At 71.6% G+C, this 113,561-nt stretch carries 102 protein-coding genes and 1 riboswitch (1 of these 103 running past the window's edge); of the genes, 45 read left to right on the top strand and 57 right to left on the bottom strand.

The window, feature by feature from the left end:
- Window positions 1-964, bottom strand: partial view of a lytic polysaccharide monooxygenase gene (locus ODJ79_RS15605; RefSeq protein WP_263024163.1) — the 5' portion only. 134 nt of this gene lie to the left of the window's left edge; the window shows 964 of its 1,098 coding nt (coding positions 1-964); the start codon lies at window positions 962-964; its stop codon lies beyond the left edge, outside the window.
- Between the two features lie 256 nt (window positions 965-1,220).
- Between ODJ79_RS15605 and ODJ79_RS15600 the strand changes: the two genes are divergently transcribed.
- The 8 genes from ODJ79_RS15600 to ODJ79_RS15565 all read left to right on the top strand — a co-directional run bounded on the left by ODJ79_RS15600 (window position 1,221) and on the right by ODJ79_RS15565 (window position 13,347).
- On the top strand, window positions 1,221-1,994 hold the full coding sequence (locus ODJ79_RS15600; protein ID WP_263024162.1) for an SIR2 family NAD-dependent protein deacylase: 774 nt from the start codon (window positions 1,221-1,223) through the stop codon (window positions 1,992-1,994).
- Window positions 1,995-2,059: 65 nt separating this feature from the next.
- The gene (locus tag ODJ79_RS15595) at window positions 2,060-2,797 is read left to right on the top strand and encodes a phosphodiesterase (RefSeq protein WP_263024161.1); all 738 of its coding nucleotides are present in this window, start codon (window positions 2,060-2,062) and stop codon (window positions 2,795-2,797) included.
- Window positions 2,798-2,913: 116 nt separating this feature from the next.
- Window positions 2,914-4,926 (top strand): response regulator, encoded by a 2,013-nt coding sequence (locus tag ODJ79_RS15590; RefSeq protein WP_263024160.1) that lies wholly within the window; start codon window positions 2,914-2,916, stop codon window positions 4,924-4,926.
- 196 nt (window positions 4,927-5,122) lie between these two features.
- Window positions 5,123-7,024: a serine/threonine-protein kinase gene (locus ODJ79_RS15585; protein WP_263024159.1), complete on the top strand. Its 1,902-nt coding sequence runs from the start codon at window positions 5,123-5,125 to the stop codon at window positions 7,022-7,024.
- Between the two features lie 268 nt (window positions 7,025-7,292).
- A complete protein-coding gene (tuf, locus tag ODJ79_RS15580) occupies window positions 7,293-8,483 on the top strand; it encodes an elongation factor Tu (protein ID WP_263024158.1) in 1,191 nt (396 codons plus the stop codon).
- A 148-nt stretch (window positions 8,484-8,631) separates the two neighbouring features.
- The gene (locus ODJ79_RS15575) at window positions 8,632-10,887 is read left to right on the top strand and encodes a WD40 repeat domain-containing protein (protein WP_263024157.1); all 2,256 of its coding nucleotides are present in this window, start codon (window positions 8,632-8,634) and stop codon (window positions 10,885-10,887) included.
- A 1-nt stretch (window position 10,888) separates the two neighbouring features.
- The gene (locus ODJ79_RS15570) at window positions 10,889-12,484 is read left to right on the top strand and encodes a PQQ-like beta-propeller repeat protein (protein WP_263024156.1); all 1,596 of its coding nucleotides are present in this window, start codon (window positions 10,889-10,891) and stop codon (window positions 12,482-12,484) included.
- A 5-nt stretch (window positions 12,485-12,489) separates the two neighbouring features.
- A complete protein-coding gene (locus tag ODJ79_RS15565) occupies window positions 12,490-13,347 on the top strand; it encodes a hypothetical protein (protein WP_263024155.1) in 858 nt (285 codons plus the stop codon).
- Between the two features lie 5 nt (window positions 13,348-13,352).
- Here the strand turns inward: ODJ79_RS15565 and ODJ79_RS15560 are convergent, their stop codons facing one another.
- Window positions 13,353-15,557: a carbohydrate-binding protein gene (locus ODJ79_RS15560; RefSeq protein WP_263024154.1), complete on the bottom strand. Its 2,205-nt coding sequence runs from the start codon at window positions 15,555-15,557 to the stop codon at window positions 13,353-13,355.
- A gap of 102 nt (window positions 15,558-15,659) precedes the next feature.
- On the opposite strand from ODJ79_RS15560, the gene ODJ79_RS15555 reads away from it, so the two are divergent.
- Window positions 15,660-16,115 (top strand): GNAT family N-acetyltransferase, encoded by a 456-nt coding sequence (locus tag ODJ79_RS15555; RefSeq protein WP_263024153.1) that lies wholly within the window; start codon window positions 15,660-15,662, stop codon window positions 16,113-16,115.
- Window positions 16,116-16,119: 4 nt separating this feature from the next.
- On the opposite strand, the gene ODJ79_RS15550 is transcribed toward ODJ79_RS15555, so the two are convergent.
- From ODJ79_RS15550 to ODJ79_RS15540, 3 genes are all read right to left on the bottom strand, one after another.
- Complete coding sequence (locus ODJ79_RS15550; RefSeq protein ID WP_263024152.1) at window positions 16,120-17,175, bottom strand: class I SAM-dependent methyltransferase; 1,056 nt, start codon at window positions 17,173-17,175, stop codon at window positions 16,120-16,122.
- Between the two features lie 58 nt (window positions 17,176-17,233).
- Entirely contained in the window at window positions 17,234-17,644 is a 411-nt protein-coding gene (locus ODJ79_RS15545) for a PLD nuclease N-terminal domain-containing protein (RefSeq protein WP_263024151.1), read from the bottom strand.
- Between the two features lie 161 nt (window positions 17,645-17,805).
- Complete coding sequence (locus tag ODJ79_RS15540) at window positions 17,806-18,600, bottom strand: SGNH/GDSL hydrolase family protein (RefSeq protein WP_263024150.1); 795 nt, start codon at window positions 18,598-18,600, stop codon at window positions 17,806-17,808.
- 237 nt (window positions 18,601-18,837) lie between these two features.
- On the opposite strand from ODJ79_RS15540, the gene ODJ79_RS15535 reads away from it, so the two are divergent.
- Window positions 18,838-19,224: a hypothetical protein gene (locus ODJ79_RS15535; RefSeq protein WP_263024149.1), complete on the top strand. Its 387-nt coding sequence runs from the start codon at window positions 18,838-18,840 to the stop codon at window positions 19,222-19,224.
- A 175-nt stretch (window positions 19,225-19,399) separates the two neighbouring features.
- On the opposite strand, the gene ODJ79_RS15530 is transcribed toward ODJ79_RS15535, so the two are convergent.
- Genes ODJ79_RS15530 through ODJ79_RS15515 form a run of 4 tightly spaced genes read right to left on the bottom strand, consistent with a single transcriptional unit; the run spans window position 19,400 to window position 22,751 of the window.
- Complete coding sequence (locus ODJ79_RS15530) at window positions 19,400-21,160, bottom strand: HelD family protein (protein WP_263024148.1); 1,761 nt, start codon at window positions 21,158-21,160, stop codon at window positions 19,400-19,402.
- A gap of 9 nt (window positions 21,161-21,169) precedes the next feature.
- On the bottom strand, window positions 21,170-21,433 hold the full coding sequence (locus ODJ79_RS15525) for a DUF6510 family protein (RefSeq protein ID WP_263024147.1): 264 nt from the start codon (window positions 21,431-21,433) through the stop codon (window positions 21,170-21,172).
- Window positions 21,430-22,182, bottom strand: a complete 753-nt coding sequence (locus ODJ79_RS15520) for a ferredoxin reductase (RefSeq protein WP_263024146.1) — start codon at window positions 22,180-22,182, stop codon at window positions 21,430-21,432. Before ODJ79_RS15520 ends, ODJ79_RS15525 begins: the two co-directional genes overlap by 4 nt.
- Window positions 22,152-22,751, bottom strand: a complete 600-nt coding sequence (locus ODJ79_RS15515) for a sulfite oxidase-like oxidoreductase (protein WP_263024145.1) — start codon at window positions 22,749-22,751, stop codon at window positions 22,152-22,154. Before ODJ79_RS15515 ends, ODJ79_RS15520 begins: the two co-directional genes overlap by 31 nt.
- A 137-nt stretch (window positions 22,752-22,888) precedes the next feature.
- Between ODJ79_RS15515 and ODJ79_RS15510 the strand changes: the two genes are divergently transcribed.
- Window positions 22,889-23,572, top strand: coding sequence for a hypothetical protein (locus ODJ79_RS15510; RefSeq protein WP_263024144.1), 684 nt, complete (start codon window positions 22,889-22,891; stop codon window positions 23,570-23,572).
- A gap of 15 nt (window positions 23,573-23,587) precedes the next feature.
- Here ODJ79_RS15510 and ODJ79_RS15505 read toward each other — a convergent pair whose 3' ends face one another.
- Entirely contained in the window at window positions 23,588-25,405 is a 1,818-nt protein-coding gene (locus ODJ79_RS15505) for a S8 family peptidase (protein WP_263024143.1), read from the bottom strand.
- Window positions 25,406-25,666: 261 nt separating this feature from the next.
- Between ODJ79_RS15505 and ODJ79_RS15500 the strand changes: the two genes are divergently transcribed.
- The 5 genes from ODJ79_RS15500 to ODJ79_RS15480 all read left to right on the top strand — a co-directional run bounded on the left by ODJ79_RS15500 (window position 25,667) and on the right by ODJ79_RS15480 (window position 29,087).
- Window positions 25,667-25,957, top strand: a complete 291-nt coding sequence (locus ODJ79_RS15500) for a DUF1540 domain-containing protein (RefSeq protein WP_263024142.1) — start codon at window positions 25,667-25,669, stop codon at window positions 25,955-25,957.
- A gap of 286 nt (window positions 25,958-26,243) precedes the next feature.
- Complete coding sequence (locus tag ODJ79_RS15495; protein WP_263024141.1) at window positions 26,244-26,630, top strand: PPOX class F420-dependent oxidoreductase; 387 nt, start codon at window positions 26,244-26,246, stop codon at window positions 26,628-26,630.
- Window positions 26,631-26,647: 17 nt separating this feature from the next.
- Window positions 26,648-27,220 (top strand): TetR/AcrR family transcriptional regulator, encoded by a 573-nt coding sequence (locus ODJ79_RS15490; RefSeq protein WP_263024140.1) that lies wholly within the window; start codon window positions 26,648-26,650, stop codon window positions 27,218-27,220.
- Window positions 27,221-27,240: 20 nt separating this feature from the next.
- Window positions 27,241-27,669, top strand: a complete 429-nt coding sequence (locus ODJ79_RS15485; protein WP_263024139.1) for a hypothetical protein — start codon at window positions 27,241-27,243, stop codon at window positions 27,667-27,669.
- Window positions 27,666-29,087, top strand: a complete 1,422-nt coding sequence (locus ODJ79_RS15480) for a multicopper oxidase family protein (protein WP_263024138.1) — start codon at window positions 27,666-27,668, stop codon at window positions 29,085-29,087. Before ODJ79_RS15485 ends, ODJ79_RS15480 begins: the two co-directional genes overlap by 4 nt.
- A gap of 390 nt (window positions 29,088-29,477) precedes the next feature.
- On the opposite strand, the gene ODJ79_RS15475 is transcribed toward ODJ79_RS15480, so the two are convergent.
- The 8 genes from ODJ79_RS15475 to ODJ79_RS15440 form a co-directional block, all read right to left on the bottom strand.
- Entirely contained in the window at window positions 29,478-30,623 is a 1,146-nt protein-coding gene (locus ODJ79_RS15475) for a DUF5925 domain-containing protein (RefSeq protein WP_263024137.1), read from the bottom strand.
- A 71-nt stretch (window positions 30,624-30,694) separates the two neighbouring features.
- Entirely contained in the window at window positions 30,695-31,135 is a 441-nt protein-coding gene (locus ODJ79_RS15470; protein ID WP_263024136.1) for a nitroreductase family deazaflavin-dependent oxidoreductase, read from the bottom strand.
- 93 nt (window positions 31,136-31,228) lie between these two features.
- Entirely contained in the window at window positions 31,229-32,005 is a 777-nt protein-coding gene (locus ODJ79_RS15465) for a class I SAM-dependent methyltransferase (protein ID WP_263024135.1), read from the bottom strand.
- Between the two features lie 10 nt (window positions 32,006-32,015).
- Window positions 32,016-33,197 carry a VWA domain-containing protein gene (locus ODJ79_RS15460; protein ID WP_263024134.1) on the bottom strand — a complete coding sequence of 394 codons (1,182 nt, stop codon included), beginning with the start codon at window positions 33,195-33,197 and terminating at the stop codon, window positions 32,016-32,018.
- Complete coding sequence (locus tag ODJ79_RS15455; RefSeq protein WP_263024133.1) at window positions 33,194-35,359, bottom strand: DUF5682 family protein; 2,166 nt, start codon at window positions 35,357-35,359, stop codon at window positions 33,194-33,196. Before ODJ79_RS15455 ends, ODJ79_RS15460 begins: the two co-directional genes overlap by 4 nt.
- Complete coding sequence (locus ODJ79_RS15450; RefSeq protein WP_263024132.1) at window positions 35,352-36,413, bottom strand: ATP-binding protein; 1,062 nt, start codon at window positions 36,411-36,413, stop codon at window positions 35,352-35,354. Before ODJ79_RS15450 ends, ODJ79_RS15455 begins: the two co-directional genes overlap by 8 nt.
- On the bottom strand, window positions 36,410-39,157 hold the full coding sequence (locus tag ODJ79_RS15445; RefSeq protein WP_263024131.1) for a DUF5691 domain-containing protein: 2,748 nt from the start codon (window positions 39,155-39,157) through the stop codon (window positions 36,410-36,412). Before ODJ79_RS15445 ends, ODJ79_RS15450 begins: the two co-directional genes overlap by 4 nt.
- Before the next feature lie 52 nt (window positions 39,158-39,209).
- The gene (locus ODJ79_RS15440) at window positions 39,210-40,208 is read right to left on the bottom strand and encodes a glutathione S-transferase family protein (protein WP_263024130.1); all 999 of its coding nucleotides are present in this window, start codon (window positions 40,206-40,208) and stop codon (window positions 39,210-39,212) included.
- 41 nt (window positions 40,209-40,249) lie between these two features.
- Here ODJ79_RS15440 and ODJ79_RS15435 point away from each other — a divergent pair, with 41 nt between their 5' ends.
- The gene (locus ODJ79_RS15435) at window positions 40,250-41,320 is read left to right on the top strand and encodes a calcium:proton antiporter (protein WP_263024129.1); all 1,071 of its coding nucleotides are present in this window, start codon (window positions 40,250-40,252) and stop codon (window positions 41,318-41,320) included.
- Between the two features lie 297 nt (window positions 41,321-41,617).
- On the opposite strand, the gene ODJ79_RS15430 is transcribed toward ODJ79_RS15435, so the two are convergent.
- The 4 genes from ODJ79_RS15430 to ODJ79_RS15415 form a co-directional block, all read right to left on the bottom strand.
- A complete protein-coding gene (locus ODJ79_RS15430) occupies window positions 41,618-42,046 on the bottom strand; it encodes a hypothetical protein (RefSeq protein ID WP_263024128.1) in 429 nt (142 codons plus the stop codon).
- Between the two features lie 448 nt (window positions 42,047-42,494).
- A complete protein-coding gene (locus ODJ79_RS15425; RefSeq protein ID WP_263024127.1) occupies window positions 42,495-42,872 on the bottom strand; it encodes a GntR family transcriptional regulator in 378 nt (125 codons plus the stop codon).
- On the bottom strand, window positions 42,869-43,654 hold the full coding sequence (locus tag ODJ79_RS15420) for a hypothetical protein (protein WP_263024126.1): 786 nt from the start codon (window positions 43,652-43,654) through the stop codon (window positions 42,869-42,871). Before ODJ79_RS15420 ends, ODJ79_RS15425 begins: the two co-directional genes overlap by 4 nt.
- A gap of 98 nt (window positions 43,655-43,752) precedes the next feature.
- Window positions 43,753-44,802 (bottom strand): LacI family DNA-binding transcriptional regulator, encoded by a 1,050-nt coding sequence (locus tag ODJ79_RS15415; protein ID WP_263024125.1) that lies wholly within the window; start codon window positions 44,800-44,802, stop codon window positions 43,753-43,755.
- A 428-nt stretch (window positions 44,803-45,230) separates the two neighbouring features.
- Here ODJ79_RS15415 and ODJ79_RS15410 point away from each other — a divergent pair, with 428 nt between their 5' ends.
- Complete coding sequence (locus ODJ79_RS15410; protein ID WP_263024262.1) at window positions 45,231-46,604, top strand: DUF1996 domain-containing protein; 1,374 nt, start codon at window positions 45,231-45,233, stop codon at window positions 46,602-46,604.
- A 91-nt stretch (window positions 46,605-46,695) separates the two neighbouring features.
- Here the strand turns inward: ODJ79_RS15410 and ODJ79_RS15405 are convergent, their stop codons facing one another.
- The gene (locus ODJ79_RS15405) at window positions 46,696-47,313 is read right to left on the bottom strand and encodes a DUF305 domain-containing protein (RefSeq protein WP_263024124.1); all 618 of its coding nucleotides are present in this window, start codon (window positions 47,311-47,313) and stop codon (window positions 46,696-46,698) included.
- A gap of 86 nt (window positions 47,314-47,399) precedes the next feature.
- Window positions 47,400-47,470, top strand: a riboswitch (guanidine-III (ykkC-III) riboswitch).
- Window positions 47,471-47,484: 14 nt separating this feature from the next.
- On the opposite strand from ODJ79_RS15405, the gene ODJ79_RS15400 reads away from it, so the two are divergent.
- Both ODJ79_RS15400 and ODJ79_RS15395 read left to right on the top strand, forming a co-directional pair.
- Window positions 47,485-47,799 (top strand): DMT family transporter, encoded by a 315-nt coding sequence (locus ODJ79_RS15400; RefSeq protein ID WP_263024123.1) that lies wholly within the window; start codon window positions 47,485-47,487, stop codon window positions 47,797-47,799.
- Window positions 47,800-47,844: 45 nt separating this feature from the next.
- The gene (locus tag ODJ79_RS15395) at window positions 47,845-48,600 is read left to right on the top strand and encodes a VOC family protein (RefSeq protein WP_263024122.1); all 756 of its coding nucleotides are present in this window, start codon (window positions 47,845-47,847) and stop codon (window positions 48,598-48,600) included.
- Here the strand turns inward: ODJ79_RS15395 and ODJ79_RS15390 are convergent.
- From ODJ79_RS15390 to ODJ79_RS15370, 5 genes are all read right to left on the bottom strand, one after another.
- On the bottom strand, window positions 48,555-48,758 hold the full coding sequence (locus ODJ79_RS15390; protein WP_263024121.1) for a hypothetical protein: 204 nt from the start codon (window positions 48,756-48,758) through the stop codon (window positions 48,555-48,557). The genes ODJ79_RS15395 and ODJ79_RS15390 overlap by 46 nt on opposite strands.
- 94 nt (window positions 48,759-48,852) lie before the next feature.
- Entirely contained in the window at window positions 48,853-49,635 is a 783-nt protein-coding gene (locus ODJ79_RS15385; RefSeq protein WP_263024120.1) for an endonuclease/exonuclease/phosphatase family protein, read from the bottom strand.
- Between the two features lie 13 nt (window positions 49,636-49,648).
- Window positions 49,649-50,023 (bottom strand): VOC family protein, encoded by a 375-nt coding sequence (locus tag ODJ79_RS15380; RefSeq protein WP_263024119.1) that lies wholly within the window; start codon window positions 50,021-50,023, stop codon window positions 49,649-49,651.
- A 24-nt stretch (window positions 50,024-50,047) separates the two neighbouring features.
- Window positions 50,048-50,746 (bottom strand): DUF3800 domain-containing protein, encoded by a 699-nt coding sequence (locus tag ODJ79_RS15375; protein ID WP_263024118.1) that lies wholly within the window; start codon window positions 50,744-50,746, stop codon window positions 50,048-50,050.
- 55 nt (window positions 50,747-50,801) lie between these two features.
- Window positions 50,802-53,840, bottom strand: a complete 3,039-nt coding sequence (locus tag ODJ79_RS15370; protein WP_263024117.1) for a discoidin domain-containing protein — start codon at window positions 53,838-53,840, stop codon at window positions 50,802-50,804.
- Between the two features lie 304 nt (window positions 53,841-54,144).
- Between ODJ79_RS15370 and ODJ79_RS15365 the strand changes: the two genes are divergently transcribed.
- The 3 genes from ODJ79_RS15365 to ODJ79_RS15355 are packed head-to-tail and all read left to right on the top strand — an operon-like array spanning window position 54,145 to window position 56,760.
- A complete protein-coding gene (locus ODJ79_RS15365) occupies window positions 54,145-54,837 on the top strand; it encodes a response regulator transcription factor (protein WP_263024116.1) in 693 nt (230 codons plus the stop codon).
- The gene (locus ODJ79_RS15360; protein ID WP_263024115.1) at window positions 54,830-56,200 is read left to right on the top strand and encodes an ATP-binding protein; all 1,371 of its coding nucleotides are present in this window, start codon (window positions 54,830-54,832) and stop codon (window positions 56,198-56,200) included. Before ODJ79_RS15365 ends, ODJ79_RS15360 begins: the two co-directional genes overlap by 8 nt.
- A gap of 35 nt (window positions 56,201-56,235) precedes the next feature.
- Window positions 56,236-56,760 carry a hypothetical protein gene (locus tag ODJ79_RS15355; protein ID WP_263024114.1) on the top strand — a complete coding sequence of 175 codons (525 nt, stop codon included), beginning with the start codon at window positions 56,236-56,238 and terminating at the stop codon, window positions 56,758-56,760.
- Window positions 56,761-56,829: 69 nt separating this feature from the next.
- Here the strand turns inward: ODJ79_RS15355 and ODJ79_RS15350 are convergent, their stop codons facing one another.
- Entirely contained in the window at window positions 56,830-57,606 is a 777-nt protein-coding gene (locus ODJ79_RS15350; RefSeq protein ID WP_263024113.1) for a DUF5995 family protein, read from the bottom strand.
- A 157-nt stretch (window positions 57,607-57,763) separates the two neighbouring features.
- Window positions 57,764-60,577 (bottom strand): ATP-binding protein, encoded by a 2,814-nt coding sequence (locus ODJ79_RS15345; RefSeq protein ID WP_263024112.1) that lies wholly within the window; start codon window positions 60,575-60,577, stop codon window positions 57,764-57,766.
- 180 nt (window positions 60,578-60,757) lie between these two features.
- On the opposite strand from ODJ79_RS15345, the gene ODJ79_RS15340 reads away from it, so the two are divergent.
- The 3 genes from ODJ79_RS15340 to ODJ79_RS15330 all read left to right on the top strand — a co-directional run bounded on the left by ODJ79_RS15340 (window position 60,758) and on the right by ODJ79_RS15330 (window position 66,088).
- Window positions 60,758-61,363 carry an adenylate/guanylate cyclase domain-containing protein gene (locus ODJ79_RS15340; RefSeq protein WP_263024111.1) on the top strand — a complete coding sequence of 202 codons (606 nt, stop codon included), beginning with the start codon at window positions 60,758-60,760 and terminating at the stop codon, window positions 61,361-61,363.
- Between the two features lie 137 nt (window positions 61,364-61,500).
- Window positions 61,501-63,552: a type IIA DNA topoisomerase subunit B gene (locus ODJ79_RS15335; RefSeq protein ID WP_263024110.1), complete on the top strand. Its 2,052-nt coding sequence runs from the start codon at window positions 61,501-61,503 to the stop codon at window positions 63,550-63,552.
- Between the two features lie 16 nt (window positions 63,553-63,568).
- Window positions 63,569-66,088, top strand: coding sequence for a DNA topoisomerase (ATP-hydrolyzing) subunit A (locus tag ODJ79_RS15330; RefSeq protein WP_263024109.1), 2,520 nt, complete (start codon window positions 63,569-63,571; stop codon window positions 66,086-66,088).
- Between the two features lie 98 nt (window positions 66,089-66,186).
- On the opposite strand, the gene ODJ79_RS15325 is transcribed toward ODJ79_RS15330, so the two are convergent.
- From ODJ79_RS15325 to ODJ79_RS15315, 3 genes are all read right to left on the bottom strand, one after another.
- The gene (locus ODJ79_RS15325; protein ID WP_263024108.1) at window positions 66,187-66,564 is read right to left on the bottom strand and encodes a hypothetical protein; all 378 of its coding nucleotides are present in this window, start codon (window positions 66,562-66,564) and stop codon (window positions 66,187-66,189) included.
- Window positions 66,565-66,777: 213 nt separating this feature from the next.
- Entirely contained in the window at window positions 66,778-67,428 is a 651-nt protein-coding gene (locus ODJ79_RS15320; RefSeq protein ID WP_263024107.1) for an HAD family hydrolase, read from the bottom strand.
- Window positions 67,429-67,548: 120 nt separating this feature from the next.
- On the bottom strand, window positions 67,549-68,382 hold the full coding sequence (locus ODJ79_RS15315) for a class I SAM-dependent methyltransferase (RefSeq protein ID WP_263024106.1): 834 nt from the start codon (window positions 68,380-68,382) through the stop codon (window positions 67,549-67,551).
- A 104-nt stretch (window positions 68,383-68,486) separates the two neighbouring features.
- Between ODJ79_RS15315 and ODJ79_RS15310 the strand changes: the two genes are divergently transcribed.
- The gene (locus ODJ79_RS15310; protein WP_263024105.1) at window positions 68,487-69,683 is read left to right on the top strand and encodes an ROK family protein; all 1,197 of its coding nucleotides are present in this window, start codon (window positions 68,487-68,489) and stop codon (window positions 69,681-69,683) included.
- Between the two features lie 211 nt (window positions 69,684-69,894).
- On the opposite strand, the gene ODJ79_RS15305 is transcribed toward ODJ79_RS15310, so the two are convergent.
- The 9 genes from ODJ79_RS15305 to ODJ79_RS15265 all read right to left on the bottom strand — a co-directional run bounded on the left by ODJ79_RS15305 (window position 69,895) and on the right by ODJ79_RS15265 (window position 79,754).
- Window positions 69,895-70,104 carry a hypothetical protein gene (locus ODJ79_RS15305; protein WP_263024104.1) on the bottom strand — a complete coding sequence of 70 codons (210 nt, stop codon included), beginning with the start codon at window positions 70,102-70,104 and terminating at the stop codon, window positions 69,895-69,897.
- 141 nt (window positions 70,105-70,245) lie between these two features.
- Window positions 70,246-71,649, bottom strand: coding sequence for a GH1 family beta-glucosidase (locus tag ODJ79_RS15300; protein ID WP_263024103.1), 1,404 nt, complete (start codon window positions 71,647-71,649; stop codon window positions 70,246-70,248).
- 64 nt (window positions 71,650-71,713) lie between these two features.
- Window positions 71,714-72,718 carry an ABC transporter ATP-binding protein gene (locus ODJ79_RS15295; RefSeq protein ID WP_263024102.1) on the bottom strand — a complete coding sequence of 335 codons (1,005 nt, stop codon included), beginning with the start codon at window positions 72,716-72,718 and terminating at the stop codon, window positions 71,714-71,716.
- Entirely contained in the window at window positions 72,718-73,770 is a 1,053-nt protein-coding gene (locus ODJ79_RS15290; protein WP_263024101.1) for an ABC transporter permease, read from the bottom strand. Before ODJ79_RS15290 ends, ODJ79_RS15295 begins: the two co-directional genes overlap by 1 nt.
- A 3-nt stretch (window positions 73,771-73,773) precedes the next feature.
- Entirely contained in the window at window positions 73,774-74,754 is a 981-nt protein-coding gene (locus tag ODJ79_RS15285; RefSeq protein WP_263024100.1) for an ABC transporter permease, read from the bottom strand.
- Entirely contained in the window at window positions 74,751-75,803 is a 1,053-nt protein-coding gene (locus tag ODJ79_RS15280; protein WP_263024099.1) for an ABC transporter ATP-binding protein, read from the bottom strand. The genes ODJ79_RS15285 and ODJ79_RS15280 overlap by 4 nt, the downstream gene beginning before the upstream one ends.
- 72 nt (window positions 75,804-75,875) lie before the next feature.
- The gene (locus ODJ79_RS15275; protein WP_263024098.1) at window positions 75,876-77,561 is read right to left on the bottom strand and encodes an ABC transporter substrate-binding protein; all 1,686 of its coding nucleotides are present in this window, start codon (window positions 77,559-77,561) and stop codon (window positions 75,876-75,878) included.
- A 150-nt stretch (window positions 77,562-77,711) separates the two neighbouring features.
- Window positions 77,712-78,713, bottom strand: coding sequence for a LacI family DNA-binding transcriptional regulator (locus ODJ79_RS15270; protein WP_263024261.1), 1,002 nt, complete (start codon window positions 78,711-78,713; stop codon window positions 77,712-77,714).
- A 204-nt stretch (window positions 78,714-78,917) separates the two neighbouring features.
- Entirely contained in the window at window positions 78,918-79,754 is an 837-nt protein-coding gene (locus tag ODJ79_RS15265) for an NAD-dependent protein deacetylase (RefSeq protein WP_263024097.1), read from the bottom strand.
- A gap of 93 nt (window positions 79,755-79,847) precedes the next feature.
- Here ODJ79_RS15265 and ODJ79_RS15260 point away from each other — a divergent pair, with 93 nt between their 5' ends.
- From ODJ79_RS15260 to ODJ79_RS15250, 3 genes are all read left to right on the top strand, one after another.
- The gene (locus tag ODJ79_RS15260) at window positions 79,848-80,195 is read left to right on the top strand and encodes a hypothetical protein (protein ID WP_263024096.1); all 348 of its coding nucleotides are present in this window, start codon (window positions 79,848-79,850) and stop codon (window positions 80,193-80,195) included.
- 91 nt (window positions 80,196-80,286) lie between these two features.
- A complete protein-coding gene (locus ODJ79_RS15255) occupies window positions 80,287-80,988 on the top strand; it encodes a hypothetical protein (RefSeq protein ID WP_263024095.1) in 702 nt (233 codons plus the stop codon).
- A gap of 143 nt (window positions 80,989-81,131) precedes the next feature.
- On the top strand, window positions 81,132-82,133 hold the full coding sequence (locus ODJ79_RS15250) for an App1 family protein (RefSeq protein WP_263024260.1): 1,002 nt from the start codon (window positions 81,132-81,134) through the stop codon (window positions 82,131-82,133).
- On the opposite strand, the gene ODJ79_RS15245 is transcribed toward ODJ79_RS15250, so the two are convergent.
- Window positions 82,107-82,271: a hypothetical protein gene (locus tag ODJ79_RS15245; protein ID WP_263024094.1), complete on the bottom strand. Its 165-nt coding sequence runs from the start codon at window positions 82,269-82,271 to the stop codon at window positions 82,107-82,109. The genes ODJ79_RS15250 and ODJ79_RS15245 overlap by 27 nt on opposite strands.
- A 41-nt stretch (window positions 82,272-82,312) precedes the next feature.
- Between ODJ79_RS15245 and ODJ79_RS15240 the strand changes: the two genes are divergently transcribed.
- Together ODJ79_RS15240 and ODJ79_RS47150 are read left to right on the top strand one after the other, a co-directional pair.
- Window positions 82,313-82,966 carry a hypothetical protein gene (locus ODJ79_RS15240; RefSeq protein ID WP_263024093.1) on the top strand — a complete coding sequence of 218 codons (654 nt, stop codon included), beginning with the start codon at window positions 82,313-82,315 and terminating at the stop codon, window positions 82,964-82,966.
- A gap of 524 nt (window positions 82,967-83,490) precedes the next feature.
- Entirely contained in the window at window positions 83,491-83,691 is a 201-nt protein-coding gene (locus ODJ79_RS47150; protein WP_411267320.1) for a DUF397 domain-containing protein, read from the top strand.
- On the opposite strand, the gene ODJ79_RS15235 is transcribed toward ODJ79_RS47150, so the two are convergent.
- The 3 genes from ODJ79_RS15235 to ODJ79_RS15225 form a co-directional block, all read right to left on the bottom strand.
- Window positions 83,651-84,526 (bottom strand): DUF6082 family protein, encoded by an 876-nt coding sequence (locus tag ODJ79_RS15235; protein WP_263024092.1) that lies wholly within the window; start codon window positions 84,524-84,526, stop codon window positions 83,651-83,653. The two genes, ODJ79_RS47150 and ODJ79_RS15235, sit on opposite strands and share 41 nt — an antisense overlap.
- Window positions 84,527-84,704: 178 nt before the next feature.
- Window positions 84,705-85,589 (bottom strand): hypothetical protein, encoded by an 885-nt coding sequence (locus ODJ79_RS15230; protein ID WP_263024091.1) that lies wholly within the window; start codon window positions 85,587-85,589, stop codon window positions 84,705-84,707.
- Between the two features lie 19 nt (window positions 85,590-85,608).
- Window positions 85,609-86,166 carry an RNA polymerase sigma factor gene (locus tag ODJ79_RS15225; protein WP_263024090.1) on the bottom strand — a complete coding sequence of 186 codons (558 nt, stop codon included), beginning with the start codon at window positions 86,164-86,166 and terminating at the stop codon, window positions 85,609-85,611.
- A gap of 484 nt (window positions 86,167-86,650) precedes the next feature.
- Between ODJ79_RS15225 and ODJ79_RS15220 the strand changes: the two genes are divergently transcribed.
- Both ODJ79_RS15220 and ODJ79_RS15215 read left to right on the top strand, forming a co-directional pair.
- Complete coding sequence (locus ODJ79_RS15220; RefSeq protein WP_263024089.1) at window positions 86,651-89,293, top strand: ATP-binding protein; 2,643 nt, start codon at window positions 86,651-86,653, stop codon at window positions 89,291-89,293.
- A gap of 34 nt (window positions 89,294-89,327) precedes the next feature.
- On the top strand, window positions 89,328-89,843 hold the full coding sequence (locus tag ODJ79_RS15215) for a YceI family protein (protein ID WP_263024088.1): 516 nt from the start codon (window positions 89,328-89,330) through the stop codon (window positions 89,841-89,843).
- Between the two features lie 8 nt (window positions 89,844-89,851).
- Here the strand turns inward: ODJ79_RS15215 and ODJ79_RS15210 are convergent, their stop codons facing one another.
- The gene (locus tag ODJ79_RS15210; protein WP_263024087.1) at window positions 89,852-90,466 is read right to left on the bottom strand and encodes a dihydrofolate reductase family protein; all 615 of its coding nucleotides are present in this window, start codon (window positions 90,464-90,466) and stop codon (window positions 89,852-89,854) included.
- Window positions 90,467-90,526: 60 nt separating this feature from the next.
- On the opposite strand from ODJ79_RS15210, the gene ODJ79_RS15205 reads away from it, so the two are divergent.
- On the top strand, window positions 90,527-93,160 hold the full coding sequence (locus ODJ79_RS15205) for a helix-turn-helix transcriptional regulator (protein ID WP_263024086.1): 2,634 nt from the start codon (window positions 90,527-90,529) through the stop codon (window positions 93,158-93,160).
- Between the two features lie 2 nt (window positions 93,161-93,162).
- Here the strand turns inward: ODJ79_RS15205 and ODJ79_RS15200 are convergent, their stop codons facing one another.
- Entirely contained in the window at window positions 93,163-94,668 is a 1,506-nt protein-coding gene (locus ODJ79_RS15200) for a DEAD/DEAH box helicase (RefSeq protein WP_263024085.1), read from the bottom strand.
- Between the two features lie 196 nt (window positions 94,669-94,864).
- Between ODJ79_RS15200 and ODJ79_RS15195 the strand changes: the two genes are divergently transcribed.
- A complete protein-coding gene (locus ODJ79_RS15195; protein WP_263024084.1) occupies window positions 94,865-95,716 on the top strand; it encodes a sigma-70 family RNA polymerase sigma factor in 852 nt (283 codons plus the stop codon).
- A gap of 44 nt (window positions 95,717-95,760) precedes the next feature.
- Here ODJ79_RS15195 and ODJ79_RS15190 read toward each other — a convergent pair whose 3' ends face one another.
- Window positions 95,761-96,279 (bottom strand): hypothetical protein, encoded by a 519-nt coding sequence (locus ODJ79_RS15190; protein WP_263024083.1) that lies wholly within the window; start codon window positions 96,277-96,279, stop codon window positions 95,761-95,763.
- Between the two features lie 177 nt (window positions 96,280-96,456).
- On the opposite strand from ODJ79_RS15190, the gene ODJ79_RS15185 reads away from it, so the two are divergent.
- Complete coding sequence (locus ODJ79_RS15185; RefSeq protein WP_263024082.1) at window positions 96,457-98,778, top strand: HelD family protein; 2,322 nt, start codon at window positions 96,457-96,459, stop codon at window positions 98,776-98,778.
- A 51-nt stretch (window positions 98,779-98,829) separates the two neighbouring features.
- Here ODJ79_RS15185 and ODJ79_RS15180 read toward each other — a convergent pair whose 3' ends face one another.
- Window positions 98,830-99,753 (bottom strand): sigma-70 family RNA polymerase sigma factor, encoded by a 924-nt coding sequence (locus ODJ79_RS15180; RefSeq protein WP_263024081.1) that lies wholly within the window; start codon window positions 99,751-99,753, stop codon window positions 98,830-98,832.
- 154 nt (window positions 99,754-99,907) lie between these two features.
- Between ODJ79_RS15180 and ODJ79_RS15175 the strand changes: the two genes are divergently transcribed.
- On the top strand, window positions 99,908-100,408 hold the full coding sequence (locus ODJ79_RS15175; RefSeq protein WP_263024080.1) for a DUF456 domain-containing protein: 501 nt from the start codon (window positions 99,908-99,910) through the stop codon (window positions 100,406-100,408).
- Here ODJ79_RS15175 and ODJ79_RS15170 read toward each other — a convergent pair.
- A complete protein-coding gene (locus ODJ79_RS15170) occupies window positions 100,401-101,630 on the bottom strand; it encodes a D-alanyl-D-alanine carboxypeptidase family protein (protein WP_263024259.1) in 1,230 nt (409 codons plus the stop codon). The genes ODJ79_RS15175 and ODJ79_RS15170 overlap by 8 nt on opposite strands.
- Window positions 101,631-101,680: 50 nt before the next feature.
- Entirely contained in the window at window positions 101,681-102,109 is a 429-nt protein-coding gene (locus ODJ79_RS15165) for a hypothetical protein (protein WP_263024079.1), read from the bottom strand.
- 215 nt (window positions 102,110-102,324) lie between these two features.
- On the opposite strand from ODJ79_RS15165, the gene ODJ79_RS15160 reads away from it, so the two are divergent.
- A complete protein-coding gene (locus tag ODJ79_RS15160) occupies window positions 102,325-102,663 on the top strand; it encodes a histone-like nucleoid-structuring protein Lsr2 (protein ID WP_263024258.1) in 339 nt (112 codons plus the stop codon).
- Window positions 102,664-102,941: 278 nt separating this feature from the next.
- Here ODJ79_RS15160 and ODJ79_RS15155 read toward each other — a convergent pair whose 3' ends face one another.
- The 4 genes from ODJ79_RS15155 to ODJ79_RS15140 form a co-directional block, all read right to left on the bottom strand.
- Window positions 102,942-103,820, bottom strand: a complete 879-nt coding sequence (locus ODJ79_RS15155) for an LLM class flavin-dependent oxidoreductase (protein ID WP_263024078.1) — start codon at window positions 103,818-103,820, stop codon at window positions 102,942-102,944.
- A 14-nt stretch (window positions 103,821-103,834) separates the two neighbouring features.
- The gene (locus ODJ79_RS15150; RefSeq protein WP_263024077.1) at window positions 103,835-104,299 is read right to left on the bottom strand and encodes a MarR family winged helix-turn-helix transcriptional regulator; all 465 of its coding nucleotides are present in this window, start codon (window positions 104,297-104,299) and stop codon (window positions 103,835-103,837) included.
- Between the two features lie 79 nt (window positions 104,300-104,378).
- The gene (locus ODJ79_RS15145; RefSeq protein WP_263024076.1) at window positions 104,379-105,521 is read right to left on the bottom strand and encodes a PP2C family protein-serine/threonine phosphatase; all 1,143 of its coding nucleotides are present in this window, start codon (window positions 105,519-105,521) and stop codon (window positions 104,379-104,381) included.
- A 79-nt stretch (window positions 105,522-105,600) separates the two neighbouring features.
- Window positions 105,601-105,993 (bottom strand): ATP-binding protein, encoded by a 393-nt coding sequence (locus ODJ79_RS15140; protein ID WP_263024075.1) that lies wholly within the window; start codon window positions 105,991-105,993, stop codon window positions 105,601-105,603.
- Between the two features lie 153 nt (window positions 105,994-106,146).
- On the opposite strand from ODJ79_RS15140, the gene ODJ79_RS15135 reads away from it, so the two are divergent.
- Entirely contained in the window at window positions 106,147-107,949 is a 1,803-nt protein-coding gene (locus tag ODJ79_RS15135; RefSeq protein WP_263024074.1) for a sigma-70 family RNA polymerase sigma factor, read from the top strand.
- A 9-nt stretch (window positions 107,950-107,958) separates the two neighbouring features.
- Entirely contained in the window at window positions 107,959-108,957 is a 999-nt protein-coding gene (gene fgd / locus ODJ79_RS15130; protein WP_263024073.1) for a glucose-6-phosphate dehydrogenase (coenzyme-F420), read from the top strand.
- A gap of 18 nt (window positions 108,958-108,975) precedes the next feature.
- Here the strand turns inward: fgd and ODJ79_RS15125 are convergent, their stop codons facing one another.
- A complete protein-coding gene (locus ODJ79_RS15125) occupies window positions 108,976-110,349 on the bottom strand; it encodes a glycosyltransferase family 2 protein (protein WP_263024072.1) in 1,374 nt (457 codons plus the stop codon).
- A gap of 299 nt (window positions 110,350-110,648) precedes the next feature.
- On the opposite strand from ODJ79_RS15125, the gene ODJ79_RS15120 reads away from it, so the two are divergent.
- From ODJ79_RS15120 to ODJ79_RS15105, 4 genes are all read left to right on the top strand, one after another.
- The gene (locus tag ODJ79_RS15120) at window positions 110,649-111,515 is read left to right on the top strand and encodes an LLM class F420-dependent oxidoreductase (RefSeq protein ID WP_263024071.1); all 867 of its coding nucleotides are present in this window, start codon (window positions 110,649-110,651) and stop codon (window positions 111,513-111,515) included.
- Window positions 111,512-112,171: an HAD family hydrolase gene (locus ODJ79_RS15115; protein ID WP_263024070.1), complete on the top strand. Its 660-nt coding sequence runs from the start codon at window positions 111,512-111,514 to the stop codon at window positions 112,169-112,171. The genes ODJ79_RS15120 and ODJ79_RS15115 overlap by 4 nt, the downstream gene beginning before the upstream one ends.
- Window positions 112,171-112,989: an alpha/beta fold hydrolase gene (locus ODJ79_RS15110; RefSeq protein ID WP_263024069.1), complete on the top strand. Its 819-nt coding sequence runs from the start codon at window positions 112,171-112,173 to the stop codon at window positions 112,987-112,989. The genes ODJ79_RS15115 and ODJ79_RS15110 overlap by 1 nt, the downstream gene beginning before the upstream one ends.
- Before the next feature lie 117 nt (window positions 112,990-113,106).
- Window positions 113,107-113,561 (top strand): hypothetical protein (locus tag ODJ79_RS15105; RefSeq protein ID WP_263024068.1); only part of this gene is annotated, 455 nt, incomplete at its 3' end.

Genomic DNA, 113,561 nt, shown 5'->3' with positions numbered 1-113,561 from the left:
CGCTCGCGGTCGCGTTCCAGGTCTGCTGGACGGTCGGCGCGCTCGGGTAGGTGAGCTTCACCGTCCAGCTCTTGATCGCCGCCGAGCCGGCCGTCACCGTCACGCCCGCCTGATATCCGCCGGACCACTGACTGCTCAGCGCGTACGCGGCGGAGCAGGCGCCGGAGGCCGGCGGCGTGGTCGGTGACGTGGTCGGCACGGTCGTCGGCGGGGTGGTCGGTGCGGTCGTGGGCGTCGTCGTCGGGGGCGTGGTCGGTGACGTGGTCGGCGGGGTCGTGGTGCCACCGCCGCCGAAGTCGATGTCGCTGCACCAGTAGTAGGACTGATCCAGGTGGCTGGCCTGCCAGATCGTGTAGACCATGGCCCGGCCGGTGCGCCCGGTCAGCGCGACCGGGATGTTCAGTTGTACGCCGCCGGTGACCGGGGTCCACTGCGACGCCGGGGTGTTGCCGACGACCGCGACCCGGGTCAGGTCGGACCACTTGAGCGCGGTGGTCACCGGGTTGAAGCCCGGGTTGGTGACGTACACCCAGAGGTAGTCCGCTCCGTGCAGCGCCTGGTCGAACACCTGCACCGTGAAGTTGTTGCCGACCGTACTGGGCTTCCAGTCGCCGACCGTGTCCATGGCGTTGTAGCGCCCACTCTGCGTATGCCCGGCGCTGCACAGTTGGCCGTCCGGGATGGCGCCCTGGTGGTTGCCGGCGACGCCCTCCCGGAAGAGGCCGTTCCAGTTCCACATCGCGTTCGGGTCGGCCTGCCACGCCTGATAGCACATCGGATCCTCGGTGGCCATCGCCGGATCCTGGAAGTGGTCGCCCCAGCGGATGAAGCAGCCGTAGTTGCGCGAGGCGGGACTGATGACGTTGCCGTGCGCCTGCGCCGGACCGGCCGGCAGGGCAACCGCGGCCAGGGCGGCGACAAGGGCGCCGACGACGGCGCTGACGAGGAGTTTCCTGGTAATCATGAGGGCTCATAGCTCCGCGGGTGATGGCCCCTTGGCGGCAGGGCCGGGGTCGGGGGAAGGTCCGCGGAGGATGCCCTCGACCTCCGCGCGGCGTGACCCGGCGAGTGACGCCTACCCTTCCCGTTGAATCGATATATGTCAATACTGGTCGGGGATCCGCCGTGCCGGGGGTAGGCGGGTGGGGCCGGTGATGCGTAAGAATGCCGGGGGCGTCGCGGCACAGGAGCCGCGCCGCGTGACGCCGGGAGGTCGGAGGATGCCGGAGCGTGACGCCGCGGAGCTGCTCCGCGACGCGAAACGGGTCGTCGTCTTCACGGGCGCCGGCATGTCGGCCGAGTCCGGCGTGCCTACCTTCCGTGACGCGCTGACCGGCCTGTGGGCCCGCTTCGACCCCAAGAGCCTGGCCACCCCCGAGGCGTTCGCCGCCGAACCCGCCCTGGTCTGGGGCTGGTACGAGTGGCGCCGGGCCGAGGTGCTGCGCGCCCGGCCGAACGCCGGGCACGACGCGGTGGCCGCCATCGAGGCCCACGTCCCCGACACGGTCGTCATCACCCAGAACGTGGACGACCTGCACGAGCGCGCCGGCTCCCGCACCCCGATCCACCTGCACGGCAGCCTGTTCACCCCGCGATGCTCGTCGTGCGACCGGCCCGCCCCGCCCCCCGCCACGACCCCCGCCCCGGCCGGGCCGCACGAGGAGCTCGACGGGCGCCTGCCGCCGCCGTCGTGTGCCGACTGTGGCGCCCCCGTCCGGCCCGGGGTCGTCTGGTTCGGCGAGCAGCTGCCGACGCATGCCCTCTCCGCCGCCACCGAGGCCGTCTTCGGCTGCGACCTCCTGTTCACCGTGGGCACCTCGGGCCTCGTCTACCCGGCGGCGGAGATCCCGTACGTCGCGGCCCGGTCCGGCGCCACCGTGGTGCAGGTCAACCCGGAGCCCACCGCCCTCGACGCCGTCGCCGACGTCAACCTGCGGGGTACCGCGGCGCAGATCCTCCCCGACCTGGTGGCCCGGGCGTGGGGCGATCGATGAAGCAGGGCGCCACCCGTCGATCTTTGGCCGTCGATGCGGCGGGCCCGAGCGCGTAGCTTCGGCTCATGGTCGTGATTGCGCATGTCAGCGATATCCACGTCGACGCGGGTGAGCGGAGTGCCGAGCGGGTCGGCCGGGTCTTCCGATATCTCGCGGGGCTGCACACCTCCCCGGACGCCGTGATCGTGACCGGCGACATTGCCGATCACGGCGCCGAGGCGGAGTACGAGCGGGTCCGCGGGCTGGTCCGGCTCTCCGCCCCGGTGCTCTGGTGCCCGGGCAACCACGACGACCGCGGGCCCTACCGCAAGGCGTTGCTCGACGAGGAGCCGACCGCGCGACCCGTCAATCGGGCGTACGAGATCGCCGGGGTTTTGATCTTGATGTGCGACTCCAGCATCCCGGGGCGCAACGACGGGCTGCTGGCCGACGAGACCCTCGCATGGCTGGAGGCGCGGCTGTCCGCGCGGGCCGAGCTGCCCGCCCTGATCTGCTTCCACCATCCGCCGGTCACGCTCGGCATGCCCTTCGTCGACGGCATCCGGCAGTTCGGCGCCGAGCGACTGGCCGCCGTCGTGCAGCGGCATCCGCAGGTGGTGGCGCTGCTCTGCGGGCATGCGCACACCGCCGCGGCGAGCACGTTCGCGGGGCGCCCGCTCCTGGTCGCCCCGGGCGTGGTCTCCACCGCCATGCTGCCGTTCGAGACCGACGCGCTGGTCGACCTCCACCAGCCGCCGATGATCGCGTTTCACGTGCTCGCCGATGATCGTCGGCTGACCACCCACTATCGCGTGATCGTCTGAGGTTCATGGCGCCGTCGGCGTCTCCCACGCTGCCGCCGTTCACCGACGACGGTTGCAATGCTGGCGAACGGGCCGCACGCACCCCACCCGACACGGATCATGTCCGCATGGGTGTCATGGCTTACCCCCTCCGGTACGCGCTCGCCGATCTCGCCCTGGCGCTCAGCCGGGCCGTCGACAACGCCGAGGAGGTGCGTTCGACGGCGGCTCGTGCAGCGGCCGACATGATCGGGGACGGCGCCGGTGTGCAGCTGCTGCGCGACGACGGCCGCTACGACGCGATCACCTATCTGCACGTGGACGACGAGCGCGCGGCGCCGCTCGGCCGGGTGCTCGACCGCGTCGGTCAGCTGCCCGACGACGACTTCTCCACCGCGCTATCGGCCGGCCGCCGGCCGATCGTGCTGGCCGGCGAGGGCGTCGAGCCGCTGACCGGCCACGAGCACCAGGTGCACGCGGCCGTGCTCTGCCCGGTGATCGTCGACAACACGTACGCCGGATATCTGGTGCTCACGAGAGAGGGGCCGGGCACGTTCTACTCGACCGCCGAGGTCGAGCTCGCCCGGGACATCTGCGGCGAGCTGGCACTGGCCATCTCCAGCGCCCGCGCCCTGGAGCGGCTGAAGGCGAGCGAGGAGCGCTACCGCCGGGTGCTGGAGACCATCCCCGAGGGGGTGCTGCAGCTCGACCCGGACGGCCTGGCCACGTACGCCAACGAGCCGATGGGCGTCGTGCTCGGCATGCCGCGGCACCAGCTGGTCGGGGTGTCGCTGCGCGGCTTCCTCGACGACCAGGGGCAGAAGGAGCTGACCCGGCGGCTCGCCGAGTGCCGGGCCGGCCGTTCCACCGTCGGCGCGACCCGGCTGATGCGGGCCGACGGCTCCCGGCGCAGCGTACGGATGAGCATGATGCCGCTGATGGACGACCATGGTCAGTTCACCGGCGTGGTCTGCATGGTCACCGACACCACCGATCACATCGACGCCCGCGGGCTCAAGCGGCAGCTCGACCACCTGCGCCGGCTCGACAGCCTGGGTCAGCTGATCGGCGGCATCTCGCACGACTTCAACAACCTGCTGACCGTCGTCGGCGGCTCGGCCGACATGATCCTCTCGCACGCCGAGGAGGGTTCGCCGCAGTACACGCTGGCCAACGACATCCTCGAGGCGGTCAGCACCGGGCGCACGCTCACCCACCAGCTGCTGGCGTTCGGCCGCAGCGACGGCAACCGGCCCGAGATCATCCCGATCCCCGACCTGCTCACCGACGTGCAGTCGCTGTTCAGTCGCACGCTCGGCGAGCACATCGGGCTGGACCTGGCGTTCGGCCAGGACGTCTGGCCGGTGCGCGCCGAGCGCGGCCCGCTGGAGCAGGCGCTGGTCAACCTCGCGGCCAACGCGCGGGACGCGATGCTGCACGGCGGCATGCTGCGGGTCGCCGCCAGCAACGAGGTGCACGAGCAGGGCGAGCTGCCCGAGGGCGTCCCGGAGGGCCGGGTGGTCCACCTGGTGATCACCGACACCGGCACCGGCATGACCGACGAGGTGCGGGAGCGTGCGCTCGAGCCGTTCTTCACGACCCGCCCGACCGCGGCCGGGCTGGGCCTGGCCACCGCGGCCGGCATCGTGCAGGGCATCGGCGGGCACATCGAGATCGAGTCGCAGCCGCGGATCGGCACCACGGTCCACCTCTACCTGCCCGCCGCCGAGACCCGGCAGCCGGCCGAGGGGCGGCAGGCCGCCAACCAGGTGATCGGCAACGTGCTGATCGTCGAGGACCAGCCCGAGGTGGCCCAGCTCGTGCAGCGGCTGATCGAGCCGGCCGGCTACGCCATCACGGTAGCCACCGACGCCCTGACGGCGGTCACCCAGGTCGCCGCCGGGGCGCACCCCGACCTGCTGATCACCGACGTGGTCATGCCCGCGATGACCGGCCCCGAGCTGGCCGCCGCGTTGCGCACGCACCACCCGGACCTGCCGGTGCTCTACATGTCCGGCTACACCGCCGCGTCGCTCGGCCCGCAGCTGCACCTCGACGAGAACAGCATGCTGATCGAGAAGCCGTTCACCCGGTCGACCCTGCTGGGCGCGATTCGCACGCTCTGCGGCCCGCAACCAACGGCCGAATAAAAACCCTTCCCTGGGTACGCCCGGCGGCTCCGGCGCCGGGCCGGATCCGGCTGCCCGAACGAGTGCCGGGGCCGGGGGTGACGCGAATCCGATTACTCCTGCCAAAGGGGCGAACTTGGGGCGCGCGGACTTGCCAGGGGATCTGGACAAACAGCAGGATTCCGGGACACCGCGGGGCAGCCCGGAGGGAGCCTGAGTGACCAAGGATCGCACGAGCGGCGTCGCGCGCCCGGATTCCGACGGCGCGTCGACCATGGATCTCAGTGGGCGATGCGTGGGGAACTCGTACATCCTCCAACGCCCGATCGGGCAGGGCGCCACGGGCACGATCTGGCGCGCGGTCGAGCGGGCCTCGGGGGAGCCGGTCGCCGTCAAGCTGCTGCACGAGAGCCTGCTGCGCCAGCCGAAACTGGTCACCCGGTTCGTGCAGGAGCGAACCATCCTGCTGATGCTGCGGCACCGGAACGTGGTGCGGGTGCGCGACCTGTTCAGCGTGGGGGAGACGCTCGGGCTGGTGATGGATCTCGTCGACGGCGGCAGCCTGCGAGATCACCTGCGCCGGCACCACACCGTGCCGGCCGGCGAGGCGGCCCGGCTCGCGGCCCAGGTCGCCGCCGCGCTGGCCGAGGCGCACGAGCTCGGGATCATCCACCGCGACCTCAAGCCGGACAACGTCCTGCTGCAGATCGAGGACGGCCGCCTGGACACCCGGCTGACCGACTTCGGCATCGCGCGGATCCTCAACACGCCCAGCATGACCACGGCCAACACGGTCGTGGGAACCCCGCATTACATGGCGCCCGAGGCGTTCCACGGTGCCACGGCCAGCCCGGCGACCGATGTGTACGCGCTCGGCATCCTGCTGTACGAGCTGGTCAGCGGGCGGCCGCCGTACGACAGCGACTCGATCCCGGACCTGATGCGCCGGCACTCGGAGGGCAACCCGCAGCGCCGGCCGGGCATCCCCGACGGCATCTGGGCGCTGATCACGCAGTGCATGGAAATCAAACCGCTCCTGCGACCGTCGGCGGTCGAGATGGTGGCGGAGCTTTCCGACGCGGCCCGGGCGTTCGCCGACGTTCCGGCGCTGCCCGGGCCGGAGGTCGCCGCCGCGGCCGGTCCCAACCAGTCCGATGTGGGCCTGGAGCTGCCCCGGCCGGGGATCCGAGTGCCGGTGCAGGGCGGGCCGGCGTCGGTCGGCGGGGGCGGCCTTCGGAGCGTCGAGGCCGCGGACGGGGGCACGGGCGATCCGGAAGCCGTCAGCCTGTTGCCGTTGCCGTTGCTGTCGGCGCCGTTGCCGTCGCCGCAGCCTCAGCTGCCTTTGCCGCAGCCGCAGCCGCAGCCGCAGCTGCAGCCGCCGTCGCCGTCGCCGCAGCCGCAGCCGGGGAAGAGTGGGCGGGACCGGGCGGCTCCTCGGCAGCGGCGGCCCCGGCACGGTGCCACGGTGACCACGATCGTCGCGGGCGCGATGCTGGCCGTCGCGGTCGCGGCCGCTGGCTTCCACCATCGGGACAGGGGAGGGGACACCGCCGACCCGGCGACTCCGGCGATCCAGGCCACGCCGACCGCCTCCGCACGGCAGTTCGGGCGGACCAGCCGCGACAACGGGCCGCGCCGGGCCGCCGGGCCGAAGCACCTCGCAGGGCCACGGACGACGCCGACGGGCGGCGCGCGTCCGGTGACTTCCCCGCGCGTACCCGCAAAGGTGTTTTCCTCGCCGCAGACGGAGGCCGAGCGCTACGGCCCTTGGCAGTGCACGCGAAGCGTCGTGTTCGATGACGTCTCGAGGCTTCCGCTCACGCCCAGCCCCTGCCAGATGCTCGGGCGCGACATCCGGTACCAGGCCTCGCTGACCGCGCCCGGCGGCGGCGCCGGAAGCATCACCCTCGCGCTGGAGGACGCCGGCAGCGGAGAGACCGTGGCGGGGCCGGTCAGCTGCGGAAACCTGGCGTTCGGCACGGCCGCGACGTGGGGCTGCGGACCGGCCTGGGCGAGACCGGCAAGGGGCCGCAGGTACCTGGTGTCGATGTCGTTCCGGTACGTGCGGGGCGGCCGGACGATGGTGAGCACGACGAGGGGCAACGCCTTCACCTGGTGATGCCCGTCGGGCCCCGGAAATTCGATCGCGCGGTGGTGCGTTGACCGCTACCGTGCTGGTCATGTTCGCGCTCGGTTTGCAGCTGCCCCCCGTGGTGGCTCCCGTGTGCGCGCTTCCCGGCGTCGATACGCGAGCCTGACCCTTCCCCACCGGCAGCAGAACCCCGGGGAAGGGTGGCTGCCTCCTGCCCGGGTTCTGACGCGTCCCGCCTGGCGACGGGTCGTGTACCACCGAACTGCCTTGCATCCAGTGAGGATTGAGAAAAGACATGGCGAAGAGCCAGTTCATCCGTACGAAGCCGCACGTCAACATCGGCACGATGGGTCACGTCGACCACGGCAAGACGACCCTGACCGCCGCGATCACCAAGGTTCTCGCCGACCGCGACCCGGCCGCCAACCGGTACGTCGCGTTCGAGGGGATCGACAAGGCCCCGGAGGAGGCGGCCCGCGGCATCACCATCACCATCGCGCACGTCGAGTACGAGACCCCGAACCGCCACTACGCCCACGTGGACATGCCCGGCCACGCCGACTACGTGAAGAACATGATCACGGGTGCGGCGCAGGTCGACGGCGCCATCCTCGTGGTGTCGGCGCAGGACGGGTCGATGCCGCAGACCCGCGAGCACGTGCTGCTCGCCCAGCGGGTCGGCGTGCCGTACCTGGTGGTGGCGCTCAACAAGAGCGACGCCGTGGACGACCCGGAGCTGCTCGACCTGGTCGAGCTCGAGGTCCGCGAGCTGCTGAGCGAGTACGGCTTCCCCGGCGACGAGGTGCCGGTCGTACGCGTGAGTGCTCTCAAGGCGCTCGAGGGCGACCCGCGCTGGACCGCGACGATCGTCGAGCTGCTCGACGCGGTCGACGACTACGTGCCGGTGCCGCCGCGCGAGCTCGGCGAGCCGTTCCTCATGCCGATCGAGAACGTCCTGACGATCAGCGGCCGGGGCACGGTGGTGACCGGCAAGGTCGAGCGCGGCACGCTGCGGGTCGGCGAGCCGGTCGAGGTGGTCGGCCTCGGCCCGACGGTCGGCACCATCGCGACCGGGCTGGAGATGTTCGGCAAGTCGCTCGAGCGGGCCGAGGCGGGCGACAACGCCGCCGTACTCCTGCGCGGCGTCAAGCGCGAGCAGGTGCAGCGCGGCCAGGTGGTCGCGGTGCCTGGCAGCGTCACTCCACACCGGAGGTTCACGGCGACGATGTACGCGTTGACGGCGGCCGAGGGCGGCCGGCACACCCCGTTCGCGGCGGACTACCGCCCCCAGTTCTACTTCCACACCACGGACGTGTCCGGCGGGCTGGACCTGGGGGACCGCGACCTGGTCGTGCCCGGCGACACGCTCGACGCGGTCGTGGTGACGCTGGGCAAGCCGATCGCGATCGAGGTCGGCATGGGCTTCGCGGTGCGTGAGGGCAAGCGCACGGTCGCCGCCGGCACGGTGACCGGCCTGTTGGACTGACGGTGCTGACCAGGTGTGCCGGGGCGGGAGACCGGCCCGGCACACCCACGGCGTCCATGTCGCCTTCTCGACGCGCCACGGACGCGGGCCGCGTCCCGTTGTTACGGTTGCTTGTCACGCGCCAACGGACTCTCCTCGGATCGACGGCATGGGCGCCACCACGAAGCTCCGCCTCCCGCTCGCGGTCACCGCGGGGCTGATCCTGCTCGCCGGCGCGTTCGTCGCCGACGCGCCGGGTCTGGCCGGCGGCGTGACGGCCGAGCGGCTGGCGGCCGCGATCACCGTGCCCGAGACGCCGGGCCGGGTCACGACCATGCTGGCCCTGGCCGGTCGGCGTCTCGACCCCGCCGGTCCGTTCGATGCGGCGATTGCCGCGGCGGCCGACCGGTACTCGCACGTCACCCGCGTTCTCGGCGCGGCGGCCGGAGTCGCCGACGCGGTGGCCGCCTCGGCCGACGGTTCGCTGGTCTTCGCGGCCTATGAGGACGGCACGGTCCGTTCCTGGGACGTCCGTACCGGCGCGCAGCTCGGCTCGAACAGCTACCCGGGTGCACCGCCCGAGCGGCTCGCCTTCGACCCCGTGCACCGGCTGCTCGCCTCCGGCGACACCCGCGGCCGGGTGCAGCTCTGGCCGGTCGGCCGGGCCGGCGAGATCTATCCGCCGATCGACGCGACGAACAGCGTGCGGTCCCTGCTCGTCGGCGGCGAGACGATCGCGCTGGACTTCTACCTCGACGGTGCCCGGCTGGCCGCGGTGACCGCGGACGGCTACGTCCACCTGTGGCGGCTGAACTGGCACGCCGAGGCGTTCCTCGACTTCGACTACGTCGGCCTGGTTCCCCGGTACCCGGCGATGCCGGCGCCGCGCGACGAGCAGATCGACATCGACGCGGCCTCCACCGTGATCCCGGCGACCGCACGCCACCCGGCGCGGCTGCTGCTTGCGCCCGAGGCCGGTGACGTCGTGTCGGTCGACCTGCCGGGCGCGCGCTGGCCGTCCGAGACGGTCCAGGCCCGGTCGACGGTTCGCGTTCCGCGCCGCGACCTGCTCGGGCCGGTCGCCGCCGTGGCGGTCCGGCCCGGCGGCGACCCGGATCAGGCGGCCGTCGCCACGGGCGACGGCGTGCTGGTCTGGGATCTACGAACGAACCGCCGGGTCGCCGGGCCGGCCGCGGGCCTGCGGCTCGGCGCGTACGGCGCCATGTTCTACACGCGAGACGGATCGTGGCTGGTCGCCGCGGGAGCCGGCGGGGTGGACGCGGTGCCGTCGAGCCGGTACGCCGCCGACGCGGTGGTACGGGCGTACGGGTCGGCCGGCGACCTCGCCGCACCCGCCGGCGGCGACGCGGCTGCCGTGCTGACCTCCGACGGGTTGATCTGCCTGATCGAGCCGGGCGGGGACACTCTCGTGCGCCGGGCCGGACCGGGCGCCACCGAGATCGCCTATGCCTCGGACGGCAAGCTGGTGAGCGTCGACGAGAGACACCATCTCCGGGATTCCGGCTTCGAGTTCTACAGTCTGGTCGCCGCGCCGGCCTTCGTGGCGGCGGGCGGCATCCGGGGTTCGACCGCCGGGGTCATGATCTGGCCGGCGCCGGACCGGCCGGGCCGCCTGCTCGCCTTCGACTCGCCCGACGCGAACGGCGCCCCGCGAGCGCCGACCGACCTGAGGTATCTGCCCGACCGGCGCCTGCTGGTGGCCCGGAACGAGGGCGGCGAGGTGGCCGCCTGGTCGACCGAGACCTGGCGGGAGGCCTTCCGGATCATTCCCGGGTACGGTCTCGGGCTCGCCTACGATCCGGCGGCCGGCCGGATCCTCGCGCCGGTGAGTGTGGGCGCCGCGGTCGACTCGACGGCGGTGGCGGCGCGGACGTACGAGGCCCGGATCGACCCGTCCGACGGCACTCTGGACGGCCGCCGCGCGCCGATGCCGGCGGTGTACCGGATGGCGCAGAGCCCGGCCGGCGGCCCGCTCGCCATCCTCACCACCGGCAACCGCCTGGTGCTCGGCGGTGACATCCTCCCGCTCGGCGGCTTCGGCACCGCGCTGGCGTTCAGCCCGGACGGCGCCCGCCTCGCGGTGGCGACCGACGGCGGACGCGTGACCGTCTTCGACGTGGCCGGCCGCCGCCCCGGGTACGCCCTGCCGGTCTCCCGGCGCCCGGCTGACAACGCCTACGTCGAGCGGCTGGTCTGGGACACATCCGGCCGGTCGTTGGCCGCCGCGACCGGCACGGTCCGGCACCACCGGTTCGCCGCCGGCGAGACCACCGAGGTGACGGCCGACCCGGACGTGTGGGCGGCGCGGCTGTGCCGGGTGTTCGCGCCCGGTCTCACCGAGGCCGAGTGGCGGCGCTACGCCGGGAGCCGGCCGGCCACCGACCCGTGTGCGGGGGAGGCCTGAGGTGATCCGTTTCCTGAAGGCCCTGCTGGTGCTGGTGGCGGCCGCCTTGCCGGCGGCCGCGGCCGTTCCGCGTCCGGCCGGTCCGTCCGAGGGGTCGGCGCTGTTGCTGGCCACGGTTTGGCAGCGGACGGTCGAGGGTTCGCTCGGGCCGGGCTACGACCCGGTGACCGGCACGATCCCGATGACGGTGGCGAACGAATACTCGGCGGCCGAGTACGCGGCCCTCGACGCCGCGACCGGCGAGGCGCGCTGGCAACGCGCGTACCCCCGAATCAGCCCGGACACCGCGGAGATCGACACCGTCGCGGGCGGCCGGTACCTGATCCGCTCCTGGGGCGACCCCGGGCACCGCACCGAGCTGTGGGCGATCGACGCCCGGGACGGCGACGTCGCCTGGCACCTGCCGATGTCGGCGGGACAGGTCACGCTTCTCGGCGCCACCGTCCTCGTCCCGCAGGGCGGCACGCTCGCCGGGGTCTCGCTGGCCGACGGGGCCGTGCTGTGGCGCTGGGATGCCCCGCTCGACTGCACGGTGACCTGGACCGCGGCCGGGACGACGTTCTTCACCGCCGCCGTGCTCTGCTCCGGCGACGGATTTCTGGTGACCGTCGACGCCCGCAGTCGCACGACGCTCTGGGGCCGGCCGTGGCTCGCCGACGCGTACGGCTATGCGATCGCCGACGATCTGCTGCTCACCTACGGCGAGAACGGAACCCGGATCTACGACCGGACCGGCGCCGTCCGCTTCCGCTCCGCCGAGGCCATGCGTTGCAGCGATCCGTGCTTTCTCGCCGCCGACGGCACCCTGGTGATCAACGCGACCTGGGACAACCAGTACGTCCTCCGCGGCGTGGACGAGCGATCGGGCACCCTGCGCTGGACCCATCGCACCGAGGTCGACGAGATGGTCATCGTGGGCGACCGCATCTACCTGACCCAACCCGCTCCGCGGCCGACCCCGGGCACGACGGTCGGGGCTCTCGACCCGTCCACCGGGCGGATCCGGGCGGCGGCGCTCCTGCACTACGGATCCTTGGACGCATTCGATGCGGCGGCGGGGATTCTCTATCTGTCCGACCCCGGCATCCTCGACCACGACACGGTGGCGGTGGCCGTGCGTCCCGTCGACACCGACGCTCCCGGCCTGCTCGGCGGCGCCCCGGCCGCCCAGTGGCCCGATCCCTGCGACCTGCTGTCGGCCGAGGACCTTCGCGAGGTCGCGCCGACCGTCCGGTTCCGGCCTTCTCCGGTGCGCCGGGTGCTGGCCGACATCGACACCGGCACCGCGGTCAGCTGCCGGTTCCTGCCCGACCCCGCCGACGGCCCGGTCGTCACCGTGTCGGTCGCGTGGTGCGGCAACCAGGCCGCCCGGGCGCTGGCGGCCATCGCGAGCGACCAGTACGAGGGAGCCGTGCGCGGCCTCGGCGACGAGGCGGTCAAGGTCACCGACGAGAGCCCGTACGGCGTGACCACCACGATGCTGGCCGTCCGGAGCGGCCCGGTCGTGGCCACCGTCCAGATGCTGGGCGGCACGGCCGAGCAGACCCTGACCCTCGCCGGCGCGGTCACGCGGCGGCTACGCCCGTCCGGAGGCTGAGGCCCATGGCCAAGAAACGACGCAAGCCCGAGAGCCGGTTCCGGCGGCTCATGCGCCGACCGGTGTCCAAAGTGGTCGCCGGGGTCGGCGCCGCCGCCCTCGCCGCCACCACCGCGTTCGCCGTCGCCGTGGCCGAGCGCGGCGCCGCTCGCATCCTGCCCGACCCGACGGTCCGGCCGTCCTCGCCGGCCGCCCTGGCGTTCCCGTTCGACGTGGCCGTCGACCCGGGCTTCGACGCGGGCATGTGGTACGCGCTGCCGTCCCCGGTCACCGGCGGTCCCGCCGCCGAGCAGCTGCTCCTCGGCTTCCCCGGCGACGCCGAGCTCGCCGCCTACCTGCGGGCCCACGACGGCGCGCCGCTCTCGTCGGTGGTCCCGTCGCTGACGTTCACCGGCCTCAACCGGTCCGGCACGGTGCGCATCGTGGGCCTTCGGGTGTACGCCAAGCAGGGCGGCGGGGTGCTCGCCGGCAGCCTCATCAAGACCACCTCGAACGGCGAGCAGCCGACCGTTCCGGTGCGCGTCGACCTCGACCGTCCGAGCCTGGACGTGAACGCCCCGGACGGCAAGCCGTACTTCCAGGGGCACGGCATCGAGCTGGCCGCCGACGAGCACGTCACGGTCGCCGTGACGTTCACCGCGGTCAAGCACGCGTACCGATGGCTCATGGCGGTCGACTACGTGCTGCCGGCCGGTGGCAGCCGCACCGCCTATCTCGACGACGTGGGCCGGCTGTACCAGAACGCTTCCGAGGTGCCGCCGAAGAACCATTTCGCCCTGACCGGTCAGGCGCCCGGCTACCCCGCGGTGTGGGACACCAACTTTCCGCAGCCGGGCTTCCGCCTGACCAGCCGGTCGTCTTGACCGGCTCAACTCAACCGGAAGTAGTCAAGATTGAATCCACCGGTCTCGCAGTAGACGGTCACGAGCTGATCGCCGGCCGCCGCCGTCACCGGCACGTGCACCGACTGGTAGGAGCCCCAGCCACCGGTGTCGGGGACGGAGACAACAGCAAGGGAGTTGCCGGAGCTGTCGCGGAAGGACACGGCGTTCGGAGCGACCGCGCCCGTGCCGTTGGCGACCCGCAGCTCCAGGTCATAGGTGCCGGCCGAGGCGACCTCGAGCCGGTACTGCAACCAGTTGCCGGGAGCGGTCCACCCCACGTCCTTGCCGCCGCTGGTCGCCGGGTTCGACTCGACGAAGTTCACGCCCTCGGTCCACCCGTGCTGCGCCACGTACGCCTCGGCCTCGACCTTCTCGCCGATCGGCGCGCCGTGCGGCACGACGTTGAGCTGCACGGTCGTCGATGCCCGGGCGCTGCCGTCGGTCACGTGGAAGGTGAGATCCTGCGTGCCCGCCGTCGTGGGGTGCACGGTCACCACGCCGGTCCGCGCGTCCAGCGACACCCCGTCCGGCAGGTCGGTGGCGTAGAAGGCGAGCCGATCCCGATCGCGATCGGTCGCGGTCAGCCGGAACGTGGTGGTCGCGTACTGATCCGCGTTCACCGGGCCGACCGGCGCCAGCACTGGCGCATGGTTGCGGTGGTCGTTCCCCGCAAAATTCTTCCAGGTGTACGTCGCAAAAGCCCCCGCCGGCACCGACACCACGAACGACGTCCCGCCCAGGATCACCCGCACCGAGGCCGCCGTCGCGGTGGCGTTCCCGATGATCGCCTTGTATGCCGGCCCGTCCCGGTAGACGACGTTGCTCACCCCGCCGGCCGTCGCGCTCGACTCGACGCGGCGGTCGCTCGGCGAGAGGTAGCGGGTGAACTGTCCCAGCGGGTACAGCTCATCGCGTACCGAAAACGTCTTGGTGTTGGTGTTGACCTTGACGAGTCGATCGGGCCACTTGGTCGTCGCGGCGACCTGGTCCCAGTCGACGTTGTTGTCGCGCTTGTCGGTCCAGTGCAGGGTGCCGCCGTCCTGGTCGGTGGTCTGCGCCCAGAGGACATAACTGCTCGCGTCCAGCCGGAAGTAGTCGAGAACGGTCGCCGGGTTCAGATCGCTCGTCTCGGTCAGGTGCACCGGCTTGCCGTACTGCTCGTAGGCGTCGCGCATCACGGTCGGATCGCCCCAGTACGGGTGGAACGCGATCGCATCGGCCGCCTCCCGGGCCGCCGGGTCGTTCATGATCCGGTAGTAATTCTTGGTCGTGGTGCTGTTCGGATCGCGCCAGTCCCAGAAGTTGAAGTCGTGCACGTACAGGTCGGTGTGCAGGCCGGCGGCACGGGTCTCCCGCTTGATCGCGACCGCCAGCTTCTGCTGCTGATCGATGCTGATGTCCATCGCCGGGTAGACGACGTCCATGCCGGGCTCGTTGAGCAGGGTCAGCGCGTCGATCGGGATGCCCTGCTCGGCGTACGCCCGCAGGTATTTCACGTAGTACCGGGCGAACACGTCGATGCAGTCGTCGCGCAGCTTCCCGACCTGGTAGTGGTCGGTGCTGCTGCCGGGCTTGAGCGCGACCTCGCCGAGGAACTTGCCGTTGGTCTTCATCCAGGCCGGCGCGCTCCACGCCGAGGCGAAGAACGTGGCCCGCGGGTTGTACTTCAGGATCAGCCGCGCGGTCTGCACGATGTGCAGGTCGAGGTCGCGCCGGATGGAGAAGTACCGCAGGCCGAAATCGCTCGAGACGCCGGCCGGCAGTTCGTCGTACGACCAGAACGGAAGATGTTCGATCAGATCCGGGCTGCCGATCGTGAGCCGGAACCGGTCCAGTCCCGCGCCGGTCCTCGGGTCGGCGAGCAGGCGAATCGCGTTCTCCCGCTCGGCCGGGGTCAGCTTCCACAGGTTGGAGACGCTCGTCTCGTCCAGCGAGAAGCCGATCCCGCGGTATTGCTGCCGGCCTTGGCTCGGGTCGATGACCACGGTCGCGTCGGTGGCCTGCCCGTGGTCGTCGCCGACGTGCGTGTCCGGCAGTTTCGCCCAGGCGTGTGCCGCGCCGGTCGAGTAGGTCCCGCTGACCCGCTCCGGATGCCGGCCGCCGTGCTGAGCCGCGGCCGGCTGCGTCGCCGCAAGCAGCAGCGCGGCCGTCGATGCCACCGCGACCGCCGCGGTTGTGGTTCGCCTCACGAGACCTCCCGGATCGACCGATCGCTATCTCTCGTCCCCGGGGAGTTTATTGAGACCTTTAACTAAGATGCAACGGCATCGATGGGAACGAAACTCATCGGCATGGCTGTCGAGATCGAGGTCCTGAGCGACCGGGACGTGACCGATGACGTGGTGAAGGCCTTCGAGCGGCTGCTGCCGCAGCTGTCCCGCTCGGCGCCGGCCCTGGACGCGGCGGCGCTGCGCGCGCTGGTCGCCTGGCCGGGCAACCGGATGCTGATCGCCCGGGTCGACGGGGAGGTCGCCGGAACGCTCACGCTGGTCACCTTCCCGATTCCGACCGGGTTGCGGGCGTGGATCGAGGACGTGGTGGTCGACTCGGCGGCCCGCGGTCAGGGCGTCGGGGCGGCGCTGACCCGCGAGGCGGTGCGACTGGCCGAGATGGACGGTGCGCGCACGGTCGACCTCACCTCCCGCCCGTCCCGCGAGGCGGCGAACCGGCTCTACGAGCGGCTCGGCTTCCAGCTGCGCGATTCGAAGGTCTACCGCTACGCCGCCCCGGAGGAATGGATCAGCTGACGGTCTACCCGTTCGGCGCCTCGGCGGGCGGGAACAGGCGGCGGTAGAACGGGGTGGCCCGGAATGCGCCGCCGTGGTGCGGGGCGTGCCAGGCCCGGTCGCCGTCGAGGGTCAGGTCGTAATCGGGGTGGACGCCGTCGTCGCTGGTCGTCCGGTCGAGGGCGAGCGTGATGTGCTCGCCCCGGACGACCGGCCGCGGGGACGGCAGCGGCACGTAGACCGGCGCCCACGCGCGAGTGTCCCCGGTCAGGCAGTCGACCTCCCGCCCGCCGCGGCGCGAGGCGGCGACCCGCGCCCACAGCAGCACCCCGGTGATCGTCGCCTCGGCCGCGATCCGCAGCGAGATCTCTTCCCGGTCGCACTGCGGGGGAGCGCCGCTGGAGAAGGTCACCGACTCGATCGGGGCGCACGAGGAGATCAGCACGTCATCGACCGGCCCGGCCAGGCAGAGCCGCGGGTCGAACGGGCCGCCGGCCGAGTCGAAGATCGCGCGCAGGTAGGGCAGGCTCTCGCCGGCCAGCGCCAGGTCGTCGCTCGCCGAGAGGTCGACCGCCGCGGCCCAGGTCTGCATCCGGTACGGGATCCACACGCAGTCGGGGGTGCAGAGCCGGCGACCGGCGTCGGCCAGGATCGGGATCGCGCCCTCGGCGGTGGCGATGTTCCCGACGATGTCCGAGACGCATACCTCCGCCCGTACGGGAAGGGTCTGCTCGGTGGAGTGACCGGGCAGGACCGTGACCCGGTCGCCCAGCCCGGCCGACGCCACGGCCTCGTCGGCCCGCTCGGCGGTGCGGGCGTCCGCCTCGATCGCGTAGACGTGGCGGGCGCCGGCCCGGGCGGCCTCGAGCGCCCAGAGTGCGTCCCGTCCGGTCCCGACGTCGACGACGACCTTGCCGTGCGCGGCCGCCCGGACCGCATCCCGATAGGCGCGGTGCCGGTCGTCGGCCGCGTCGAAGGCGTCGTAGACGTGGTCGTCGTAGGCGCGGTACTCGCCCATCGACGGGAACAGCACGAAGCGCGCGTCCGCCGAGGCGACGCTTCGCACGGTCCACGACGTCACCTGGTCATGATCCCGCCAGGGCCGGGGGAAAGCGCTGCTTACACGCGGGGGACGGGCGTTACTCCGCCTCGCGCTCGCGGCGGCGCAGATCCTCCTCGCGGCGGCGCAGGTCGGACTCCCACTTCTTCATCATCGACTCGTCCTCGCGCAGGGAGGTGGCCAGGTTGCGCAGGAACTCGGGGTCGTCGTCGGGCGCGAGCTGCCCGCCGCGCTGCCGGGGCCGCTCGGACTCGGGGAAGCCGCTGCCGGGGCGCCAGGTCGTGCCGTTGCTCAGCCGCACGGTGCGCGCGGGGCGGCCGGCCACGAACCAGGCGATCGCGCCGACGGGGGAGAACAGCAGGATGATGAACACCCACGCCACCCGGGGCAGGGCCCGGATCGCGAACTCCTCGGCGGAGAGGCAGTCGATCAGCGCGACGACCAGCAGCGCCATGTCGAGGAGGACGAACAGCGAGTAGAGGCGAACCATGGGCGTAGATCATGCCAAACCTGGGAAGTTTCTGTGGTCCCGGAAAAGGTGCAAATCGGTATTGTGGTCCGGCGCCCCGGGGACGCCGGACCGGTTGCCTAGCTGATGCCGCCGGTTGCCCAGCTGACGGCGCCGGTCTCCTAGCGGACGGCGCCGGTCTCCTAGCTGACGGCGCCGGAGAAGGCGGGCAGGTATCCGTACGTGTAGCCGTTCTGGTTCGGGTGGAACGAGTTCTGCGCCGGGGCCAGGGTCAGGCCGTTGAGGTACGGCGACGAGGCGCAGATGCCGTGGCCGGCGAACTCGTCGCGGACGTCCGAGAAGGTGAACCCGGCCGCCTGCGCATGCTGCTTGATCAGATCGTCGAGCACCTGCGCGCCCCCGTTGAGCGACTTGCGCTTGGCCAGGCTCATCCCGGTGAGACCGCAGGAGGACGAGGTCGTGTCGAACAGCAACGGATAGTCGAGCACGACCACCTGGGCCGACGGGGCCTTGGCCTTGATCGCCGCGTACGTGTTGTCGAGCTTGCCGCCCAGCGTCGCGCTGATGCTCGCCTCGGCGTCGGCGACGGTCTTCGCGCAGCTGGCGTCGCTGGAGAACTGGCAGGTCAGCACGGTCGACGCGAAGCCGGCGTCGTTGCCGCCGATGGTGATGCTGACCAGGTCGGTGCCGCTCGGGATGTTCGGGGCCTGGCTGGCGAGGACGTCGCTGGTCTCGGCGCCCGAGCAGGTGAGGTTGGTGAACGACTTGGGAGAGTTGCGGCTGGCCCACTGGCTGGGGTAGCCGTTCGGGCTCCGCAGGCAGGTTCCGACCTGTCCGGGCGCGCCGACGCCCGAGGAGTAGGAGTCGCCCAGCGCCACGTAGTCGACGCTGGACGCCGCCGCGGCGGGTGCCGCGACGCCGAGGGCGAGTAGGGAACCAGTGACGAGACAGCCGAGGACGAGGTGAGGTCTGCTCATCGGGTGGCCTCCGGTCCGTGAGGGGAGGGAAGCCGAAGCGCTCCGGTTACCGCACAGTAAGTCAAGCCCTGAGCAAAAGAAACATCGTGTTTTTCTCGTTACAAAGTAGTAACATCCATCGATGTGACCTGCATCTATGCCATGCAGTGATGTTACGTGTACGTCGAGTGCCGATATTTCATGTCGGCCACAGGCAGTCTTCAGCCCACGCACAGTCCGTCGGATTACTGTCTTCATATGGAAGAAGAACGGGCACGTCGGGTCGTCGAAACGCTTCGGGCACGCAACGTCTTCGCCCACGTCAAGCTGCCGCAGGCCGGCATCACGCAGTACGGCATCCGGGTGGTGCTCCCCGATGGCCGCGAGGCGATCTGGGACAACGACGGCACGGCCGGCCTCGAGGCGCAGATCATGCGGGACGGGGTTCTGGTCGGTTTTGTCGCCTCCATCCCCGACTCGGAGAATTTCGGCGACGGCCAGATCGTCGAGGCCATCGCGACCGCCGACTACGACCGTCCGGTCGGCCGCCCCGCCTCGGCCCGGCCGAGCCCGGCCCCGCCCGCTGCCGCCCCACGCCCGCCGGTCTCGCTCGCCCAGCGCCTGCGCGGAGGCTTCTGGGGCTGATCGGCGCGACCCCGCTGAGCGGCGCGGCCCCGCTGAGCGGCGCGGCCCCGCTGAGCGGCGCGACCCCGCTGAGCGGCGCGACCCCGCTGACCGGCGCGACCCCGCTGACCGGCGCGACCCCGCTGAGCGGCGCGACCCCGCTGAGCGGCGTGGCCCCGCTGAGCGGCCCCGCCGGTCAGATCTCCGGGTTGATCAGCTGTTCGAGGCGGTGCAGCGCGATCGGCCACAGTTCCGGCGTCAGCGACCCGAGCAACGTCTCGGCCAGCGACTGCACCACCATGTCGATGCTCTCGTGGGTCGCCGGGTCGAGCTCGATCACGGGCGGCGCCGGCGATTCCGGTTGCGCCTCTTCCATCTGCGGCGCGGAGGCCGGCTCGTCCGGGGTCGCCTCGTCCGGAGCCGGCTCGTCCGGGGCCGGCTCGATCGGGGCCGGCTCGATCGGCAGATCCTCCGGCGCGCCGATCAGGTGCAGGTGGCCGATCGAGCGGGTCAGCGCGATGTACAGCAGCCGGTGCCCGCGCGGGTCGTCGTCGAGGATGTGACCCGGCTCGACCACCACGGCCGCGTCGAACTCCAGCCCCTTGGCCTCGTGCGGGGCGAGCAGCGCGATCCCGGGCCCGCCCGCGCCGGGTTGCCACCCGACGCCCTCGGCGTCCAGCCCGGCGATGATCTCCTCGCGGCAGCGGGCGGGACACACCACGGCGACCGAGCGGCCCTGCTCGGCGTGCCCGGCCGCGGCGGCGGCGACCAGCGAGGCGCGGGTCGCCTGGTCGGCCGGGACGATCACCGGGTCGGCCCCGTCGCGTACGGTCAACGGCGCCGGCACGCTCGGCGCCGCCATCGGCAGGAGCTCCGCGGCCAGCTCGAAGATCTGCCGCGGGATGCGGTAGCCGAATCGCAGCTCGCGGTGCTCGTGCGGCTGGGCCGAGGGCAGTTGCGCGATCAGGTCGTGCCAGTCGTCGCGGGCCCACGGGCCGGTCGACTGGGCGATGTCGCCGACCAGCGTCATCGAGCCCGTCGTCGAGCGCCGGGTGATCGCCCGCAACTGCATCGGCGAAAGGTCCTGCGCCTCGTCGACGACCACGTGGCCGAAGCCCTTCGGGTCGCCGTCGATCAGGTGCGCGGCCTCGTCCAGCAGCGGCAGGTCGGCGTCGGTCCAGCCGTGCTCGTCGGCCGGGCGGTGCAACGACTCGATCTCCCGGTCGGTGAACTCGCCGCCGGCCGCCGAGGCCAGCACCTCCCGCGAGCCGAACAGCTCGCGCAGGAAGCCCTGCGGGTCGAGCGACGGCCAGAGCCGCTCGGCGAGCCGGTCGGCCGCCTCCAGCACCAGCCGCGGGTCCTTGGTGTCGGCGACCAGCGTGGCGCGCAGCAGGATCCGCCGGGCCATCGGGGCGGCCTCGCTGGCCCGGGCGGTGTCGATCACCCGCCGGAGCGCGACCGGGTCGAGCCGGATCGTCCGGCCCTCGATCTCGATCGACTCGGGCAGCTCGCCGGGCGCCGAGCTGCCGGGACGTTCCTCGAACGCGCGGGCGAGCAGCCGGGCCATCCGCGCCTCGCCCTTGAGCCGGGTCACGAACGGCGCCTCGTCGATGGTCACCGGCGCGTCCGGCAGCAGCTCGGTGACCGACCGGTGCGCGACCCGGTCGTACCCCCAGCCGGTCAGCACGTCGTCGGTGTACCGGGCGAACGCCGCCGACGGCCCGACGACCAGCGTCTCGGCGTCGTCCAGCAGGCCCTCGTCGAGCAGCCAGGCCACCCGGCGCAGCGCCGTGATCGTCTTGCCGGTGCCCGGACCGCCCTGGATGATCAGCAGGCGGTCGAGCGGGGCATGTACCAGCTCGTCCTGCGCGGCGCGTACGGTCGCGACGACGTCCCGGCCCAGCTCGGCGAGCAGGTCGTCGTCGGCGGGCACGCCCGGGTCGGCTTGGCGGAACACGGCGGCCGGTCAGGAGCCCGCGAGGGGCAGTTCGAGGCGGACGGCGCCGCGCAGGTCCAGGAAGACGCGGTCGGGCGCCCGCACGAGGCTCAGCACCACGTCGTCGCAGTGCGGACAGCGGGCCACCCGGCCCATCTCCTGCCCCCACAGGCTCAGGGCGCCGATCGCCTCGGCGTGCCCGCACCCCGCGCAGGTGTAGCGGGCCGTGGTCACGTCGAACGCGAAGATCTCCCGCAGGTCACCCGCCATCGCATTGCCGTCGAGCTCCATCATGAGGTGCCTCCGAAGCGTTCCGTCCGGATGCGCTTGGGGTCGTGGCCGAGCGCCACCAGGATGTCGGCGGCGGTTTCGACGAAGGTGGTCGGCCCGCAGACGAAGACGTCGGGCGTGAAGTCCGGCGGCCAGCCGTGCGAGTTGATGGTAGCCACGTCGATGCGCTTCGGGGGGTCCGGCCACCCGTCCGGCGCCTGGCGCGTGTAGTGCAAAAACAGATCAAAACCAGGATCATCACGTACGTGTCGGGGCAGTTCCTCGCGGTAGATGACCGCCTCCGGGGCACGCACCGAGTAGATCAGGCGGAACGGCTGTTTGGCCCGGCTCTGTCCCCGGGCACGCACCATCGCCATCAGGGGCACCACGCCCGAGCCACCGCCGATGAGCAGCACGGGGTGCGGCCGCGACTCCCGCCAGACGAACCAGCCGCCGACCGGGCCGCGCACCTCGATCTGATCACCGACCTCGAGCACGTCGGTAAGGTACGGCGAGACCTCGCCGTCGTCGAGCTTTTGAATGGTCAACTCGATCTGGCTCTGGTCGGACGATGCGCTCGCGATCGAGTAGCTGCGCTGGGCGCGGTAGCCGTCCGGGGCAGTGAGGCGGACGTCGACGTGCTGGCCGGGCAGGTGCCCGGGCCAGTCCGGCACGTCGAGCACCAGGGTGCGCGCGGTCGACGTCTCCCGGCGGGCCTCGGCGAGGGTCGCCGCCCGCCAGGTCAGTCGCCCTGGTACCGCTGCTCGAGCCATGGGTCTCCGTACGTGTGGTAGCCGGCCGCCTCCCAGAAGCCCGGCTCGTCCTCCTGCATCATCCGCAGGCCGCTGACCCATTTCGCCGACTTCCAGAAGTACAGGTGCGGAACGAGCATCCGGGCCGGCCCACCGTGCTCCGGCTCAAGATCCTCGCCGTCGAACTTATAGGCGATCCAGGCCTTCCCGTCCAGCAGATCTTCCAGCGGTACGTTCGTGGTGTACCCGCCGAAGCTGTGCACCATGGTGTAGTCGGCAGCAGTCTCGACGTCCGCGAGCAGCGTGTCCAGAGCGACCCCGCGCCAGGTGGTGCCGAGCTTCGACCATTTCGTGACGCAATGGATGTCGGTGGTGACATCCTCGTACGGCAGCGCGGTGAACTGCTGCCAGTTCCAGCTGGTCTTGTCGCCGGTCTCGGTGGTGACGGTGAAGCTCCAGCGGTCCAACGGGATCCGCGGGGTCGGCCCGGTCGAGAGCACCGGGAAGTCGTGGGTCAGATATTGACCGGGCGGCAGGCCGGGGGTCGACTCCCGCCTACGGCCGCCGAACCCTCTCGAAATGATGGCCATGGAACATCAGTAAACCGGATGATCAATGGGGTTTCTACTGCTCTCTCTACCGTCGGGACTGGTCGGGACCTCCCTGCGGCATACGGGTGCTTTGCAGTTTTGGCGCGGTTTATGGGGCTAACTGAGATCATCGAGGCGTGGGTGACGACGGCATCTACCTCTCGGCGCCGCAGCGGCGTCGCCGGCGGGGAACGGTCGCGGTGGCGGTGGCCGTCGCGGCGGTGCTGCTGGGCGTCGGCGCGTACGTGGGCACCAGCTGGTACCTCGGACGCCCGTCGGCGCTCGAGCCGTTCGTGACGCCGTCGGTCGCGCCACCCGTGTCGGCCACCCCGTCCGTGGTGCCGCAGAGCGCGCCCGTCGCGCCGCCGCTGGGGACGATCTCGGCGGCCCGCGCCTCGCGGCTGCCGTCGCCGGTGCCCTCGCCGACCGCGCCCACCGACGACGAGCTCGCCGACACCCAGGTCAGCCGGTTGCTGCAGCCGCGAAGCGGAATAACGGCGGCCGACAGCGCGACCGTCGTGCGCAACGAGATCACCCCCGGCGGTGCGCTGGCCCGGATCGTGTCGGCGCGCTACGACCTCACGTCACGGCGGCAGCTGCTCGGCGCGGCCGACGCCGGCGAGCCGATCGGCCAGGTGCGGTGCACGCAGAACTTCCGGGTCCAGGGGGCGCCGTTCCCGCAGAACCGGCCCGGGTTGCTGCTGTGCTGGCGGATGTCGCCGTACAAGAGCGTCGTGGTGATCGCCACCTCGGCGACGAAGCAACCGCAGGCGCCCGACGCGGCGGCGGTCGTTTCCCACGTATGGACCGACATGGGATGACCGTTCGAGGACTGGTCAGACGGTGGCGCTCGTGACGCCCACGACGCCCCTGATGCCGGGGACCACGACGCGGTAGTGCTGACCCGTCGCCAGGCCGGAGACCTTCGTCTTGGCCCGCGCAGGGTAGCTGCGCATGGTGACCCAGTGCGTGCCCTTCTTGTGCTGGATCAGAACCTTCTGGCCGGCCGGCCCTTGGAGGGCGACCGTCATCGACTTGCCGGAGCGGACGACCGCCACCCCGGCCTTGACCGTGACGACGGCCGGGGCAGAGGTCACGGCCTCGGTCGTGTCGGTGGCGTCGACCCGCAGATTGAGCTTGTAGCCGGCGGTCGCGACCCGGCTGACCACGACCCTCCCGTCGGTGCCGGTGTGGGTGGTGCCGCACTTGGCCGCCGCGCCGGCCGCGGCGACACAGACCCGCACCGGGCGGTTCGCCATGGCCTTGCCGCCGGCGGTCACCGTGAAGGCCACCTTCGCCCGGGTGCCGTAGGCGACCTGCTGGACGGCCGGAGTGACGGCGATGGCCGGCTTCACCTTGGGCACGACGGTGTCGGTGGGCGTCGGCGCCGGGCTCGTCGAGGTTGTGCTGGGCGCCGGGCTCGCCGTGGTGGTGGGGGCAGTAGTCGGCGCGCTCGCGGCCGGGGTGACGGCTTGGAGGGCGGCAGCGGCGTCGACGCGCCCGTACCCGTAATCGGTGTCCTTGCCGGCCTTGCCGAGGTCGACCGCGGTGGACTCGATCGTCTTCTCGATCTGGTCCGGTGTCAGGCTCTTGTCGTACGCCTTGAGCAGGGCGGCCTCGGCGGCCACGTGCGGCGTCGCCATCGAGGTGCCATCCATCGTGGCGTAGCTGCCCTTCGCCACCGGGTAGGTGCTGACGATCTCGCTGCCGGGCGCCGCCACGTCGACGTAGCTGCCCTGGTTGGAATAGTCGGCAACCGTGTCGGCTGAGTCGGTCGCGGCCACCGCGATGACGCCCGCGTCGGCGGCGGGCCAGGAGGTGGGGCTTCCCTTCGCGCGGTCGTTGCCCGCGGCGGCCACCACCGTGACACCCTTGCCCCGGGCGTAGGAGACGGCGTTGGTGACCGCGCTGACCTGCGAGGTCGAGCCCAGCGACAGGTTGATGACGGTGGCGCCGTGATCGGCCGCCCAGACGATCCCGGTGGCGGCATCGGACATGTAACCGCTGCCGTTGGCGTCCAGGACGCGTACCGGAAGAATCTTGACGCCCGGCGCGACGGAGGCCACGCCGACACCGTTCCCGGTGAGCGCGGCGATCGTGCCCGCGACGTGCGTGCCGTGGCCGTTCGGGTCGGTGCTCACGCCGGTGGTGCTGCCGTTGACGATGTCGATGCCCGGCAGCACCTGCCCGGCCAGGTCGGGATGGGACGCGTCGACGCCGGTGTCGACCACGGCGACGGTGACGCCCGAGCCGGTCGACCTGGCGTTGGCGGCGGGCACGTTCATCTTGGCGAGGTCCCATTGCTGCGACCGGTACGGGTCGACGGCGAGCGCCTTCATCGGAGCGTCCACCTCGACGCCGACCGCGTCCTTGGCCTGCTGCGCCTGCTTGACCAGCGCGGCGGCGGCGCTCGTGCTGGTGGCGGTGCGCACCTTCACGACCGGCCGGCCGTGGCTGTCGATCGTCGTGCTGACCACGCGCACCGGGTCGGCCGCCGACACCTTGGCCGGCAGCAGCTGCGCCGGCGACGAGGTCAGACCGTACGTGGCGGGAGTCCAGTCCGCCGTGGCGCTCGGGAGGGCGAACGCGGAGGCGCCCGCGGCGGCTCCGACGGCAAGGGCGCTCAGGGCGTACCGGCGCAGGTGCTTCCTCATCGGCGTCCTCCACGTAGCGGCTTCATGGGTCGAAGAGCTAGTTCGACCGCGATGAGTGCTGCTCCGGTGATCGCCGAGGTGCGGCCCGGTTGCGGACCTGTGTGCGGCTCAGAGCTATCGGCTCGACGCAAGCAGGCGGTCGTCGGGGGACATGAAGAATCGCTTTGCGCAATCGTGCTCCTCGAAACCGGACCGCCCCGGGAATGGTGCGCGCTGGTTTATTGTCAGGTGGAGAGCGGGATTACGAGTTGAGGGGGCGCCATGACGCAGATGTTGGAAATGCCGCGGGTGCAGAAGTGTTCGGTGAGTGAGTGTGGGTACAACCATGACGGCTGTACCGCGTTCGCGATCACCATCGGGAGCATGAACTCGGAGTGTGACACCTACGTGGACAGCTCGGACAAGGGTGGGATCGGCAGGGCGCTTGCACAGGTGGGGGCCTGTAAGCGCAGCGATTGTATGCACAACACCGACCTTGAGTGCCACGCGCCGGCGATTGTTGTCGGGGCGTCCAGAGACAAGGCGGATTGTCTGACGTACGAACCTAAGTAAGCCTTTCCTAAGAAACGCGTTCGCCGCCCGGAACAGGGGCGGCGGACGCGTTTCTTTTTGTATTCGGGCCATTTCGAGAGGGCTTTCCGGCACTCCACAGGGCGGCGCCAAGGGGCTCAAACAGGCCGGGGTGGGCGGGCTGCCGGTGGGGCGCTGTCGCGCGTACGGCTTAGGAGGTTATGTCGGTTTTGGCTTGGAAGTAAGTACTTACTTGCGCGGCGAGGAGAGGCGGGCTAGCGTCGTAAGTAGTTACTTACTTGTGGCAGCGAGCTATCGGGAGAGTGCGATGACGACGATCGAGGAGCTGGGGCGGGAGCGCTACCTGCTGCTGGAGACGCGGAAACGGGACGGGAGCTGGGTGGGGACGCCGGTCAACATGGTCGTGGACGGTGGGCGTGGGTTCTTCAAGTCGTACGACGCATCCGGGAAGGCCAAGCGCCTGCGCAACTTCCCGGACGTGCGAGTCGCGCCGTGCACGATGCGCGGGAGGGTCACCGGGGAGTTCGTGACCGGACGGGCTACTTTGCTTGACGGGGAGAGCGCGGAGGCCGAGCGCGCCGGGAAACTGCTCGCGCGCAAGCATCCGCTGCTGCAAGGGCGGCTGGTGCCGGCCTTCCACCGCCGCAAGGGGTATCGGACGCTGTTCTACGAGCTGACGCTGGAGCGGAACTGAGCACCAAGGACACGATCGTGACCGCCGCGATGGACCTGTTCGGGCGGCAGGGCTACCACGCGACCACGATCGCCCAGATCGAGGCGGCGGCCGGGCTGTCGGCGGGCGCGGGCGGGCTGTACCGGCACTTCAAGAGCAAGCGGGCGGTGCTCGAGGAGGGCCTGGAGCGGCAGGCCTCGGCGGGCCGGGAGCTGGTCGACTACCTGGCCGACGGGCCGTCTTCGCCAAACCCACGAGAGCGCTTCCTCGCGGTGGCGCGGGCCGGGCTCGCCCGCCTCGAGCAGGAGCGCGACGTCAACCGGCTGCTGCTGCGCGACCTGGCGTCCTTTCCCGACCTGCTTGACCTCGTACGGGAGCGGGAGCTGCGCCGGACGCACCTGGCCGTAACCTCGTTCCTTCGTGCGGAGCTGCCCGCGGAGCGGGACCCGGAGGCGCTCGCCGCCGTCGTCATGGCCGCGGTCAGCCACTACTGGATCATGGCGGACGTGTACGGCGGCCGGCACCCGCACGAGGTCGACACTGAGCGTTTCCTGAGGGCCCTCGTGCGTCTTGTCGTACCCGAGGGGCAGGATGTGCCGCAGGAAACGTAGGCCCGTCGAGGGGAATTGTCGTGCGCGCGGTGTATCGGATTCTCGCCATGCTGATCGCGGTCGGGGTCGTCGTCCAGGCGGCGGCGATCTCCTACGCCCTGTTCGACATCCTGCACAAGACCGACGACGGCCAGGTGTTCACCAAGGACTCGGCGAACGCCGGCATCGCCGTGCACCAGGTGGTGGGCGAGATGGTCGTCCCGCTGATCTGCCTGCTGCTGCTGATCGTGTCGTTCTTCGCGGGCATTCCGGGCGGGGTGAAGTGGGCCGGGATCACGTTCGGCGTGATGGTCCTGCAGATCGCGCTGGCCTACGCGAGCTTCCCGGCGCCGATCGTCGGTGCGCTGCACGCGATCAACGCGTTCGCCCTGGCCGCCGTCGCCTCGCTGGCGATGCGTCAGGCGCGGGTGGCAGGCGCGCCGCAGGCCGGCGCCGCGGTCGCGGCTTGAAAAAGCCCGTCAAGATCGCCATCGCCGTCGGGGTGACGGTGGCGATCCTCGGACCGCTGGCGTACTTCTGGCAGCGGAGCCTCGTCCCGGCCACCTACGACATGGCCGAGATGGGCTACCCCGACTACGGTGGCGGCCCGCAGGCCGGGCACGTGCACGGCGGGGCCGGGTCGATCAGCGTCGCCACGCTGACCGGGCCGAGCACCGGCGACCCCGAGGTGGCGGTGACGCTCACGGCCCGCAAGGAGAAGGACGGTCGCTACACGCTGAACGGCCAGACCCCCGGCCCGGAGATCCGGGCGAAGAAGGGGCAGCTCGTTCAGGTGACGCTGGTCAACGACAACGTCTCGGACGGCGTGACGCTGCACTGGCACGGCGTCGACGTGCCGAACGCGGAGGACGGCGTCGCCGGCGTGACGCAGGACGCGGTGCAGCCGGGGCAGAGCTACGTCTACCGGTTCGTGGCGCAGGACGCGGGGACGTACTGGTACCACTCCCACCAGGTGTCGCACGTGCAGGTGCGGGACGGGCTGTTCGGGGCGTTCGTGGTGACCGAGCCGGTCTTCGCCGAGGGCATCGACCAGGTCGTCGAGGTGCACACCTACGACGGCCGCCGGACGATCGGCGGGGTGGCGGGGGAGTCGCCGCTGAGCGCCCGCCCGGGCCAGCTGGTCCGAGCGCGGGTGATCAATACGGATGCCGGGCCGTTGCGGGCCTGGGTCACCGGCGTGCCCTACCGGGTCGCGGCGATCGACGGGCGCGACGTGCACGGATCAACCGATATCTCGGATAAATCCGTTACGGTCACGGCGGGTGGGCGCGTTGATCTCGCCTTTACGATGCCCGCGTCGGGGGCAAGAGTGGATGTCGGTGCCGGGGCGGCGCTCGTGGCCGGCGGATTAAAGGCGACAAACGAGCCTAAAGCGGTGCTCGACTTTCTGACGTACGGCACAAAAGCCCCGCTGGGGTTCGACCCCGCCAAGGCGAACCGGAATTTCGACTACCGCATCGGCCGCACGGCGGGCTTCCTCGACGGCAAGCCCGGCCTCTGGTGGTCGATCAACGGGCACCTCTTCCCCGACGTGCCGATGTTCATGGTGGCCGTCGGCGACACCGTACGCATGACGATCTCCAACGACAGCGGCGAGGTCCACCCGATGCACCTGCACGGCCATCACGCCGTGGTGCTCAGCCGCAACGGGGTGGCCGCGACCGGCAGCCCGTGGTGGTTCGACTCCCTGGACGTCGGCGACGGCGAGACGTACGAGATCGCCTTCGTCGCCGACAACCCCGGCATCTGGGTCGACCACTGCCACAACCTGAAACACGCGGCCGACGGGCTGCTCGCCCACCTCGCCTACACCGGCGTAGCCACCCCCTACAAAATCGGCGACGTAGCCGGCAACCAGCCCGAATAAGCCGCTCCGCCCGTCAGCAGGCGATGACTCTTGGGCGACCCGTCGACCCGCGGGGCCCGAACGCGCCTCGAAGGGCTGTGACCGGCAGGGCGCCCGTCTTCAACGCGGACGGCTCGGCGAGGGTGGCACGTCCGGGTCGACGCCGTTGCATTCGCTAAGAAGCAACGGGGAACTCGGCGCGAGTGCTGGTGCCCGTGATCTTGAGGTCCAGCTCGCCTTCCAGCGCACCGGCAAGGCGGTGCAGGAGGGGAAGCGTTGGTGTAACCGCGCCGCCCTCCAATCGGGAGATCACGGTCTGCAAAGTCGTGTCTGGCGAGGGCCGCATCGCTGGTAGTGGGCTCGCGCGCACAACTTGTCATCAGCTGGTGGTGCTGTGTCGGTCAATCCTCGTCAGAGGTACATGCCGGTCGCGGGCGGTGTGGTGGGCACGGTGACCGGCTTGGCGCCGGTCCTCAGGGCGTACAGCTCGGCGAGGGTGGCGCCGTCCGAACCGATGCCGCCGCCCGAGCCCAGCCAGGCGGCCGCCTCGGCGTACGGCAGCCGGCCCACCTCGATGCTGGCCAGGCAGCGCCCCGGGCGGATCACCGCGGGGTGCAGCGTGGCCAGGTCCTCGTTCGTGGTGATCGCGATCAGCGCGTGCCGGCCCTGGCCGAGCAGGCCGTCGGTGAGGTTGAGCAGCCGGGACAGCGACTGGCCGGCGCTCGCCTTCGCCTCGCCGCTGACCAGCTCGTCGCAGTCCTCGAGCATCAGCAGCCGCCAGCGCGGCTCGTCGTCGTCACCGCTGCCCAGCGCCACGCTCATCAGGTACGCCGGGTCGCTGAACAGCCGCTCCGGATCGAGCACGCAGTCCACCTGGCACCACGACCGCCACTGCTGCGCGAGCGCCCGCAACGCCGTCGTCTTGCCGGTGCCGGGCTCGCCGTGCAGCAGCAGAAGCCGCCCGGGCACGACCGAGCCGTCCAGCGACATCAGCCGCTCGAGCGTGCGCGCGACCGGCCGCGAATAGTTCGCCTGGATCTTCTCCCAGGGCGCCGCGTCGATCTCTCGCTGCACACGTCGCGGTCCGTGCGGACCGAAATGCCAGAATCCGATGGGTACGCTGTCGTCCGCCGGCGCCGGTTCCTCGACCGCGTTGGCCGTGGCCGCGTCCAGCACCGACTCGGCGAGCTCGGCGCTCACGGCGGTGACGGTCACCCGGGCCCGGCGGCTCTGCTTCCAGCGCGTCACGTGCAGCGTCCAGCCCTCGCCGACGGCGAGCCGGCCCTGCGCGTCGTCCTCCACCGCGTCCCGCAGCAGGCGGGCGTCCTCGGTGGTCAGCGGCGCGTCGGCGCGTACGTTCTCCAGGTATTTGCTGCGGCCGTACGGCTCCCGCCCGGTGACGAACGCGTCCAGGGCGAGCAGGTCCACCACGTCCACCAGTCGGTCGACATCGTCGACCGAACCGGACAGCGGCAGCGTCGTGGAAGCCGGGGGCGTGACCGCCGGCTCCACGGCGCGTCCGGCATGCCGGTCCACGGACTGATGGGGTGTGCGCATAAGGCCATGATCGGCCATCGATGTCCGGGTGGCAGCCTATTTTCCCGAGGTTGGTCCGATCGGGACTGGGCTCAGGCGTTGGTCTTGGTCAGCACGAACACCGGGATGACGCGGTCAGTCTTCTTCTGGTAGTCGGCGTAGTCGGGGTACGCCTCGACGGCCCGCTGCCACCAGATCGCACGCTCGTCGCCGTTGGTCTCGTGAGCGACGTAGTCGTGCTTGTCCGGACCGTCCTGGAGCTCGACGTGTGGCTCGGCGCGGACGTTGTAGACCCAGACCGGGTTCTTCGGTGCCCCGCCCAGCGAGCCGACCACGGCGTACTGGCCGTCGTGCTCGACCCGCATCAGAGCGGTCTTGCGCAGCTTGCCGGTCTTCGCGCCACGCGAGGTCAGCACGATGACCGGCATCCCGCGCATGCTGGTGCCCTCGGCGCCGTTCGTGGACTCGATCTTCTCGGCCTGATCGCGCGCCCAGCCGGACGTGCTCGGAGCATATTCACCACTCAATGGCATGCGATCACCTTAGGCAGGTCGGGGCGGCTTCCTGGCGAGAGTTGCCTCACCGGCGCGCGAGGAATTTTATGCAGACCGCGTCGGTTCGCGCGGTCACCGCAGGCCGGCCACCGCGGCGTCGGTGCCGCCTCGCCACAGCACGCCGGCCTCGGCGAAGCCGGCCACCCGCAGCGCGTCGACGTGCCAGAGCGCGGGCGGCGTCCACTCCTGGTCGTGCGAGACCGAGGGGTAGATGCGCTCCCGCTCGATCACCTTCGGCCCGAGGACCTCGTCGGCCGCCGCACGCCGCCACCACTCCGCCCACGAGGTGGCCGCGCCGGACTCGTACCGCTCCTCGCGCAGTTGCCGCCCCCGCGCCCGCAACCGTTCGGAGAGCGTGGGCAGCGACTCCTCCGGCATGTGGTCGGCGTTCACGAAGATCCCGCCCGGCCGTAGCACCTCGCGGATCTCGCCGTACAGCGTGGCTACCCGTTCGGCCGGCAGCCAGTGCAGCGCGGTGGCGGTGAGCACGGCGTCGAACGCGCCCGGGTCGCCGGCCTCGGTGGAGAAGGTCTCGCCCGGCAGCTTCGCCCGCCAGCCCGGGTCGCCGAGGTCGGCGTCGATGATCGTGGCCCGCCCGGCGAGGGTGGCGCCCGCGATCGTCAGCAGCACCGGGTCCTGGTCGAGGACGGTCACCTCGGCGTCCGGGAAGCGGGCCAGCGTGCGCAGCGCGATCGTGCCGGTGCCGCCGGCCAGGTCGAGCACCCTGGGCGCCCGCCCGTCGGTGACCGCGTCGACCGCGGTGAGCATCGCCGCGAAGCGCTCCTCCCGGTCGGGCATGAATGCCGTCTGCTGACGGTCCCAGCTCTCCTGCCAGATGTAAGCAGTCATACCCTCTACGCTAGTTACCTGGCGGGCTCGTCTCAAGCCGGGCCGCGAATGCCATGAGGTCCCGCCGCTCGATCGCCGCCGCCATCAGATCGGGGAACGCGTCGGGCGTGCACGCGAACGCCGGCACGCCCAGCGCCGCCAGCGCCGCCGCGTTGTCGTGGTCGTACGCCGGTGCGCCCTCGTCGGAGAGCGCCAGCAGCACCACCACCTGCACCCCGGCCGCGGTCATCTCGGCGACCCGGCGCAGCATCTGCTCCCGGACGCCACCCTCGTACAGGTCGCTGATCAGCACGAAGATGCTGTCCCGCGGCCTGGTGATCAGCTGCTGGCCGTACGCGATGGCCCGGTTGATGTCGGTCCCGCCGCCCAACTGGGTGCCGAACAGCACCTCCACCGGGTCGCTGAGCTGGTCGGTCAGGTCCACCACGGCGGTGTCGAAGACGACCAGCGACGTGCGCAGCGACCGCATCGAGGCGAGCACCGCCGCGAACACCCCGGAGAACACGACCGACGCCGCCATCGACCCGGACTGGTCCACGCAGAGCACGACGTCCCGCTGCACGGCGGTGGTCCGCCGCCCGTAGCCGACCAGCCGCTCGGGGATCACGGTGCGCAGGTCGGCCTGGTAGTGCCGCAGGTTGGCCCGGATGGTGCGGTCCCAGTCGATGTCCGCGTGCCGGGGCCGGTTGATCCGGGACGCCCGGTTGAGCGCGCCGCTGATCGCCGCCCGGGTCTTCTGCGTGATCCGCTTCTCCAACTGCTCGACCACCGACCGCACCACCTGGCGGGCGGCCTCCTTGGTCTTGGCCGGCATGACCCGGTTGAGCGAGAGCAGCGTGCCGACCAGATGCACGTCCGGCTCGACCGCGGCCAGCATCTCCGGTTCGAGCAACAGCCGGGTCAGGTCGAGCCGCTCGATCGCGTCGGACTGCATGACCTGCACGACGGTGCTCGGGAAGTACTCGCGGATGTCGCCGAGCCAGCGGGCCACCTTGGGCGCCGAGCCGCCGAGGCCGGCCGAGCGCTTGCTGCCGCTCGTCTCGCCCTCGCCGGGCGCGCCGGAGTCGTAGAGGGCCGCCATCGCGGCGTCCATCTGCCCGTCGCGGCCCTCGGCCTTGCCCAGCGACTCGTCGGCCGGTCCGCCCAGGACCATCCGCCAGCGCCGCGCCCGCTCGCCGGATGAATCGGTCATAGCTCCCTCCCCAGCAGCAGACGAAGGGTCGGCATCACAAGATCTGCCCGCGAGTCGTCGAAGCCGAGGCCGTTCGTCTCGGCGCCACCGGGGCGGCCACCCGCGATCCTCTCGCCGATCGCCCGTCGCTCCCCGGCCTCGAAGGCGCCGAACGTGCGGCGCAGCAACGGCAGCACGGCGTCGAACGCGTCCGCCGGGATGTCCGCCAACCACCCGTCGAGCAGGTCGAGCAGTGCGTCGTCGTGCACCAGCAGCAGGCCGCCGCCGGCCAGGAATCCCTCCACCCAGGCGGCGCCGTGCGCGGGCGGCGTGCCCACGGTCAGCGGCAGCCGCAGCCGCCGGCGCGCCTCGGCCGCGTCCAGCCGGCCCGCGTCCAGCAGCAGCCGGGTCAACCGCCCGGCCAGCAGCCCGTGCAGGTCGGCCCGCCCGGCTACCGACGCCAGCGTGCTCAGCCAGCGTGCACGGGCGTCCTCGTCGTCGAGCAGGCCGATCGCCGCGTGCACGCCGTCGATCCGGTCGCGCAGGATCTTGGCGGCCTCGTCGGAGAGCGAGCCCACCGCGGACGGCAGCCCCGCATACACCCGGCCGAGCAGGCTGGTGGTCACCGCGGCCAGCCCGGCCACGTCGGTACGCCGGACGTCGCCGTAGCGCAGCGTGCGGGCCAGCGCCGGGATCGCCGCCATCAGGTGCCCCACGTCGGCGTCCAGCGCCGCGCGCGCGTCGAGCGCGGCCAGCACCGGCGGGTACGCCTCCGCGAGGTCGGCCAGCAGGCAGGTCTCCACCAGCCCGGTCACGTCGGCAAGCGTCTCCGCGTCGGCGGCCGCCCGGGTCAGCTTCGCCGTCGCGGCGGCGGCCACCGTGGTGCCGAACATGCTGCCCTCGACCAGCCGTACCGCGAACTCGGGCTGCCAGCGCAGTTTCCACTCCTCGCGGAAGGTGCCGGTCGAGGCCCGGCCGGACGCGGCCGGCTCGCCCCACGGCACCCCGATCACGCGCAGCCGGTGCAGCAGGCGGCTGCGCCTGAGGTCGGTCTCCTTGCGCAGGTCGAGGTCGAGCGCCCGCTCGAGAGCCTCCGGCTTCAGCCGCACGGTGCGCTGCTGGGCGGCCAGATCCTTGGCGAGCGGCACCGCGGGCATGTCCTCGGGCACGCCGCCGAGCCGTTCGCCGACCACCAGTCGTTTGTTGATCAGCTCGACCCGCAGCGGCTCGGCGTCGCACATGACCGCCTCGGCCGCCTCGGTCACCTCGGCCAGCCCGGCGAGCGGCCGGCCGCGCAGCGTGGCGAGCGCCTCGGCGAGCCGGGTGGCCTCGATGACGTGCGCCGACGAGGTGGGCACCCCCTCGGCGCGCAGCACCCCGGCCGCGTCCACCAGCCATCGCGGCACCACCTCGTCGGCCGAGGTGAACAGGTGGTGGTACCAGCCCGGCGAGCGCACCCCGGCGCCGTAGCCGGACCAGGAGGCCAGCCGCCCGTACGTCCACGGCACCCAGGTGAACGCGACCTTGCCCTTCTTCCGGCCCCGAAGCAGGTCGGTGTCGTCCTTCTGGGTCACCTTGCGGGCCAGCGCCGGCACGTGCCAGGCGCCGCAGACCACCGCGATCTCGTCGTGCGTCTTGCGCACCTCGCGCAGGACGGTCCGCATGTACGCCTCGCGGACCAGATCGTCGGGGTCCTCCGGGGAGTCGTCCCGGATCGCGGTCATCGCCTCGGCGATCGCCTCGAAGGCCGGCATGCCGCGGTGCTCGACCACGTCCTCCCACCAGCGCTCGGGATCGTCGTAGCCGGCCGCGTTCGCCAGCTCGCCGATCGGGTCGACCGGGCGGCTCAATTCCTGCGAGTCGGATCTATCCAGCCGGAAGGCGAACGGCAGGTCGAAGAACCGCACGGGAACGCCCGCGGCCACCGCCCAGGTGAGCGCTTGCCACTCCGGGGAGAAGACCGCGAACGGCCAGAAGGCCGCCCGCCGTGGATCGTCGGGCGCATATCCCAGGAGCGCGACCGGCGGTTCAAGATCGGCATGACGAACCCACTCCACCAGGGAATCGGCCTCCGGCGGCCCCTCGATCAGCACGATCGACGGCGGCCGGCGCGACAGCTCCGCCACCACCGCCCGGGCCGAGCCCGGACCGTGGTGCCGAATCCCGTAGAGCCGCTCAGGCATCGCGGGCGGCCCGATAGAAGTCGATCCAGTCGGGACGCTCGCGGACGACGGTCTCCAGGTATTCCCGCCAGACCACGCCGTCGGACACCGGGTCCTTCACCACCGCGCCGACGATGCCGGCCGCCACGTCGCTCGCGTGCAGCGTGCCGTCGCCGAAGTGCGCGGCCAGCGCCATCCCGTTGGTGAGCACCGAGATCGCCTCGGCCGTGGAGAGCGTGCCGGTCGGCGACTTGAGCTTGGTGCGTCCGTCCTCGGTCAGCCCGCCACGCAGCTCGCGGAAGACCGTCACCACGCGCCGGATCTCCTCGATCGCGGTCGGCACCGCGGGCAGGTCGAGCGCGGCGCCGAGCTCGGCGACCCGGCGCGCCACGATCTCCACCTCTTCGTCGGCCGAGGCGGGCACCGGCAGCACCACCGTGTTGAACCGGCGGCGCAGCGCGCTGGACAGCTCGTTCACCCCGCGGTCGCGGTCGTTGGCCGTGGCGATCAGGTTGAACCCGCGCTGCGCCTGCACCTCGGTGTTCAGCTCGGGCACCGGCAGCGTCTTCTCGGACAGGATGGTGATCAGCGCGTCCTGCACGTCGGACGGCACCCGGGTCAGTTCCTCGAGCCGGGCGATCGAGCCGGTGCGCATGGCCCGCATGATCGGGCTCTCCACCAGCGCCGCCTCGCTCGGCCCCTCGGCGAGCAGGCGGGCGTAGTTCCACCCGTACCGGATCGCCTCCTCGGCGGTGCCGGCGGTGCCCTGCACGAGCAGCTTCGAGTCGCCGGAGATCGCCGCCGCGAGGTGCTCGGACACCCAGGTCTTGGCGGTGCCCGGCACGCCGAGCAGCAGCAGGGCCCGGTCGGTGGCGAGGGTGGCCACCGCGACCTCGATCAGCCGGCGCGGCCCGACGTACTTCGGCGTGACCTTCGCGCCGTCGCCGAGCAGGTAGGTCACCACGGCGTGGGGCGAGAGCCGCCAGCCCGGCGGCCGGGGCCGGTCGTCGTCGCGGGCGAGCTCGGCCAGTTCCTCGGCGTACTGGTCCTCGGCGTGCGGGCGCAGAGCGGTCACTGGAACTCCTGGAGCATCTCGTGGCGGAAGGTGAGCGTGCGGGCGAGCTCGGCGACCGGCCGCGCCCGCGACTGGTCGGCCGGGTCCTGGTCGAGCTGGGCGGCGAGGCGGCCGACCGGGTCGGCCCACGCCGGGGGCATGGCCAGTGCCGCGGACCGGCACAGCTCGCCGAGCTGCCAGGTGTGCCGGTCGGTGCGGGCGCGGTGGGCGATGGTCTCCAGCACCGCGGTGGACAGCTCGTCGGGCCACCGGCCGGGGTGGATGGAGAGCAGCCGGTGGGCCATGCCGTCCTCGCGGCGCAGCGCGTCGGCGGCGAGCCGGCCGAGCTCGTCCGGCGGGATCACCAGGTGCAGGTCCCACCGGACCGACTCGCGCAGGGCGGCGGCCGCCTCGTCGATCAGCGCGGTGGCCCAGGCGGCGTCGCGCTGGGCGATGGCGGCCTTGGCCCAGCCGTGCAGCAGCGCCGACTCCCAGTCGTTGCCGCGGGCCAGACGCAGCATGGTGGCCGGGTCGGACCAGGTGTCGAGCGGGGCGCCGGCCAGCGTCTCCTCCAGCAGCCAGGCGCTGACGCCGAGGCCGCGGGCCGGGGTGGCGGCCATGCCGTCGCGGCGCATGCCGGTGTCGAGATCTTCCGGCGGCGTCACCAGCAGCCAGCCGTTCGGGTCGCGCCGGACCGCCGCGGCCGCGCGCTGCGCCATCCGCTTGCCGAGCGACGAGCCGGGCAGGCTGCGCAGCAGGTCGAGGGCGGACTCGCGGACCTCCTTGCGGCGGTCGTCGAGGGCTTGCTCGAGGAACGGCTCGTCGGCGAGGCTCAGCCCGGTCGCGAGTGCGGCCACGAACCGGGCCCGATCGTCCGACGACTCGTGCGGCCACGACCGGGTCAGGAGCGAGAGGCCGCGAGCGGGGTCGGCCCGGCGCAGCTCGATGAGGTAGCCCAGCCGTTCCCCGATGGTGCCGGTCTCCCAGGCGGCGCCGGTCTCCCCGGCGGTGGCCGCGACCGTCTCGTCGCGCAGCCAGCGCCAGTCGCCCCGCATCCCGGCCAGCCAGGCGCCGCGCCGGCCGGCGACCTGGGCCAGCGCCGGGCGGATCAGCGAGTTGCGCCGGCCCGCGTCGAGCAGGGCGGGCAGCACGACCGGGGGCACGTGGCCGCCCTTGGCCGCGGCCGCCTCCAGCCACTGGGACAGCAGCTCGTGCGCGATCTGGGCGCCCCCGGGCACGCCGTCGCCGAGGATGCGGATCAGCCGGGCGCCGGACGCGGCGGGCAGCGGGGGAGTGATCTCGGCGGGAGCGGCGGGAATCGGCGCATGCCCGTGCGCGGGCGTGACGCCGGCCCGCCGCCGGGCGAGGGCGACCGCGGCGGAATCCAGCAGGGAACCACCCGACCAGGGGCGGCGGTCGGTGCCGACCAGGGCGGCGGCCAGCAGCTCGGGCGGCATCTCCGGGTGCCGTGCGGCGCCGGGATCAGGCACCGGCACGCCGGCCGGCACGAAGCCGCTTGCCACCCAGGCGGCGAGCGGCCGCAGGCCGGTGGGCGACCACTCGGCGGCCACCGTGGCGGGGGTGGCGCCCGCCGCCGCGAGCAGCCACCACGGCTCGCGATGCCCGGCCGCCAGCGGCAGGGCGGCGCCCGACTCGTCGACCAGCCAGCCGTCCTCGCTCGGGGTCACCCCGCCGAGCAGGACGGGCGCGTCGGACCGCCAGGGCTCGGCGGCGACCGTGCCGGCCCAGCCGGCGAGCGCCTCGGCCGGCCGCTGCGCGCCATCGGGCTCGGCGAACGGCTCGGCGGCGCTGTGCCGCTCGGCGACCAGGGCGCGCAGCGGCGCGGCGCCGGGGTAGAAGGCCAGGTCGGCGCGGAACTCGGTGCCCGGGACGAGATCGGACACCAGCGGCACGCCGGGCGCGGCGAACGCCAGGACCAGCGCGAACCGGCCGGTGGCGGCGCCGCGCAGCCAGGTGCGCCGGGTGGTCAGCGCGCCGTCGTCGGCGTCGACCTGGCCGAGCACCTGCCAGCGGTCGGCGACCCGGGGGCCGGCCAGCACGTCGTCGGTGGCGACCGGGAACCCGATCCGGGAACGGACGGTCGCGGCCAGCTCGGGCGGCAGCTGGTCGAGCCGCTCGTACCCGGCGACCAGCAGGCGCAGCAACGCGAGCTCGCCGAGCAGGCGGTCGGCCCACTGCGGCCCCACACCGGCGATGCCGCCGAGCCGGCGCACCGCGTTCGCCGCGGTCGGGGCCTGGGCATCCACCAGCCGGGCGGCCATGACGTCGAACGGTTTCGGCCCGCTGCGCTGGGAGCCGGCCAGGCCGTGCCGCACCTGGTCGTCGAGCCAGCGGCTCAGCTCGGCCATGCCGCCCGCGACGCGCTCGGCGCGCTGCTCCACCCGCTTGGCCGCGGCCACCGGGTCGGGGGGCCCGGCGGGACTGCGCCGCCGCGCCGCGGAGGCGGCCCGCGCCGCCTGCCACTCGCGAACGAACGCCGGCGCCTCGGCGGACGACACATCGGACTCGGCCCACAGCAGGAGCAGGCCCAGCGCGTGCTTGCAAGGGATCTTGCGGCTCGGGCACGAGCACCGGAACGCCGGCCTGGCCAGGTCGGCACAGACCTGGTAGCCGCGGCACACTCCCCAAAGGATCTCGTCGAGCCGGCCGGACGCCGCGAAGGTGAGGCCGCGCGCGGCCTTCACCGAGGCGGCGTCGGGGGCCAGGGCCTCGACCTGGGGAACGGACCATCGCTCAACGGGCACGGGCAAACCCTAGTCGCGCGGTACGACAAATTCGGTCCGCGGGAACCGGCGATCAGACGGCGCCGTGCCCCGCCGGCACCGGCTCGCGCGGCGGTGGCGGGGGAGTGCCGTCCCCGAACGGCCGGCCGCCCAGTCTCGCCCGGTCGTGCGGTTCGAGCCAGGTGGTCAGGTCGGGCCCGGCCGGCACGATCCCGGTCGGGTTGATGTCCCGGTGCACCAGGTAGTAATGCCGCTTGATGTCGACGAAATCGATCGTGTCGCCGAAGCCGGGAGTCTGGAACAGGTCCCTCGCGTACGCCCACAGGACGGGCATCTCGCTGAGCTTGTTCCGATTGCACTTGAAGTGGTTGTGATAGACCGCGTCGAAGCGGGCCAGCGTGGTGAACAGCCGTACGTCCGCCTCGGTGATCGTGTCGCCGACCAGGTAACGATGATCTTCAAGATGTGACGACAGCTTGTCGAGGCGGTCGAAGAGCCGCGCATAAGCCTGCTCGTACGCCTCCTGCGTCCCCGCGAACCCGGCCCGGTAGACGCCGTTGTTCACATCCGCGAAGACGAACCGGTTGACCTTGTCGATCTGCTCCCGCAGCGAAGCCGGGTAGAGCGCCGGCGCCCCGGCCCGCTGATACTTGGTCCACTCCAGCGACAGGTCGATGGTGATCTGCGCAAAGTCGTTGGTCACCACCTGACCGGTCGGGATGTCGACCATGGCCGGGACGGTGATCCCCTTCTCGTACCCGGGGAAGCGGGCGAAATACGCCTCCTGCAACCGCTCGATGCCCAGCACCGGGTCGCGCCCGTCCGGGTCGAGGTCGAAGCTCCAGCTCCGCTTGTCGTGGGTCGGGCCGGCGACGCCCATCGAGAGCACGTCCTCGAGCCCCAGCAGCCGCCGTACGATGATCGCCCGGTTGGCCCACGGGCAGGCCCGGCTCACGATCAGCCGGTAGCGCCCCGGCTCGACCGGGTAGCCGTCCCGGCCGTCCTCAGTGATGCGAGTCGGAATGTACCGCTGATCCCGGGTGAACTCCCCGGACGGATTCACGTACGCCATAAAACCCATACTGCCAGCCGTATCGCACGTAAGGTTGCTTGATGAAAGCAGCCATTACACCCATCCTTGCCGTCGCCACCCTCGTCCTGACCTGGGGCCGTGATCTACCCCCGCCGGTGGTCGCGGTCGTCGCCCTGGTCCTGGGCGCCGCCGTGCTGTCCGCCGTCCACCACGCCGAGGTCGTCGCGCACAAGGTGGGTGAGCCGTTCGGCTCGCTCGTGCTGGCCGTGGCCGTCACCGTCATCGAGGTCGCGCTCATCGTCACCCTGATGATCAGCGGCGGCGCGAAGACCCAGTCCCTGGCGCGCGACACCGTCTTCGCCGCCGTGATGATCACCTGTAATGGCCTGGTCGGCCTGTCCCTGCTGGTCGCGGCCCTCCGCCGGCGGGTGGCCGTCTTCAACCCCGAGGGCACCGGTGGCGCGTTCGCCACCGTCATCACGATCGCGACGCTCAGCCTGGTGCTGCCCAACGTCACCACCAGCCGCCCCGGCCCGGAGTTCTCGCCCGCGCAGCTGGCGTTCGCCGCGGTCACGTCGCTGGCCCTGTACGCGCTCTTCGTGACCGTCCAGACCCGACGCCACCGCGACTACTTCCTGCCGATCACCACGGCCGGCGAGGTCATCGACACCGAGCAGCACGTCGACCCGCCGACCGGCCGTGCCGCGCTGACCAGCCTCGGCCTGCTGCTGCTCGCCCTGATCGGCGTGGTCGGCCTGGCCAAGGGCGTCTCCCCGGCGATCGAGAAGGCGGTCGGCGACCTCGGCATGCCGCAGGCCGTGGTCGGCGTGGCGATCGCCCTGCTGGTGCTGCTGCCCGAGACGATCGCCGCCGTCCGGGCCGCCGCCCGCGACCGCGTCCAGACCAGCCTCAACCTCGCGATCGGCTCGGCCATGGCCAGCATCGGCCTGACCATCCCGGCGATCGCCATCGCGAAGATCTGGCTGTCCGGCCCGCTGCTGCTGGGTTTGGGCGGCACCCAGATGATCCTGCTGGCCCTGACCGTCGCGGTGGGCACCCTGACCATCGTTCCCGGCCGCGCAAACGTCCTGCAGGGCGGCCTCCACCTGTCCCTGGCGGCCGTGTTCCTCTTCATGGCGGCCAGCCCCTGACCCCACGTCGAAGAGACCTGGGCGTTTCCCTCCCGCCGCCTTTCCCGTACGAGCGTCCGCCAAGTCCCCGGCGTGCCAGGGCCGCCGGCTGCACCAACAGCTCCGCGCCCGGCTGCCGGGCGGGCCCGGCCCAGGACCACCGCCGGTGCCGCGTACCGGGACTTCGCCGGGGCGCCTGGCCACGGCCTGCCGCAAGCCCGGCAGTCCCGCAGGTCTGGCAGCTGTGAGCGCTGACGCTGGGCCGGAACCGTTGCCCGGCGAGCTTCTCGCGCCCGCCGGGCGGTGGTGCCAAGTGCGTCAGGAGATCAGGCTGATGTCGAAGCCGACGAATGTCGTGCCGGTGGCGCGGTAGGTGGCGACGTTGCTGCTGGACGGGGTGAACCGGACGAAGCCGTGGCCCTGCGCGGATGTGCCCAGCACGGCCGAGCCGTACGGCGTGACCGCCAGTGCGTCGTCCGGCACGCCTATCTGGGACAGGGGCGGGGTGGTCCGGGTCTGGTTGATCGGGTACTGGCCGCTGTTCCAGTCGGCGGTGTGCCACGTGCCGTCGTCGCCGCTGAGCCACTGCACCTGGAACGAGAACACGTACCCGCCGTTGTTGACGACTGAGATCTTCGAGACGGCCTGCAGTGCCGCGTTGGCCGCTACAGCCGGCAGCGCGCTGAACAACAGCATGGCCGCCGCCGCCAGGACGCCCAGGCGCCGGCGCAGGTTGCGGTGTTTCATGTGAACCCCCGTGAGAAAGAGATGACTATCTGGAACACAGGGTGCGTTTCGTTGAGTGATCTGCGAGCCCGGTGATCATGGCGGTAGGTCCGGATCTCCGGCGGCCAACGCCGCAGCGACGTGCATGGATATCGACGGCGGCGCCGGACGTTTGCTGTGGCGCATTGCCGCTGGCCAGGGCTTTCTCGGCGGTGGTTTGGCGTTTTCGTAGCCCTATCCCGCCGGTCGCGGCGGACCGCCCGGTTGCGCCGTCGAGCGGGTGGAGTGTTGGTGGTTCGTGCGGTGTGTCCGCCGGCTGCGGGTCCGTTGGAGGGCCATGCGGCGGGTGGGGTTGGTCCTATCAGGACGAGGCTTGCGGCCGGGAACGTCGTGCCCGTGCTTGTCGCCGAAGGGCCGAAGGCGAGCGGGCGGTCGACCGGATTGCCGACCGGTCGTCCTCTTCGGACAATCAGCGGCCCAGCGCCCGAGCGACCGCAGACACGATCTGCTCATCCGCCACGCCGAGCAGCCGCGCCGCGCGGACGAACGCCGTGGCGCTGTCCCGCAGCGCCTCGTCCGGGTCCGACCGGGGTGCGGGTACCGCCGCGACCCGGGTTCCGCCGCCCCGCCGGGAGATCACCAACCCGGCCACCTCCAGCTCGCGGTACGTCCGGGCGACCGTGCCGACGGCCAACCCCAGGTCGGCGGCGAGTTGGCGGAGGGGCGGAAGGCGATCACCGGGCGCCAGCACGCCGAACCGGATCAGCTCGACCAGTTGGCGTCGCAGCTGCTCGTACGGCGGCGTGGGATCGTCGGTGACCACCGTCAACGCCGGACGGTCGGTCACCGCGTCCGCGCCAGGGGGTCGACCCGGTCCGGGGTGAGTGCCGCCGTGGCGCACCAGCCCACGAGGGCAAGCGATGCCGGAACCAGGGCGATCAGGGCCCAGCCCGCCGTTGTCCACCACGTCGACGCGCAGGAGATGCTGAGCAGGCCGCCGCCGGCCGTCAGGCCGACACCGGCGAGCGGGATGGCGATGAGAGCGCCGACCGCGCCGGTGACGACGCGGGCCGCACGCCGGCGCAGCGCGTCATCGACGGCCACGTCACCGGCGTCGCCGGAGCGCGGTCGGCGGACGATGGCCCGCACGGCGACGTACGCGAGCAGCACGCCGAACACCACGACGACCGCGAGCCGACCGGCATAGAACACGCCCGGCCACGGGCCGTGGCTCTCCACCGTGTCGGGCGTGCACCGCCAGGTCAGCGACCGTCCGGGGCGCCCCAGGTCGTCGGGGCTACCGGCCCAGGTCGTGGCGGTGAGCAGGACCGCGAGCGCTCCGCCGGCCGCGGCGACCACCCGGCCGAGGCGGTGTGGCAGGTAGTCGCGGATGCGGCGGACCTCGACGGCCGCGACCCGCATCGGCCCGCGCGGTGGCCGAACCGTCAGCTCACCGGCGAGTACGCCGACTAGCGTGCACAGCCCGAACAGCGGCGCGGCCAGCAGCAGCCCGGTGCCGAGATCACCCGATCGCGCGGCGATGCCGCCGACGATCACGCCGACCGCGGCGCCCGCCCAGCGCAGCACGGCGGTACGCCGGGCGACCCCCCGGATCATCAGTGCGGTCATGCGGCGCTCCCCGTTGTGTCAAGCGTTTGGCACAAGGAGGATGAGCCACGCCGGGTGCTTGTGTCAAACACTTGGCACATTCGGTGAGGCCGGTGAATCTAGGCGGACTGGCGCAGCACCAGGGTCGGCTCGTAGATCACCGACGACACCCGCATCTCCGGGTCGTCGATCCGGGCCAGCAGCAGCCGCGCCGCCTCGGCCGCCATGTCCTCCAGGGGATGGCGCACGGTGGTCAGGGCCGGCGTGGCCGCCACCGCCGCGCTGCTGTCGTCGAAGCCGACGATCGCCACCTGGTCGGGCACCGGGCGCCCGGCCTCGCGCAGCGCCAGCAGCGCGCCCACGGCCATCAGGTCGTTGGCGACGAACACGCCGTCGAGATCGGGGTGCTCGGCGAGCAGTGCGCGCATCGCGGTCTCGCCGCTCTCCTGGGTGAAGTTGCCGGCCTCGATCGGCACCCAGCCGTGGCCGTGTTTCGCCATCGTCCGCCGAAACCCGGAGATCCGGTCGTGGCTGGCCGGCACCTCGGCCGGTCCCGAGATCATCCCGATCCGCCGGCACCCGCGCCCGAGCAGGTGCTCGGCCGCCAGCGTGGCTCCCGTCTCGTTGGCGAGGTCCACGTAGTTGATCGGCACCGCCTCGCCCGGGCGGCCGATCATCACGGCCGGCACCCCGCCGTCGGTCAGCATCCGCGGCAGCGGGTCGACGGCCGGCAGCGACAGCACGATCGCGCCGTCGGCCTGCCCGTTGCGCAGGTCGCCGACGAGCCGTCGCCGGCCGTCCTCGGTGCCCACGATCTGCAACGCCAACTGCACGCCGGCCTGCCGCAACACGCTCATCAGCCCGCCGACGACCCGCCCGAAATAGGGATCGGCGAAGAACCGGCCCATGAACGGATCGTCGTCGTGCGACTCGGAATCCGACACCACCAGCGCCACGGTCCCGGTCCGCCGGGTGACCAGCGATCGAGCCAGCCGGTTGGGCACGTAGCCGGTCCGCCCGACGGCGTCCCACACGACCTCGTGCAGCTGCGGATCGACGTTCCGCACGCCGTTGATCACCCGCGAGACGGTCGCGCGGGACACTCCCGCCACCCGCGCCACGTCTTCCAGCGTCGGCAGCCGATCGACCGAGGTGCGCCCGCTCTGCATGCGGTCTTTATAGCACAGTCGGAAAGCGCTCTCCGACCGCAGCTTCCGCTCGGCGATCACCAAATTCCCTACACCGTACGCCGGGCGGCTCCCCGCCGGCCGCGGCCGTCCCCGATTCTCCGCGCGAGCACCTGCAACACCGGTCCGCAGCGCGACTATCGCGTGAGTCGGTGGGCACCCGCCGGCCGCCCCCGCTTGCCGGCCGTTTCCCGGCGGATTGGTTCCGGAACCGGGAACGGCCCTTCCGGCATTGACGCCTGTCATGTCGAGGCGCAGACTCGGAAAGCGCTCTCCGACCGCCGCCCGGTGTCCCCGCGCTGGGCGGTCGTATACCCCCATCCCCGTGGAGAACTGTGGAGATCCGAGTGAACACTGAATCCACGGCCCGGCTCGACGCCCGGCCGAAAGCAAGACGCAGAACACGCGCGATCCTCGCCTCGACCGCGGTCGCCGCCCTCGCCGGCACCCTCGCGATCGCCGGCGTCGAGGCCGCCCACGCCGCCGACACGCTGCTCTCGCAGGGCCGGCCCGCGATCGCCTCGTCCACCGAGAACGGCGGCGCGCCCGCCGCGGCGGCCGTCGACGGCAACGCGACGACCCGCTGGGGCAGCGCCTGGAGCGACCCGCAGTGGCTGCGCGTCGACCTGGGCGGCACCGCGAACATCACGTCCGTGCAGCTGCAATGGGAGGCCGCCTACGCGAAGGCGTACCAGATCCAGACCTCGGCCGACGGCAGCGCCTGGACCACGATCTACACCAAGACCAACGGCACGGGCGGCCCCGAGACGCTCACGGTGAGCGGTTCCGGTCGCTACGTGCGCATGTACGGCACCCAGCGTGGCACCGGCTACGGCTACTCGCTGTACGAGTTCAAGGTCTACGGCAGCCTGGTCAACCCGCCCGCCACCGACGGACCGGGCTACATCATGGCCGTACCGCCGGTCACCGGCGTGGTGCCGTCGACCGCCGTCCCGCCGGCCACCAACCCGCCCACCACGCACCACGAGTTCCAGGCCAACTGCGCGGTGAGCCGCTCCAACCTGAACGACGACCCGATCGTCTTCCCGAACATGCCGGGCGCCTCGCACTCGCACACGTTCATGGGCAACACGACCACCAACGCGGCCACCACGCTGAGCAGCCTGCAGGCGGGCGGCACGGCCTGCATCACGCCCGGTGACAAGACCGGCTACTGGATGCCGACGCTGCTCAACGGCACCACCGCCGTCCAGCCGGTCGGCCGCCAGGTCATCTACTACAAGAGCGGCGTGATCGACTACCGCAGCGTGCGCCCGTTCCCGCCCGGCCTGCGGTACGTGGTGGGCAGTCCGGCCGCGACCATGGACGACTTCCGGAACGCCCCGGGCGCCGTCGAGGGCTTCGAATGCGGCGACAGCTCGTTCAACTGGGACATCCCGGCCAATTGTCCGGCCGGCACCCAGCTCAACGTCCGCATGCAGGCCCCGAGCTGCTGGGACGGCCTGCACCTGGACACCCCCGACCACAAGAGCCACATGGTCTACCCGGTGCTCGGCATCTGCCCGAACGACCACCCGGTCGCCGTCCCGATGATCGAGTTCAAGATGGCGTGGCCGGTTAGCGGCGACATGTCGCAGGTCCACTTCTCCAGCGGCCGCGGCTACAGCTTCCACTACGACGTCTTCAACGCCTGGGACGTCCCGACCCTGGCCGCCCTCACCACCCACTGCATCAACGGCGGCCTGCAGTGCGACCCGCGCGGCTTCGACCAGTACAAGCCGGACCGTGGCGCCGCCCTCAACGAGAACTACGAGCTCCCGTAGCGGCAACTCCGGCGAGTCGAAAGGCGAGTGGAAAGGCGAGTCGAAAGGGCGTCGTCCGCGCGGCGGCGCCCTTTCCCATTTTCCCGCGCAATTAATGAATGCTTTCGAGCGTCGTCAAGGCGGCGCTGCGGGTGCGGAGAACCTGAAGCGCCAAGGCGCGCGTCTGCGGTTCGACTCCCGATTTGTTCTCGCTGTCGGCGAGATTTTGGCCCTGTTCGAGGTGCGCCCGGATCAGCTTGAGCGCGTCCGCGTCGAACCTCTTTCCGAACAGCGCCTGCGCATCGGTGACCTGTTGCGGGGTGACCATGCCGGGCATCTCCATGCCCTTGTGCGGGTTCACCGCGGGCAGCCCGGCCTGGTCGTGCAGCGCGCGCAGGCTGGACAGCTCGGCCGTGGTGAATGCCTGGACTTGCAGCGCCAGGGCCTGCACGCCGGGGCTGCCGCTGCTGCGCGGGACGAGCCCGAGCAGGGGCAGCAGTTGCTCGTCCATCGCGATGTTGATCTCGATCCAGGCGAGGTCGGTGCCGCCGAACTGGGTCGCCGTGGTCGGCGCCGGGATGGTGTCCGCCTCGGGCCGCGAACTCCTGCACCCGGCCGGCCCGGTCGTCGCCAGCAGGCCGGCGAGCAGGAGCCGGGCAATCATTTTCACGCGCCGAGTCTGACTTTTCCCGATCCGGTCTGTCAACGATTCGATATTGATGAATGGCAACGCTCTCGTAACGATAATGCCGATCGATGGAGCGCTCTCCGTCACTTTTCGGACGGCCCCGGGCGAACCGCTTGCTAGCCTGGATTCCGGTGCCCGCCGCAGCGGACATCCCGGACGAGTTGCGCGTCGTACCCGGCCTGGACAAGACGACCGCCGAAGAGGTGACTCGTCATGGCATGGGCCGTGTTGGTGCTCTCCGGCATGCTGGAGACCGTCTGGGCCATCGCCCTCCATCGCAGCGCCGGCCTCAGCCGCCCGATCCCCAGCGTGACCTTCGTGGTGTCGCTCGCGCTGAGCATGGCCGGTCTCGCCTACGCGTTGCGCACGGTCCCGGTCGGCACCGGTTACGTGGTGTGGGTGGGCATCGGCGCGGTCGGCACCGCCGTGATCGGCATGGTCGCCCTCGGCGAGCCGGCCACCCTGCCCCGGCTGATCTGCCTGCTGCTGGTCGTGGCCGGCGTGGTCGGCCTCAAGGTCTTCCACTGACGAGGCGCCTTGTTGTCCCGGCAAAGCGGTGTCTACGGTCTGGTGATGCATTCGCGGCTGGTGGCGGTGACCTTCGAGGCGGACGACCCGGTTCGGGCGACCCGGTTCTGGGCCGCTCTGCTCGGCCGGGAGGTCGTCGAGGACGTCGCCGGGGCGCTTCTGCCCGGGGAGGACGGCCAGCTCGGTCTCCGGTTCGTTCCGGGCCGCGCGGGCCGACCCGGAGCGAACCGCATGCACCTGCACCTGACCAGCGTCGATCTCGATGACCAGGAACGCACGGTGGCGACGGCGCTCGAGCTGGGTGGCCGCCACCTCGACGTCGGGCAGCGACCCGAGGACCGGCATGTCGTCCTGGCCGACCCCGCGGGCTACGAGTTCTGCGTGATCGAGCCCGGCAACGCCTACCTAGCCGGGTGCGGCCCGCTGGGTGAGCTTGCTGGTGAGGGCAACCGGGAGGTCGGCCTGTTCTGGAGCAGGGCGCTGGGCTGGCCGTTGGTGTGGGACCAGGACCAGGAGACGGCGATCCAGTCGCCGGCCGGAGGCACCAAGATCGCCTGGGGTGGACCTCCCGTGCCCCCGAAAACGGAGCCCAACCGTCAGCGCCTCGAGCTCGTCGCGGCCGCCGTCGGCCGGCAGGCGGCGGCCGACGAACTGATCTCCCTCGGCGCCACTCAGGTCGGGATCGGTAAGGACGGCTCGGTCGTGCTGGCGGATCCCGACGGCAACGAGTTCAGCATCGCGGGGGCGCGGGTGGGTCAGAGCGCGACGTCGACGGTGCGGCCCCGCACGGCGCGGGACTGAAGTTCGCGCCGGGCCGCCTGCTGGGCCCGGCCGAGGGCGTTGTCGTCCTGCTCGACGGCCCGGGCCGCGGCGTTGCGGGCGGACAGGTCGACGTCCAACCGGGCCTGGCAGTGCGTGAGCAGGGCGCGGGCGCCGGTGCTGAGCGGGATGGTCGCCATCTCGTCCCCCTTGGGGTCGGTTGCGGTTCAGTTGCCGCCGACCATCGGCCGGGTTGCAGCGACCCTTTGGATTCTCGGCGGGCAAATTTCCGCGTCACGGCTCCAGGTCCACCCCGACCGCGTAGTGGTCGGAGGGGTAGACGCCGCCGCAGGGCCGGTCGCCGGCCAGGAACGCGCCGTGCACCGGCAGATGCTGGCCGGGCCGGCCGGGGCGGGCGAGGACGTGGTCGATGCGGCGGTCGATCAGGTCGGGCGCGTCGTGCGGGGCGTACGGGAGGGCCGAGTCGAAGGTCACCGCCGCGGGGTCGGCCCCGGCCGCCGACCAGGTGTCGACCATCGCGTCGCGCAGCGGCGCCAGCGTCGGCTGGTCGATGCCGGCGTTCAGGTCGCCGAGCAGGAGCACCGGCAGCGGGCCGTCCAGCCGAGGGGCGGTGGCGAGCTCGGCCAGCGCCCGGCACTGGGCCAGGCACGGCTCGGCGTCCGCCACGATGACGTGCAGCGGGCCGCGCGGATGATCGAGGGTGGCGAGCAGCACGGCGGGTCCGGGCCGGCCGCGCCGCGCGGCGGGCAGTTCGTGAGCCTCGACGGCGACGATCGGCCAGCGGCTGAGCAGTCCGATGCCCATCTCGATGCCCGGTTGTCCGGGGTCCCCGAAGGCATTGTTCGCGATCGCGGGGAACGGCGACGGCGCCCATGCGGCGTGCAGGCCGCCCGGGGCCGCCAGGCGTTGCGGCTGGTCGGTGCCCTCGCCGGACCAGCTCTCGGTCAGGCCCAGCACGTCCGGGCGGTACGCCTCGAGCGTGGCATGAATGCTCTGCTCGCGTTCCCGCCAGTTGCCACCGAAGCGCCACCACACGTTCCAGACCATGACACGCATCGATGTAACATACTCAACCGTTCTGCCAGAGCCCGATCAGATTGCCCTCGGTGTCATGGAAGTAGGCACTGAATCCCATCTGGCCGACCGGCTGCTTGCCGATCGCGACCTTGCCGCCGAGTTTCTCGATCCGGGCGAGCGCGTCGTCGATGTCCGCCACGTCGACCGTGATGACCGGTGCGGTGATCGGGCCCTGCCGGTGGAGCATGCCGCCGTTGATCGCGCCCGGCTCCGTCGGCCGGCCCTGCTCGTCGGTCTCCGTGGTGCCGACCATCGTGTACTGGAACTGCGGCATCGAGTCGAGCCGCCAGCCGAACGCCTCGCGATAGAACGTCGTGGCCCGCTCGCCGTCGTCGAACGGCACCTCGAAATGCACGACCTTGTCCATGCTGACCTCCTCTATTCTCGGAGACTAGGCCGTCACATAGGCGAGGAGAAGGCGTTGCGCGGCCGGGTCGCCTGCCTCGGTGAGCGCGCGGACCGTGCCGGCCAGGATGTCGGCGATCTGGATCTCGGGGTGGCCGGTCGCGTCGAGAAACCGGATCTCCTGGAGGGCGCAGCGCTCGCGAAGGATCTCGATCCGGCGCGGCGGGAGCTGGGTCTGCCGGTCGTGCGCGATGGCGGTCGGGCCCCAATGCTTCACGGCCGCGACGATCGCCGGGACGAGCGGGTCGAGAACGGAGCGGCCGATCGGGTCCTCGGCGAGCCAGGCGCGGAAATCGGCCACCCGCTCGCCCCATTTCCCGCGGGGTGGCCAAGACGATTTCGCCCGCAGGAGGTCATTGGCGACCGACAGGTCGGGTATCGGAAGCCCGATGTGCTCGGCGAACGCGTCCCGCACGAATGCCGCCTTCTCCAGCAGGAAGACATGGCCGCGCCCGAATACCGGGCCGTTCTCACCGAGAAACCACAGCAACGTCGCGCGGTGTTTCTCGCGCAGCAGATGGGTGGCCTTGTACTGGGTGGCGGGGGAGCGGATCCGGTCGCGGAGCTCGGCCAGGACCGCCGCCGCGTCGGGGAGAAGAACGGAGGCGTGCGCGAAATAGCGCGTGGTCGAGCCGATGAGCTTCTCGCCCTCGTACCCGGATTCGTCACAGGCTATTTCCCGCATCCGACATGTGTATGTGGGGCCGCCCCTTCCCCACAAGGGGCGGCCCCACGGGAGATCAGCCGCGGTAGACGCCGAACTCCCAGAGCGAGTAGCCGTAGGTGGTGGCGCGGGTTGTCCCATTTACTCGGACATAGCGACCACTGCCGGAAATATTTAGCTCATCGAATCCGCCGTCGCCGCTCGACGTCGAATAGACCGTCGTCCAATTCGTCCCGTCGGTCGAGGTCTGCAGCTGGTAGGACGTGGCGTAGGCGGCCTCCCACGCCAGCTGCACGTGGTTGAACGACTGGGTCGAGCCGAGGTCGACCTGCAGCCAGGCCGTGTCGACCCATTCGCTGGCCCAGCGCGTGCCGTAGTCACCGTCGGTCGCGTACTGCGGCAGCTGCGCGCCGTTGGTGCCGGTCGGCTGATAGCTCGAGGCCGTCGTGGTCCTGCCCTTCGCGAGGTTGGTCCCCGATTCGGTGGGCGGCACCACCTTGATCGACTTCTGTTCGATGCCGACGTTGCCCTGGCCGTCGTACGCGTACACGTAGACCTTCCAGACGCCGAGCGTCTCCGGCGCCTTAACGGTGAACGAGCCGTTCCCGTTGTCGGTGAAGGTCGCGTTCCGCAGCCCCGTCCCGCCGCTGATGTACTTGTCGGAATACATCAGGTTGTAGCGGATCAGGTCGTTCTGCGGGTCGCTGGCGGCAACGGTGACCGTGAACGTGCCGCCGGCCGGGACCGCGGTCTGGTTCGACACCGACATCGACGAGATGACCGGCGGGGTATTGGCCGGGGTCTGTCCCGAATACGCCTGGCTGAGCGCGTAGTAGCCGAGCCGCCGCCAGCCGCCGGTGAACGTGTTGAGCCAGACGCCGCCGAAGTCGTTCTCGAGCCCGTAGTGGAACTCGGTCACGCCCAGCGCGACACCGGGGTGCGCGTTGATGGCGGCGACGCTGTTCGCGTACCCGTCCCGTTTCTGCACGTCGGTCGGCTCGGTCGGCACCCCGTTCACGTCGTTGGGGACCTCCCACTCGCCGGACGGGCCGCCCTCGGTGACGATGTACGGCTTGGTGTAGCCGCCGGCCACCCAGTCGTTGTAGACGTTGCCGATCGCGCCGTACGAGTTGACCGCCAGCAGGTCCAGATCCGGCGCGTACTGCTTGTAGTACGGCCAGGCGCCGGTATAGGCGTCGGTCGAGGTCACCGGGTGATTCGGGTCGGCCGCGTGGATCGCCTGGGCCAGCTGGTTGACGAACTTCGCGTACCCGACCCGGCGCGCCTCCACCTCGGCCGCCGACAGTCCGTGGTCCTGCATGGTGAGGATGACCTCGTTGCCGACGTCCCACATCAGCACGCCCGGGTTGTTCTTCAGCGCGTTGACCCGGTTCACGATCTCGGTCTGCACCGAGTTTTTATAAGCTGTGTCGTTCACGTAGTCGGCGCCCTGGTTCAGCCAGTGCCCGACGACCACCTTGATGCCCTGCTGCGCTGCCCGGTTCAGCAGCGTCGGGGTATTGGCGTCGTCCACTCCCCAGATCCGGATCGTATTGACGCCCATGGCGTGCAGGTCGCGCATGTAGCCGTCCGCGGCCGCCTGCGGCGGACCGTAGGTCAACCCCTTGATCCGGTACGCCGAGCCGCCGACCTGCAGCTGCCAGTTGCCCTGCGAGCCGGTCACCTTCACCACGCTGGGCCCGCTCGGCGTCGCCGGGTCGGTCATCGCGGCCGGCGTCGTACCGGTCGCCCGGGACACGCTGACCGAGTCGACGCTGAGCACGCCGCCCGAGGTGGTGTCGGCGGTCGGCGTGGTGCGCCCGGCGATCGCGTTCGGCAGCGACCCGCCGATGCCCAGGTCGAAGCGCAGGAAGAAGCCGTGGTGCACGGCCGCGTTCCAGGCCGTGACGCCGACCTGCGACTCGCGCACGAGCCAGGTCTGCCGCCCGTCGAGGTAGAACCGGATCTCCTCGTCGGTCCTGGTCCGGTCGATCACCTGCGAGTACTCGTGGTAACCGCTCTGGCAGCCGGCGCAGCTGGCCAGCCCGGAGGCGCGGCCGTTGTACTCGGCGCACGGCCCGTCCGGGGCGGTGCCGCAGTGCAGCGTCTGCGACAGCTGGTTGCGCCCGTTGACGTCGGTCATGATGTCGGTCTCGCCGACGCCCGGCCAGTTGTTGTAGTTGCCCCGGTAGGCGGCGCCGGTCGCCCGGAACCCGGGCCAGTAGCCGAGACCGTTCGCCACGTCCGGCTGCTTGAGGACGGCGCTGAACTTCGTCATCGTCCCGGCCGTCGGCTCGAAATCGGTGCGCTGCGTCTCGATCCGGCCCGACGTCCAGTTGCCGGCGCCGTCGCGGATCGCCTTGATGTTCAGCTTTCCGGTGCCGTCGAGATAGACGTTCGCGGTGCTGCTCGACGCGGTTTCCACCTCGCCGGTGCCCCAGTTCGCGGCGCCACCGGGGTACGAGGTGCCGGTCCGCAGCAGCCAGTTCGCGCCCGACGGCGAGGTGTTGGCCGCGCCGTCGAAGGAGTCCGACCAGATCGTGGTGAAGTCGCCCGGCACCTGGGTGGGCGCGGTGGTCGGCGGCGTCGTGGGCGGCGTGGTCGGGGTCGTCGTGGTCCCGCCGTAGACCTTGAACTCCCACAGCGAGTAGCCGTAGCCGATGCCTCGCTGGGTGCCGTACATCCGCACGTAGCGGCCGGTTCCGCTGACGGCGAGAGTCTCGGTGCCGCCGGGGCCGGTGCTGGTGGAGTAGATCGTGGTCCAGGTGGTGCCGTCCGGCGAGGTCTGGATCTGGTACGCCTTGCCGTACGCGCTCTCCCACTGCAGGACCACCGAGGTGATCGTCGAGGTGGCGCCCAGGTCGACCCGGATCCACTGCGGATCACTCCAGGCGCTGGCCCAGCGGGTGTTCGCGTTGCCGTCGGTCGCCAGGGCGGCCGCGTACCCGTCGCCCTCCTGGGACGACGCGGTGGTGGGTTTGCCCTGCGAGAGCAGGGTGTCCGCGGCGTGCGCGCCGAGCTGCACGACCGCGACGTAGGCGACGATGATCGCCACGACGAGGACAGGGATGAGGCGCCGCCACGCGGGGCGCGGCGGCGAGGAAGCCGTATTCACGGATAACTCCCGGGGATAGAGCGGCTGCGCTCGGGGAAAGCGCTCTCCGTCATTGCGCGAAGTGTTACGCCGCGCTTTCATCCGTGTCAATACCGTGGCCCGGTTCCGGTCCGGCTGCTCGGAACAACCCACGTAAAACGGTCCACCCATTGACAATCACCGGTCGTACGGGTCAGGGTGGCAGTGGGTTTGGAGAGCGCTCTCCAACTCGACCGGTGGCCGGCGGCCAACACCCTCGTCGTCGGCCACCCGCCCTTACCTTGCCCGAACACCGCCCGCGGCCGGTCGCGGGCATGATGGAGCGGTGAGCGACACCCCCGGAAAGGGCCTCGTCCTGGTGGTCGAGGACGAGCGGCCGATCGCCGACCTGGTCCGGCTCTACCTGGCCCGGGACGGCTTCGGCGTGCACGTGGAACACGACGGCACCGCCGGGCTCGCCGCAGCCCGGCGCCTGCGGCCGGTGGCCTGCATCCTCGACATCGCGTTGCCCGGCATGGAGGGCACCGAGATCGTCCGGCGGCTGCGGGCCGACGGCGACTGGACGCCGGTCATCTTCCTCACCGCGCGCGACGACGAGGTCGACCGCATCCTCGGCCTGGAGATGGGCGGCGACGACTACGTCACCAAGCCGTTCAGCCCGCGCGAGCTGGTCACCCGGGTCAAGACCCTGCTGCGCCGCGCGTCCGGCTCGCCCGACGAGGGCAAGCGGGTGCGCACGCTGGGCCCGGTGACGCTCGACCCGGGCCGGCGCCAGGTCACCGTCGACGGCGCGCCGCTGAGCCTGACCCCGACCGAGTTCGATCTGCTCGGCCACCTGCTGGGCCGGCCGGGCCGGGTGTTCACCCGGGAGGAGCTGCTGGCCAGCGTCTGGGGCTACGCGTCCGCGGCCGGCACCCGTACCGTCGATGTCCACGTCGCCCAGGTGCGGGCCAAGCTCGGCGACGCCGCGTCCCTGATCCGCACCGTGCGCGGCGTCGGCTACACCGCCGATGCGTGACTTCTTCCGCACCCTGACCGGGCGGGTCGTGCTGGTCACGGCCGCGACCGCGGTGGTCGCCGTGATCGTGACGGCGCTGGTCGCGGTACCGGTGGCGACCCGCTCGGTGAACCAGCGGATCCGCGCCGAGCTGGTCGAGCAGAGCAAGATCGCGGTGGAGCTGCTGACCACGGAGAAGCAGGCGGCCCGCGAGCGCATCGCGACCGACCTGCGCGACGAGCACGTCGAGATCTATCTCGTACGCCGGGGCGTGGTCGACCGTCCCGGCCTGCCCGCCCGCGTCGTCAACCAGGTCGCGGCGGGCCTGAAGGTGGACACGCGGTCCCTGGTGGACGGCCGCCCGTCGTTCATCGTCGGCCAGCCGCTCAGCGGTCAGCGCAGCGGTGTGATCCTCACCCGCCCGGTCGCCATCGGCACGACCGCCAAGGTGCTCGGCAGCATCTGGATCGCGATCCTGGCCGGTCTGGCCGGCGGCATCCTGGCCGGCGCGCTGCTGGCCCGCTTCATCGCGCGGCCGATCCGGCTGGCGGCGAGCGCGGCGGCGCGGCTGTCCGCGGGGGACCGCTCGGTGCGGATCTCCCGGCGCGGCCCGGCCGAGGCCGCCGACCTGGCCGACGCGATCAACCAGCTCGCCGGCGCCCTGCAGATCAGCGAGGGGCGCGAGCGGGACTTCCTGTTGAGCGTCTCGCATGAGCTCCGCACCCCCTTGGCCACCATCCGGGGGTACGCCGAGGCGCTGGCCGACGGCGTGGTGGCGGAGGACGGCGCCGAGAAGGCGGGCGCCACCATGCTGGCCGAGTCGGAGCGCCTGGACCGGCTGATCTCCGATCTGCTCGTGCTGTCCCGGCTGGAGGCCGCCGACCTGCCGCTGGATGTGGTCGCGGTGGACGTCGTCGACCTGGTCCGCTCGGCCGGGGACGCCTGGGCGGCCCGCTGCGCGCCGGACGGACCGCTGCTGCGGGTGCAGCTGCCCACCCAGCCGATCATGGTGACCACCGACCCGGGCCGGATCCGGCAGGTGATCGACGGCCTGTGCGAGAACGCGCTGCGCGTGGTGCCGGCCGGCGCGCCGCTGGTGCTGGCCGCGCACGCCGGTCCGGACGCCGCGGTCATCGAGGTGCGCGACGGCGGCCCCGGCTTCACCGACGACGACCTGAAGGTGGCCTTCGACCGCGGCGCGCTCAACCGCAAGTACCGGGGCATCCGCAAGGTCGGCAGCGGCCTCGGCCTGGCCCTGGCCGCCCGGCTGGTGGCTCGGCTCGGCGGCCGGATCAGCGCCGGGCATGCACCGGAGGGTGGCGCAAAGTTTGTCGTGGAGCTGCCCTATCCCGAGCGAACTTACGCTTCCCGTACATTGCCCTGATCCCGGCTTCGTGTGTGCGGGAAAGCATTCCCACCATGAGACGAACCCTCCTGGCCCTCGGGCTCACCGGCATGCTGGCCCTCGGCGGTCTGGCCCTCGCCGGCTGCGGCGCGACCGGCGCCGCGACACCGTCCGCGGCGTCCGCCGACCTCGCGGACGAGGCGCTCGCGCTGAAGCAGGTCGGCTTCGACACCGGGCTGGCCGACCACCCGTCGCCGAACGCCTCGGCGGGCAGCGGCGACGCCCCGCACGGCGGGCAGGTGCGCAAATACCTGCGCAAGAACACCCTGCACGGCGAGTTCACGATCCAGACCAAGAAGCAGGGCATCAAGACGATCGTGGTCCAGCGCGGCGAGGTCACCGCGGTGACCGCCACCCAGGTGACCGTCAAGTCGACCGACGGCTTCACGCTGACCTGGACGTTCGGCGACAAGCTGAAGGTGGTGCAGGACAAGAAGGCGGCCGACAAGACCGCGCTCAAGACCGGCGAGCAGATCGGCCTGGCCGGCACCAAGGACGGCGCCATCACCGACGCCCGCCTGATCGCGATCAAGTCGTGATCGCCCTCGGGTGAGCAAGAGCCGCGGCCCGTCTCCCCCGGGACGGGCCGCGGCGTACTCGGGAATGCTTTATTGAAGGAACTCGCCGAGCGGGCTCAGCAGCAGCTTGCCCAGGTCGGACGCGATTCGGTCGAGGTGGGCGCGTTCGGCGTCGGTGGCCGACATGTCGTGCCGCATCGCCCACAGCTTCCGGGCGTTGCGCCACGCCACGTTCCTCGTGTAGTCGACCGCCTCGCCCTGCCACCAGTCGTCCAGCCGGCCGTTCATGGTGTCGATCAGCAGCTGCCACTTGTCGAGGTAACCGCGGCGCAGGCCGGGGATGGCTTCCGCGAAGATCTCGTTGATCTGCAGGTAGTCGTGGTGCTGGTCGCTGTCGTCGATCGGGTCGGTGCCCAGGTGGTCGAACGTGGTCACCAGCGCGAACGGCAGGTCGAAGTTGATGTGCGCGTTCACCCCCGCGCAGGCGGCCGGCAGCGGGCGGCAGTCCGGGCCGGGGATCCGCTGGAACAGCCCGGCCCACACGCGCGGGCAGTGCGGGCTGGCGTCGGGGCCGGCCCAGGCGCGCAGGGCGTCGAAGTACCGGGCGGCGAACTCCACGTCGAGCCGGGACAGGAACGACGGGTCGACGAACTTGCCCGCATACAGGCGCTCGAGGACGCTCTCGGTGATCGTCAGGTAGAGCCTGTTGAAGTCGCAGAGCGGGTTCTCCGCGAGCAGGGGCGGCACGCGGCCCAGAATGTCCTGCAGCTTCGTCAGCTGGTCGACCACGGCGGGCACGTCGTCGGGGTGCGATTGGAGCAGGTCGGTCATCTCCTGCTTCACCGGACCCCAGACCGACTCGGTCATCGGTTCCTCCAGGTGCTTCTCACTCGGAGGGCCCCCCAGCACCACCCGGCGCCGGTAGACGCCGGGTGGTGCTCCCCCGTGGGAAAGAGCCTTTCACCGGCGACCTACGCAGGGATCGGTAGAAGTACGTATTCCGCGTACGTAGATAACGAAAAGGTCACGCCGCGGTCAGATAGACCCGGCTGGCCTGCACTCTCGTGCGCACCTGGAGCTTGTCGAAGATGTGTCCGACATGGACGCCGACGGTCCGCTCGCTGATGTACAGCCGCTCGCCGATCTCCCGGTTGGTCAGGCCCTCGGCGACCGCGGCCAGTACCTCGCGCTCGCGCTGGGTCAGCACGGCCAGGCCGTCGTCCTCGGCACTGGGCGGCGCGAGATCGACCGTGTCCAGGTCGTCGGCGAGCGCCACCCGGAACCGGTGCGCGGTCGAGACGATCTCGGCGGCGAACGGCCGGGCGCCCATCGCGGTCGCCGTCGCATACGCCTCGCGCAGCGCCAGCACCGCGGCGGGCTTGCGGTACTTACGGGTCAGCGCGGCCTCGGCGCGGCGCAGCCGGGCATACGCGGCGGGATAGGGCTGGTTGCGCCGATCCCACGCGGTCGCGGCGCGCTGCCACGGGACGGGGTCGTGCCGCTCCTCGACCCGGCTGATCTCGGCGTGGCACAGGTCGATGTAGCCGTCGATGACCGCGCGGACCGGCGTCGCGGCGTTGCCCACGCCCTCGGACATCCGGTCGACCACGGTCTTGAGCCGGCGGATCGCGCCCGGGTCGACCGGCTCGCCGGCCGCCCGCGCCTCGGCCTCGGCCCGCAGGCCGTGCCAGGCCAGCACGCCGAGCAGCACCAGGTCGTCGGAGCGGGTCTCGGTGAGTCCACGCTGGACCGCGGCCCGGGCCTGGGCGTGCCGGCCCTGCCACATCGCCAGCCCGGCCCGCAGGGTGAGCATCGGCAGCACGTGCCGGGCGCCGCCGCCGGCCAGCAGGGTGGCCACCGCGTCCAGGTCGCGCTGCGCGGCGTCGACGTCGCCGAAACCCACCCACAACCGGCACCGGGCCAGCAGCAGCTCGACCGCGTCCGCGCCGGACGGGCGGTGCCGCATGGCCGCCTCGAGCACGGCGTCGGCCTCGGCCCACTGGCCCACCCGGAACAGGCCGTTGCCGGCGATCGCGAGCAGGCGGGTCTGATACGTACGGCCGGCGCCCAGTGCGGCCAGCCGTTCCGCGCCCCGGCGGGCGACCAGCACGCCCTCCTCGGGGCTGTTCAGCGGGCCGGTCAGCAGCTCGGCGAGGTGCAGATAGGCCACGCCCAGGTCGTCCGGGTGGCCGGAGCGCTCGGCGATCTCGACGGCGTGCCGGATGACCGCGAGACCGGCGTCCGGGTCCTCGCGGAAGGCCGAGCTGAAGCCGAGGGCGGCGCTGGCGCGTACGAGATCGCGGGTGGAGCCGTTGCCCGCGGCCTGGTCGAGCGCCTCGGTGGCCCGGGCGTTGGCGTCCGCGTACCGGCCCAGGTGCAGCAGCAACTCGGCGAGGTTGGCGGCGGCCGAGACACGCTGCTGCGGTGTGCAGTCCGGCGAGCGCAGGGCCAGCTCGTACTCCACCTCGGCGGTCGCCGACCGGCCGGCCGCGGCCAGGTAACGCGCGCGGCGCAGGTGCAGGTCGCACTCGCCCGGCGCGTCCGGCTGCTTGGCCAGCTCGGCCAGCCGATCGAGGGCCCGCTGGTGCTCGCCGCAGTGGTGCGCGGACTCGGCCGCGTGCGCCACCAGCTCGGTCCGCTCGGGGGCGTCGTCGGTCGTGAGGTCGAGCGCCAGGCTCCAGTAGCGGTGCGCCTCGGTGAACCCGTACAGCTTCTCGGCGCTCCGCGCGGCCGCGACCACCGACGGCAGCGCGCGAGCCGGCTCGCCCGCCTTCTGCCAGTGATGAGCGAGCCGGGCGTGGTCGACCTCACCCGACGCCTCCATCGCCTCCGCATAGCGGCGGTGCAGCGACGCGGCCTCGGCCGGCAGCACCTCGGCCTCCAGCACCTCGGCGACCAGCCGGTGCCGCAGGCGGTAGCCGTCGGTGGAGCTCGCCACGAAGCGGTGCGCGACCGCGGCCCGGATCGCCTCGATCAGCTCGTCCTCGGCCAGCCTGGTCACCCGGGACAGCACGGCGTGCCCGACCGGCTCGACGCCGGCCGCGATCGCGTGCACCACCGCGTGCGCGTTCACCGGGAGCTCGTCCACCCGGGACAGGAAGATCTCGCGCAGCGTGTCGGACAGCTCGACCCGGCCGTCGCGCAGGTCGCGGGCCAGCTCCTCGACCACGAACGGGTTGCCGCCGGAGCGCTTGTAGACCCGGTCGGCGTCCTCCGGCTCGATGCCGGTCCCGGCGATCGCGCTGACCAGCTCGGAGGTCTGGTCGCGGTCGAGTGGGGTGAGATCCACCACCTTCACCGAGCGCAGCCGGCGCAACTCGGCCAGCACCCGGCGCAGCGGGTGGGCGCCGTGCAACGCCTCGGCCCGCACGGCGGCCAGCACCGACAGGCGGATGCCGCCCAGGCCGGCCAGCAGGTAGAGCAGCAGCTGCCGGGTGCTGCGGTCGGCCCACTGCAGGTCGTCGAGGACCAGCAGCAGGTCTTTCTCGCCGGCCACCGCGCGCAGGTCACGGCTCACCCGGTCGAGCAGGGCATCGGCGCCGGCCGTCTGGTCCCACTGCTGAAGATCGGGTTGATACTGCCGCAAGGCCTGAAGAACGGGGTGCAACGGGGACGCATCGCCGATGTCGAGGCAGGTTCCGGACAGCACGGAGTAACCCGCGTCACCCAGCGCGCGGGCGGTCTCACGCAGCAGCCGGCTCTTGCCGACCCCGCTCTCGCCGGTGAGAAACACCGCGGCGGTGCCGCCCGGGCCGACATTGCGCAGGTCGGACTGGATCTCGGCAAGCGTGTCGGTACGCCCGACAAGCGGACCGTCGTCCCCTTGCTCGCTGGCCATGCAGGGCAGCCTAGTGCGAATGGACCTAGCACGTTCTCGTCGGTTCGGTCTGTTCTGCGTCACAAAAATGACGGGAGCCCCGGGCTGTCAGAGATACGTCGTTCTGACGATCCCGATCTGGACAGCGCCTGGCACCGTTCTCCACCGGGGCAAGCAGTTATCTGGGGGAGTGTGGAAGTCATGACCGCAATCGCTATGGCGGAGCAGGAGCGGCGTCAGACCGTCACGGTCTTGTTCATCGACATCGTGGGGTACACCTCGCTGACCGATGATCTTGACTGTGCGGTGGTCCGCGCGTTGCAGCGCGACTATTTCTCCACCGTGTGCGACGTGGTGCGAGCCGCGGACGGGGTGGTGGAGAAGTACGTCGGGGACGCGGTCATGGCGGTGTTCGGCACCGGGCCCGACGGGTTCGGCGCGGAGGCGGCCGCTTCGGCGGTGCGAGCGGGCCTGTCGGTCCAGGAGGCGTTGAGGGGGCAGCTCCTGGCCGGCAGGTTCGCGGTACGCACCCGGGTGGGTCTGGCGACCGGCGACGTGATCGTCGACGTGGCGGCGGCCCGCGAGTTCGGGCACGGCATGATCAGCGGCAGCGTGGTCTCGACCGCGGCCCGGCTCCAGGCGTACGCCCCGCACGACACCGTGGTGGTGTGCGCGGCGACCCGGGAGGTGACCGGCGAGCTGATCGCGTACCAGGAGATGCCGCCGGTGCGGGTGGCCGGCAAGCCGTACCCGCTCGACATCTGGCGCGCATTGCAGCCGCAGCGGGTGCTCTGCGCCGTGTCATAGCTCACGACCTGGGGTATTAGTCGCTATTATCCGGGATCTTCCGGCGGGTCCTTCGGCTCGTCTGCAGAAGAACTGTCGGAGGGTCCCGGTAGGCTCGCCGCGTCTCATTACCTAGGGCCGATGGGAAGTGCCACCTCGTGACCGCGGAAATTCTGTACGGGGCTGACGACCTCACGCACCTCGAGGGGCTGGACGCCGTCCGGAAACGCCCGGGCATGTACATCGGTTCCACCGACAGCCGCGGCGTCAACCATCTGGCCAACGAGATCATCGACAACTGCACCGACGAGGGCGTCGCCGGCCACGCCACCACGGTGTCGGTGATCATCCACGCCGACGGCTCGGTCCAGGTCGACGACGACGGCCGGGGCATTCCGACCGACATCAACGCCAAATCCGGCCTCAACGGCGTCGAGCTCGTGCTCACCCGGCTGCACGCCGGCGGCAAGTTCGGCGGCTCCGGCTACAAGACCTCCGGCGGCCTGCACGGCGTCGGCGCCTCCGCGGTCAACGCGCTGTCGCTGCGCTTCGACGTCACCGTCAAGCGGGACGGCAAGGTCCACGAGATCTCCTTCCACCGCGGCGCCCCGGGCGTGTTCGACGGCCCCGGCCCGACCGCCCGCTTCCACCCCGAGTCCGGCCTGCGGGTCGTCCGGAAGATGAAGCGCGGCGAGCGCGGCGGCACGTCCATCCGGTACTGGTACGACGCGCGCTACTTCGAGACCGGCGCCCGGCTCGACGCCGACGCGGTCCGGGCCAAGCTGCGCAACACGGCGTTCCTCGTCCCCGGCGTGACGTATACGTTGCGTGACGAGACCGCCGAGGAGCCGGCCACCGAGACCTTCCACTTCCCGCACGGCCTCACCGACATGGTCGACTACCTCACCCACCCCGGCGACAAGCCGGTCTCCGGCATCCTCCTGGTCACCGGCGAGGGTACATACAAGGAGAACGCCGCCGACGCGAACGGCGTGATGCAGTCCAACGTCGAGCGCCGGGCCGAGATCGAGGTCGCCTTCCGCTGGGGCACGGGCTACGACCGCACCATCGAGTGCTTCACCAACACGATCCGCAACATGCACGGCGGCACCCACCGCAAGGGCTTCGAGCGGGCCCTGGTGCGGGCGCTCACCGAGGCGATCCGCAACACCCGCGGCCTGCTGCGGCCCAAGGAGGATCCGCCGGTCCTCGACGACCTGCTCGAGGGCATGACCGCGGTGCTGCACGTGCGGGTGCCCGAGCCGCAGTTCACCTCGCAGACCAAGGACGAGCTGTCCACGGCCGGCCTCACCCGGGTGGTGCAGTCGCTGATCGAGGCGCACATCAAGGAGTGGATCGACGGCCGGCGCACCAAGACCGAGGCCCGGCTCGTGCTGCAAAAGGTGGTGGATGCCGCCCGCGTCCGCCTCACGCAGAAGCAGCAGAAGGACGCGGCCCGGCGCAAGACCGCGCTCGAGGGCGCCTCGATGCCGCCCAAGCTGGTCGACTGCCGGGCCACCGGCATCGCCCGCTCCGAGCTCTACATCGTCGAGGGTGACAGCGCGCTCGGCACCGCCCGGATGGCCCGGTCGTCGGAATATCAGGCCCTGCTGCCGATCCGCGGCAAGATCCTGAACGTGCAGAAGGCCTCCCTGCAGCAGGTGCTCGACAACGCCGAGTGCTCGGCGATCGTGCAGGTGCTGGGGGCCGGCTCCGGGCGTACGTTCGAGCTCGCCTCGCTCCGCTACGGCCGCGTCATGATCATGGCGGACGCCGATGTGGACGGATCGCACATCCGCACCCTGCTGATCACCCTGTTCGCGAAGTACATGCGGCCCGTGATCGAGGAGGGCCGGTTGTTCGCCGCCATGCCGCCGCTGCACAAGGTGGTCACCAAGGGGCGCAACGCGGAGACCGTCTTCACGTACACCCAGCAGGAGATGGAAGCCACCGTGGCGCGCTTCGAGCGGGCCGGCAGGACGGTGCAGAAACCCGTGCCGCGGTTCAAGGGTCTCGGCGAGATGGACGCCGACGAGCTGTGGGAGACCACGATGAACCCGGCCACCCGCACCGTCCGGCGGATCACCCTGGACGACGCCGAGCGCGCCGAGGCCACCCTCGAACTGCTGATGGGTGAGCGGGTCGAGCCGCGGAAGAACTGGCTGATCGAGGCGGCGGGCCGCATCGACGAAGACACGATCGACGCCTGAGAGGTCGCGGTTTCCCATGGCACGCCGTAAGAACGAGAACAACCGCGTCGACCCGTCCGCATTCGACCAGGCCGGCGCGCGGGTCATCGACAACCCGCTGACCACCGAGGTCGAGGATTCGTACCTGGAGTACGCGTACTCGGTCATCCACTCGCGCGCCCTGCCGGACGCGCGCGACGGCCTCAAGCCGGTCCACCGGCGCATCCTCTGGTCGATGTCGGAGCAGGGCCATCGCCCCGACCGCGCCTACGTGAAGTCCGCCCGAGTTGTCGGCGATGTGATGGGTAAATACCACCCGCACGGCGACGTGGCTATTTATGACGCATTGGTCCGTTTGGCGCAGAACTTCTCACTGAATGCCCCGTTGATCGACGGCCACGGCAACTTCGGATCTCCGGACGACGGCCCGGCCGCGGCGAGGTACACCGAGGCCCGGATGTCGCGGGAGGCGATGCTGCTGGTCGGGGAGCTCGGCGAGGGCACGGTCGACTTCAAGGCCACCTACGACGGCAGCGACCTCGAGCCCAAGGTGCTGCCGGCGGCGTTCCCCAACCTGCTGGTCAACGGCACCTCCGGCATCGCGGTGGGCATGGCGACCAACATGATCCCGCACAACCTCGGCGAGGTGGTGGCGGCCGCCCGGCACCTGATCACTCAGCCGGAGGCGGATCTCGACGAGCTGATGCGCTTCGTGCCCGGGCCCGACCTGCCGACCGGCGGGCAGCTGCTCGGCCTCGACGAGGTGCGCCGGGCGTACGAGACCGGGCGCGGCGTGGTGCGGATGCGGGCGCGGGCGCAGACCGGGCCCTTGGAGGGCGGGCGCGGCCGGCAGGCGATCACGGTGACCGAGCTGCCGTACGGCATCGGCACCGAGAAGATCATCGAGGCGATCACCGACGAGGTGAAGGGCAAGCTGATCGTCTCCGGTCCCAAGCGCGGGCAGCGGCAGGCCGCCCGGCTGCAGGGCATCGCGGACGTCAAGGACCTCACCGACCGCGAGCACGGCACCCGCCTGGTGATCGAGTGCAAGGTCGGCGTCAACCCGCAGGCGCTGCTCGCCGACCTCTACCGGCTGACCCCGCTGGAGACCTCGTTCGGCATCAACAACCTGGTGCTGCTCGACGGGCAGCCGCAGACGCTGGGGCTCAAGGCGCTGCTCGAGGTGTTCGTCCAGCACCGGTACGACGTGGTCACCCGGCGTACGCAGTTCCGCCGCACCAAGCGCGAGGACCGCCTGCACCTGGTCGACGGCCTGCTCATCGCCCTGATCGACATCGACCGGGTGGTCGCGATCATCCGGGGCAGCGACGACGCGGCCGCGGCCAAGGCGGCGTTGATGAGCGAGTTCAGCCTCTCCGACATCCAGGCGACGTACATCCTGGACACGCCGCTGCGGCGGCTCACCCGCTTCGACCGGATCGAGCTGGAGACCGAGCAGGAGCGGCTGCGCAACGAGATCGCCGAGCTGTCCCGCATCCTCGACAACACCGACGTGCTCAAGCAGGTCGTCTCGGACGAGTTGGCCGAGGTGGCGAGGGAGTTCGGCGCCGAGCGGCGCACCACGCTGATCGACGGCGACCTCAAGGAGGTGCTCGCGGCGAGCGCGCCGGCCGGGCCGCTCGAGGTCGCCGACGACCCGTGCCAGGTGATCCTCTCGGCCACCGGGCTGATCGCGCGGACCGCGGCGGAGAGCGAGGAGGCCACCGAGGCGCGCCGCCGCTCCGGCCGGGTGCGGCACGACGCGGTCCGCGCGGTGATCCACTCGACCGCTCGCGGCCGGATCCTGCTGGTCACCAACCGGGGCCGGGCGTTCAAGACGGACGTGCTGCCGCTGCCGGTGCTGCCCGAGCAGTCCGGCACGGTGTCGCTGCGCGGTGGGATGTCGGCGTCCGAGCTCATCCCGCTGGAGCGGGGCGAGCAGGTGGTCGGTATTGCGCCGCTCGCCGACGGCTCGCCCGGCCTCGCGATGGGCACCAAGTTCGGCGTGGTGAAGGTGTGCGCGCCGGAGTGGCCGGTCCGGTCGGACGAGTTCGAGGTGATCACGCTCAAGGACGGCGACGAGGTCGTGCAGGCGGCCTGGCTCACCGACGGCAACGAGTCGCTGGTGTTCGTCGCGTCCGACGCGTCGCTGCTGCGGTTCCCGGCCAAGACCGTACGGCCGCAGGGTCTCAAGGGCGGCGGCATGGCGGGCATCAACCTGTCCGACGGCGCCGAGGTGCTGTCGTTCAACGTGGTCGTCACCGCGGACGCCGAGCACGGCGAGCCGATGGTGGTGACCTCGACCGGCACGCAGGTGAAGGTGACGCCGTTCGCGCAGTACCCGGCGAAGGGCCGGGCGACCGGCGGCGTGCGGGCGCAGCGGTTCCTCAAGGGCGAGGCGCGGTTGGCGGTGGCATGGGTCGGTCCGCGCCCGGTCGGCGCGAGCACCACGGGCGACCCGGTCGACCTGCCCGACCCGGACGGCCGGCGGGACGGCTCGGGCGCCGCGGTGATGATGGGCCCCCAGATCATCGGCCACCTGATCGAGCGCGGCTGACGGGCGAACGGCCGCCGCCGGGGAGTCGGTCGCCGAGCCGGGGAGTGGGTCGCCGAGCCGGGCCGGGCCGGGTGCGGGGCTGAGGGTCGTGGTCGACCTCAGCCGCGGCTCTGCCCGACGCGAGGCCTGTCGGCGGCGGTCACCAGCCAGGCCAGCCCGGCGCCGACCGCAAAGGCGGCCATCGCCCACGGCGCCGCGATGGTGACCAGGACGGCCGGCACGACGACGCCCTTCGCGAAGCGGTGGCGGGCCCCTTCCACCACCCCGCACGCCAGGCCGACGACCCCGGTGACGAGGATCCAACAACCCAGCACGAACATGCCGGCCAGGACCACCAGGCCCTCGCGCGGACAACCCGGAGGCACGTAGTCCGGCGCGTCGCTCGGCGACGAGCAGTTACGGCCGAGCCCGGTCGGCCACACGGTGATCAACAGCACGAGCGGGTTGACCGTCCACGCCAGAACCGCGACGGTCACCCAAGCGGCTGTGCGCCCCCGCGAGGCGTGGGCTTCCTGCGGATGTTGATGATTCACGCCTACGAGCGTGGCGGGGTGCGGCACCGGCTCGGCCACCGCCCGGTACCGGCTTGGTCACGGCGCCCGGTATCGGCTTTTTCACGGCGCCCGGTACCGGCTTGGTCACCGCGCCCGGTACCGGCTTGTCACGGCGCCCGCGGGTCGGTAAGGGCGTCAGTGGTCGTAGCCAAGATGCGGAAGCGGTGCGGATTCCACGAACCGCTCGATTCGGGTGAGGGTCTGGCCGGTGTGGCTGTGCAGGTGGCCGCTCATGCCCAGGGCCGTGGCGGCGTCGACATGCTCCAGGGTGTCGTCGATGAACAGCGCGTCGGCCGGGTCCGCCCGAACGCTGTGCAGAGCGATCGCGTAGATGCGCGGGTCGGGTTTCGCGTAGCCGACCTCGCAGGACAGTACGACGGTGTCGGCGAGGTCGAGCACGCCCGCCTCGGCCAGGCCGGCCCGGATGTCGGGCCAGGCGTTGCTGACGATGGTGATCGTCGCCCGTCCGTGGATGCGGCGCAGGCCGGTGAGCAGCGCGGAGTTCCAGGTCTGCCGCGCGCGCAGGTCGGCTCGGATCGCTGCGGCCTGCCTCTCGTCGAGGTGCAGCCGATCGGCGATGGTGCGCCACCAGGCTGCCTCGCCGACGCGGCCGACGAGGATCTGGTCGTCGTTGCCGGCGAACAGCGCGGCGAGGAAGGCGTGCGGGGCGATGCCGAGGCGGTCTCCCCAAGCGGCCGCGGCCGCGGTCAAGCAGTCCGCCATGAGGACGCCGCCGACGTCGATCAGGAGGGCGGGCCGGCGGGCACCGGCTTTCCCAAGGCTCACTCGGCAAGTATGGGGTGAGGGTGACCAGGCAGGTCAGCCCGGCGGTCGCGGCAGAGCCGCGAGTGACGCTCAGCTCGCGGGGAGACGGCGGTTCGGTCGCCGCTGCGGTTGGGCGAGGTGTCAGCCGTACGATATGACGGTTTTGATTGCCTGCAGGGTGTAGGTGAGCGGGAGCCGGTCGGGGTCCTCGTCGAGCACCCACTCGCCGTCGGGCCGCAGGCTCATGCGGCCGGGCAGGGCCTCCCAGGGGACCGAGCGGTGCTCGACCAGGCCGGTCACCGTCAGGCCGGCGTCGAGGAGGGCGGTGATGATCTCGCCGAGGCCGTGGTTCCACTCGTGGGTGGTGCTGCCGCGCAGGTCGATGTCGGTCTCGACGTAGGAGCCGTCGGAGACGAAGACGGTGGGCTCGGCTCGCTCAAAATAAGGATATTTCACCACAAGGGCGTCGAGGCGTTCGTCGTCGAGCGCCCAGAGCATGGGGTGGCCCTCGCGGACGAAGAGCCGTCCGCCCGGCCGCAGCAGCGCGGCCACGACCCGGGCCCAGCGAGCGATGTCGGGCAGCCAGCACAACGCGCCGACTCCGGTGTAGACGAAGTCGTAGCCGTCGCCGGCCGCGGCGACCGCGTCATAGACGTCGGCCTGGACGAAGCGGACGTCGGCGCCGGCCTTGGCGGCGACCGCCCGAGCCTCATATAGTGATTTGTCAGAAAAGTCTAGGCCGGTCATCGTGGCGCCGAGCCGGGTCAACGACACCGTGTCGGTGCCGATGTGACACTGCAGGTGAATTCCGCGCTGATCGGCCAGGGAGCCGAGCAGCGGGCGGTCGAAGGCGACCACGTCGCTCAGCGCCGCCGGGTCGGACGCGAGCTGGGCCACCGGATAGCCGGGCGAGGCGGCGTGAGCGGCGGCGCGCTCGTTCCAATGGGCCAGATTGACGTCCCGATAGTCGCTCACGGGGGCACGATAGACGCGCGGCCCGCGCGCCGTACAGTTTCGAGCGGGTTGATGCGAGCAGAGGGGACGCGAGCTTGGAGAGCAGGCGTACGACGGTGCGTGACGTGCGCCGGGCCAATCGGTCCAGCCTGCTCACCGACCTGTTCCACGGCGGGTTGCAGAGCCGGCAGCAGCTGGCCGGCACGACCGCGCTCAGCCAGGCCAGCGTCAGCAACCTGATCGGCGAGATGCTCGAGGAGGGCCTGGTCGAGGAGGCCGGCCTGGTCGGCTCGGACGGCGGCCGCCCTCGGGTGCTGCTGCAGGTGCGGCCCGGCTTCCGGTACGTGGTCGGTGCCGACGTCGCCGAGACGCGCGTCCTGATCGAGCTCTACGACCTGTCGATGGCCCGGCTCGCGCAGGCCGAGTTCGAGCACGACGACGACCCGTCCCAGGTCGCCGAGCAGTTGCTGGCCGGCCTGGCCGCGGTGACCGCCGACGCCGGCGTCGACCCGGCGCAGGTGCTCGGCTACGGCGTGGGCGTGCCCGGCGTGGTCGACCGGGACGGCGTGGTCGACTCCCAGTCCACCGGCTGGGACGAGGTGCCGCTGGGCACGATGCTCCGGGCCGGCACCGAGGTCCCGATCTTCGTGGACAACGGCGCGAAGACCTTCGGCCAGGCCGAGATGTGGTTCGGCTCCGCCCGCGGCGCCCGGCACGCGGTCATCATCATGATCGGCACCGGGGTCGGTGCCGCGGTGGTGATGGACGGCCGCAGCTACCGGGGCGCCAACAGCAACGCCGGCGAGTGGGGCCACACGACGCTGGTCTACGACGGCGAGGTCTGCCGCTGCGGCGCCCGGGGCTGCCTGGAGGCCTACGTCGGCGCCGGCGGCATCGGGCGCCGTCTCGCCGCCGCCACCGGCCGCCCGCACACCCCGTCGCTGCTCGCCGAGTTGCTCGCCGACCCGCCCCCGGCGGCTCGGGAGGTCTTCGCCGAGACGGCCGGCTATCTGGGCGCGGGCATCGCCGACCTGATCAACCTGTTCAGCCCGGAGCGCATCGTCCTCGGCGGCATCGCGGGTTCGGTGCTGGGCGAGCGCTTCCTTCCGGAGATCCGCGAGGCGGCGGCCCGGCACGCTCTGCGCCGCCCCTACTCACAGACCAGAATCGATCTGTGCACGCTCGGGCCGGACGCGGTGGCGATGGGTGCGGCGACGCTGCCGATCGCGCAGCTGCTGGCCGACGGCGGCCTTCCGGAGCCGGAGGAGCCCATGATCGCGCTGCCGCCGAGGTCGCGTCGCCCGCAAGGCTCAAGACGATAAAAGCCGAAGCAGAGGTACGAGGCTGAGGGGCCGCACAACCGCAGTCGGCGTCTCCCCGCCGTAGCGACCGGCCTGGTTGCAACGCAAGGCCGTACCGGGCTGCCGGGCCGGCGGGTGGCGCGGGGCGGTTGCGGTCAACGATCGTCCAGGCGGGAAGGGGCGGCGGCGAAGGTGGTGGGGGCCTGCGCCGCCGCCCGGCATACGCGGGGGCCTACTTGCTCGGCTGCGGGATGTCACACTTGATCTTCGGGTTGATGCCCATCCAGTTCAGTGGCCCGGCCACGATCGTGACCACAATGGTGCCGGCCTTCGCGCAGCTGGCGTCGCCGGTGTTCTTGAAGTAGCCGCGCTGGGCGGCGGCCACGGTGCCCAGCACCAGCCAGATGACGATGATGACGGCGCCGATAGATCCGGTACGCATCGCGGGACTCCTCGGTCTTGGGGATGCCCACCGGGTACCCCGGACCCGTCGATCTTTAAACGACCGCTTACCCGTACGGTGAAAGGAAGGTGGAGCCCGCCGACGGCCTCGGAATGATCCCGCGAAGCCGCCGGCGGGAGATCACGCCTCGCGGGTGCGGGCGATGGTGTCGCGGAACCAGAGGGCGCTCTGCTTGGGCGTGCGCACCTGCGACTCGTAGTCGACGTGCACGATGCCGAAGCGCTTGGCGTATCCCTCGGCCCACTCGAAGTTGTCCATCAGCGACCACGCGAAGTAGCCGCGGACGTCTGCCCCCTGCGCGCGAGCGTCGGCCACCGCCGCCAGATGCGTAGCCAAATAAGCGGTACGGGCGTCATCAGCGACAAATCCGGAACTGTCGGGAGCGTCGGGGAAGGCGGCGCCGTTCTCGGTGATGACCATGGGCAGGCCGGGGTAGTCGCGGTGCAGGCGCACCAGGAGCTGGGTGAAGCGGTCCGGGGTGATCGGCCAGTTCATCGCGGTGCGCGGGGTGTCCGGCAGCACGGCCCGCACGACCGGCTCCCCGTCGGCGTCGTGCGTGTTGCCCGACTCGTCGGTTCCGGCGAAGTCCTGTCCGAAGTAGAAGTTGACCCCCAGCACCTCGAACGGCGCCGAGATGACCTCCAGGTCGCCGTCCACGACCGGAAACGCCTTGCCCCGGGCGGCCAGGTCCGCCACGACGTCCGCGGGATAGCGGCCGTGCCGCAGCGGGTCCAGGTAGATCCGCAACCCCATCCCGTCGGCGCGCCGGGCCGCGTCGCGGTCGATGTCGGTGTCCGAGGCGGGATCGGCCGTGCCCATGTTGAGCGTGATTCCGTACGTGTGCGGCCGGGTCTCCCGCGCCCGCATCCGCTGCATCGCCAGCCCGTGCCCGAGCAGCAGGTGATGCACCGCCGACAGGTGGTCGTCGAAGTTCTGCCGGCCCGGCGCGTGTATCCCCGCGTGATACCCGAGCCAGGCCGAGCACCACGGCTCGTTCAGCGTCGTGAAGGTCGCCACCCGGTCCTGCAACTTGTCGAACACCAGCGCCACGTAGTCCGCGAACCGGTACGCCGTGTCCCGCACCGGCCAGCCGCCCGCGTCCTCCAGCTCCTGCGGCAGGTCCCAGTGGTACAGCGTCACCCACGGGTCGATCCCGTTGGCCAGCAACTCGTCGACCAGCCGGTCGTAGAAGGCGAGCCCGGCCGGGTTGACCGGCCCGCGACCACCGGGCTGCACGCGCGGCCAGGACACCGAGAACCGGTACGCGTCCACGCCCAGCGACTTGATCAGCGCGACGTCCTGCGGCATCCGGTGGTAGTGGTCGCACGCGACGTCGCCGTGGTCGCCGTTGTGCACGGCGCCGGGCTTGCGGCAGAACGTGTCCCAGATGGACGGTGTGCGCCCGTCCTCGAACGCGGCCCCCTCGATCTGATAGGCGGAGGTGGCGACGCCCCACTGGAACGTGGGCGGCAGGCCGGCAATCGGCGCGGCGGCTAGCGGGGCGGTCGTGGTGGTGGGGTTCATGACTCTCCAGAGTGGGGATAGGAAAGAGGGCCGGTCCCGCGGTATGAAGGACCGGCCCTCTACGTCATCCGACGGTTTGCTCGGCCGGATGCAGCCAGCACGCGACGGAACGGCCGGCTCCATCCGGGACGTCCGGACGGCCGAGCACCGGGATGGCGCTGGAGCAGGGCTCGAAGGCCCTGGGGCAACGGGGGTGGAACGAGCACCCCGCGGGCATGCCCGCGAGGTCCGGCGGGGATCCGGGAATGCCCGCGAGCTCACGCCGCGCGCCCCGCAGGGCCGGGAAAGAGCTCAACAGACCTTTGCTGTACGGGTGCAGAGCGTCCCGGTAGATCGTGGCCGCGGGCGCCTGTTCGACGATCCGGCCGCCGTACATGATGGCGATCCGGTTGGAGAACTCGACCAGCAGCGACAGGTCGTGCGTGATGAAGATGACCGAGAAGCCGAGCCGTTCGCGCAGCTCGATCAGCTGGCCCAGGATCTGCCGCTGCATCACCACGTCCAGCGCGGTGGTCGGCTCGTCCATGATGACCACCTGCGGCTGCAGGATCAGCGCCATGCCGATCATCACGCGCTGGCGCATGCCGCCGGAGAGCTGGTGCGGGTACGCGTCCATCCGGTCGGGGGAGATGCCGACCAGCTTGAGCATCTCCCGGGCCCGGGCGGTGCGGGTGTGCTCGCTCATCTTCGGCTCGTGCGCCCGCAGCACGTCGGTCAGCTGGGTGGAGATCTTGTGGACCGGGTTGAGCGAGTTCATCGCGCCCTGGAACACGATCGCCGTCTCGGCCCAGCGGAACTCCCGCAGCGCGCGGTCGCTCAGCCCGAGCACGTCGTACGCCTGGCCGCTCGGCGGGTGGTAGATCACCTCGCCGCCGGTGATCACACCGGGCGGCGCGAGCAGCCGGGTCATCCCGTAGGCGAGCGTCGACTTGCCGGAGCCGCTCTCCCCGGCCAGGCCGAGCACCTCGCCCTTGTGCAACGTCAGACTCACGTCGCGTACGGCGCGGACCGCCTTGTCGCCCAGGCCGTAGTCGACGTTGAGGTTGCGAATCTCGAGAACCGGCTCCATCACTTCGCCTCTCGTGCCACGGGGGTGACCAGCCCGGCCGGCTCCTTGACGGCAGGCGCGCCGCCCATGACCGGGGTGAAGCCGATCCGCATCCGGACGGTCCGCCCGCGCGCCGTCCGCAGCTTGGTCTTGCCGGCGCTGCGCAGTCGCGGGCTGACGAACTCGTCGATGCCGAAGTTGATCAGCGAAAGCGCCATGCCGAGCAGGGCGATCGCCAGGCCGGCCGGTACGAACCACCACCACGCGTCCTGGCCGAGCGCCTGCTGGCCCTGCGCCCAGAACAGGATCGTGCCCCAGTTCCAACCGTTGTTGACGACGCCGATGAAGGCCAGGGTGATCTCGGAGAGCACCGCGAAGATGACCGTGCCGACGAAGCCGGAGGCGATCACCGCGGTGAGGTTGGGCAGCAGCTCGAAGCCGATGATCCGCCAGGTGCGCTCGCCGGACGCCCGGGACGCCTCGACGAAGTCCCGCCGGCGCAGCGACAGCGTCTGCGCGCGCAGCACCCGGGCGTTCCACGACCAGCAGGTGAGCCCGATGATCACCGCGATCATCGTGTCGCTGACGTTGTTCAGCGTCGAGGTGATGATGATCATCAGGGGCACGGCCGGGATGACCAGGACGACGTTGGTGATCACCGACAGCGTGTCGTCGGCCTTGCCGCCGATGTATCCCGACGCGACGCCGACCAGCACGCTCAGCGTGGTCGCGATGAACGCGGCCAGGAAGCCGACGTACACCACGCTGCGGGTGCCGACCAGCAGCTGGCTGAGGACGTCCTGTCCGAGGTGGGTGGTGCCGAGCCAGTGCTCGGCCGACGGGCCCTGCACCAGCGCGTTGCTGCGCGCGTCGGGGTCGTACGGCGCGATCCACGGACCGATGACCGCGAAGACCACGTACACGCCGAGGATGGCCAGGCCGATCGACGCCTTGCCGTTGCGCAGGAAGCGGAACCGCTCCCGCCGGGCCTTCTCCGGCTTCGCCGCCTCGGGCTGCGCCATCGAGCCCTGGCCGGGAATGACCTGCTCGATGCTGGAGGTGGGAATCGTCATCGCTCAGCCCTCCTTGCGGGTGCGCGGGTCGAGCAGCAGGTACGCGACGTCGGCCAGCAGGTTGGCCAGCAGCACGGCGATCGTGATGATCAGGAAGATGCCCTGCATCAGCGGGTAGTCCTTGGCGCCGACCGCCTGCAGCAGCGTGTAGCCGAGCCCCGGGTAGGAGAAGACGATCTCGACGAGCAGGGTGCCGCCGACGATGAAGCCGAGCGCCAGGGCGAAGCCGGAGACGCTGGGCAGCAGCGCGTTGCGGGCCGCGTAGGAGAGCGCGACCCGCCGCTCGGGCAGGCCCTTCGCGTGCGCGACGGTGATGTAGTCCTCGGAGGACACCGTCACCATCATGTTGCGCATGCTCAGGATCCAGCCGCTGACCGAGGAGATCAGGATGGTCAGCGCCGGCAGCAGGCTGTGCTGGATCGCGCTCGGGATGAAGTACTGGTCCCAGGCCGGCACCAGCTCCGAGTCGAAGCCGCCGGAGGACGGGAAGAAGCTGCCCGGCCCGGCGAGCAGGTAGATCGAGATGATGCCGAGCCAGAAGTACGGCACCGAGGAGAAGAACGTGGTGACCGGCAGCAGGCCGTCCGCCCACGAGCCGCGCCGCCAGCCGGCCAGCACGCCGAGTCCGGTGCCGAGCGTGAAGCTGATGATCGTGGTGAGGCCGACCAGCAGCACCGTCCAGGGCAGCGCCTGGCTGATCACCTGGGAGACCGGGGCCGGGAAGAAGGTGAACGACAGGCCCAGGTCGCCGTGGAAGATCTGCTTCCAGTAGTCGAGGTACTGCTCCCAGAGGCTCTGGTGCTTGTCCAGTCCGAACAGGACGTAGAGCGACGCGATCGACTTGGTGGAGAGCTGGCCCTGGTACTTGGCGATCAGCGACTGGACCGGGTCGCCCGGCACGAGCCGCGGGATGAAGAAGTTGATGGTGATCGCGGCCCAGGCGGTGAAGAGGTAGAACGCCATGCGCTGGAGGAAGTACTTCACTTCGCTGACTCCTTCGCCGCCGAGTCGTACAGCCAGCAGGCGGCCCAGTGGCCGGGCGTGTCGCCGATCGCCAGCGGGACGGGCAGGTCGGTCGAGCAGCGCGGCATCGCGGACGGGCAGCGTGGGTGGAAACGGCAGCCGGACGGCGGGTGGATCAGGCTCGGCGGCTCGCCGTTGCCCCGGTCCTCCTCGAGCGGGTCGACGTCGCCCGTTAGCCGGTCCGGGTCCGGCGCCGAGTCGATCAGCAGCCGGGTGTACGGGTGCGCCGGCGACTGGGTGACCGTCTCGCTGTCGCCGCCCTCGACCATCCGGCCCGCGTACATCACCAGGGTCTGGTCGGCGAAGTAGCGGGCCGACGCGATGTCGTGGGTGATGTACAGGATCGCCAGGTTGAGCCGCTCCTTGAGGTCGCGCAGCAGGTTCAGCACGCCGAGCCGGATGGAGACGTCCAGCATGGACACCGGCTCGTCGGCGAGCAGCGCCTCGGGCCGGGCGCCGAGGGCGCGGGCGATCGCCACCCGCTGCCGCTGGCCGCCGGAGAGCTCGTGCGGGAACTTGTCCAGGTAACGCTCGGGCGGGGTAAGGCTGACCCGGGTGAGCAGCTCGTGCAGGGCCGCCTCGAGGTCGCCGCCGTCGTTGCGGTGGATCCGCAGCGCCCGGGTGAGGTGGTAGCGGATCGTGTGCACCGGGTTCAGCGAGGCGAACGGGTCCTGGAAGATCATCTGGACCCGACTGGCGTAGCCGCGGAACTGGCGGCCGGCCTTGACCCGGGTGGACTCCCCGTGCAGCCGGATGTCGCCGCCGGTGCGCGGATAGAGCTGGGCGAGCAGGCGGGCGACGGTCGACTTGCCGGAGCCCGATTCGCCGACGAGCGCGACGACCTGGCCGCGGCGGAGGGTCAGGTGCACGTCGTCGACGGCGTGCACCGCGTTGTGCGTTCGCGTGAAGAGCTCACGCAGAGTCCGGCGGACGGGGAAGTGCTTGGTCAGGCCTACCGCCTCAAGCACCACCTCGCCGGTCGGGGCCTTGGCGTCCTGAGTAGACGTCATGCCACTTCCTTTGCGGGGGTGGATCGTGTGCCGCCGCTCCCCGCTGGGACGGGGAGCGGCGGGGTCACGCGATCAGGAGTTGGCGGGCTTGAGGTGCAGGACGACGTCGAGCGCGTACGGCTGGGTGGGCTGCATGCCCGCGTAGGCGTCGGCGTCGGACGGCCAGCCGATCCAGTTCTTGGTGCTGTAGGCGCCGCCCACGTTGTCGGAGCCGACCGGCAGCATCGGCACCTGCTCGACGAAGACCTTCTGGATCTGGTTCATCGCCGTGGTGCGGTCGGCGTCGCTGGTGGCGTTCGCGTACGCCTTGAGGGCCGCGGTGGCCTCCGGCGACTTGAACCGGCCGAAGTTGCCCTGCTGCGCCGCGGTGCCGATCGGCTTGAGCAGGTCACCGTCCATCACGGTCTGGTAGATGTCGTACGGCGTGGCGCCGCCGTTGGTCCAGCGCATGGTGGCCTGGAAGTCGCCCTTCTGGACGTTCTGGTCCCACTTGTCCTGGTTGGCCTTGTCGACCGTGGCGGCGATGCCGATCTGGGCGAGGTTGGTCTTGATGATCTCCAGCGTGGTCTGGTAATCGGACCACGGCGCCGGGTCGGTCAGGGTGATCTTGACCGGCTTGCCGGACGGGTCGGTCAGCGTCGTCCCGTTCAGCTTGTATCCGGCCTTCGCCAGCAGCGCCTTCGCGCCCTCGACGTCCGGGGTGAGGGTCTTGCCCTTGTACTCGGGCGCGACGAACGCGTCGCCGGCGCCCGCGGGCAGGCCGGTCACGCTGTCGATCTGCGGGTGGAAGTAGCCGGCCTCGGCCTGGGTGAAGATGTCCGCCCGGTTGACGACCATGTTCATCGCCTGGCGCAGCTTCGGGTCGTCGAACGGCTTGACCGTGGTGTTGATGTAGAGGCCGTGGATGCCGAGCACGCCGGGCGCCCAGATCTTGTGGTTGGCCGGGTCCTTCGAGACGAAGGTGGCCTGGTAGTTCGGGATGAAGACGAAGCTCCACTCGGATTCGCCGTTGGCCAGGGCGGTCGTCTGCGCGCTGTTGTCCGCGTAGGACACGTAGCGCAGCTCCTTGACCTTCGGCAGGTCCTGCCAGTAGCCGCTGGAGCGCTCGGTCAGCACAATGCCGGCCTGGGTGAACGACTTCAGCGTGTACGGGCCGGAGCCGATCGGGTTCTTGTTGATGTCGGTGGCCGGGTCCTTGATCGTCTCCCAGATGTGCTTCGGCACGATCGTCGTCTGCGCCATGATCTTGACCTGGTTGACGAACTGCGACGACTTGAACGTCACGTGCACGACGTTGCCGTTGACCGTGATCTGGTCGAACGGGATCGCGTACTGGTTGAGCGCTTCGTTGCCCTTGAGCAGGTTGAAGGTGTACGCCACGTCGTCGGCGGTCAGCTTCTGCCCGTCCGACCAGGTGGCGTTGTCGCGGACGGTGATGTCCGCCGACTTGTAGTCCGACGCCCACTTGACCTCGCTGGCCAGCCACGGCTTGGCCGGGTCGGCCGGCTTGACCGGGTTCCACATGAGCAGCGGCTCGTAGATCATCCACTTGTAGCCGAGCGCGTTGGCCGACGAGGTGCCGGCGAACGGGTTGTGGTTCTCGGTCTGCGTGCCGTTCGGCATGCCGATCTTCAGGTAGTCGACGCCCGCCTTGTTGGCGTTCGCGTTGTTGGCGTTGGGCGAGTCACCGCAGGCGGCGAGGCCGCCGGTGGCGAGCACACCCGCCAGCGCGACCGCGAACAGTTTCCTTCTCTGCATCGAAGGTGCTCCTGTCAATGAAAGGGGTGAAGAGGGGTGCCCGAGGGCGTGCGGCATCGCGGCGCCGGCCCTCGGCCTGCTCCGGATGTCGCGGGTTGGTGCGTTGTGGTGCGGTCGTCGGGGCGCGACGACGGGAACGAAAGCTATGGGTCAGGCGACCGTGGAGCCGCGGGTCACGAACGAGGTGGGAATGACGGTCGGTTCGCTGGGCAGGGGTGAGCCCTCGAAGTGCGCGAGCAGCGTGCGGGCCGCGGCCTCGCCCATCTCGCGCAACGGTTGGTGCACTGTGGAGAGCGGCGGCTGGGTGTGCGCCGCGGTCGGTATGTCGTCGAAGCCGACCACCGCCACGTCCTGCGGGGTGCGGCGGCCGGTGTCCAGCAGCGCCTGCATCGCGCCGAGCGCGGAAAGGTCGTTGTGGGCGAAGACCGAGTCGAACTCGACCCCCGCGGCGAGCGCGGCGTGCACGGCGTCGGCTCCGCAGGCGACCGTGAAGTCGCCGAGCGAGACCCGCTCCGGCGGGATGGCGAGGCCGGCCTCCGCGTACACCGCGGCGAAGCCGGCCATGCGCTGGTCGGTGCAGCCGAACCGCTCCGGCCCGGTGACCACCAGCGGCTTGCGACGGCCGATCTCGAGCAGATGCCGGGCGGCCGACCCGGCGCCGTCGTGGTTGGTGGTGCCGACGCTCGGGATCTCGCCGGTGCTCTGGTCGCGGTCGTCGATGAGCACCACCGGCAGGCCGCGGCGGTGCAGGGTGGCGATGTAGTCGAGAGTGCCCTCGGGCTCGATGACCAGCAGGCCGTCGAAGGACTTCGCGGAGACCTGGGCGCCGAACTGGCGCATCGACTCGTCGCCCCGGTTGCAGGTGAACAGCAGCAGGCCGTACCGCTCGGTCTCCAGCACGTCGACGGCGCCCTGCAGCACCTCGCCGATCCACGGCCAGGTCAGCGACGGCACCAGCATGGCCACCACCCGGGTGCGGCCGCGGGCCAGGCCGACGGCCCGGGAGCTGGGCACGTAGCCGAGCTCGTCGATCACCGCGCGGACCCGGGCCGCGGTCGACTCGTCGAGCTCACCCTTGCCGTTGAGCACCCGGGACACGGTGGTCTTGCTGACCTTTGCCCGGGCCGCCACGTCGGCGATGGTGATCGGCACTGGTCCAGGCCCCCTCGTCTGCATGCCCGCAATTCTCATCGACGTCCGGCCGGTTACCGCCGGGCGCTGACGATGTTGCTCGGGTGTTTCGGAACCGGTTTCGGTACCGGTTCCGGCAGTTAACGTCAGTGGCCCCGGTCACGTCAATGAGAAACAAACTTTTATTTGTGTATCGAGACGATAACCGGGGTGATATATCCAGTTTTATACCGGCGACAGATCGGCGAGGTGCGGCAGCACGATGCCCAATGGGGCATCGATGAGGAGGCTTGCGTACGGCTCGCCGCGAGTCACCCCGCGATTGACGATGGCCACCCGAATGCCCCGCTTGGCGGCCCGCAGCACGAACCGCCGGCCCGACATCACGGTCAGCGACGAGCCGAGGACCAGCAGCGTGCGGCAGCTCTCGACCAGCTCGAAGGCGCGGGCGACCCGGTCGGCCGGCACCGTCTCGCCGAAGTAGACGACATCCGGTTTGAGCATCCCGCCGCAGTCCAGGCAGTCCACCACGGTGAAGCCGTCCAGCGACGTCCCGGCCAGCTCGGCGTCGCCGTCCGCGTTGAACGCCACCGCCACCCCGGCGAAGGCCGGGTTCGCGGCGTCCAGCCGGGCCGCCATGTGGTCGCGCGGGGTCGACGCGCCGCAGGCCAGGCAGGTGATCCGGGTCAGGTTGCCGTGCAGCTCCACCACGTCGCGGGCACCGGCCGCCTGGTGCAGGCCGTCCACGTTCTGGGTGACGATGCCGTCCAGCGCGCCCCGCCGTTGCAGCCGCGCCACGGCGAGGTGACCCTCGTTCGGGCGAGCCTGCCCGATCGTGTGCCATCCGAGGTGACTGCGCGCCCAGTAGCGCCGCCGCGCGATCGGATCGCGGGTGAACGTCTGGTAGGTCATCGGGGTGCTGCGCCGGGCCGAGCCGGACGGCCCGCGATAGTCCGGAATCCCGGAGTCGGTCGACAGCCCGGCCCCGCTCAGCACCACCACGCCGCCCTCGCCGATCCACTCGCCGAGGGTCGCCACCTGCTCCACCACCTGAAGGTCCACGAAGCCATCGTCCCTCGCCGGGCGGAAGCCGTCACACGCCCACGACCTGGGCAACTCGTGCATGTTGCGCCCTGATTCGGTAAGTTTGATCCCGTGACAGCTGTGGCGCGTGTGCTCCGCAGTCACTGGCTCCCCAGTGACTGGGACACTCGGCGCCTGCTGCGCTTCCTGGCCGGCCTCGCGCTGCTCGGCCTGGCCTTCACCGGGCCCGCCGCGACGACTCCGGCGCCGGTGGCGCCGTCACCCGCCGTCATCATGGCGACGTCGGCCGAGGCTTCGGTCACTCTGAGTGAGTCCGTTTCCGCGCCCTCTCCGGTACGCGTCGAAGCCGCCCCCCTCCCGGCCGAGGCGCCCGCGGTGCTCGTGGTGGTGGCCGTGATCACGGTGCTGACCGGCGCCGCGCTCCGGGTTCGCGGCGGGCGCGCCCCGCCCGTGGCCTGATCCGTCCGCCCGCGCCTTTTCCGCGTGCCGCCAGGCACGGTTCGCACCCCGAAGGCACCACGAAGGCCGCGTCCGTCATGTGAGGTGTTCCGTGGAAAACTTTCTCGTCTCCGTACCGCAGGCCGCCGCGCTCTGGGTGCTGATGCTCGTCGGCGTCGTCCTGCTCGGCCGCGCCCTGGCCCGCCGGACCCGCCCGGCCGAGGTGCCGCTGTCCGAGGCCGAGTCCGACGCCCGCCGCTACGCCGGCGAGGTGACCGTGGCCGCCGGTCGCGCCGCCGCGACCGCCGAGCGCCGCCGCGCCGACTGGGTCATCGCCCAGCAGGAGCTGGACGCCGCCTGGCTCGCCTTCGACGCGGCCGACCGGGCCGCCCGGCAGGCCGCCAAGGCCCTCGCGTACCCGCTGATGAGCCGGCGCCGCAAACCGGGCGAGAACGCGGAGCGTCAGCGTTATCTCCATCACGCGGCGAGCGCGGCCTGCCGCAACCGGGAGATCTCCATCGCCCAGCTGAACGACGTCTACGCGCACCGCGGCTGGAACCCCCGGCTGCACCCGGTGGTGCAGGAGTCGGCGCTCAAGCGGGCCGTCCGCGAGCACCGCTGGGCCGAGTACCAGAAGGCCCTCGCGACGGAGCGAAATGCCTGGCAGGAGGCCGAATTCGCGGCCGGGGCGCTGCGCAGCCTCCGGCTCGAGGCGGCGGCCGCCGTCACGCGGGCCGGAGCCGGGCAACCGGCCGGCGATGAACAGTGGTGGGCCGAGACGTGGACCACGGCCGAGCTGCCGGCGGCGGCCTGAAAGTCCTGATTGGAGGGTCTCCGCATTCTTCCGCGAGGGTCGTGCCGGGCGGGTACCGTAACCGCACGGGACGCGCGCCCGGAGACGGTAAGGGGGCCGGCGTGACGGAGACTCCGGGGGGTGCCTCCCCGCCCGCGGTTCGGATGCACCGTGCCGCGGTGGTGGAGGACGCCCTCCACGAGGTCGTCGAGCGCCGGCTGCGCGGCCGGGGCTGGCAGCCGGTGATCACGGCGTACACCGGCTACGGTGCGCCCGGCTGGTGCCGGGTGATGGCCCGGATCGTGCTCACCCGCCAGGCCGGCAAGCGTCGGCAGCGGGAAAAACTGCGCGGCTGGCGCAGCTTCCTGACCTCCCCGGTCAACAACACCCTGGTGCGCATCCAGGTGGGCGACGACGTCACCGAGACGAGGACCGACCGCAGCGGGTACGTGGACTGCCGGGTCAAGGGCGACCTCACCCCCGGCTGGGCCAGCGTGCGCCTGTCCACCGAGGGCGCGGCCCCGGTCGACGCCCCGATCCGGGTGGTCGACCCGGCCTGCCGGTTCGGCCTGATCTCCGACATCGACGACACGGTGATGGTCACCGCCCTGCCCCGCCCGCTGCTCGCCGCGTGGAACACGTTCGTCCTCGACGAGCACGCCCGGATGGCCGTCCCCGGCATGGCAGTGCTGTACGAACGCCTGGTCAACGCGAACGCGGGCGCCCCGGTCTTCTACCTGTCCACCGGGGCGTGGAACGTCGCGCCCACGCTCACCCGGTTCCTCAGCCGCCACCTGTACCCGGCCGGCCCCCTGCTGCTCACCGACTGGGGTCCCACCCCCGACCGCTGGTTCCGCAGCGGCCAGGAGCACAAGCGCACCACCCTCAAGCGCCTGGCCACCGAGTTTCCCGAGATCAAGTGGCTGCTGATCGGCGACGACGGCCAGCACGATCAGGAGATCTACTCCGAGTTCGCGCACGCCCACCCGGAAAACGTGGCGGCGGTGGCGATCCGCCGCCTGTCGCCCACCCAGTCCGTGCTGGCCGGCGCCGTCCCCGGCCCGGCCGGCAGCCCCGAGGCGGTCGGCTCCGGCGGCAAGACCTGGTTCACCGCGCCCGACGGCGCGGGGCTGTGGTCGCTACTCCGCGACACTGATGTCGTCTGAGGGCGCCGCCGGCGCGGCCGCCTCGGCGACCCGCTGGTGCAGCCGGGACCGCACCTCGTCGGGTGTGTACGCCCGGCGCTTGCGCTCCGCCCGGGCCACCACCGCCCCGGTCGCGGCGACACCTGCCAATCCGGCCAAGCCGACTACCTTCCACCAACGCATCATCCGAGGATAGACACGTGGATGCCGCTATCAGTCTCGATCAGGCACTCGATCTGACGCGTACCGGAGACATCTGGATCTTCCGAGGCCGCTCCGGTCCCGACCGGGCGATCCAGACGCTGACCAACAGCCCGGTCAACCACGTCGGCATGTCGCTGGTGATCGAGGACATGCCACCCCTGATGTGGCACGCCGAGCTGGGCAAATCGCTTCCCGACCTGTGGTCGGGCACGTTCCAGCGCGGTGTCCAGCTGCACGACCTGCGAGACGCGGTCACGGTCTGGGCCCAGCGCTACGGCCAGCGGGGCTGGCTGCGCCAGCTCGAGCCCGGCGTCACCCGCACCATGGAGGACAAGGCACTCAAGACGGTGGCCCGGCTCGACGGCACCCCCTTCCCGTCCTCGGCGCAGCTGGCGTGGCGCTGGGTGCGCGGCCGGGTGCCGCAGGTCCGCCCGCGCCGGTGGCAGCGAACCCCGCCCGGCGACGCGGGGCTGGAGACGGCGTACTGCGCCGAGGTGGTCGCGGTGACCTACGAGGACATGGGGCTGCTGCCGCGCGGCCGCCAGCCCAACTGGTACGACCCGGGCCGCTTCTGGAGCGGCGACGAGCTGGAGCTGTGCGCGGGCTTCACCCTCGGCGACGAGATCGTGGTGGAGCTCCCCGCCACCTAGCGTTCTTGGGGCCGCCCCGACCGTGCCAGGGTGCACGGCGGGCCTGGGCGGTCGCCTTGTGGCGCCTTGTCCGGCCGTTGCGGTCAGGGACCGCTCGTGCGCGGCGCGGAAGCGTTTGAGCCGATCGTGGCGGGGTGGTCGCCCGCCGCCCGAAGAGCGGGCGGGCACATGTGGTTTTCCGGCGGCCGGACGACAACACGAGGTCATCGTCCAGCCGCCGTTCTTCGGCAAGGCGCTTGAACCTGACGACGAGGCGCGGGTCGAGTACCTACCGTCCGATCCCGCCGCTGCCCGCCGCGTCGGCGTCCATGAGCTGATCGGCTACGCCGCAGTCCACCACGAAACGCAGTTTCACTCCAAGAATTAATTTCTCGGGTCAGGCATCAACAACTCGGGCTCGCCGGCGCACTTAGTAGCGGCGGCGCGAAGAGGAGGAGTTTGCCACGGACGCTGGTGGCGTCGCAAAAAGCCGCCCCGCGTCGAAAAGCAGTCGATCGAGACCCGAAACAAGGAACTGGTTGGTCATGGACAATGAGTTCGAAAACATGTCTTGGCAGTCGTCAAGTGCCTGCAGTGGAGGGCATTGTGTAGAGGTGGCGTTTGCCGGGTCCTGGGTGGTTCTGCGGAATTCGAAGTACGTGGCGGGTCCCGTCGTGATCTGCACGAGGAGTGCGTGGGAAGAGTTCAGGCTCGGCGTGCTGAATGACGAATTCGACCTGTGCTGAGTATCCGGACTCGGGGCCGGCCGCGCCGAGAGGCCGCAATCGATGCCACGGAGGCGCCGAATGCTGCCCCCGCGGCAAGGGCGAAACCCGTTGCCTTGATGCGGCTCTGCCTGACCGGACGGCTCCCCGGAGCGCCCGCCGAGACACTTGCGGAGCAGTCCGGGGTTCTTCTCGTCGCACGGTGCCCGACCTCGTCGACCATCGAAACGAATCGCCGCTCTGAGGGAGTTTGGTGGCCGGCGTTCCAGAGCGGCGCGCCGTCCTCGCGCCACCACTCCGCAAAAGTTCCGAATCTCATCAGTGTGCCGATTTCAGCCTCCGCGTTCGCGTCGTCGACTTCTCCGCATCGCCAGAAGAAGTAGATGGTCTGAAGACGGAGATTGAAGTATGCCCACAACGGCAGGGCGTCGTTGTTGTGGCCCTCTCGCATGGCGCGCTCGTAGGTCGGATGGTCGATCACCGTACGCAGAAGATCGAAGTGCAACGAGCGTAGCGAAAGGGCTTGCTGGAATGCGGACTGGCGGTTGAGGGTGAAGAGGGTGAACATGACTCCGATGAAGGCGAGACCGCTGAAGACAGCCGCGGCCGCGCCATAGGATTGCCCCACGTCGGACAGCTTCGACCAATCGTCGCTGAAGGGCGCCACGGCGGACAGTACAAACGGCGAAGCCAGCAGGATTGCGGCCGTCGCGACTATCGCCACGACTGCCCCGGCCGTCGAGTAGGTTCGTGTGCTCAGTCGCCTCCGGGATTTGATCATGCCGACCTCGCCGAGAGTTTGATATTGGGCAACGACCAGGAGCCAGGCGTGCGGTACCGGATTCCAGTTAGCCACAGCCGTGCGTGCCCGGTCGAGGCACCTCTTCGGACCGGCTTACGGAGCACTGCCGGCAGGCAGCCCCGTGCATGAACACTTGGGGCGGCCGCGCCCAAACGTCAGCGGCCGCCCACACCTGTGTTGTTTACCGAGCGTCAAACAACCTCGGCGGCGGGCGCAGGCCCGCGCTTCATGATCACTTTTCCGCCTGGAAGAACAGGTTGAAAACCGCTTCCTTGGCGGTCAGACCCCGGACGTCGATGTAGGCGACTCCCTGACCTGAATTCAGGCACGCCGCGGCCACTACCGGGCGCGGTGCCTCGGGATATTTCGGAGAGTCGAACCTTCTTTCGCACTCGAACTGGGTGACCGACGTTCCACCCGTCGGTGCGGAGCGCGTTGCGATGCTCTCGTTCACGACGAGTCCCACGCCGTTGTAGACCACGTCGGTGTTTTTTGCTCCGACGGCGCATCTGTCCAGTTCGACGCCGGTGTCCAGGGGCAAGACAATTGGCTTCCTGGCGCAGGTTCCTGCGCCGGATTCGTCGGGACGTGCCGGTAGGCCGGATGTCGCCGCCAAGGTCGGCTCCGGAGCGGCCGCTGTGAGGCCGGTCGAGTCAGCGGGTCGCTGCACCGTCGCCAGGTGCGACTGCGAAAGGGTCGGAAATGTGCGGGCCGATCCCGGCGCGGGTTTCGGCAGGCCCGGCGGCGGAGCCGCGGCGGGAAGGTCGCGGACAATGGCGGAATCCCGGGCGGCAGCCGATGTCGATCGAATCTGCTGCTGGCAAGCGTATCCAGCAACCACCAGGACGAACGCCATGATCAACGCGAAGAACGCCGTCTTCGCCGGGGTGAAATGAATGGCGCCGTACCGGGCGATGGCCATGCCCTTCGCTCCGGAGCGGGCCGGGCCCTTCGGCATCCGGCAGGCCGGTGCGCGATGTGGACGATGGTCGGCGGCGCTCAAGGCTCGCTGTTTGACGGCTGCGAGGCCGGCGTCCAAGTCGAAGCCCAGACGGTCGACCTCCTGCTGGGCCTCTTGGCCGGCACGTTCGAGAAACGCCTTCTCCGCCGGTGTCAAAGCGGCGTCCTTCGGTTGCCTAGGCATCCTCCGCCCCTTCCTTGTCAATCACGGACTGTAGGTTCTTGCGGGCTTGATGTAGGTGGCTTCGGACCGTCGACTGCGTGACGTTCATGAACTGGGCTGTCTCCTCGAATGAGTGCCCTTCTAGGAGCATGACGAGCACGATCCTTTGCCGCGTGGGCAGCAGATCGGTAAGCTTGAGTGCCTTGGCGGCCGCGATCTTGTCGAGTACTTGGGACTCGACGGGCGCCGTGCTTTGCGAGCTCAAAAACTGCGGAAGCCTGATGCGGAAATTTCTTTCACGATTGTCGTGACGAATGCCCTCGCGAACCATGATCTTCTTCACATAGTTGAAACGGGCGCCAGGGTGCATTGATTGGATCTTCGGCCACCTTAGAAATGCTTTTATCATCGCCTGCGCCACCAGGTCCTCACCCATGTCGCCAAACATCTGCCTCGCGATGCGGGCAAGCTTGGGTTGGGCGTCCCGATAGAAGTCGTCGAAAGTGCATGGCGGAGTTGATCCGTCGTCACGCTCGTCGTCGCCGGACGCCAGCGCGATATTCTGCGTCATCGTTCGCCTGCCCTGGAGTTGGCCCAGTAGCTGATCCGGGTTCGTCGGACCGGTCCCCGATCACGAACAATTTCCACGCGGACGCCGTCATTGCTTGTCATGGCTCGATTCCTTCGGTGGTGTGGCGAAGAGGTAGGTCCTCGATGCAAAGCCGAGTGCGGCTCGGAATCCGGCACGTGATCCCCAAATGGCTCTCCCTTGTCAAGTAGCGAGCAAGTGACTTGCACAGGAAGGACGCGTCGGGGGGAGCCTGCGTTCAGTTGAAGCCCGATAAATCCCCCGAAAGGTTTAAATACCTTAAAATGACTATGCCGGGCATGTGTGGTACGTACCATGCGCAACGCTCTCGGCCACCCACCGCTTGGCCTCCTCGCACGCCAATGGGGGTAAACCACTCCTCCCGGATGCGCCGGCATCGCGGAACACGTCGGCCGAGGACGGATGCCTGATGGACAACCGCACCGGGTGTGGTGAGGTTGTTCGCATGGGTACGTGCCTGGTCGGCCGGGTTGCCGAGGTCGTCGCGCTGGACGAGCTGCGCGCCGCGGCCGAGCGCGGCTCCGGGGCGGTGGCGCTGCTGACCGGCGAGGCGGGCATCGGCAAGACGGCCGTCGTGGAGGAGGCCGTCTCCCGGGCCGCGGCCGCCGGGGTCACGGTGCTGACCGGGCGCGCCGACCCGGACGAGGGTGCGCCCGCCTTCTGGCCCTGGCTGCGGCTGCTCGACTCCGATGTGGACGGCCTGTCGCCGTCGCTGCTGGCGCTCACCGACGAGGGGGAGCCGGCCGCGGCGGCGCGGTTCCGGGCGATCCGGGACGTGCTCGCGGCGCTGACCGCGGCGGCCGCGCGCACGCCGCTCGTGCTGGTGCTCGAGGACCTGCACTGGGCCGACCCCTCGTCGCTGGCCCTGTTGGCGGCGCTGGCCCGCGAGGTGTCCGCGAGCCGGATCCTGGTGCTCGGCACCTCCCGCACCGAGCTCGACCTGCCGGAGGCGACCGTCCTGCCGCTCGGCCCCTGGGATGTCGCGGCGGTGGCGGCCTACCTCGGCCGGCTCGGGGCGGCGCACGGCACCTGGGCGGCGGTGGTGCACGAGCTGGGCGGCGGAAACCCGCTCTACACCCGGGAGCTGGGCCGGCTGCTGGTCCGCGAGGGCCGGCTGGAACGCCCGGCCGGCGACATCGACCTGCCGGACGGCCTGCGCCGCCTGGTGACCCGCCGCACCGCCCAGCTGACGCCGGCCTGCCGCGAGGCGCTGGGAGTGGCCGCGGCCTTCGGCGCCGAGGTGGACACCACCGTCCTGGACCTCGCCGAGCTGACCGAGGCGATCGAGGCGGGGGTGCTCGTCGACGATCCCTGGGCGCCGGCCCGGCCGCGGTTCGCCCATGAGCTCGTCCGGCAGGCCTGCTACGCCGACCTGAGCCGGGATGCCCGGATCCGGGCGCACGCGCGGATCGCGGACGCGCTGGCCGCGACGGGCGCCGGGCCGATCGAGATCGCCCGCCACCGGGTGCGGGCCGCCACCGACGCCGCCTCCCGCCGGCTCGCGGCCGAGGCGTGCCTGGCCGCCGCCCGCCAGGCGACCGCCGCGCTGGACCACGGCGAGGCCGTCCGCTGGCTGACCCGGGCCCTGGAGAACGAACCGAGCTCGGCGATCCGGCTCGAGCGGGCGGGGGCCGCCTATCGCGACGGCCAACTCGACCTCGCCGTGAGCGACTGCGAGGCGATCGTCGACCAGGTCGGCGCGCCCGCGGCCCTGGTCGTCCGGGGGCTGGGCGGGCTCGGCGGCCCGTTGGCGCCCGCCCTGCTGCGCCTCTGCGAACGCGCTCTCGCCCACGACCTCGGCGACGCCGACCGGGCCCAGGTTCTCGCCCAGTACGCCTTCCTCATCGCCGAGATGCACGACGGGCCGCGGGCCGAGCCGATCAGCCGGGAGGCGATGGCCCTGGCCGAACGGTCCGGCCACCCCGGTGCCCTGGTCGCCGCGATCCACGCCCGGCACGAGATCGTCGACCCGATGCTCGGCGTGGACGAGGTGCTCGACATGGCCCGCCGCGGGGCCGAACTGGCCGTACCGGGCGGGCGGCCGGACGCCGAGCTGTGGAGTCGCGTGTGGCGGCTGGACGCGTACCTCTGCCTCGGTGATCTGGCCGGTTTCGACGCCGAGCAGGCCCGGCTCGCCGAGCTGGCGGACCGCCTGGGCTGGCCGGTCGCGCGCTGGCACCACCTGCGCGCCCGAGCCGTCCGGCACATGCTGTCGGGACACCTCGCCGAGGCGCTCGCCACCGCGGTCGAGGCCCGCGACCTGGCGCTGCGTGCCCAGGACACCTCCGCCCGGCTGCTGCTGCCGGCGTTCCAGGACGGGCTCGGGCTGCTCACCGGCGACATCCCGGGCTGGGACAACGATCTGGCCGAGATCGCGGTGGCCATACCCGGCGTCCCGATCGGCGTGACCATGCTGGCCCGCATCGCCATGCGGGTGGGGGACCGCGGCGTGGCCGTCGAGCAGGTCGCCCAGTTGCGCGGGATTCTGCCGAGGCTGCCGGTCGACGGGCGCCGGCCGTTCATTCTGATCTCGGCCGGCGAGGTCGCGGCCTGGGTGGGTGACCTGGAGTTCGCTGCGGAGTGTTACCGGCTGGCGCTGCCGTATGCGGGTCGCTACATGAACAACATGTCCTCCTGTAACGGCGCCGCGGACCGGTCGCTCGGCGTGATCGCCGCGGCCCTGCGGGAACCGGCCGCCGTGCGCCACCTGACCGACGCGATCGCGATGGAGGAGCGCCTCGGCTCACCGCCGTTCCTGGCGCTGGCGCAGCTGACCTTCGCCCGGCACGCCGCCGGCACCGACCCGAAGAAGGCCCGGGACATGGCCGGCCGCGCGCTCGCCATCGCCCGCCGCCTCGGCCTGCCCAAGATCGCCGAGGAGGCCGCTACGCTGGCCGGGGACGACCTGCTCACCGCGCGGGAACGGGAGATCGCCGGGCTGGTCGCGACCGGCCTGTCCAACCGGGACGTCGCGGACCGGCTGTTCCTGTCCGAGCGTACGGTCGAGACACACGTCCGCAGCATCCTGCGCAAGCTCGGACTGAGCGGCCGCGCCGACCTACGTGGCACATCTCAGTACCAGCACTGACGCCCGCGCCCGCGGAACGTCCGACGCTGACGGCATGACAACCAACCTGAGCACCGACCTCCGTCCCGGCACCTACCTCATCGATCAAGACCAATCAGTGTGTACGCTGCACGCCGCACACGCCTTCGGCCTCAAGCCGGTCACCGCCACCATGGCGATCCGGGCGGGCACGGTCACCATCGGCGCCGACCCGGCCCAGTCGAGCGCCTCGGCGCAACTCGACGCGGCCACCTTCCGCAGCGACGACCCGCGGCGCGACAAGGACATCCGCGGGAAGCGGTTCCTCGCCGCCGCCGACCACCCGGTGATCGCCTTCCGCAGCACCGGCTGCACCCGGTCGGCGGCCGGCTGGCGGATGACCGGCATGCTCTCGGTCCGGGGCACCGACAGCGAGGTGACCCTGACCCTGTATGCCGTCGAGCCGACCACGACCGGCTACCGCTGCACCGCGAGCTGCACCCTGGACCGGGTGACCGCCGGCGTGAAGGCGGGCCGGGGCATCATCGCCCGGCCCGTCCGGCTGGAGCTCGAGGTCTACTTCCGGTCATAGATCAAGATCTACTTCCGGTCGTAGATCAGGCAGATCGCGCCCGACTCGGTCGTCGCCAGGTCGGTCAGCGACCAGGACCCGGCGGGCAGGCCGTCGTCGAGCAGGCGACGGCCCCCGCCGACGATCTCGGGGCAGAGCGTGATGCTCAGCCGGTCGAGCTCGCCGGCCTCCAGCAGCGCCCGGATCACGCTGGCGCTGGCGAGCACGATGATGTCGCCGCCCGGCCGCTCGCGCAGCTCCCGGACGACCGAGGCCGGGTCGGCGCCGGCGAGCCGGGAGTTCTCCCACGGCGCGTCGGTCAGCGTCGTCGAGAAGACCACCTTCTCCACCGCGTTGAGCCACTCGGCGAAGGCGCGGTCGCGGGGGTCGGCGTTCTCGTCCTTGGCAACGGCCGGCCAGAAGCCGCCGAAGCCCTGGTAGTTCTTCCGGCCGAGCAGGGCGGTGGTGGCCGGTCCGGTCACCCGGATCATGTGCTCGCGGGCCGCCCCGGTCACCGCGTGCGGGACGATCCAGCCCATGTCGAACTCGCCGCCGGCGCCGCTGATCCGGCCGTCGAGGGAGAGGGAGATGTTGCCGACCACTCGGCGGCCGCTGCTGTTCTGGCTGTTCGCGTTCGATGTCATGCCCTGAATCCTGTCCGCCTGGCCCGGGAAGAACATCTGCCACCTGGCAGACTTCCGGGGATGCCGGCTTCTCCGCCACCCGAGCTGACGAGCTTCGTCGGCCGAGCCGAGGAGCTGGCCGCGATCGAGCCGGCAGTGACCGCCGGTCGACTGCTGACCCTGGTCGGCCCGGGCGGCTGCGGAAAGACCCGGCTCGCGATCCGGGTCGCCCGCGCGGCGGCCGACTCGTGCTGGGTCGGCCTCGAGGCGCTGGACGGGTCCGGGGAGAACGACCCCGACCCCGAGCGGGTCGGGCGCCGGGCCGCCGAGGCGCTGGAGGTGCTGGTGCCGGCCGGCTTCGACCCGGTGCCGGCGGTGGTCGCCGCGCTGCGCGACCGCGAGCTGACGATCGTGCTGGACAACTGCGAGCACGTCCTGGACGGCGCGGCCCGGCTGGCCGCGGCGATCCTGGCCGGCTGCCCGGGCGTCGCGGTGCTGGCCACCAGTCGCGCCCCGCTGGGCGCTGCCGGCGAGCGGGTGTGGCGGGTGCCGCCGCTGAGCCTGGCCGACGCGCTGGCGCTGTTCCTCGAACGATCCAGGATCGGTGACAGCGCCGGGGCCCGGCGGCTCTGCGACCGGCTCGACCGGCTGCCGCTCGCCCTGGAGCTGGCCGCCGGCTGGGCCGGCACGCTCTCCGTGTCCCAGATCGCCGACTCGCTGGGCAGCCCGTTCACCCTGCTGGAGGGCGGCGCGCGGACCGCACCGTTCCGGCAGCAGACCCTCGAAGGCTCGATGCGCTGGAGCCACGACCTGCTCGACGAGGACGAGCGGGTGCTGTTCCGGCGGCTGGCTGTTTACGAGCCGGGCTTCGGCGCGGGGGCCGTGCTGGTCGAGCCCCACGGCCTGCGGGCGCTGCGCGGGCTGGTCGACAAATCGCTGGTGGTGGCCGACACCACCGGCAGCGAGGCGACCTACCGGATGTTGGGCGTGGTCCGGGCGTACGCGATGGATCGGTTGACGGAGGCCGGCGAGATGACCGGCATCCGCGACCGGCACCTCGATCTGCACCTCGACCTGGTGGAGCAGCTGGCACCGACGCTGACCACGGACAAGGACGAGTGGCGGGCGCGGGTCGGTGCGGCGTACCCGAACATCCGCGCGGCGATCGAGTGGGGGCTTTCCCAACCGGACCCGAGCCGGGGCCGGCGGCTCGCGGTGGCCTGCGCGTGGCTGTGGCATCTGGAGGGGCGCGGCGGCGAGGGCGTACGGCTGCTCCGCCGGGCCGCCGATCGCGGCGCGAACGAGCGGACCCCGCTGCAGGCCGACGTGCTGGCGGCGTTCGCGCTGGTGGCCGACACCGGGCTGCCGGGCATGGAGGCGTACCAGGTGGCGCACGCCGCCCGGGAGCTGGCGGTCGAGGCCGGCGCGCCGGCGGCCGCCCGGATCAGCCGGGCCCTGACCGCGGTCGGGCACCTGATGGTCGGCCTCGACGCGGCCCTCGACGAGGCCCGGGCGGCCCGGGCGGAGGCGCTCGCGGCCGGCGACCTGTTCGTCGCCGACTCGGCCGAGGCGCTCATCGGGCTGATCCACGTGCTGGCCGACCGGTATCCGGAGGCGATCGGGCACCTCGAGGCGGCGGTGGCGGGGCCGATCGCCCGGGGTGATCGGGGCGTGGCGGCGCTCGCGCTGTGCTGGCTGGCGCTGGCCACCGCGCGGGCGGGCGATCTGCGGCGCGCCGGGGAGCTGGCCGAGCGGGCGGTCGAGACGGCGGCGCCGCTACGGGACTTCCACTGGACCGGCTCGACCCGGTGCGTGCTGGCCGAGATCCGGGTGTTGCAGGGGCGGGTGGCGGAGGCCGAGCGGGCGCTGGCGCCGATCGAATCGCTGCTCGCCGGGGACCTCCCGTTCATCACCGGGTGGGAACGGACCAAGGCGATGCTGGCGCTGGCCGGCGGGCGCCCGGCGGAGGCGGTGCGGTGGTGCCGGCTGGAGGGGCGGTGGCAGCCGGCGCCCAGCGACGAAGGGCTGGCGCCGGAGACCCGGCTGGTGCTGGCCGGCGCGCTGCGGCTGGCGGGCGAGCACGAGGCCGCCGGCCGGACCCTCGCGGCGCTGGAGAGCGCGCCCCTGACGCCGGCGATGCCCCGGATCCGGGCCGGGGTGGTCGACGAGTGGGCGCTGCTCGTGCACGACAGCGATCCCGAACGGGCGCTGCGGCTGCATCACGAGGCGTTGCGCATCCGGATGGACCACGACCTGGTGCTCGGCTACCTCGCCAGCCTGGAGGCGCTGGCCGAGCTGCACCGGCGGCGCGGCGCGGCCGAGCTCGCCGGGATGCTGACCGGTGCGGCCGAGCGCGCTAGGGAGGACGCCGGTGCCGCGCCGCGCAGCCGGCCGGAGGGCACCGCGTCGGCGCTGCCGGCGGACGCCCTCGACCGCGGCCGGGAGATGGAGGTGCGGGCGGCCGTCGCCTACGCCGCCAAGGCCCGCGGGCCGCGCCGGCGCCCGGACGCCGGCTGGGAAAGCCTGACCCCGGCCGAGGTGTCCGTCGTCGAGCTGGCGGTGCAGGGTCTCTCCAATGTGGAGATCGGCGCGCGGCTCTTCATCGGCCGGGGGACGGTGAAGACCCACCTGGCCCATGTCTACGCGAAACTTCAGGTCGCCAACCGGACCGAGCTGGCCCGGTTGGCGACCGAACGCCGCGACGCGGCGGGCTGACCTCAGCGGCCGCCCCGCCGGCGACCGCCGGCCCGGCTGGAGGCGGAGAACGCCGCCGCCCCGCCGCCACCGGAGGCCGCGGCCGGCCCCGAACGGGTGCGGGCCTGGCCACCGGAGCTCGCCGCCGCCGAACGGGTGCGGGCCTGGCCACCGGAGCTCGCCGCCGCCGAACGGGTGCGGGCCTGCCCACCGGAGCTCGCCGCCGCCGAGCGGGTGCGGGACTGACCGCGCGATCCTTGGCCGGCCGCATCCGGCTGCGCCGCGCCGCGCCCGTGGGAGCGGCCCGGACGGCCGCCGGCGGGTGTCCCGGGGCCCGGCCGGGTCGCCGGAGCCGGGGCGACCGGCGCCGCGACGAACCGGCGCTCCCCGGGTGCCAGCTCGGCCAGCAGCGGGTCGCCCGGCCGGATCCGGCTGGTGGTCGGGCGCACGCCGGCCTTGCGGGTCAGATCACGCACCTCCGCCTGCTGATCGTCGGTCATCAGGGTGACCACCGTGCCCTGCGCCCCAGCCCGGGCCGTCCGCCCCGACCGGTGCAGGTAGGCCTTGTGCTCGACCGGCGGATCGGCGTGGATCACCAGTGCGACGTCGTCGACGTGGATGCCGCGGGCCGCGATGTCCGTCGCCACCAGCGTCTCCGCGCTGCCGTCGGCGAACGCCGCCAGGTTCCGGTTGCGGGCGTTCTGGGCGAGGTTCCCGTGCAGCTCGACGGCCGGCACCCCGGCCGCAACCAGCTGCCGGGTCAGCACCTTGGCCCGCCGCTTGGTCCGGGTGAAGACCACCGTCCGGCCGGGCGCGGCCAGCAGGTCCACCAGCACGTGGAAGCGGTCGTCCCCGCGCACGTGCAGCACGTGGTGGGTCATCTCGACCGCCTTCTCGGCGAGCGAGTGCGTCACCGGCTTCCGCAGGAAGCGCTTGACCAGCACGTCGACCCCGTTGTCCAGGGTCGCCGAGAAGAGCAGCCGCTGCCCGTCCCGCGGGGTCTGCTCGAGCAGCCGGCGGACCACCGGCAGGAAGCCCAGGTCGGCCATGTGGTCGGCCTCGTCGAGCACGGTGATCTCGACCGCGTCCAGCGAGGCGTGCCCGTTGCGCAGGTGGTCGTCGAGCCGGCCGGGGCAGGCCACCAGCACGTCGACGCCGGCGGCGAGGCCCTTGATCTGCGGGCCGGGTCCGACGCCGCCGAAGACGACCAGCGTGCGCAGGCCGAGCGCGGCGGCGAGCGGGGCGAGGCTGGCGTCGATCTGGCTGGCCAGCTCGCGGGTGGGCGCCAGGATCAGGGCGCGCGGCCGGCCGGCCCGGCGGGGCGTGCGCGAGGCGGCCAGCCGGGTCAGTACCGGCAGCACGAACGCGTACGTCTTGCCGGATCCGGTCTTCCCGCGGCCGAGGACGTCCCGGCCGGCGAGCGAGTCGGGCAGGGTGGCCGCCTGGATCGGGAACGGGGTGGTGATGCCGAGTTCGGCAAGGGCCGTGGTGAGGACGGCCGGTACGCCGAGCTCGGTGAACGTGGTCATGTAGCAGGTACTCCAAGGGGTCGCCGGTGGGACCGAACGATCAAGCATAGAAGCACCCGCCCAATGGCAACGGACCGTGCTGAGAAGCAACCGCTCCGCAACCGTCCCAGACCTGATTGGCACTCAATGCCGATCACCGTTTCTCCTCAGTGCCCGGGAACCCCGGACCGGGCGTTACCGCGAGGAGACCCCCACCATGAGCGGTGCACCCTCCGTCGAACGCCGCGGCGGCACGGACATCGTCCAGGATCACATGCCGCTCGTCGGCCACCTGGTCCGAGAGATGCTGGCCAGGGTGCCGCAGCACGTCAACCGCGACGACCTGATGTCGGCAGGCTATGCGGCCCTCGTGCATGCGGCCCGTGGCTTCGACGCGAGCCGTGGCGTCCCGTTCGCCCGGTTCGCGGCGGCCCGCGTCCGCGGTGCCCTGCTGGACGAGCTGCGCGGCCTCGACTGGGCCAGCCGCTCGGTGCGCCAGCGCGCCCGCCGCACCGACTCGGCCCGCCAGGAGCTGACCGCCGAGCTGGGCCGTACGCCGACCGTGCGGGAGGTTGCCGAGCGGATGGGCTGCACCGTCGAGGACATCGAGAGCGCCGACGACGACGTGCATCGCGCCGTGGTGTTCAGCCTGCAGGGCTTCGCCACCGCCGCCGCCGACGACATGGTCACCGAGCCGAGCGCCGGTCCGGAGGAGATGCTGATCCTCCGGGAGCGGCTGGGCTACCTGCGGCACGCGGTCGACGCGCTGCCCGAGCGGCTGCGCGTGGTGGTGCAGGGCTACTTCTTCGACGAGCGGCCGATGGCCCGGATCGCCGAGGACCTCGGTGTCACCGAGTCGCGGGTGTCGCAGCTGCGTGCCGAGGCGCTGGTCCTGCTGCGCGACGGGCTGAACACCCACCTGGACCCGGCGCTCGCGGCGCAGAACCCCCCGAAGGAGGGCTGCGTGGCACGGCGGCGGGCCGCCTACTACGAGCAGATCGCGGTACGCGGCGACGTCCGTACCCGGCTCGCCATGACCGGCCCCGACGGGTTGCCGGCGGCCGCCTGACCGCAGCGACGCCCGCCGCGACACCGCGGCGGGCGTCCGTGTCTCTACTGCTGTCCGGCACAGGTGCCGGACAGCTTCTGGGCGGCGATCGCCTTGGCCACGCCGAGCCTGTACAGCGCCAGGCCCTGCTTCGCCGGCTCCAGCCGCCACGCGTTGTTCTCGTACACCATCGTGTACGACTGCGTGGCCGCCATCTGCTTGGCGATCACGATCGCGTGGTCCGCGTCGTCCATCCGGGCGCCGGTCAGCTGGATCGCCAGGCCCCGGCGGGAGCAGGCGTCGTTCAGCTTGACGAAGTCGTCCCGGCTGATCGCGGCCTGGCCGGCGGCGGTGTACATGTCCCAGGTCCCGGCGTAGTCGCCGGACGCGAACCGATCGAAGACGGTCTGCGCGGCAGCCTTGGCGCCGTCGATGGTCTTGGGCTCGGTGCCGTTGGCGGCGGCCTGCGCGGCGCTCCCCTCCGGCTTGTCGTCGCTGCCGGAGCACGCCGTGACGAGGGCGAGGGCGGCGGCCGCGGTGAGGGCGAGCGCGCCGAGACGTCGGATCGGGTGGTCGTGGTTCATGCCACGGTTAAGTCCGAGACACCCCTGGGCGTAACGCTCGCCGGGGGAGCTGACAGATTGCGGACAGCGCCGTCACCGCTTGGGGCATCGGCGTCGATCGGCTATTCTGGCCGATTGTCGAGCAATAAAAAAGGTGACCCCTGATTTTAATTAGACACAGGTGGTCACCGCTGGCGTATGTTACCACAAAGGGGAGTGGAATTGTCAAGCTCCGCCGCGGACGATCTCCGTTCCGAGCAGGCGTACCTCACCACCCTCTATGACCGCCTGGACAACCTGCGTGACCTGGCAGATCAGCGGCTGAAGGCCATTCTGCTGGAGGCCGGCGGCACCCCGCAGGGCCGTGCCCAGCGCGAGGCCACCCGTGGCCACTATGCCGAGCAACTTGCCCAGATGAATGCGGTCGAGAACGGTTTGTGTTTCGGCCGGCTCGATTTCGCCGCGGGTGCGCCGCAGTACATCGGGCGGCTCGGTCTCGCCGCCGAGGAGCACGACCGCGACCCGCTGCTGGTCGACTGGCGGGCCCCCGCGGCCCGCCCGTTCTACCTCGCCACCGCGGTCTCGCCGGACGGCGTGACCCGCCGCCGGCACCTGCGCACCCGCGGCCGGGTCCTGACCGGCATCGACGACGAGGTGCTCGACCTCGAGGCGGCCGGGGCCGGCGGGCGCGAGGACGTGACCGGCGAGGCGGCGCTGCTGTCGGCGCTGACCGCGAGCCGGACCGGGCGGATGCGCGACATCGTCGAGACCATCCAGGCCGAGCAGGACGAGGTCATCCGGGCGGGACTGGCCGGGGTGATGGTGGTGCAGGGCGGCCCGGGCACCGGGAAGACGGCGGTGGCGCTGCACCGGGCGGCGTACCTGCTGTACACCTACCGTGCGCAACTGACCAGGCAGGGCGTGCTGATCCTGGGGCCGAACACCACGTTCCTGCGCTACATCTCGCAGGTGCTGCCGTCGCTCGCGGAGACCGGCGTGCTGCTCGCCACGCTCGGCGACATGTTCCCGGGCGTACACGCGAAGGGGGTGGAATCGCCCGCGGCGGCCGCGGTGAAGGGCCGGCTGAGCATGCTCGATGTGCTGAATCGGGCGGTCGCCGACCGGCAGACCGTGCCACCCGACCACGTCGAGGTCGACCACGACGGCTACCCGTTGCGCATCGAGCGGGCCGTGCTCGAGGACGCCCGGGCCGCGGCTCGCAAGTCCGGCCGGCCGCACAACGTGGCCCGGCAGATCTTCGTGACCGAGGCGATCCACGCGCTGTCGCTGCAGATCGCCGAGCGGATCGGCGCCGACCCGCTGGGCGGCGACAATCTGCTCTCCGAGGCCGACCTCGCCGAGACCCGCCGCGAGCTGCGCGAGGACATCGACGTCCAGATGGCGCTGTTCGACTTCTGGCCGGTGCTGACCGCCCGCCAGGTGCTGCGCGACCTGCTCTGCGACGCCGACCGGCTGGAATCGGCGGCCGGCGACCTGCCCGCCGAGGAGTGGCGGTTGCTGCTGCGCCCGCGCGAGGCCCGCTGGACCCCGGCCGACGTGCCGCTGCTCGACGAGCTGGCCGAGCTGCTCGGCGTCGACGACACGCTCCGGAAACGGCAGGCGGCCGTGGAGCGGCGCGAGGCGATCGAGTACGCGGAGGGCGTACTGGAGATCGTCGAAGGTTCCCGCTCGCTGGACTTCGAGGATCAGGAGGAGGAGATCCTCTCCGCGATCGACGTCGTGGACGCCAGCGCCTTCGCCGAGCGGCACGAGGTGATCGACACGCGTACCGCCGCCGAGCGCGCCGCCGCCGACCGCACCTGGGTCTTCGGCCACGTGATCGTCGACGAGGCGCAGGAGCTGTCCCCGATGGCCTGGCGGCTGCTCATGCGCCGCTGCCCGAGCCGCTCGATGACCGTGGTCGGCGACGTCGCGCAGACCTCGGAGCTGGCCGGCACCACCGGCTGGGAGCAGGTCTTCGAGCCGTACGTCGCGCAGCGCTGGAACCTGGTCGAGCTGACCGTCAACTACCGCACGCCGGCCGAGGTGATGGCGGTGGCGGCGGACGTGCTGGCGGCCGTCGACCCCGCACTCCAGCCGCCCCGGTCGGTCCGCTCCGCCGGTGTGGCGCCCTGGTCGCTGCGGGTGCCGCGGGCCGCGCTTCCCGCGGAGGTGATTGCGGCCGTACGCCTGGAGGCCGCCGAAGCCGGGGAGGGCCGGGTCGGGGTTCTGGTGCCCGAGGGGCTCGAACCCGAGCTGGGCCGGCACCTGGTCGAGGCGGTCCCCGGCGCGGCCGTCGGCGAGCAGCCCGACCTGCTCAACCAGGTGGTCCTGATGACCGTGCGGCAGGCGAAGGGGCTGGAGTTCGACGCGGTGGTGGTGGTCGAGCCGGACGAGATCATCGCGGAGAGCCCGCGCGGCCTGTCCGACCTCTACGTCGCGGTCACCCGCGCCACCCGGCGGCTCGGCGTGCTGCACACCGCGGATCTGCCCAAGGTGCTGACCGCCCTGGCCGCTTGACGCGGAAAGGCCCGGCGGCGACGCCGGGCCTTCTGCCTGTCTGTCTGTCGGTTATGCCGCGGGCGCGGGGGTACGGCCGGCCGAGCCGACGCCGTACGCGGTGTGCCCCTGGGCGTTGGTCATCGCCAGCCGGCTCTGCAGCGACGTGCTGCTCGCGATGCTCGCGTAGTAGCTGGCCCGGCGGCGGGCGGTGATGCTCTCCGGGTTGCTCGGCACCGGCGCGAGGTCCGGGTTGAGGTGGGTGTTCATCCCGTCCTTGAGCAGCGACAGCGCCTCGGCACGCAGCTGGCTGATCCGGCTCTCGGTGACGCCCAGGTCGCCCGCGATGTCCGCCATCGGGCGCTCGTTGAGGAAGTATTCGGTGATCACGGTCTGCAGCCGGTCGGGCAGCGAGTCGATCGCGTGGTGCAGGTAGCCGATCTGCTCCCGGTGCAGCAGCATGTCCTCCGGCCCCGGGTTCTTCTCGGTGACCAGGTCGTCGGCGCTGCTGGTGGTGAAGCCCTGCAGCGAGAGCACGGTGGCTCGCTGCACGTCGGTGTCGGTCTGCTGCAGATCGGTCGTGGTGGTGCCGAGCGCCTGGGCGAGCTCGTCCGCGGTCGGCGTACGGCCCAGCGTGGTGGTCAGCTGCTGGCGGGTGGTGTCCGTGGCGCGCGCCTTGGTCCGCACCGATCGGGTCGCCCAGTCCAGCGAGCGCAGCTCGTCGAGGATGGCGCCGCGGATCCGGGTGCTCGCGAAGCGGTGGAACGGAATGCCGCGGTTCGGGTCCCAGCCACGGGCCGCGGTGACCAGCGCGTGGAGTCCGGCGCTGGTGAGGTCGTCGCGGTGGATGTGGTTGGGGATGCGGGTCAGCATGTCACGCACCAGGTGGCCGACCAGCGGCATGTGGGTGCGGATCAGCTCCTCCTGCTCGGCCGCGGAAAGCACCGTCGCGGCGGGCGCGGCATCGCTGGCGTTCGTCACGCTGGTGGTCGTCATGTCTTTCCCCCGGTTCGCTAGTCGGCGCTCCTTGCCGGCTGACGGGAAAGACTTTGGGTGACCACGAGTACGACTTCTGGTCACGCAGAGGTGCTGCAAAGTTGCAGTGACGGCGGCGGGTTAGGAACCTCCCGGGATCGGGAACCCGTGTCCCATGGACCTCACAGACACCGGGACCCTGGTGAATGTGATCGCCGGTGTCGCCGTCGCCCTCGGCGTCGTCGGCGTGGTGGTCCCGGTCGTCCCCGGCCTGCTGCTGGGCTGGGCCGGGGTGCTGTTCTGGGCGCTGCTCGGGGACGCCTCCGGCGCGCTGAAGTGGGTCGTGCTGGTTGTCGCGACCCTGGTCGCCGTGCTCGGGGCGCTGGTCAAATACCTCGTACCCGGCAAGCGGTTGAAGGCCGCCGGAGTGCCCAACGCGGCGCTGCTGGCCGGCGGCGTGCTCGGCCTCATCGGGTTCTTCGTGGTGCCGGTGGTGGGCCTGGTCCTGGGCTTCGTGCTCGGCGTCTGGCTGGTCGAGCGGAGCCGGGTGGGCGCGGCCCAGGCCTGGCCGTCGACGAAGCGGGCGCTCGCCGCGGCCGGCCTGGCCATGCTGATCGAGTTCACCGCCGCGCTCGGCGTCGCGGTGGTCTGGGTTTTCGGCTTGCTCGCTACCTGACCTTGCGGGCCGGCCGTTTCCGGCGGCGCTGGCTCAGCAGCAACAGCAGGGGAGTCCCGGCCAGCACCACGGCGACGCCCAGCGCCACCGGCATCATCGGCAGGCCGCCGCTGCTCGACGCCCGCGCCGACGGCACCGCGCTCTTGGCGGCCGTGGTCGACTCGATCCGGGCGTTGGTGGTCGCGTTCTGCTGGGCCACGTCCGCCGGCGTGACCAGCTTGCCGACCGAGGCGCCCTTCGGCAGCGCGAAACCCCAATCGAGCAGCGCCGCGCCCTGCTGCCAGCCGCGCAAGGGATGCGCCTCGGCGCCGAGCAGCGTCACCACCAGACGGCGGCCGTTGCGCGAGGCCGCGCCCACGTAGCTGTGCCGGGCCACCGTGGTGAAGCCGGTCTTCCCGCCCATCGCCCCCGGGTAGTTGAAGATCAGCTTGTTCTCGTTCTGGAACTGGAAGCCCTTCTGCTTCAGCTGCGGCTGGGCCGGCATCTGGGCGGCCTTGGTCAGCACGTACCTGCGGAAGTCGGCGTTCGCGAAGTCCTTACGAGCGATCAAAGCCAGGTCGTACGCGCTGGTGAACTGACCCTTCCCGTCGAGCCCGCTCGGGGTCAGCGCGTGCGTCTGGTACGCGCCGAGCGACCGCGCCTCCGCGTTCATCGCCGCCACCGTCTTGGCCACGCCGTCCGCGCCCCCGCCGCCGGCCAGCCGGGCGAGCGCGTTCGCCGCGTCGTTGCCCGAGTTGAGCAGCAGGCCCAGCCAGAGCGTGGAGATCTGGTACTTCCCGCCCACCACCAGCCCCACGGCCGAGCTGTTGACCTCGATGTCCAGGTCGCCGCGGACCACGGTCATCGTCTGCTTCGGGTCGAGCTTGTCCATCACGGTCGCGGCCAGCAGCGTCTTCTGCACGCTCGCCGGGGTCTGGTAGACGTGCGGCCCGCAGCCGCCGAGCACCTCGCCGGTGTCCAGGTCGGCGACCATCCAGGTGGTCGCGGTGACCGCCGGCGGCTGTTTCGCCCCGGCCGGGACGACCAGGCCGTGGGTGGCGAGGGCGGGGCCGCCGACGGCGCTGTTGACCGGGTCGTCCGGCGGCGGCACCGGGCGCGGCGGGATCCCGGCCGGCTTGGCGACGGCGGGATGGGGGCAGGGGATATCGGTCTTTTGCCGAATCGCCGCGGCGGGGACCGAGCGCTCTTGCGCAGCGGCCGGGACCGCTGGAATGGAGATCATCAAAGCGGCGGCCGATGCGGCTGCCGCGATCCGGCTGAGGGGGATGCGGATCAAGGCCAGAAGACTCCCGCTTCTAGTCGCTGGTCGAGCAGTTCCGCCAGCGGAATGGTCTCGCCGTCACCGCCGCCCGCGCCGACGATCAATCGGGGGGTGCTGGGGGTGAGGTCGGCGCCGGCGAACCGGGCGCGCAACGATGACGGGACGGACAGGACGTAATACTCACCGTGTTCGCCGACCGCCACCGAGCGATTCGACTTCAGATACCAGCCGAGCGCCTTGGTGCGGTACGTGGCGCGGCCGTCGAAACTGCGCGCGGACAACTGATGCGGCGGCAGGCCGCGCTCGGCGGCCCGCCGGACGAACGAGACCAGCAGGTCAGCGGCCCGCCGAGCCTCGGCCTCCCGGTCGGCGGCCAGGGCGGCGGCGTGCTCGTCGATGGCCCGCCGGCGCTGCTCGTCCCAGGCGGCCCGCTCGTCCATGTCTGCGACCCTAGGTGATCCACCCGGCCGCCTGCCACCCAGTCTTTCCTCCGGATTCCTGTGAATGTTGGTGCCGCCATTTGAATAACGGACCGGCCACCGAGGGGAAACAATTACGAATTTCGGGCCGATGAGTTGCGCGGGAAGCCTGTTTCGAGCAACACTGGGCGCGGTTGATCGGATTGACTCGGGATCGCTTTTCTTCGGGAGCAGTTATGGCGCGGCAAGTCATCACAACGCTGATCGACGATCTGGACGGAAAGAAGGCGGACCGCACCGTCGAGTTCAGTCTCGACGGTATTAACTACACGATCGACCTTTCCGAGGCCAATGCCGGGAAGCTGCGCAAGGCGCTCGACCCGTTCATCAACGCGGGCACCCGGCTCGGCCGCAGCGGCCGCATCCCGTCGCGGCGCACGGCACCGAGCCGCACCGCCAGTTCTCGCGACGAGAACCGGTTGATCCGGGAGTGGGCGCTGGCCAACGGGCACCAGATTTCGGAGCGCGGGCGCATTCCGCAGAGCGTCACCGACGCGTACCGGGCCGCCAACTGAGCTGGGGGTTTGGGGTTGACCTGGCCTTTGGTTGCGGTTTACCCCAGGCCTTTGGTTGCGGTGGACCGGATGAGTCGCGTGGGGGGACTGTCACGTGCGGCTGAGCTGGCTGGCTTCGCTTCGCTCCGCGGGCGCTCGCCCCTTTAGGTCGTTGAGCGGGCGGCCGATTTGCCGGCGTCGCAAACCCCGCGACGACGGCAAATCGACCGCCCGCTCAACGACGGGGCGAGCGCGGGCCGTTCCCGCTTGCCGTGCACCCCGGAAATCGCGGGGTCTGGTCAGCGGGCGCGGAGGGCTGGCAGGGCTGCGGCTACGGCGTCCAAGACCTTTTCGTCGCCTGCGTACCAGCTGGACTCGCGGGGCCAGTGGGTTATGACGTCGGTGAAGCCCAGGGCTGCGGCTCGGCCGATGGCGTCGGTGAAGGCGTCTACGCTGGTCATCGAATAGCGCGGGGACGAGTCGAGGTTGAGGTAGCGGGGGATCGCGTCGGGGGAGCGGCCCGCGGCGCTCATCGTCTCGTCGAAGCGTGCCTTGATCTCGGCTACCGCGCGCCACCAGGATTCGAGGTCGTCGGCCTGCGGGCCGGTGGTCACCCAGCCGTCGCCGTGGTGAGCCGCCAAGCGGAGTGTGCGGGGGCCGTTTGCGGCCACGATGAATGGTGGTCTTGGCTGCTGGAGCGGGCCGGGGATGCTGCGGGCGTCGACCGCCTGGTACCACTCGCCCTTCCACGTCGTGGCCGGGTTGGCCAGGATCGTGGCCAGCAGGTCCAGGAACTCGGCGAAGCGGTCCACCCGGCGGCGCGGGGTCAGCTCGGGCTCGCCGAACACGGCCGAGTCGAAGCCGGTGCCGCCGGCGCCCAGGCCGAGCAGCAGGCGGCCGCCGGAGATGTCGTCGAGGGCCGTCACCTCGCGGGCGAAGTGCACCGGGTGGCGGAAGTTCGGCGACGCCACGTACGTGCCGAGCTTGATGCGGCTGGTCACCGTGGCCGCCGCGGTCAGCGTCGGCACCGCGTCGAACCACGGGCCGTCGATCAGGTCGCGCCAGCCGAGGTGGTCGTAGGTCCAGGCGTGGTCGAAGCCGTACTCCTCGGCCCGGCGCCACCGCTCGGCGGAGACCTGCCAACGCTGGTCGGGGAGGATCACGATGCCGATGCGCATGACCGGAACCTACCTCAGGCCGTACGCAGATCCTGCGCTCCGTGCTCGGCCGGCTCGGCCGCCTCGGCGAACGACCTGAGCGAGCGCAGCAGCTCGTCCCGGGTGGCCGGCGGCATCCGGTCGAGCACCTCGGCCAGCGCCGCGCGGCGCCGTTCCCGGATCTGGTCGAGCAGGCGGCGCGCGGACGGGGTGAGTATCAGCCGCACCTCGCGACGGTCGCGCGGATCGGGCACCCGGCGCAGCAGGCCGGCCGCCTCGAGCCGGTCGCAGAGCCGGCTCGCCGAGGAGGGCACCACGCGTAGCTCCTCGGCCAGCCGGCTCATGTTGGTGTGCCGGTTTTCCGCGAGGATCGTCAGCACCCGCAGCTGGGCGGGCGGCACGGTCGGGGTCTGCGCGGCCCGGGCCGAGTCCAGCACGGACACGAGGGACTCGACCGCCGACTCGACGGCCGCGGCGACATCGGTGACCTGGTCGTCCATGTCGGATAAGTCCCTGTTCTGCGGGCGCGAACTACGCGTAGCGGGTGTGACTACCCGCTGAACCGCGAATCATGCCTGCCTATCTCAGCCAATCCAAGCAGACAATCACCGCGTCGTCTTCCGGGTCCACCCCGGAGTGGAACTCGCGCAGCGACCGGACGACCGTGCCGACCGCCTCCGACGGGGGTTGCAGCCGGGTCCGGCGCAGCGCCGTGAGCAGCGCGGTCGCGCCGAACTCGCCGCGCCCGCCGGGGGCCGCGGCGTGCACGCCGTCGCTGGTCACGAGCAGCCGGTCGCCGGGTTCGAGCTGGAATTTCTGCGTCTGGTACCGGTTGTCGCCGAACATGCCCAGCGGCAACTGCTGGTCCAGCGTGATCGGCCGGATGTCGCCGTGGTGCGCGACCATCGCCTTCGGCGAGCCGGCGTCGACCGCCTCGACCGTGCCGTCGGTCAGACCGATCTCCAGCAGCAGGGTGGCCACATAGGCCTTCCCGCCGTGTCGCGAGTAGACCGCGTCGGAGGCGAGCTCGGACTGCTCGACGATCCCGGCCCCGGAGCGGCGGGCGTTGCGCATGGCGTTGACCGCGACCGTGGTCAGCAGGGTCGCCTCGATCCCGTCGCCGTGCCCGTTCAGCACCGTGACGGTGAGCCGGTCGCCGGTGACCGACCAGTCGTAGTGGTCGCCGTAGACCGCGTAGGCCGGCTCCAGGGCGCCCGCGAGCCGGAACCGTTCGCCGTTCAGCGAGCGTCCGGGCAGCAGATCCCACTGCAGCTCGGCGGCCATGGTCAGGCGCTGCCGGCGGCGCGCCTGGTGGAACCGGTCGGTGTCCCGGTCGGCGGTGCGCAGCGCCATCGCGAGCTCGCCGGCGAGCGCGGCGAGCTCGGCGGTCAGCTCGGGGGTCACCGGCCGGTCGATGTCGAAGGCGAGTACGCCGAGCCGGTCGCCCCAGACGGTGAGCGGCAGAACCACTCGTGCGGGGCCGTCCGGCCGGGTGTCGACGACCGGCAGCTGGCTGCCGAAGCAGCGCTGCTCGATCGCGCCACCGGTGGCGCCCTCGGGGTCGAGCACCGGTACGAGAGCGGTCAGGCTCAGGTCGCCGAGCAGCACCTCGATCCGGTCGGCGGCGTAATGCTCGCGCAGGTGCTGGGCGGCGACCTCGGGGAGGCGATCGGGCGGTGCGGCGCGTAGCCGCGCGCCGACCGATGCCGTGCGGTCGAGCACTCGATCTCCTTTCCAGGTCGGCAATAATTGCCGGAGTGCAAGCATGATAGATGCTTGCCGCCGGAGCGGCTGACGAGCCCTAGGCGAACGACTTCTCGAAGTGGATGAGGCTGCCGCGGCGAGGCGCGGAGTGCATCCGGACGTTCTCGGCGAGTGCCTTGATCAGGAAGAGGCCGCGTCCCCGCTCGGTCGCCGTGCCGGGGGCACCGACCGCGGCGGGGTCGAAGCCGACCCCGTCGTCGCGTACGTCGATCGCGCAGCGATCCTCGGCCACCTCGAGTACGACCTCGAAGTTCTCCGTGCCCGACGCGTGATGGATCACGTTGGCGCAGGCCTCGGTGATCGCCAGCTCCAGATCGGCGCCGGACTCCCGGTCCACCCGAAGGACGGCGAGGGTGCTGCGCAGCAGCCGACGTACGGCCGGAACGCTGCCGGCCTCACGCGGCAGGTCGAGCCGGACTGTCATACGCATGTCCCTTGTGTTGCCCGGACCCCGGCCCGCCTAATCACCGAGCCGCTCATCCGAGTGCTCGGGAAAAACGTGTTATCCATGGACGGCGCGCGCGTCCCCCTATGGTCGCCCGGCACGGCTCACGGCCGGGGACGCACGACGAGAGGCAGGGACATGGCGGACCAACCCGACATAGCGACGGTCATCGCGGCCCGCGCCGGTGACCCGGCCGCCGTCGACCGGCTCGTCGCGGGGTACCTGCCGCTGGTCTACACGATCGTCGGCCGGGCCCTGGAGGGGCACGCCGACGTCGACGACGTGGTGCAGGAGGTCATGCTGCGGGTGCTGCGCAACCTCGGTGACCTGCGCGAACCGGAGTCGTTCCGCTCCTGGCTGGTGGCGATCACGGTCCGCCAGGTGCGCGAGCGGTTCCGCACCCGGCGCGGCGCGCCCGACGCGCTCGTGCACGAGGACGTCCGCGACCCGGGCGCCGACTTCACCGACCTGGCGATCACCCGCCTCGAACTGTCGGGGCAGCGGCGGGAGACCGCCGAGGCGACCCGCTGGCTCGACGAGGAGAACCGCGAGCTGCTGTCGCTGTGGTGGCTGGAGGCCTCCGGCGAGCTGACCCGGGACGAGATCGTCGAGGCCACCGAGGTCAGCCGGCCGCACGCCGCGGTCCGCATCCAGCGGATGAAGGGCCAGCTCGAGACCGCCCGCGTGGTGGTGCGCGCACTCGCCGCCCAGCCGCCCTGCCCGGAGCTGCGCCTGCTCACCGTGCACTGGGACGGCGTACCCGGCGCGCTGTGGCGCAAGCGCATCGCCCGGCACACCCGCGACTGCCCGCACTGCATCCCGGCCTGGGACAACCTGGTCGCCGCCGAGCGCCTGCTGGCCGGCCTGGCGCTGGTCCCGGCCCCGGCCGGCGTCCTCGGCAAGATGGCTGTCGGCGGCGGCGCCTCGGCCGGAACCGGCGGCGCCCACCTCGCCGCCAAGATCGGCTTCGGCGTCTCGCAGAAGGTGCTCACCGCCGCGCTCGCCACCACCGTCGTGGCCGGCACCGCCACCGCCGTCGTCGTCTACCAGCACGACGACCCGCCGCGAACCCCGACCGCCGCGGTGCTCACCACCTCGGCGCCGGCGCCGAGGCCGTCGACAACCCCGCCCTCGCCGTCCGCGTCCCCGAAGCCCACGCCGTCGAAGACCACCAGGAAGCCCGCCGTGGTGATCACCGCGACGGCGAGCCGGAAAAAGGGCGTCGGCGTCTGGCAGTTCACCGGACTCGAGGCCGCGCTCGCCGACGTGGGCGCCGGCTGGTACTACAACTGGCGCTCGACCAACGACGCCATGCCCGGCCCGGCCGGGGTTCAGTTCGTCCCGATGATCCGGGCCAAGGGCGACGCCACCGACGCCACGATCGCGAAGGCGAAGCGGGAGAGCGGCGGCGAGCTGCTCGGCTTCAACGAGCCCGACATGGCCGGGCAGGCCGACATGAGCGTCGGCGACGCCCTGGCCGCGTGGCCCAAGCTCCAGGCGACCGGCTTGCGCCTGGGTTCCCCGTCCGTCGCGTACGGCGGGGACACCCCCGGCGGATGGCTGGACACCTTCATGAGCGGGGCGAAGCAGAAGGGTTACCGGGTCGACTTCATCACCCTGCACTGGTACGGGTCGGACTTCAGCGCCGCCGCCGTCGGCCAGTTCCTCGGGTACGTCGACGCGGTGCACAAGCGCTACGGCAAGCCCATCTGGGTCACCGAGTTCGGCCTGATGAACTTCTCCGGCTCGCCGAAGTACCCGTCCGCCGCCCAGCTGGTCACCTTCATCAAAGGCGCCACCAAGGGCATGCAGAGCCGGTCGTACGTCGAGCGGTACGCCTGGTTCGGCCTGCCCGCGGTCGGCGACAGCGCCGCCTTCGGCCTGTACCGGGACGGGGACTCACCGACCGCGGCGGGGGAGGCGTACAAGGCCGCGGGTTAGGGTCGACTCATGATTCGGTTCGGGTACAAGGCGTCGGCCGAGCAGTTCGCGCCGGCGGAGCTTCTCGGTTACAGCCGGCTCGCGGAGGAGCTCGGTTTCGACTCGGTCTTCATCTCCGATCACCTGCAGCCCTGGCGGCACGAGGGCGGCCACGCACCGGCCGCCCTGCCGTGGCTGGGCGCGCTGGCCGCGACCACCGAGCGGGTGCTGATCGGCACCAGCGTGCTCACCCCGACCTTCCGCTACCACCCGGCGGTCGTGGCGCAGGCGTTCGCCACCCTCGGCTGCCTCGCGCCGGGCCGGGTGGTGCTCGGCGTCGGCTCCGGCGAGTCGCTGAACGAGGTGCCGCTGGGCAGCACCTGGCCGGACGGCAAGGAGCGCTTCGCCCGGCTCAAGGAGTCGGTCCAGCTGATCCAGCGGCTCTGGCGCGAGGACCGGGTGACCTTCGAGGGGCAGTTCTACCGCACCGAGAACGCCACGATCTACGACAAGCCGGCGACGCCGGTCCCGATCTACATCGGCGCCTCGGGCCCGGCCGCGACCCGGCTGGCCGGCCGCATCGCCGACGGCTTCATCACCACCAGCGGCAAGGGCCACGCGCTCTACACCGACACGCTGCTGCCGGCTGTCCGCGAGGGGGCGGAGAAGGCGAACCGCAAACTCGACGACATGGACCTGATGATCGAGGTCAAGGTCTCCTTCGACGACGACTTCGAGCGCGCCCGCAACGACACCCACTACTGGGGCGCCCTGGCCCTCTCCCCGGAGGAGAAGACCGGGGTCGAGGACCCGCTGGAGATGCAGCGCCGCGCCGACGCGCTGCCGGTCGAGCGCACGGTGAGCCGCTGGATCTGCTCGTCGGACCCGGACGAGCACGCCGGCCGCGTCCAGGAATACCTCGACATGGGCTTCAAGCACCTGGTCTTCCACGCGCCGGGCCCCGATCAGGAGCGCTTCCTGCGCCTGTACGCCGACCAGATCCTCCCGCGCCTGCGCGAGCGCGCCTGACGATCGCCGTCCGCCCGGTCAGTTGCCCAGGTTCTCCCTGGGTACCGGGCGGAGGAAGCCGCTGCGCGTCGATCCCGTCCCATCGCCGCCGCCGTTGATGACACGTAGGTCGGGGCGCTCCCGGCGGGATTCGATCCGGCGGCGTTTGGCGCCCACCTCGCGCTGCGGCGGGATCGCCGCGCGGGACCCCTCGGCGTCCGGCACCGGGTACCGCCAGGGCTTGTCCGCCGAGGACGGTTGGACGTCCGGGCCGTCGGCCAGGCCGGAATGCCCGGCGCCCCAGGCGTGCGGCGTCACGTTGGCGATCGTGTGCGGAGTCGGGCCCGAAGTCGTGTTCGGCAGGCGGTTCTCGCCGGCTCGCCACAGGTTTCCCGTGGTCGACGGCTTTCCCAAGGTCGACGGCCGGCGGCCGTCGCCGGCCTGCCACAGGTCGCGCGCGGGTGACGGCCGGCGCCGGCCCGGCCCCCACAACGGCTCGCCCTCCGGCCGCCGGTCGAACCGGGACCATCCGGCCGAGACGGCCGGGTCGGTCGGTCCCTCGCCCGCTGCGGCGACGGCCGTCAGCCCGCTGACCGCGGTGAACCCGGCGTGCGTGGCCGGCCGGGCACCGGACCCGTCGGCGCGAGTGGAGCCGGCGCGGCCCTGCAGGGCGTAACCGGCGGCCCGCGTCCATCCCGCGATGCCCGGCAACCCGGGCGCGGCGACGGGGTAGCGTCCGCGGCGGACTCGCAGCTCGGTGGCGATCACTCGCCACCAGCCGGCCGGCGTGGGCAGGTCGGCGCGGCTCGCCCGCGGCCCGGCGACGCTGCCGATCTCGGTCACCGTCAGGCCGCGCAGCCACGAGCGCAGCGCGAGCAAGGGCCCGAGCTCCGGCCCGTCGGCCCAGGTGGCGGCCGACCGGGCGGACGGGTCGGGCAGGTCGAGCACGTCGAGGGCGTCCCGCCAGAACGCCGCGTAGCCGAAGCCGGGATCGGTGCGCTCGGTGCCGAACAGCCGATTGAGGATCCAGACCAGGACGGCGTCGCCCCGGCGGCCGAGCCGGCCACCGGTCAGATCCCGGCCGCCGTCGCGGTAGCGGGAGCCGAGGGCCACGTCGGCGCCGCCGGTCAGTGCCGCCACGTACGCCGGAATCTCACCGGGATCGGTCGAACCGTCGCCGTTCAGCGTGATCACCACGTCGCAGGTGCTCGCCGCCAGGCCCGTGGCCAGGGCGTTTCCTAAACCGGTGCGGCCGGGGCGGAGCACGCGGGCATCGGGGCGGGCGGCCCGGACCGCCGCGGCGGTCTCGGTGCTGGGGCCCTCGCTGACCACGATGACCTCGTCCACCGGCGGCAGGCCGCGCAGCATCGGCGACAGCCCTCCCGGATCGCGGGCCGCGATAACGACGCTCACGGAGGGTGATGGCCGGCGGTGACGGGTCGTCGCTGGATTGAGCGGCGAGGGAGGCATGGCGGTGCTCCTCACGGTGAACTACTGATCTTCGAAGCTACCGGTCGGCAACCGAATGGCAACTCGTCGGAACGGTGGAGGCCGAGGTGCTGCGCGGTCCGAAACCGGCCCGGCGAACGGCGGTGACGGAACGTATGCGTCACCGGCGCCACTACTGTGCGTACAAGGGAAAGGGCTTTGGGGGTAGGGTTTGGTTGATTGCGGATCAGACGTGGGCGAATGCCGGTCGGAAGGAAAAAGCAGTGAAACTTGGCCTGCACATCTCGAACTTCACCTGGCCCGAGGGCGCGCCGCGGTTGGGCGCGGTGCTCGCCGACGTGGCCTCAGCGGCCGACGAGGCGGGATTCGACCGGATCAGCGTGATGGATCACGTCTGGCAGATCCAGGTGGTCGGCCCACCGGAGAACGACATGCTCGAGGCCTACACCGCGCTCGGCTACCTCGCGGCCCACACCAAGGTCGCCAAGCTCTTCACCATGGTCACCGGCGTGACCTACCGCGACCCGGGCCTGCTCGCCAAGGCGGTGACCACGCTCGACGTGCTCTCCGGCGGCCGGGCGCTGCTCGGCATCGGCGCGGCGTGGAACGAGGACGAGTCGCGCGGGCTCGGGTTGTTCTTCCCCTCGACCAAGGAGCGCTTCGAGCGGCTCGAGGAGGCGCTGCAGATCTGTAAGCAGATGTTCGCCGGCGACGAGACGCCCTACCAGGGCAAGCACTACCAGCTGGGCCGGCTGCTCAACTCGCCGCTGCCGCTGAGCAAGCCGAGCCCGCGGATCCTGATCGGCGGCGGCGGGGAGAAGAAGACGCTGCTGCTCGTCGCCAAGTACGCGGACGCCTGCAACCTGTTCCCGAGCCCCGAGGTGGGGCACAAGCTCGACGTGCTCAAGCAGCACTGCGAGAACGTCGGCCGGGACTACGACGAGATCGAGAAGACCTGCATGTTCCACTTCGACCTCACCTCGAAGAGCCCGGGCGAGATCATCGAGGGCCTGCGCGGCCTGGCCGCGATGGGCTTCCAGCAGGCGCACGGAAGCCTGGTCAACGCGTACGACACCAAGCAGTTCGAGGTCTTCCGTAACGAGATCATCCCCGCGGTAGCGGAGCTGTGAGCACGATCCGGGCGGTCGTCTTCGACCTCGACGGCGTCATCATCGACTCCGAGGAGGTCTGGGAGGAGGTACGCCGGGGCTACGCCGCCGAGTACGGCCGTGAGTTCCTCCCGGACACCCAGGACCGGATGATGGGGATGAGCACCGGGGAGTGGTCGCGGCACCTGGCCGAGGAGGTCGGCGTGCCACGCACGCCCGAGCAGGTGGCCGCGGACGTGCTGGGCCGGATGGCTTCGCGGTACCGGTCGGATCTGCCGCTCATCCCGGGGGCGGTCGAGGCGGTGCGGCGGATCGGGTCGCGGTTCACGCTGGCGCTGGCCAGCTCGTCGGCGCGGATCCTGATCGACCAGGTGCTGGCCACGGCCGGGCTCACCGACGCGTTCCAGGTGACGCTCTCCACCGAGGAGGTGCCGCGGGGCAAGCCGTACCCCGACGTCTACCTCGCCGCGGCGGAGAAGCTCGGGCTCGCCCCGGCCGTCTGCGCCGCGGTCGAGGACTCGAGCAACGGCCTGCGCTCGGCCGCGGCGGCCGGCCTGGCCGTGGTGGCGGTGCCGCACGGCGTCTACCCGCCGGCGCCGGATGCGCTCGCAGGTGCGCGCCTGATCGTGTCGGATCTCAGCAGCCTAACCGTGGAAGCGATCGATAGGCTCCGCTGATGGGGGTCTTCCGGTCGGCAGCGGGTACCGAACTGCACTACGAGCTGCGCGGCGACGGGCCGCTCCTGGTCTGCCAGCCCGGCGGGCCGGGGCGGCCCGCCGGATATCTGGACGATCTCGGCGGGCTCTCCCGCACCCGTACGCTCCTGCTGCTCGACCAGCGCGGCACCGGCCTGTCCGACCCGGCGCCCTCGCACGTCTTCACCGAGCTGGCCGACGACCTCGAACGGCTGCGGCTCGACCTCGGCGCCGACCATCTCGACCTGCTGGGCCACTCGGCCGGGGCGTGGACGGTCCTCGCCTACGCCGCGAAGCATCCGTCCCGGGTCTCCCGGCTGGTGCTGCTCACCCCGTCGCGCATCCCGATCCCGATGGGCGCCGACGAGCCCAACCAGGACGTGCTGGTGAAACGCTGGTTCGCGGCCGAGCCCTGGTACCCGGCGGCGAAGGCCTCCTGGGACAAAGACAACGGCGACGACGACGCCGACCGGGGGTTCATGCCGCTCGTCTACGGCGCCGACACCCCGGCCGTCCGGGAGCACGCCCAGCGCCCCGAGTCGGCGAACAACTACACCGACTTCTGGTCGGACACCCTGGACCCCGGCGACCTGGCCGCGGTCGGCGTGCCGGTCACGATCATCGCGGGCGACCGGGACATCGTGACCGGGCTGGCCGCGCCGCACGTCCTGGCCGACTGGCTGCCGAACGCCCAGATCATCTGGCTGCCCGACGCGGGCCACTTCCCGTGGGTGACGTCCCCGGCCCGCACCCGCGACGCGATCGAGGCCGCCCTCTCCCGCCCGACCCCGCACGACTGACGCCGGCGCGGAATCCGCTCCGGTCAGCGTGCAGGCGCGGGCGTCGTCGCCCACCAAGGCAGGCCCCTGGTCGAGGTGGTCCGCCGCACGGGCGAGCCGGTATTGTCGATGTCCATCATGGAGGCTCGGTATCGCGGCCGCGCAGCACTCGCCGCGGCTCTTGCTCTGGTCGCCACGGCGGGCTGCACGCCGCCCTCCGGCGACCCGTCGCCGGCGGCCCAGCCCGGCCCGGATTCCGCGCCGGCCCAGCGATACGCGCTGGAGGCGACGGTCGTTTACGTCGACCGCTGGTCCCACCAGTACCTGGCCACCGACCTCGCCGCCGACCCGACCGGCCCGATCCCGGCCGAGGCGTGGCAGCGGGCGCTGCACCGGGCCGCCGACGGCGCGGCCGACGTTCATCTCGGCTGCGCCGCCGCCAAGGTGACCGTGACAAAGACGGGCGCCGTCGACCTCAGCTTGACGGACTGCACCTATCCGGCCGCCACGGCCGCGCAACCCGGCACCGGGGCTCCCAACGCCGCCGGTACTCCCAACGCCGCCGGTACTCCCAACGCCGCCGGTACTCCCAA

The organism is Actinoplanes sp. KI2 (assembly GCF_025630775.1).
Classification (GTDB): domain Bacteria; phylum Actinomycetota; class Actinomycetes; order Mycobacteriales; family Micromonosporaceae; genus Actinoplanes.
The sequence above is the reverse complement of the archived record's forward strand: the minus strand, read 5'-3'. Positions and strand labels throughout refer to the sequence as shown.

Coding starts and splice junctions, on each gene's coding strand:
- ODJ79_RS15150 (WP_263024077.1), bottom strand. CDS start 104,299: ATGGACGACCAGGTCACCGATGTCGCCGCGGCCGTCGAGTCGGCGGTC.
- ODJ79_RS15175 (WP_263024080.1), top strand. CDS start 99,908: ATGGACCTCACAGACACCGGGACCCTGGTGAATGTGATCGCCGGTGTC.
- ODJ79_RS15500 (WP_263024142.1), top strand. CDS start 25,667: ATGACGCAGATGTTGGAAATGCCGCGGGTGCAGAAGTGTTCGGTGAGT.
- ODJ79_RS15385 (WP_263024120.1), bottom strand. CDS start 49,635: ATGCGTGTCATGGTCTGGAACGTGTGGTGGCGCTTCGGTGGCAACTGG.
- ODJ79_RS15545 (WP_263024151.1), bottom strand. CDS start 17,644: ATGGTTCGCCTCTACTCGCTGTTCGTCCTCCTCGACATGGCGCTGCTG.
- ODJ79_RS15360 (WP_263024115.1), top strand. CDS start 54,830: ATGCGTGACTTCTTCCGCACCCTGACCGGGCGGGTCGTGCTGGTCACG.
- ODJ79_RS15210 (WP_263024087.1), bottom strand. CDS start 90,466: ATGACATCGAACGCGAACAGCCAGAACAGCAGCGGCCGCCGAGTGGTC.
- ODJ79_RS15420 (WP_263024126.1), bottom strand. CDS start 43,654: ATGACCGCACTGATGATCCGGGGGGTCGCCCGGCGTACCGCCGTGCTG.
- ODJ79_RS15555 (WP_263024153.1), top strand. CDS start 15,660: ATGGCTGTCGAGATCGAGGTCCTGAGCGACCGGGACGTGACCGATGAC.
- ODJ79_RS15140 (WP_263024075.1), bottom strand. CDS start 105,993: ATGCGTATGACAGTCCGGCTCGACCTGCCGCGTGAGGCCGGCAGCGTT.
- ODJ79_RS15165 (WP_263024079.1), bottom strand. CDS start 102,109: ATGGACGAGCGGGCCGCCTGGGACGAGCAGCGCCGGCGGGCCATCGAC.
- ODJ79_RS15430 (WP_263024128.1), bottom strand. CDS start 42,046: ATGAAACACCGCAACCTGCGCCGGCGCCTGGGCGTCCTGGCGGCGGCG.
- ODJ79_RS15345 (WP_263024112.1), bottom strand. CDS start 60,577: ATGGCCAGCGAGCAAGGGGACGACGGTCCGCTTGTCGGGCGTACCGAC.
- ODJ79_RS15455 (WP_263024133.1), bottom strand. CDS start 35,359: ATGCCTGAGCGGCTCTACGGGATTCGGCACCACGGTCCGGGCTCGGCC.
- ODJ79_RS15505 (WP_263024143.1), bottom strand. CDS start 25,405: ATGAGGAAGCACCTGCGCCGGTACGCCCTGAGCGCCCTTGCCGTCGGA.
- ODJ79_RS15180 (WP_263024081.1), bottom strand. CDS start 99,753: ATGACGACCACCAGCGTGACGAACGCCAGCGATGCCGCGCCCGCCGCG.
- ODJ79_RS15440 (WP_263024130.1), bottom strand. CDS start 40,208: ATGGCGTACGTGAATCCGTCCGGGGAGTTCACCCGGGATCAGCGGTAC.
- ODJ79_RS15460 (WP_263024134.1), bottom strand. CDS start 33,197: ATGACCGATTCATCCGGCGAGCGGGCGCGGCGCTGGCGGATGGTCCTG.
- ODJ79_RS15185 (WP_263024082.1), top strand. CDS start 96,457: ATGTTACCACAAAGGGGAGTGGAATTGTCAAGCTCCGCCGCGGACGAT.
- ODJ79_RS15415 (WP_263024125.1), bottom strand. CDS start 44,802: ATGCAGAGCGGGCGCACCTCGGTCGATCGGCTGCCGACGCTGGAAGAC.
- ODJ79_RS15195 (WP_263024084.1), top strand. CDS start 94,865: ATGAGCGGTGCACCCTCCGTCGAACGCCGCGGCGGCACGGACATCGTC.
- ODJ79_RS15205 (WP_263024086.1), top strand. CDS start 90,527: ATGCCGGCTTCTCCGCCACCCGAGCTGACGAGCTTCGTCGGCCGAGCC.
- ODJ79_RS15575 (WP_263024157.1), top strand. CDS start 8,632: ATGGGCGCCACCACGAAGCTCCGCCTCCCGCTCGCGGTCACCGCGGGG.
- ODJ79_RS15300 (WP_263024103.1), bottom strand. CDS start 71,649: ATGAACCCCACCACCACGACCGCCCCGCTAGCCGCCGCGCCGATTGCC.
- ODJ79_RS15465 (WP_263024135.1), bottom strand. CDS start 32,005: ATGACTGCTTACATCTGGCAGGAGAGCTGGGACCGTCAGCAGACGGCA.
- ODJ79_RS15135 (WP_263024074.1), top strand. CDS start 106,147: ATGGCGGACCAACCCGACATAGCGACGGTCATCGCGGCCCGCGCCGGT.
- ODJ79_RS15110 (WP_263024069.1), top strand. CDS start 112,171: ATGGGGGTCTTCCGGTCGGCAGCGGGTACCGAACTGCACTACGAGCTG.
- ODJ79_RS15305 (WP_263024104.1), bottom strand. CDS start 70,104: ATGCGTACCGGATCTATCGGCGCCGTCATCATCGTCATCTGGCTGGTG.
- ODJ79_RS15595 (WP_263024161.1), top strand. CDS start 2,060: ATGGTCGTGATTGCGCATGTCAGCGATATCCACGTCGACGCGGGTGAG.
- ODJ79_RS15350 (WP_263024113.1), bottom strand. CDS start 57,606: ATGACCGAGTCGGTCTGGGGTCCGGTGAAGCAGGAGATGACCGACCTG.
- ODJ79_RS15375 (WP_263024118.1), bottom strand. CDS start 50,746: ATGCGGGAAATAGCCTGTGACGAATCCGGGTACGAGGGCGAGAAGCTC.
- ODJ79_RS15160 (WP_263024258.1), top strand. CDS start 102,325: ATGGCGCGGCAAGTCATCACAACGCTGATCGACGATCTGGACGGAAAG.
- ODJ79_RS15475 (WP_263024137.1), bottom strand. CDS start 30,623: ATGCGCACACCCCATCAGTCCGTGGACCGGCATGCCGGACGCGCCGTG.
- ODJ79_RS15525 (WP_263024147.1), bottom strand. CDS start 21,433: ATGATGGAGCTCGACGGCAATGCGATGGCGGGTGACCTGCGGGAGATC.
- tuf (WP_263024158.1), top strand. CDS start 7,293: ATGGCGAAGAGCCAGTTCATCCGTACGAAGCCGCACGTCAACATCGGC.
- ODJ79_RS15330 (WP_263024109.1), top strand. CDS start 63,569: ATGGCACGCCGTAAGAACGAGAACAACCGCGTCGACCCGTCCGCATTC.
- ODJ79_RS15590 (WP_263024160.1), top strand. CDS start 2,914: ATGGCTTACCCCCTCCGGTACGCGCTCGCCGATCTCGCCCTGGCGCTC.
- ODJ79_RS15280 (WP_263024099.1), bottom strand. CDS start 75,803: ATGACGTCTACTCAGGACGCCAAGGCCCCGACCGGCGAGGTGGTGCTT.
- ODJ79_RS47150 (WP_411267320.1), top strand. CDS start 83,491: ATGGACAATGAGTTCGAAAACATGTCTTGGCAGTCGTCAAGTGCCTGC.
- ODJ79_RS15190 (WP_263024083.1), bottom strand. CDS start 96,279: ATGAACCACGACCACCCGATCCGACGTCTCGGCGCGCTCGCCCTCACC.
- ODJ79_RS15540 (WP_263024150.1), bottom strand. CDS start 18,600: ATGAGCAGACCTCACCTCGTCCTCGGCTGTCTCGTCACTGGTTCCCTA.
- ODJ79_RS15290 (WP_263024101.1), bottom strand. CDS start 73,770: ATGACGATTCCCACCTCCAGCATCGAGCAGGTCATTCCCGGCCAGGGC.
- ODJ79_RS15200 (WP_263024085.1), bottom strand. CDS start 94,668: ATGACCACGTTCACCGAGCTCGGCGTACCGGCCGTCCTCACCACGGCC.
- ODJ79_RS15380 (WP_263024119.1), bottom strand. CDS start 50,023: ATGGACAAGGTCGTGCATTTCGAGGTGCCGTTCGACGACGGCGAGCGG.
- ODJ79_RS15220 (WP_263024089.1), top strand. CDS start 86,651: ATGGGTACGTGCCTGGTCGGCCGGGTTGCCGAGGTCGTCGCGCTGGAC.
- ODJ79_RS15155 (WP_263024078.1), bottom strand. CDS start 103,820: ATGCGCATCGGCATCGTGATCCTCCCCGACCAGCGTTGGCAGGTCTCC.
- ODJ79_RS15395 (WP_263024122.1), top strand. CDS start 47,845: ATGCATTCGCGGCTGGTGGCGGTGACCTTCGAGGCGGACGACCCGGTT.
- ODJ79_RS15170 (WP_263024259.1), bottom strand. CDS start 101,630: ATGATCTCCATTCCAGCGGTCCCGGCCGCTGCGCAAGAGCGCTCGGTC.
- ODJ79_RS15390 (WP_263024121.1), bottom strand. CDS start 48,758: ATGGCGACCATCCCGCTCAGCACCGGCGCCCGCGCCCTGCTCACGCAC.
- ODJ79_RS15250 (WP_263024260.1), top strand. CDS start 81,132: ATGCACCGTGCCGCGGTGGTGGAGGACGCCCTCCACGAGGTCGTCGAG.
- ODJ79_RS15215 (WP_263024088.1), top strand. CDS start 89,328: ATGACAACCAACCTGAGCACCGACCTCCGTCCCGGCACCTACCTCATC.
- ODJ79_RS15515 (WP_263024145.1), bottom strand. CDS start 22,751: ATGGCCATCATTTCGAGAGGGTTCGGCGGCCGTAGGCGGGAGTCGACC.
- ODJ79_RS15435 (WP_263024129.1), top strand. CDS start 40,250: ATGAAAGCAGCCATTACACCCATCCTTGCCGTCGCCACCCTCGTCCTG.
- ODJ79_RS15535 (WP_263024149.1), top strand. CDS start 18,838: ATGGAAGAAGAACGGGCACGTCGGGTCGTCGAAACGCTTCGGGCACGC.
- ODJ79_RS15355 (WP_263024114.1), top strand. CDS start 56,236: ATGAGACGAACCCTCCTGGCCCTCGGGCTCACCGGCATGCTGGCCCTC.
- ODJ79_RS15225 (WP_263024090.1), bottom strand. CDS start 86,166: ATGACGCAGAATATCGCGCTGGCGTCCGGCGACGACGAGCGTGACGAC.
- ODJ79_RS15565 (WP_263024155.1), top strand. CDS start 12,490: ATGGCCAAGAAACGACGCAAGCCCGAGAGCCGGTTCCGGCGGCTCATG.
- ODJ79_RS15340 (WP_263024111.1), top strand. CDS start 60,758: ATGACCGCAATCGCTATGGCGGAGCAGGAGCGGCGTCAGACCGTCACG.
- ODJ79_RS15400 (WP_263024123.1), top strand. CDS start 47,485: ATGGCATGGGCCGTGTTGGTGCTCTCCGGCATGCTGGAGACCGTCTGG.
- ODJ79_RS15495 (WP_263024141.1), top strand. CDS start 26,244: ATGACGACGATCGAGGAGCTGGGGCGGGAGCGCTACCTGCTGCTGGAG.
- ODJ79_RS15275 (WP_263024098.1), bottom strand. CDS start 77,561: ATGCAGAGAAGGAAACTGTTCGCGGTCGCGCTGGCGGGTGTGCTCGCC.
- ODJ79_RS15295 (WP_263024102.1), bottom strand. CDS start 72,718: ATGGAGCCGGTTCTCGAGATTCGCAACCTCAACGTCGACTACGGCCTG.
- ODJ79_RS15520 (WP_263024146.1), bottom strand. CDS start 22,182: ATGGCTCGAGCAGCGGTACCAGGGCGACTGACCTGGCGGGCGGCGACC.
- fgd (WP_263024073.1), top strand. CDS start 107,959: ATGATTCGGTTCGGGTACAAGGCGTCGGCCGAGCAGTTCGCGCCGGCG.
- ODJ79_RS15470 (WP_263024136.1), bottom strand. CDS start 31,135: ATGCCATTGAGTGGTGAATATGCTCCGAGCACGTCCGGCTGGGCGCGC.
- ODJ79_RS15600 (WP_263024162.1), top strand. CDS start 1,221: ATGCCGGAGCGTGACGCCGCGGAGCTGCTCCGCGACGCGAAACGGGTC.